A 115,343-nucleotide genomic window follows, 5' to 3' on the forward strand; every position below is an offset into this window, starting at 1 on the left:
CAGTTCTGGTTATTTAACTAGCCAGTTTTCCATTCATAAAAATAGCGGTGCAGACATTTTACTTGGTGGTTTAGTGAGTTACGACCCAAGCATTAAAGTTAGTATTTTAAATATCGATCAAAAGTTAATAAAGACCTATACATCAGAGTCATCACAAGTTACTGAGGAAATGTGCAAACTGGGTCAACAGTTATTTCAACAAGCCGATCTTATTGTAAGTTGTACTGGTCTATTAAAATCTGGAGGAAGTGAAACCCCAGAAAAACCTGTAGGTACTTTTTTCATTTGCATTTCTTATCAAGAGCGTATTTATCATTACCACTATTTTTTATCTGGCTACCCCGAACAAAAATTAAAAACCTTAACTCAGAAAGTTTCAGATGCCATAGTTGCTTTACTCACATCAACAACACAAACAGCTTCACCATAAAAAAAGAGAATATGTTTCCATATTCTCTTTCGGTTTTAGCAGAAAAAGCTTAGCTGAGTTTCATTTTATCGAAGACTAAGTGCCCATTTTCACCTTTAACTAAAATGGTATCACCTGCGACAAAATCACCCGACAAGATTTTTTGAGCTAATGTGTTTTCAATCTGTTGTTGAATCGCACGTTTTAATGGGCGCGCGCCATATACAGGGTCGAAACCAGCATCAATCAATAAATCAAAAGCAGTATCATCTACAGTTAAACTCATATCACGATCAACAAGACGTGAACGTAATCGATCCAACTGAATATCGGCAATACCACGAATTTGTGCTTTCTTGAGTGAATGGAAAATCACAAGCTCATCAATCCGGTTAATAAATTCCGGACGGAAATGCTGACTTACCGCATTCATTACAATGGTACGCACTTCATCGTCTGTTGCCCCCTCACCTAGCTCACGTACATCTTGTGAACCCAAGTTCGATGTCATCACAATAACCGTGTTTTTAAAGTCGACTACTCGGCCTTGTGAGTCTGTTAAGCGTCCGTCATCCAACACTTGTAGCAAGATATTGAATACATCTGGATGCGCTTTTTCAACCTCATCAAACAACACCACACTATATGGTTTACGGCGAACAGCTTCAGTTAAAACACCGCCTTCTTCATAACCCACATAACCCGGAGGTGCACCCACCAAACGGCTAACCGAATGTTTCTCCATGAATTCACTCATGTCGATACGAATCATGGCATCATCACTGTCAAACAAGAAGTTCGCCAGTGCTTTTGTTAACTCAGTTTTACCGACACCTGTTGGACCCAAGAACAAGAATGAACCACTTGGACGATTCGGATCAGACAACCCTGCACGCGAACGACGAACCGCATTCGATACAGCAACAACAGCTTCATCTTGCCCTACAACGCGGTCATGTAAAAAGCCTTCCATATTGAGTAGCTTTTCACGCTCGCCTTGCAACATCTTCGCAACCGGAATTCCTGTTGCTGCACTCACGACTTCAGCAATTTCATTTTCAGTTACTTTAGTACGAATAAGTTTTGGCTCTTCGTTCTCTTCTGCAACTTCATCTTGCTCAAGTTGTTTTTGAAGCTCTGGAATCACACCATACTGTAAACGTGCTGCTTCAGCCAAATCACCCTCACGCTGAGCCTTTTCAAAAGCAATACGTGCTTTATCAAGTTCAACCTGAGCTTGTTTGGTCCCTTCCACAAGAGTCTTCTCAGATTTCCAGATTTCTTCAAGATCGTTGTATTCTTTCTCGACTTCAGTAATCTGTTTTTCAAGATGAGTGACTTCGGCTTTACTGCCTACATCTTCATCTTTTTTTACAGCTTCCAATTGCATTTTCAACTGGATTAAACGGCGGTCGAGCTTATCAAGCGCTTCTGGTTTAGAGTCAATTTCCATCTTAATACGAGAAGCTGCTTCATCAATCAAGTCAATTGCTTTGTCTGGTAATTGACGATCTGTAATATAGCGATGAGACATTTTTGCCGCAGCAATAATCGCTGAGTCTAAAATCTGCACACCATGGTGAGTGGCATATTTCTCTTTTAGACCACGCAAAATCGCAATAGTATCTTCAACGCTTGGCTCATCAACCAATACTTTTTGGAAGCGACGCTCTAAAGCCGCATCTTTTTCAATATATTGGCGATACTCATCTAAGGTTGTTGCACCCACACAGCGCAACTCACCGCGCGCCAATGCAGGTTTTAACATGTTCCCTGCATCCATTGCGCCATCACCTTTACCTGCGCCTACAAGCGTATGTAGCTCGTCAATAAACAAGATGATTTCGCCTTCATGTTTAGCCAAATCTTTTAAAACAGCTTTTAAACGTTCTTCAAACTCGCCACGATATTTAGCACCAGCGAGTAATGAACCTAAATCTAATGATAAAACTCGTTTGCTTTTTAAGCCTTCTGGTACTTCACCATTTACAATACGCTGCGCCAAACCTTCAACAATAGCGGTTTTACCAACACCCGGCTCACCAATGAGTACTGGGTTATTTTTTGTACGACGTGATAAGACCTGAATAGTACGACGGATTTCATCATCACGCCCAATCACCGGATCAAGTTTTCCCGCTAAAGCACGTTCAGTTAAATCAATCGTATATTTATTAAGTGAGTCACGTTGATCTTCGTGATTATTACTCATGACTTTGTCACTACCTCGAATATGTTCAATAACTTTACGTAAGCTGTCGGGAGTTACACCTACGGCATTTAAAATACTTTTAGTTTCGCCTGTCTCTGCCAACCCTAATAGAACCCAGTCAGTTGACAAAAATTCGTCGCCTGCTTTTTGCGCATATCTATCTGCCAGATTAAGCGCTTTAACAGCTTCAGGGTTTAAATTGACATCTCCAGTCGGATTCGCAATGGTCGGAGCATCTTTTATCGCTTGCTCAAGCTTTTGTTTAAGTTCAGGTAACCGTGCACCTGCTTGTTGCAACAAACTAATATTTGATGGCTCTTCTAATAGGGTAGATAAAATATGAATACCTGCGATCGCGGTATGGTCTTTACCCATCGCTAAAGATTGAGCATCTGAAAGGGCTTGCTGCAAGCGGTTTGTAAATTTTTCAAAACGCATTCTTGTTATTCCTCACAACAAATTTGTACTTGTCTAATAAATGGGAACACTTTTTCGGATTTCAAATAAATTTTTATATATTTTTCATAATGTTATTAAAATAACAATGAGTAAAACTCCATTATAATATGGGTTTGTAAGCGATCTATTTCAAGTACATTTTGTATAATTTTTAAGAGAAAACAAAAATGTCATGTTTTTATCTGAATTCTTATAACAAATGGCAATTTGAAAGCTGTAATATTTTTAATAGTTATAACTGTTAAATATTAAAATAATTGAAGGCAGCCTTTATTTAAAAAGACTGCCTTTTAAAACAACTAATCAATTAGTCCATTGATGGAACGGACATTTTGCTTGTTCTGTTTTTTCTTTGGGTAGGTCTGGCGTCGACACAGGACGACGCTGGTGTTGCTCCTGAATAGTAGGGAACACAGATGTAAAGAAGTTTGACCAACCACCGGTACGTACTCTTAACAAATTATATTGCTCAGGTGATGTCACAGCTTGAGCAAATGTTTCTGGGTCAGCTACTGTTATTGTTAAAATATTAGATGAACTACCTTGACTGAATTGCTTCAGGATAGCTACAAGTTCTTGAACTCCAAAGTCTTCACCAATATTAAAATCTGTAGGTGCTCCATCAGCCATTAAGTCTGTGCCAATACCATTAAAACCTTGTAAAGCACGGCTAAACTCAACTTTTTGATGATCAATTGCCAAATCTGCTGGACTTGGTGATGGACTTAGATCAGAAGCTACTGTCGTACCTAAACGGCGACCATCAGCACTCGCACCATTCCATGCCCCCATCTCCACATGATTTTCAAAAGTTCCCACACCCGGTTGAATCTGTATACCAAACGGATGCTCTTTTGAACCATAGCGTTCAGCCAAATTTTTAAGGCTTTGTGCGAATTGTGGCCATGGATGAGTAAATGTCTTGACTGATATCTCAGCAATCATTTTAACAATCTCATCACCTAGTTTATCGACTTCGGAGTTACCACGCCCATAACGTGGTTGTGCTAAAGCAATTTCACGTAAGCGCTTATAACGATCAGCTTGCGCAGCAATACGAGCATGACCAGCTAAATTACTAATAAATGGCTCAGTCATTTTATATCCCCAGTCACAACACAAGCACTCTAAGAGTTCAGGTAATGTAGTTACCGCAGTTAATGGGTCAAAAACCATCGCCTTAATGGCATACAACGAGTTAATCGTATTACTGAGCGAGATATAACACGGTCCATAAATATTATATTTAGCACCGCCACTATAAAAATCTTGCCCTTTAGCCAAGCAGTCATCCATCAAAACATTTAGAATTGGAGATGGACAAATATCTGTATTGGCACCGTAGCCTAGAATTTGCCCATTGAATGCCTTGCGATTGAGCAACTCAAAATGTTGCATGTATAACTCTAATAGATCTTCAAAACTATCAATCTGATCGGCAGGTTTAGTATTTAATGAAACAGTTTGCCCAAACAGATAACTTTGTCCCGCACTTGAAATTGTTTTACCCTGATTTAGTGCACACTCCAAAGGCTGTAATGTCGAGAATCCACCTAAAGAAAACCAGTTTTCGCCAGGGAACTGAGGTTCATAACAACCATCGCAAGCATAATTTTGAGCTGAACGAATATCGACTTTAGAATTCCAATTTGGCAAATTAGTAAGTGTATCCCCCCCTACACCATTTCCACTTTGATGAAGACTAGGAATGAGTTTTTCATCATTTAATAAAATTGGATGAGCACCGCCAGATAAAATTGCATGTGCAGCCACTTCTAAAATTTCTTCAGGAATATCCTTGCGAGTGCGTAGAGACAAACACGGTGCATTTAACGGTAACCGGCCTGATGCACGAATAAATAATTTTGTGACCTCATTGTAAGCTGGTTTGGTTTTAGAAAAGTCTTCTTCACCATCAGCGACTGTCCCACCAACTGTAATCTGTTGAATCCATTGTCCCAAAGATGCACCTTGAGGATAAGGTCCCGAACTACCACCCATTGCGAGATTACCAAAAGGTTGATGGTCTTCCATAAACATACGGTTTTGTTGTACTTTTTCATCTAGCTTAATATAGAACGCATCAATAATTTCTTGCGCCTGTTCAGGCCTAGCCGAATGGTTGTCCAAGAAAGGTTGTAACAGCTGATCCATACGTCCAAATGCTGTTGGCTCACCATTTAAATGCAAACAACTATGCAATGTGAAAATAAATTGAACTGCTTCAATAAATGTGTCCGGTTTATCTTTCGACAACTTTTCCATTCGTCGACCAATCGCATTTAAGTTCTCTCTTTCGAACTCTTGTCCTTTTTGCATCTGGCCTGCGACTTTAAATGCAAGCTTTGAGTAATTTAAGAAATATTCAGAAATACCAGTTAGTGCTAATCTTGAAGCTTCATAGAAGTCTTTCTTCTCTGGAGTCTGCGCATTGCTTGCATGTTTAGCAATTTCTTGTTGTAGACCAGCTAAACCTAAATCTAGTGCTTTTTTATAATTTGGAATAACATGCCCAACACCCGATGCTTCACTTAAATTACGCAAAAAGCCCTGAAGACGTTCTTCTTCAGATAAATACTTCATGACATAACGACCTTCACCCAAGGTCAGATTTGGCATAGCTCCTACAATAATTTCATCAGACGTAATGCGATAAGTATCCGATCCATAAATGACCTTACCTTCACATTCGCGCCCAGTTGAATACGGAATCATTTCACCATTTTTTAATAAAATTTTCCGTCCGCGGAAACCATAATTTTCTGATGAGAATAACTGTAAGCTTAATCGAATAGCCCAACCTTTGCGCAACATAATGGATAAACCCATAATATTTTCAGGCTTATCACTGATGTCAAACTCATCAATATAATAATCCACCCCTTGCTCAATTTCTTCTTGTTTCCGGTTGAAATACCAGTTGTCTTGCCATAAAGAAAATGTATTCTCAAGTAGGCTTAAAATACGGTTAGAGGGTGGTTTAAAAAATTCACTATGAGGATTTAGCCCAGTTGCCATGTTAAAAAGATAATTACTATGATTGTAGTACATCAAACCATTATCGGAACTATTCATATAATGGCGATCAAATCGATTCCAATCCATACCCGGGAAAAAATTCCAGTTATCTTTATCTAATCGACTAAAATCATTTAAATATTCTGGTGCATCATCTAATGCTAAATCTTTTAAACTTGGAATATAAAATATTCCTCCCAAGTCTGAATGAAGGCTATTGAATAGACGGTCATTCATAAAGCCTTCTATTGCCCCAATCTGACTTGCCATAACCTCTTCTAAAATTGCAGCAGTTTTTGCAAAACCAGCAAAATAAATCCCTGCTTCATCTGCTTTAGTTACCGATTTTGGCACTCTAAAACTTGAATTTGACTCAGCACGGCCAAACGGCAAACCCAAACGCAGAACTGGTGTAGTATTTCCATTTTCATCTTGTACACGAGAAGCTTTAATGTGCGAACGGCTATCACGGTCTGGAATAATCGTGTCGTCAGTTTTACGTCCAATCAAATCTTCAATTTGATCTTCTGACATCATGTTGATTTGATCCCAATTAATTAAAAACCTTTGAGATAAAACGTATGAGCCACCAAAATGATCAATATCTTCTGCACCAATTAAAGTATGTTTTGCTAGTGAAATTGGATCAGATGGATTATTTAAATTTTCAGAAAAACGACATCCTAAAACCTTACCATTGCGACCAGTTTTAGATTGTGAAGCAGTAACTTGACTAAATATCTCTTTAATATCTGAAGCTAAAAAATGCTCAATATATTTCTGTAATACTGTACACGCATCAGCATCATCACTTTTTACATGCAACCAAATGTCGCCATCCGAATTTTTAAAACTCCCATTAGAATCAGAGAAAACTTCTGAGACATTTGGATTTTTTTCTTCTGGATAATGTAATTGCATTCCTTTGGGTCGTGATAAACTATCTTTTTTACAAATTGCATCCCAGTTATCAAAAGATATACCAACTGCCAAAGTTGTATTTTTACTAGAAAGTGCTGGATTCTTATTGACCTCTTGACGCACAGCGATCATTAACTGACGAATTTTTTCACGTGTAATTTCGGTATTAAGCCAAACCGTAGTAAAAATTGCATGGGGAGCTGGATAAACCAACCCTCGTTGCATGTATTTCCATATTTCAGTAAAACGATCTTCATAAGATATATTTAACATTATATTAAAGTCCTTTAAAATATTTATATAATAATTAAAATTTTGATTATAAATTTAACCAAAAAATCATTATTGACAATAAAACCCAGAATAACAAGAGATTTAAAATCAAAGTAAAATACTAAGAATTAATAAATAATCAAAATAAAAAGTTAAGTTTAGAAAATTTAAAATATAAGACAAATAAAATCACAAAAACAAAGATAAACAAACAATCAATTATTAAAATAAAGTAATGAATAAAATTAAAATTCAATTGTTAAAAAAATTAAAATAACTCTTAATTAAAACTTACTGATATAATCTCGAATATTCTCTTATAAAATTATTGTTGCTATGTTAATAAAAAAACTCATTTCTACTTTGCTTTTTACATCAATACCTTTTTACTGCTTTGCCGAGCTCCCCCAAGACTCTCGAAGAGCTGGCGGAATCGCAGTTATTCCCTTAACTAGTGATATTACTCGGGTCACCTTTCAACAAAAGCCAGTTTTAATCAGTCAGGAAGGTCATCAGCGTTATGCTGTACTTGGTATTCCGTTATCTACCCCACTCGGCAGTGTTCAGCTCGACACTAATAAAGCCCCTATTCAAATAGAAATTAAGCCCTATCCTTATGCTGAGCAACGGATTAAAGTTACTAACCAAGACTATGTGAACCCCAACCAAAGTCAGTTAGACCGTTATGCTCAAGAAGCTAAAGAACAAAATGACGTGTATAACTCATTTACACAGAGCTCATGGCAAGCGTTGCCAAAATTTATACGCCCCACTTCGGGGAAATTCAGCAACTCTTTTGGGCGAAAACGCTTCTTTAATGGCGAAGAGCGCGCGCCCCACTCAGGTTTAGATATCCCTGCACCAGTGGGACAAAAAGTAGTTGCTCCAGCAGATGGTATTGTAATTCAAACCGGATCTTATTTTTTTAATGGTCAAACTGTATTGATTGATCACGGGCAAGGCTTAATCAGTATGTTTTGCCATTTAAGTGCAATTAAAGTAGAGAAAGGCCAACATATTCGCCAAGGAGAAACTTTAGGTTTAGTAGGTAAAACTGGACGTGTGACAGGTCCACACTTGCATTGGGGCATGAGCCTTAATAATGCACGAGTAGACCCTCAGTTATTCTTAGGCAAAACGCGCTAATTTAGTTTTTTTCGGAAATATTTTGGCGCATCGATATACCCTTCTCGTAAGTAAAATTGATGCGCCAATGTTCGCTGTTCGCCCGAATGCAGTTCCATTCGATCACAACCACGTTGTCTTGCCAATTGCTCAGCCTGCTGCAAAAGTAAATGTCCAACACCTTTACTTCGTATATTTTCATCAACACATAAATAGCATACTTTGGCAAAGTCACCTTTTAAGGCGATTTGTGGAATAAAATAAAGGGATAAAAAGCCACAAACTTTATCTTCCTCTTCAGCAACCAAAATTTCTGCTTTAAGATCGCTATGTAGTATTTCAAATTTTTCTTGGATAAGAGCGAGTGGTTGTGGGTACCCCATCTGTTTAAGTAAATCGCATATGGCCTGAGTATCTTCCCATTTAGCAGTGCGAATATTCACTTTCATTTCTCCTCTTATTTTTTAGTTATTTTTGACAATAAAAAAGCCAACTCTAATGTCAGCTTTTTTTTCTATCTATCAAAAAACATCTTATTCAGCTTCAATAATTTCGAAGTCGTGGGTGATTTCAACACCACCATCAGAAAGCATTTTACTCGCTGAACAATATTTTTCAGCAGATAATTCAACCGCTTTTGCAACCTGTTTTTCTTTCACAGCTTTACCTGTTACCACGAAGTGTAAGTGGATTTTAGTAAAAACAGCCGGAATTGCGTCAGCGCGCTCAGCTTTTAAATTACATACGACATTCGTCACATCTTGACGAGATTTCTTTAAAATGGTCACAATATCAAACGAAGCACACCCACCAAGTCCCATTAATAGCAACTCCATAGGACGTGGACCACGGTTTTCACCACCATACTCAGGTGAACCGTCCATGATGACACTATGCCCACTATCTGATTTCGCTTCAAAAGCAACATTCTCTAGCCAATGTACACTTGTTTGCATTGCAACTACCTAAAAAAAATTATAAATTTAAGCAGGGTCTGTTGACATTTCATCTATGGATTGCTTTAGAGCTAAAAATTAATCCAAATAAGATGCAAAACCTAGACAATGGCTATCCTTTGTCCAGTTTTGTTATATAGTTTGTGAAGTTTCAGCCATAATCTGAGCTGCAATTTAAGCAGTGCAGGCATAGCGCAAGACCATGTTATTTTGTACGTTCCGTTGTTAAGATCTATTTATTTAGAATGGCTAAATTTCATAGCTCTTGCTTGGTAACGTCTAAAAGAATTGTCTTATGTCGCAACCATCTGTGAAATGTCAACAGACCCTTGTTTTGTACACTAACATAAAATGAGTTGATAAGGAATTTCATCTCTTCTGTGTAATAGCTCATCTCGGGCTTGTGTGAATTGTTTACCCTATTCGGAACATATTAAGCATGACTTCAAATTTTTCACAACTCAGCACAGATGCTTTATCCCCGGGGCAACTACCTGAATCCGTTAAAGCATTGTTAAAACGTGCTCACATCAACAGATATCCAAAACGAACCACAATTGTTGATGCCGGAACAGAGTCGAAATCTTTATATTTAATTTTAAAAGGCTCAGTTTCAATTATTTTACGTGAAGATGATGAACGTGAAATTGTTGTTGCATATTTGAATCCGGGCGACTTCTTTGGGGAAATGGGGCTTTTCGAACCGAACCCTCAACGTACAGCTGAAGTTCGTACTCGTGATGTCTGTGAAATTGCAGAAATTTCTTATGACAACTTCCATGAACTTAGCAAACAATATCCAGACTTAAGTTATGCTGTTTTTGCACAACTCGTTCGCCGTCTAAAAAATACAACCCGTAAAATGACAGATCTTGCATTTATCGATGTGTCTGGCCGTATTGCACGTTGTTTAATCGACCTATCTTCACAGCCAGAAGCAATGATTTTGCCAAATGGTCGTCAAATTCGTATTACTCGTCAAGAAATTGGCCGTATTGTGGGTTGTTCACGTGAGATGGTTGGCCGTGTACTCAAAACCTTAGAAGATCAAGGCATGATCCAAACAGATGGTAAAGCCATTCTTATTTTTGATGTTTCATTAGAAGATGCACCTGTTTCTGATGACGACTATGATGATGACGAATAATATTTATTAAATTTTTAATCAAAAGCAAACTTCGGTTTGCTTTTTTTATATGCAACAATGAGTTAATACACAAAACTTACAAACTATTCTAATTTTATGATTTAAGTTGAATACATATTCTCCGTTAGGCTAACTCAAAATTTCCAAGGATTCCGCTGTATGCAATTTAACCCACTTAGTCGCACAGGCCTCAAGCTTCCAGAAATTTGTTTAGGCACCATGACATTTGGTGAGCAAAACTCCCAGCAAGAAGCATTTCAACAACTCAATTATGCTTTGGCACACGGTTTATATTTTTGGGATACGGCAGAGATGTATTCGGTTCCGCCAAAACCTGAAACTTATGGTGCAACAGAAACGATCATTGGCAATTGGTTTGCCCAAAATGGTCAACGTGACAAAGTCTTTCTCGCTTCTAAAATTGCCGGACCTGGCTTTGGAGGAACACACATCCGAGAAGGCCATACGCGCTTCAACAGCGATCATATTGCGAAAGCCCTAGATGGCTCACTCAAACGTCTCCAAACCGACTATATCGACCTCTATCAACTCCATTGGCCAGAACGTCATACCAACTTTTTTGGTACGTTAGCTTATGGCAACCAGCAAGCTCAAAATGATTACGACACAACACCTCTAGAAGAAACATTACTTGCTCTACAAGAAGAAATTAACCGCGGTCGCATTCGCTATATTGGTTTATCGAATGAAACGCCGTGGGGCACTATGAAGTTTTTACATTTAGCTGAAAAGTTAGGTGTTAGTAAATTTGTAAGTGTTCAAAATCCATATAGTCTACTCAACCGTACTTATGAACTAGGTATGTCAGAAATTGCTAAATATGAAGATGTCGGCTTACTTGCATACTCTCCTCTTGCGTTTGGCTATCTTTCTGGCAAGTTTAGAAATGGCGCTCGCCCCGCTAATGCCCGTGTCACATTATTTCCGCGCTTTAGCCGCTACAGTAACCCTCAAAGCGAATGGGCAACTGAGCAATATGCACAGCTAGCAGAGAAACATGGGTTAAGCTTAACCCAAATGGCATTAGCATTTATCAAACAACAATTCTTTGTGACCAGCACAATTATTGGTGCCACAAATCTAGACCAACTTAAAGAAAATATTCAGGCATTTGAAATCGAATTATCTGCTGAAGTTTTACAAGGTATTGAGGCCATTCATACTCAACAGCCCAACCCTGCGCCTTAAATAAAAAACGGATGCTTAAGCATCCGTTTTCTTTATCTATAAAAAATTTTATATCTTATTTACGGGTATTATAAACTGCCATTGCTGCAGGTAAGTTTTTACGCATTTCGCCAATACGCTGAGAGTTAGATGGGTGAGTAGACAAGAAAGATGAACCACCACCACCTTCAAGCTTGTTCATTTTTTCCCACAGTGTAATCGCAGCATTGGGATTATAGCCCGCACGCGCCATCAGCATTAAACCACCTTGGTCAGCACGACTTTCCAAGCTACGAGAATATGGCAAGCCTACACCCACTTGCGAACCCAACTGAGCCGCAGCAGTACCAAGTTGGCCGACATTATTACCAGCATAGCTTAGACCAATACCAAGAGCTAAATCAGTTAGAGCCTGAGCGCCAATTTTGCTTTTTGCGTGCTCTTCTAAAGCGTGAGTCATTTCATGACCCATAACAGCAGCAATTTCAGCATCAGTCAGGTTCAATTTATTGACAATACCGGTATAGAACACAACTTTACCGCCAGGCGCTACATAGGCATTAATCGTGTCAGACTTCAACACTGCCAACTGCCAACTAAAAGGCTGACCCGTCTGGTTCATCTGGTTAGCATAAGGTTTTAAACGGTTGAATACAGCATTAATGCGGTTATATGTGCTAGAACTAGTATCTAGCGCACCCTTACCACGTGCTTCCTGCACCATTTTATTAAAACCTTGAGCAGATTGAGCATTTAAAGTTGCTGTATCTGCACCTGCCATGTCAGCTACTGTTGTACAACCAGAAATCGTTACAACACTCGCAGCACATAAGCTTAAAAAAAGTTTTTTATTCATCAATTGGATCACCTAAATCGTTAAAAAAGCTGTTTATTCTTTTGCACTTATTATAAGAAATCCCGCTTATGCTTTGAATGTCTCATTTCTTCAGGATCATAGTATTTATGTAACGATCAAGTAGATAAAGTCATCAAATAAATCCAGAAAATCAAACATATTACATTTAAGCCAAGATAGATATGACTTAAGGTCTTAACTTTCTCTTCAAGATTAGGACTTTCTCTTTTCCAGAGTAAATAACTATTTTGTATGAATACCACAGGAATTAACACACATGCGAACAATACTGACAAGCTCATAAAAGCAGTCATGAAGAAATCTTCATGATATTCTTGCCCATAAATGACCAACATCGCTAATGTAGGTGAACCACCAATAGCAAATAAAAAAGAATAAAAAATTGTTTTTGAAATACTTGGTTGCAGCTTCATCCTGAGCCCATCATTCCTTATCGATATATAACGTTTTAATCCGAATCGAATCAAACAAAAACTGCACTTTAGTCGGGTATAAAAAAGCCCCCTTTCAGGAGGCTTTTTAATCTTTGCTAATTAAGCAGAGAATGGATGACGTAAAACAATTGTTTCTGCGCGGTCTGGACCAGTTGAAACGATATCAATCGGACATTCGATTAACTGTTCAATGCGCTTCACATAAGCCAAAGCATTTGCTGGTAATTGGTCAATACTAGTTAAACCAACAGTCGACTCGCTCCAACCAGGCATAGTTTCGTAAATTGGTTTCAAGCATTCAAAAGAAACCGCATCAGAAGAACCTACACAGCCTGAATCTGTATTTTCATAGCCCACACAGATTTTCACTTCTTCTAAACCATCTAAAACGTCAAGTTTAGTTAAGCAAATACCAGAAAGTGAGTTTACATCTACAGAACGGCGAAGGATTTCAGCATCGAACCAACCACAACGACGTTGACGACCAGTAGAAGCACCAAACTCATGACCGACTGTACCCAAGTGTTTACCAACTGGATCACCAGCATCAGCTGCTGCATCGTAAACCAATTCAGTTGGGAATGGACCAGCGCCTACACGAGTTGTATAAGCTTTAGTAATACCTAATACATAATCAAGATGCAAAGGTCCCATACCTGAACCAGAGCTTACACCACCAGCAGTTGTATTTGAACTTGTAACATATGGATAAGTACCGTGGTCAATATCTAGAAGTGAGCCTTGAGCTCCTTCAAACATTACAGCCTTACCTTCTTTACGATAGTCATGCAACACTTTAGTAACATCAACCACTAATGGAGCAAGAACTTCACGCCATTGGTTGCAAAGAGCCAATACATCTTCAAATTTAACAGCTTCTACACCGTAGAACTGAGTTAACTGGAAGTTATGTAACTCAAGCATCTCAGACAGTTTTTCTTCTAATGCTGCACCACCACGAACAAGGTCAGCAACACGCACTGCACGGCGAGCCACTTTATCTTCGTATGCAGGACCAATACCACGACCTGTAGTACCGATTTTAGCATTACCACGTTTCTTTTCACGTGCCTGATCAAGTGCAATGTGGTTAGGCAAAATGAGTGGACAGTTTGGAGAAATACGTAGGCGTTCTTTAACAGGAACTCCTTCTGCTTCCAAAATTCCCATTTCTTCAATTAACGCGGCTGGTGAAAGTACCACACCATTACCAATTAAGCACAATACGTTTTCACGTAAAATACCTGATGGAATGAGGTGCAATACAGTTTTTTTACCACCTACGACAAGAGTATGACCTGCGTTATGTCCGCCTTGATAACGTACTACCGCAGCCGCCTGATCTGTGAGCAGGTCGACGATTTTACCTTTACCTTCGTCGCCCCATTGGGTACCAAGTACCACAACATTTTTGCCCATAATAGCCTCATTACATCATGCTGTTAAAATTGGAAACCACCAGTAAAAAATTACCGTTGGCGTTTAAATCTTTTCAATATTCCATTGACCATTTTGCGCCACGAGTTGATGGGTCGCGTATGGAATAGAACTTAAATCATCATTACCTAACAATTGAACGACACGTAAACCTTGAGCGCGTGCATTCGAAATTGCTGAAAGTAAATCTTGTTCTGAGCCTTTTGGAGCAACAACAGTTTCTATTTCGGCGAACTGATTTGCACCTAAGGCATATAAATCACAACTAAAGCCAGTAGCAGGACGTGCGCGACCAAAATGCTCACCAATACCATCGTAACGACCACCCTGCGCTAACGGCGCAGCACGGTTCGGCGCATATACTGCGTACATTAAACCAGTGTGATAATGATAACTACGTAGCTCTACAACATCGATACCGATATTGAGATTTGGCCAACGGCCTTTAATTTGCTCAAGCGTCGTCTTAAGTGCATCTAATGCTGACTTAAATTCCGCATCTTGCAAAATATTGGCACTTAAATTCGTCTGCAATGCTTCTAGATCACTAGAATAACGACCAAGCGCATAGAAATCAGAACCCATATTCAGGCTTTGAGTAAATTCTGCTAACTCTGGCAATGCTTTTCTTTGATAAAGATCAGACAGTTCATGCTCTTCATTTTTTGACAGTCCAGCATACTTGACTAGACTACGGAACAACCCTACATGGCCCAAATCTAAATGCGCGCCTTGCAAAGTATAGATGTTCTCAATCAACCCCAGCATAACATCGACCATTTCGACATCAGCTTCGATACTATCGTGGCCATATAACTCTGCACCTAATTGTAAAGGTGCACGAGTGGCATTGAAATTTTGTGGTTTAGTATGTAATACAGTCCCTGAATAACAGTAACGTGCAACGCCTTCAACTGGTCTTACATGTGCATCAATACGTGCAACTTGTGGCGTCATATCAGCACGAACACCGAGTAAACGGCCTGAGAGCTGATCAATAACCTTAAAAGTTACTAAATCTAAGTCTTGATTTGATTCTGATAATGAAGACAACGATTCGATGTATTCGATAAATGGTGTATATACCAATTGATAACCTCGTACCGCGAGGAAATCTAATGCTTCACGGCGAAGTTTTTCAATGACTTGTGCCTGTTCCGGCAATACATCGGCTACCCCGTCAGGCAGCAACCATGTCTCTGAAATGGTCATATTTCAAGCCTAAAATCTGATCAACGTGGAACGACCCCACATAAAAAAATCGGGAACACACCCGATTTCTCTTAGTGTAGCATGATACTTTCTGCCATGCACCTGACAATTTGCATAAATCTTTCTTAATAAACTCTAAAGTCAAAAAGAAGATTTAAACAATTAATAATAATATTCAATATCTTACTTTGCTTTGCTCATATCATAGTCAAAAGCTCTTCGACCAAAGAATGGGCCAATATCTGAACTACCACCTGGTTTCCAGTTAACTAAATTTAGCTTTTGAATAGCTTGAGCTGCTTGAGTATTAAAAGCAAAGCAACCTTTTTCAAGATTTGCAATTTTTAATTTCTGCTTCAAAGCATTTGAGGAGTGCACATTATTAAGCGGGTTATCTTCTATAGAATAAAGGTGAGACTTCTCATACGCCAAACTTCTATCAGCATCCCATAAGCTGCTTGATACAAATTCCATAGAAGCAAACTGATCATTATTATTGCCCAGTGCACTTTCAATATCACCAGTTTCTAAGTTTTCTAAAACAGTTAAGTTATAGCCGTACCACTGCGAGTTTAGAAGCCTAAAATACTTTTTATCTTGACCTAAGTTATTATATCTTTCGATGATTGACTGCTTTTTTTCACTAAACGCGGGATTGGCATTAAAACTAGATATATATGAAATATAAGACTGATTCCATTGAGTCTCTTTTAAACGATAACAATAACTATTTTTTGGAAACGTAATATTCTTATAGTTTTGATAAAATTCAATTAAATTTTTATCAAGCTGATTATGAAGACCAGTTTCTAAATTTTTATTTTCTTTATAGCCCGGCAATACACGATCAAAGATATTTTCACCATCTAACTTCACAATTTCAAACTTTAAATTTTTTTTCAAATCAGGAGTTAGCTCATAAGTCCAACTACTAGGTGTTAACCTTTTTACAATATTTGTTTGCAATGTCTCTTTATTTAAAATTTTCTGTTCAGTTAAAAAATCATTTTTTAATGGTTGATTGTGTGACTTTGCAAAAAAGATTTCGTTATTATTAATTGGATATTGAGTAATTTCAAAAGAATCACTATAAATACCTGAAGAAATATCAGAATATTGATAATAAACTTGGTAAATTGCATCGTCTTTTTCTAAATTACTTTCAGCTTGATCATTAGTATTTTGATCTGAGCCTCCACCACCACAAGCGGTTAAAATAATAGTAGATGTAATAATTAAAAAACCACTTATTTTTTTTGAGTTAAATTTCATATGAACTCTATAATTAAAATTTTAATGTTTGCGAATCATACAAATAGAGATAGTTTTTCACAATATAAATATTTAGAGTTTTAAAATAAATTTTCTTTTAAATTTTTCCTACAATTATTCAGATCATAAATTATTAATTATAAAAAGGATGTTAATTTAACATCCTTAAATTATTTCAATTGACGTTTAGAAAGAATCACACAAATCTAATAATCGATTTGCGTAGCCCCATTCATTATCGTACCAAGCAAATACTTTAGCTTGATGCCCCACCACCATTGTCTGGGTTAAATCAACGATGAGTGAATAAGGAGAATGGTTGAAATCACTTGAAACTAATGGTTCATCAGTAACAGCCATAATTTCTGCATAATCTGTTTGAGAAGCTTTAATCAATACTTCATTAATATGATGAACAGTAATTGGCGATTGAGCGATAAAAGTTAAGTCAATTGCAGCCACATTAATAGTCGGCACCCGAATTGAATAACCGTCTATACGATCTTCCATTTTAGGCATAACCCGTTTTAATGCACCTAATGCACTAGACGTAGTGGGTATAATATTTTGCCCAGAAGCTCTGGCACGACGCAAATCACGATGCGCGTGATCAAGTACAGATTGGTCTGCTGTAACAGCATGAATTTCTGTCATGAGCGCTGTTTCAATTCCAAACGCATCATCAATGATTTTAACTAGGGGTACTAATGCCTGCGTAGTGCATGACACACTTGATATGATCTGATCAGTCGCTTTCACATCTGCATGGTTAACACCATAGACAATTGCTGCATCGACATGGTCAAAAGGTGCTGCACCAATAATTACCCTTTTTGCTCCAGCTTGTAGATGACGGGTTGCATCAGCGTGGGAACGGAACAGTCCAGTACACTCAAGTACGACATCAATATCTAAACTAGACCATGGCAAAAGCTCAGGTTGTTCCTGTTTTAAAACTTCAACTTTTAGTGTTCTTTGATTTGATTGAATGTTCAAAAAAACTTTTTCATTTTCAATAAATATTTCCACATTTCCATTAAAACGGCCATGTGTGGAATCATATTTAAATAAGTGCACTAATGTTTGTACATCTGCTATATCGTTAATCGCCACGATTTCAAATTGAAATTGTTTTGAGCTCTCGAACCAAGCACGTAAAACATTACGTCCAATCCGCCCAAACCCATTAATGGCGATACGTTGCATGACCTATCCTTATCTACAAAACTAAAGGCTAAAGAAGGCATATAGTAAAGCACGTCACGCCCAATTGAATATAGATTTTTAGCCAAATCACAGTTTTGTAAGATATTCCTTTTAAAATCGTTGGTTCGGTGGGGTTTTTCCGCTACAATTTAGCGTTTTTAAAAAATAAGCCCCGTATCAAATGCTCAGGTTTGACATAAAACAAACAGGCATTGATACATTTAGCCAAATTCGAAAATATGGAGTGACTTGGTTGTGAGTACTCGTTTAATGACATCTGCTGAAATTCGTGAAGCATTTTTGCGCTACTTTGAGACGCAAGGGCATACACGTGTCGCGTCGAGTTCTCTTGTTCCTGCCAACGACCCAACTTTATTATTTACAAATGCTGGGATGAACCAGTTTAAAGACTGTTTTTTAGGTCTTGAAAAACGTGACTATGTACGTGCAACCACATCGCAAAAATGTGTACGTGCTGGCGGTAAACATAATGACTTAGATAACGTTGGTTACACTGCACGTCACCATACATTCTTTGAAATGTTAGGCAATTTCTCATTTGGTGATTATTTCAAACGTGATGCTCTTAAATTTGCTTGGGAATTTTTGACTAGCGATGAGTGGCTAGCACTTCCTAAAGATCGTTTATATGCGACCGTTTATCACACGGATGATGAAGCTTATGACATCTGGAATAAAGAAATTGGTTTAGCGCCTGAACGTATTATCCGTATTGGTGATAATAAAGGCGAAAAATACGCATCTGATAACTTCTGGGCAATGGGTGACACAGGTCCATGTGGTCCTTGTTCTGAAATTTTCTTTGACCACGGCGATCATATTTGGGGTGGCTTACCAGGCACACCTGAAGAAGACGGCGACCGTTTCATTGAAATCTGGAACAACGTTTTCATGCAGTTTAACCGAACTGCTGATGGCGTACTTCACCCACTCCCTGCTCCATCTGTTGATACAGGTATGGGCTTGGAACGTATCTCTGCTGTATTGCAACATGTTAATTCAAACTATGACATTGACTTGTTCCAACACTTATTAAAAGCTGCTGCAAACATTATTGGTATTGAAGACGAAGGTCAGCCGTCTTTACGTGTAGTTGCAGACCATGCGCGTTCGTGCTGTTTCTTAATTGCTGATGGTGTAAACCCAAGCAACGAAGGCCGCGGTTATGTATTACGTCGCATTATCCGTCGCGCTGTGCGTCATGGTAATAAACTTGGTGCAACTGGTACATTTTTCTACAAAATGTTGCAACCTCTAATCGAAGTTATGGGTGATGCATATCCAGAACTTGTAGCGCGTAAAGATGTGATTGAAGCAACTTTAATTCGTGAAGAAGAACAGTTTGCGAAAACACTCGAGCAAGGCTTAAAGCTACTTGAAGGCGAGCTTGCTCAATTAAAAGATAAGACGATTCCTGGTGCGACTGTATTTAAACTTTACGACACTTACGGCTTCCCAACAGACTTAACAGCTGATATTGCACGTGAACGTGACTTTATTATTGACGAAGCTGGCTTTGAAGTAGAAATGGCTGCACAGCGTCAACGTGCTCGTGATGCTGGTAAATTCGCAGTTGATTACAACAGCATTGTACAAGTTGAAGGCGAAACCCAATTTGACGGTTACATCAACACCACTGGTCAAGGCCAAATTGTAGCGATCTACAAAGACGGCGTACAAGTTGATGAAGTTTCTGAAGGCGACGAAGCACTTATCGTTTTAAACCAAACTCCTTTCTATGCAGAAAGTGGTGGTCAGATTGGTGATACAGGTATCTTCAAAAATGAAACTGGTATTTTTGAAGTTCAAGATACGAAAAAATCAGGCGGTGCCTTTGTTCATCAAGGTATTGTGACCGTTGGTAATCTTAAAGCTGATCAAAACGTTGAAGCGATTGTTAAAGCTGATATTCGTGAGGCAACAGCTCGTAACCACTCGGCAACTCACCTATTACATGCTGCTCTTCGTCAAATTTTAGGATCACACGTACAACAAAAAGGTTCGTTAGTTGCAAGTGATATCTTACGTTTTGACTTTGCTAATGACCAACCGGTAACTTTTGAGCAGTTACAACAGGTTGAGCGTTTGGTAAATGCAGAAATTATTGCAAATACCGCAGTAACCACTGAACTACTTGACATCGAAGCGGCAAAAGCCAAAGGCGCAATGATGTTGTTCGGTGAAAAATACGGTAACGAAGTTCGTGTTCTTGCTATGGGTTCAGTGATTGATGAGAGAAACTTCTCAATCGAACTTTGTGGTGGTATTCACGTTAAGCGTACAGGCGATATTGGTTTATTTAAGATCACTTCTGAAGGTGGTGTGGCTGCTGGTGTACGTCGTATTGAAGCAGTTACAAGTACTAAAGCTTTAGATGTGGTACAAAAAACCGATTCAGATATCCAGCACATTAATAGTTTATTAAAAGCACAGAAAGATCAAACTGTTGAGCGTGTACAAGCCAATGTAGAACTGGTTTCTACATTACAAAAGCAGATTGAACAGCTCAATCAGAAATTGGCAAACTTCCAAGCGTCAGAATTGATTGATCAGGTACAAACGATTGCTGGTCGTCAAACGCTTATTACCACTGTTCAAGGTGTAGATGCGAAATCACTTCGCAACTTGCACGACAGTGTTAAATCAAAATTAGAGAACGCAGTCATTGTGTTAGCTGGTGTAGAGGGTGACAAAGTTAGCCTGCTTGCTTCAGTTGCATCACAATACACTGCAAATCTAAAAGCAGGTGACATCATCAAGCATCTAGCAACCGAGTTAGGTGGTAAAGGTGGTGGTAAACCTGACTTAGCACAAGGTGGCGCGCCACTTAACGAGAAGTTTGGACAAGTTATTGCTGCATTACCTGCATGGCTTGAACAAAAATAAGACTTCACTTTTTGTGTAACTGACCCTGAAAAGCCTCTCAGGGTCATGGCTTATATGGAAAAACTATGGCATTAATCGTTCAAAAATATGGCGGTACTTCTATGGGTACCCCCGAGCGCATTTTAAATGTTGCTCGTCGTGTTAAGCGTTGGCATGATCACGGTCACAAGGTTGTTGTGGTCGTATCTGCAATGAGTGGTGAAACAAACCGCTTACTTGCTCTCGCTAAAGCCATTACCGAAACACCTGACCCACGCGAGTTAGACCAAATGGTTTCAACCGGTGAACAGGTGACGATTTCCATGTTAGCTATGGCACTTAATTCGATTGGTGTGGAAGCTAAATCCTATACCGGACGTCAAGTCGGTATTAAAACTGACAGTGCATTTACCAAGGCGCGTATTGAGTCTATTGATACAGATGTCATGACCAATGACCTAGATGCAGGCCGTGTTATTGTTGTTGCAGGTTTCCAAGGCTTTGATGCTAATGGAAATATCACAACTCTAGGCCGTGGTGGTTCAGATACTTCTGGTGTTGCTCTTGCTGCTGCTCTAAAAGCAGATGAATGCCAAATTTATACTGATGTAGATGGCGTTTACACCACTGACCCTCGTGTTGCTCCTAAAGCCAAAAAAATCGACCGTATTTCTTTTGAAGAAATGCTAGAAATGGCTTCATTAGGTTCAAAAGTTTTACAAATTCGCTCAGTAGAATTTGCCGGAAAATATCAAGTTCCTTTGCGTGTATTATCAAGTTTTGATAATGATAACGACGGCGTGTTTGACGATGAATTTAAAGAAAATGTAGGTACACTCATTACTACTGAGGCGGAAGATAATATGGAACAACCAATTATTGCAGGTATTGCTTTTAACCGTGACGAAGCAAAATTAACGATTTTAGGTGTACCTGATGAACCAGGTATTGCTTCTAAAATTTTATCACCAGTAAGTGATGCCAATATCGAAGTCGATATGATAGTGCAAAATGTTGAAGAAGACGGCACAACAGATTTCACTTTCACTGTAAACCGTGTTGATTTAGCTAAAGCTGAAAAAATCTTAAACGAAACTGCCAAAAATATTGGTGCACGTGAAGTTTCAACACGTGATGACATCGTTAAAGTGTCTATTGTTGGTGTAGGTATGCGTTCACATGCAGGTGTAGCGAGCAAGATGTTCACTGCCCTTGCTGACGAAGGTATTAATATCCTTATGATTTCAACATCTGAAATTAAAGTTTCTGTCATTATTGATGAGAAATACTTAGAACTCGCTGTTCGTTGTCTACATACCGCTTTTGGTTTAGATCGTGAACATGGTGAAAGCAGCGCCCGCGCTTAATTTTACCAAACGGTCAATTATTCATTAAAAAATGTTTACTTGTCCGACAATAATTAAAGAAAACACAGAGCCGCTATAGTTTTTTTTATAGCGGCTCTGTTATATTAAACGGAAAGTTTTTTGGCAGTGATTATCAAAATATGACTTTGTTCTCATATTTCTGTTAGAATCTGACTGAAAACTGAGGTTGAGCTTTTATTTGGGTACCAATATTGCAGTTTTAAGCGTTTAGCAAGGAGATAAACATGCTGATTCTGACCCGCCGTGTCGGGGAAACATTAATGATTGGGGATCAAGTCAGTGTTACTGTGCTTGGCGTCAAAGGAAATCAGGTTCGTATTGGTGTGAATGCACCAAAAGAGGTTTCTGTTCATCGCGAAGAAATTTATCAACGTATTCAACATGAACGTGCAATGCATGAACACCTCCAACATCTTGATCAAGATTATCAAGTTTCTTTTGAAGATGATAATTTTGCACAGAAAAACTTCAATCGTTAACATGAAGTTATTCTCTCCCTAATTAAAGCGACTTTATAGTCGCTTTAAATTTTTTAGGAAGTTGTATTTATAGGCCTAGAGCACGTTTAACAGGTGCGTAACTACGGCGATGCTGATCAATTACGCCATGCGCTGCAATCGCTTCAAAATGCGCTTTAGTCGGATATCCTTTATGTTTGGCAAAACCAAATAATGGATATTGTTGATCTAATTCCTGCATTTGTCGATCACGCGTAACTTTTGCCAGAATACTCGCTGCACTGATCTCAGCATGACTCGCATCTCCCCCAACAATAGCTTCACAAGGAATAATGATTCCTTTTGGAATTTGATTACCATCTACAATCACTTTTTGTGGCTGAGTTTTCAAACCATCCACTGCACGCTGCATAGCCAAAAAAGTCGCTTGTAAAATATTTAATTCATCAATTTCACCGTGCGTTGCTTCTGCAATTGACCAAGCTAAGGCTTTTTCTTGTATTTCAATAAACAACTTTTCACGTTTCTTTTCAGTTAATTTTTTAGAATCATTTAATCCCACAATTGGATTATTCGGATCTAAAATAACAGCCGCTGCCACAACAGAACCTACCAAAGGTCCTCGTCCCGCCTCATCTACACCAGCAATAAACATCAACTCTCTACCTTTAAACAAAAGAGGCTGATCAATAGTAATCAGCCTTCTTTAATACAAAAATCATTAATTACTTTTGTAAAGCTTCTGCCACACACTCATTTACAGTTTTTGAAACCACTTGGTTTACAATTGTAGCACGTGCATTTACATCAAATGCAGCCGAAGCTAATTCTACTGCTGTCACACTATTTGGTGCCTTTTCGCTCACACAACCACAAACATTGGTTTGAATGCTGTCACGTTGCTCAGCAGTCATAAGCTTTGTTGCTGTTTTCCAAGCCGAAACATTATTAATTTCTGTAATACATTTTGCATTTACAGCAACTTTTAATGCAGCAACACCCAACTGTTGAGTTGTAGTTTGTGCAGAAGTAGCACCTGTACCCGTACCTGTAGTCGTTGCACACGCTGTTAAAGCTAAAACAACTGGCGCTAGAGCGAGCATCAATTTTTTCATCATTTTTTCCTTTGATTGAACGTTGGCAGCGCGTATTGTGCCTAAACTCAACTTTATAAGAAACAAATAATTTGATGCATTTATGCAAACTATTCTCCCCTGCAAAACTCAGCTCATCAAATGCATTTTTTCTTAAACGTTCTGTTTTTAGCACGCTCTGTTACATTTAAAACATTTCTCAAAATCAGCGCTTTCCCATAAAATTAAAAATCAAAACGACAAAAAAATAGGGTCTTTTATGCCTGCTGTTTCATCTCAGTATTACACCCGTACCGCACAAGTCCTGCATTGGGTGATGGCAATCATTTTCATCGCAGCATGGGCTATCGGCTTCTATAGTGGAAATTTTTTAAATTATGACGTTGATGGCAGCTTTAAAGGTGATGTCATTACGTTGCACAAGAATATTGCGACAACCATTATCTTTTTGGTGATTATCCGGATTTTATGGCGCTATACACATCCAGCTCCAAAATTACCAGATACGATGTCACCAACCATGAAAACACTAGCACATGTTGGTCATCTATTCCTTTATGTGATTTTGGTGGCATTACCTATCACTGGTTGTTTATTTAGCTGGAGTGCTGGTCACCCTGCCCCTGTTTTATATTTATTTGAAATTCCGCGTTTAGTGCAAGATAACCCAGAGCTTTTAGCTGTTGTTAAACCATTGCATATTTATATTTCATGGTTTGCAGGCTTTCTCATTGTTGGACATGTACTTGCAGCTTTAAAACATCACTTTGTTGATAAAGACAATATTTTAAATAGTATGACCAAACAACCAAAGTAATTGTATGTATAAAAAAACCGCCTGAGATAGGCGGTTTTTTTATTTAGATTTTTTTGATTTCTGCAATCCACTTTTGTTTCTCTTCATCTGAAATGAAAGAGGCCTCAAAAGAGTTGATTGTGAGTTTTTTCAACTCATCATTTGTTAGATCTAAAGCTTGCTGAATTGCAAAGAAGTTATCATTCATATATCCACCGAAATATGATGGATCATCTGAGTTTACAGTCACGTGTACGTCTTTTTGTAGCAAACGACGGATATTATGATCTTTCATATCCTTTACAACGCACAGCTTCAAATTACTTAAAGGACAAACCGTTAGAGGCATTTTTTCGTTAATTAAACGTGCCATTAATTGTTCGTCTTCTTCAGAGCGCACACCATGGTCAATACGGTTCACTTTGAGCAAGTCTAAAGCTTCCCATACATATTCAGGTGGACCTTCTTCACCTGCGTGAGCAACGATTAAGAAACCCTCTTCCCGTGCCTTAGCAAAAACACGTTCAAATTTAGCTGGTGGGTGCCCCACTTCACTTGAATCAAGCCCTACAGCAATAATATCTTGCTTAAATGGTAAAGCCTGCTCCAAGGTCTCAAAAGCTGCCTCTTCGCTTAAATGGCGTAAGAAACACATAATCAGTTGAGAACTGATACCAAACTTAGCTTTAGCATCAGCACAAGCACGTTTTAAACCGTTAATCACTGTTGAGAAAGCAACGCCACGATCAGTGTGAGTTTGCGGGTCGAAGAACATTTCTGTATGAACCACACGATCTTCTGCACATTTCTCAAAATAAGCCCATGCTAAATCATAAAAGTCTTGTTCATGTACAAGAACATTTGCACCAGCATAGTAAATATCTAAAAATGATTGAAGATTATGGAAGTTATAAGCTTGCTTAACTTCTTCAACAGATTTGTAAGGAATCTGAATCTGATTGCGCTGGGCAATTGCAAACATTAATTCAGGTTCAAATGTCCCTTCAATATGTACATGCAATTCGGCTTTTGGTAAGGCACGAATCAGCTCGACTTGATTCATATTAACTCCACGTCTAAAGAAAAAGGGTGTGGTTAAAATCACACCCTTCTATAATTTTCTTCTTATTAAGCGCTATAACTAAGTTAGCTCAAGAAGAAAATTATAAAAAATCATATTAACCGCCAAACGCGATAAATTTAAATACCCAAAGTGCAGCAATAATCCATACCATGTACGGTACAGTTTTTGCCTTACCAGTGAATAATTTAACTAATGCATAGCTAATAAAACCCATTGCGATGCCATCAGCAATTGAATAGGTAAATGGCATAAATACAATGGTTAAAAATGCTGGAACAGCTTCTGTAATATCATCCCAATCGATATGAGTGATCCCTTGAATCATCAACACACCAATGAACAATAAAGCTGGCGCTGTTGCAAAACCTGGTACAGATTGAGCAAGAGGTGCTAAAAATAAACAGCAAATAAATAAGACTGCAACGACAACAGCAGTTAAACCTGTACGTCCACCTGCTGCCACACCTGAAGCTGATTCAATATATGGCGTAGTTGAAGATGTACCTAATGCGGCACCAGCAACAATTGCAGTAGAGTCTGCAAATAATGCTTTTTTCAAACGAGGTAATTTACCATCTTGCAAAAGACCAGCACGGTGTGAAACGCCAACCAAAGTACCCGTACTATCAAACAAGTCGACAATAAAGAATACGAAGATTACACCAACCATACTTGCAGTAAATAGACCTTTAAAGTCCATTTGCATAAATGTTGGTGCAATTGAAGGAATTTGACCAACTACACCCTTAAATTCGTTTAGACCTAAGGCAGTCGCAATTGCTGTAACAACCAAAATACTAATAATGATTGCACCACGGATTTTTAATTGGTGTAAAACCACAATCATTAAAAATCCAAATAACGCTAATAATACTGTAGGTTGTTTAATATCACCCAAGCCAACTAATGTCGCTGGATTATCAACAATGATGCCAGCATTTTTTAAAGCAATAAGTGCGAGGAATAAACCAATACCACCACCAATGGCAAACTTAAGTGACATTGGAATGGCATTTACAATCGCTTCACGAATTTTAAAGAAGCTAATTGCAAGGAAGACAAGACCTGAAACAAATACAGCTGCTAAAGCTGTTTGCCATGGCACGCCCATACCCATACAAACTGAATAGGTAAAATAAGCATTTAAACCCATACCAGGGGCCAGTGCGATTGGATAATTAGCAATGATCCCCATCACTAAACAGCCGATTGCTGCTGCCAAACAGGTCGCAACAAATACGGCGCCATGATCCATGCCGGTTTCAGATAAAATGAGTGGATTGACAATAATGATGTAACACATCGTTAGAAATGTAGTTACACCAGCAAGAACTTCAGTCCGGAAAGTGGTTTTATTGTCGCTTAACTTAAATAAACGCTCTAACCAGCCTGCCGAAGAATTGGGCGCCGCCATAAGTAGCCTCTATGCAAAATCTGAACTGTGGAATATTTACTTCTATGTAGGTCGCTGAACAATATTGTTTTTCTGTTCAGGCCTATCAACAAGAATCTCAAATTTAAGAAGCAACAAATATGCCACTCATTTGGTTTCTAGTTCATCCATAGGAAATAACCACAGCCCCTCTTGAAACACAAAAAAGCTGCATAACCCCTATGCAGCTTTTTTACTATACGTTCAATAAGTTTAACAGATTCAACCGAAACATGATCAAAATTTATAAAAAGATATGACCAATGACCATGCAAAAAATCAGAAATTTAAAGCGCAATATTATTAGAAAATAATTTTTTTCTCGCTTATATATCCTTGCAAATGATAAGAAGCCAAATTGCTGTGATGAGCATGATTAGGATTGCGTTCGATACTTTGTAAATTTTGTTCTGCTTCTTGAATGATTCGCATCAATTCCTGATGTCTTTTATTTTGGGTATCTAAATAAGCCCAATACCCTAATACAAAGACAATACTTACACACAACACGATTAATACTTTATTGATCATTATTATTATCTCTATGTTTTTAATGTTAATGATCTTAACAAAAAAATATAGCTTTGTGAATATTTTCACATTTATTTACAATAACACACATTCATCCAAATAATTGATAAAAAAGGTGATTTTAAATTTATCATTACAATGATTGATAAATACAAAACATTTCCATTGAAAAGTAACTTTATTTTAAAACAGACTGTTTTTAATTATTTTTAATATTAGCTTTTTAGTCATTTCCATTATTAAGTTCATTTAAATATGCAGTGTAGACAAATGTGTATATCGCATGAAAAATCTCTAAATTTTCTATCTACTGAATAAGATAAAAAGATCGATTTTTCTTTCAATTGTTATATTTAAAATTGTTTGGTTAGCTAGCCATTTCCCTTTTTCATCTTTAGCTTTAAAAGTAAAATTCCAATTTTAACTAAAAGAGTCCTTTTTCTTATTGAAGAAATAGCCTTCTATTTCATCGTTCTATAAATCGTACTAAGCTTTCCATTTTTAGAGATTTATTACAATAATCGCTACGATAAACTGCACTCAGAGAAAAAATTAAATTAGGAGAGTAGATCATGTTTGATATGCGTTTATCTCATGAACGTGGCGCAGCACATCACGGCTGGTTACAATCAAAACATAGCTTTTCATTTGCTAACTATTGGGACCCGAAACAAGTCGGTTTTTCAGATCTACTTGTAATTAATGATGATAATGTTGCTCCGTCTAAAGGCTTTGGTACTCACCCTCACAATAATATGGAAATTATTTCCTATGTACTTGAAGGCGCATTAGAGCATAAAGACTCTATGGGTACAGGTTCTGTGATTGTACCTGGCGACATTCAGTTAATGAGTGCAGGTCGTGGAGTGGCTCATAGTGAATTTAACCATTCTGCACAAGAAGGCGTACATTTTTTACAAATTTGGGTCGTTCCAAGTGAAGTAAATACAGATCCAGGTTATCAACAAATTCATATTGATGAAGAAGACAAACGCGGTAAATTGCATTTGATTATTTCACCAAAAGGCGGTGAAAAAACTTTATCCATCAAACAAGACATTAATATTTATTCAGGTCTTTTTGATGGTGAAGAAACTGCCGAATTTACGATTCCTGATGGTCGATATGTTTACCTCCATGTTGCCAAAGGTCGCGTTGATGTAAATGGTAAAACCTTTAACACAGGCGATGCAGCACGTATTCGTGATGGTGGAAGCTTATCGTTTACCAATGGTGATCATGCTGAAATTCTGATTTTTGATATGCGTCCGGAAGAAGTTCCAACCATGCCATAATGAAGCTAAGCCCTCACATAAAACTTTATGTGAGGGCTTTTTTAGCGTTTATACAAATTGAAAAAGTCTAACTGTGATCAATGCTCTTCTGAGCGCGACATCTCTGCATTGATATAGCTCATGATCATAGTGGTTAACCCCTGCACCATTTCATCAAAACTGATATAAGGGTTTGGCAAAATAAGATGTCGAGCCACATTAAAAATCCCACTATTAATACAAATATACGTAATCACAGCGACGTTGTTAATTTTTAAATATTTAGGATTATGCATCATATATTTCATGATGACTTCCACTAAAGCCTGCTCAATTTTTGGAATGTATTTATCGTACTGTAACTCGCCTGCATAACGTAAAACAGTTAAATAACGGTCATTATTTTTCTTTAATAAATCACTAAAAGTATAAAAAATCATTTCAATTACGGGTTCTAACTCCAACTGTAAAATAGTTGGCGCAAGTTCCGTAATCATGTCCAGAATTTCTCGGACAAAATAGTGATTCATCGCATCGTAAATTTCTTCTTTATTTTTAAAATATTCATATAAAGATCCGACACTCACCCCTGCAATTTCTGCAATATGACGTGTGGTGGTGCCACTTGGTCCATGAAGCGCCACTGCAATAAAACCCGCTTCAATGATAGTATCGACAGTAACTTTGGCTCGAGTTTGACGAGGTTTACGCGTGGTCATACGATCTAATCAATAATCCGAACATAAAGTCAGATTAGCATGTAATCAGACTCGGTAGAAATAAAAAAACAAAATCCGAATAGTTGTCAAACTTGATCAAAAAAAGCTTCCCAAATAGATGCAATTAAGGATATCGAAACATTCTTATATTTGCTCTAACGACCCTAATTAAAATAAATTATTCATTATTTTTCAAAAATATAAATAAATTTTTATTAAAGTTTTTCTTATGAAAGAAATTGATAAATTACTTTTATATATTTAAAAATTTACCCGAATTGAATCCGAACATAAAGTCAGATTAATATGAAAAAATTAAAGAAGAGTCACTGAGAAATTCTGTGTGTCTCAACTCTTCTTTCCGTTATTCAGCCAAATAATCAAACAAATAACGGAGCAACAACACCGTAGTCAATCCAGAGAACACTCTGCTTTGAAAATGGAATTTACAGTGCCTTGTTGAACATTAAGTTTATTGATTTTCATCAAAATGCACTACTACTGATTTGTCTCAAGGTGTCGCTATGATCTCGACCACAGTAAAAAAATCATTTAACAAACTTAAATTTCAACGTGAAATTGAGTTGCCGGATTTTGCCAGTAAAAGCACTATTCCAATCCGTCATTTAAATATTGGTTTTGATGGTAAGGAAATTGATGTCAAGTTCTATATGAACAATCAATTTGCCACCTTGTTTTTTGCCACACTTTCAGTTTTTTTAACTTATGGTGAAGATCTGGTGATCGAAACTGCCCGTCATCACCGTGACTTTATTAAAGATCCAATATTAAAACAGCGAGTGACTTCGCTCATTGGTCAAGAAGCAATTCACTCAAAATTGCACAATGAATATAACGATGCACTTCAAGATGCTGAATATCCTGTTGCACTCTATCGTTTCCTTGGCTCGAACTTCTTTAAATATGTGTTTTTAAAGTTTCCGCAGCCACTCAAATTATCAATGATGGCGGGTATTGAGCATTTTACTGCTGTACTTGCTGAATACATGATGAAGCATGAAAAGAATTTCTATTATTCAGATGATGCGAAGAGCCGTGCATTGTGGATGTGGCATATGCTTGAAGAATCTGAGCATAAAGATATTGCCTATGATGTCTACCAAATCTTAAATGGCAGCTACCCATTAAGAGCATCTGGTTTCGTCCTTGCTCTCATTACCATTTTAGGGCTTATTCCTGCGACGACCTTATTTGTACCAGTTTTAAGAAAACCGCAAGAGATGTTCACCTTAAAATTCTGGAAAGATGCCCGTCGTGGCGTTGGTTTAATCTTTGGCCCGAAAGATGGTGTTTTCGGAAGTACGATTGGTCAGATTCTTGACTATTTACGTCCAGACTTTCATCCAAATGACCATGATACGACTGAATATCTTGAGTACTACAAAAAGAAATTGCTGAACGAAGGTGGTGCAATTGCTCCTTACTTTGTTAAAGAATTTACCCCACCTGTACGCGTGTCTTAATCGTCCTTTATGACTAGCTATCTCGTAGATAGCTAGTTTCTCTTCAAGTTATTTATGGATGAATCATGATTTTATTTGGCAAAAAGAAAGTTAAACCAAGCCAAAAAGCTTATGCCGTGGTGACAGGTGCAGGCAGTGGGATTGGTCGAAGTTTTGCAATTGAACTCGCAAAACGTGGTGGCAGTGTGGTTTGTGCAGACATTAATCTAGAAGCTGCTGAAGAAACCGTAAAAATTCTTGAACAACAAGGCGCGAAAGCTTTCGCTGTGCGTTGCGATGTCGGTAACTCTGAACAGGTTACAGATCTAGCAGAAACTGCTGAGATCTTACTTGGGCACCCTGTAACCCTAGTTATTAATAATGCAGGTGTAGGTTTGGGCGGAAAATTCGATGAAATGACGCTCGAAGACTGGAATTGGGTCATGAATATCAACCTTTGGGGTGTTATTCACGGTTGTCATGCATTCGTACCAAAATTTAAAAAGTTGGGTTACGGCGCGATTATTAATGTTGCTTCCGCTGCATCGTATACGGCTGCACCAGAAATGACCGCCTATAACGTGACTAAAGCAGGTGTACGCGCGCTTTCAGAAACGCTTTCTGCCGAACTACACAAGTTCAATATTAAAGTTAATGTGCTCTGCCCTACTTTGGTTCCAACCAATATTATAAAAAATGGTCGGATTCCAGGACGGTATTCAAAGCTTGCAGACCATGCACTGATGAACTATGCCCTCACCACGAGTGATAGTGTAGCCAAATTAACACTTAACCGCCTTGATCAGAATGAGCTTTACACCATTCCTCAAATCGATGCGAAGTTATTCTGGCTCATGAAGCGTGCATCACCAAGCTTGTATAACAAGTTCCTTGGCACGTCTTACAAATTATTGAAATAAGAAATTTATAGGTAGTACGCATATGACTGCTCAAATGAAAACAAATGCATCAGCAAAAAAAGCTGTCAATTCACCCAACCACATTTTCGATACCTTTATTGTAGGTGCCGGCATTTCAGGTATAGCTACTGCCATTCGCCTAGATCAAGTTGGCTATACCAATTATAAAATTATTGAAAAAGCTGGCCGTGTGGGTGGTACATGGCGTGAAAACACCTATCCAGGTTGTGGCTGTGATGTGCCATCTGCGCTTTATTCTTACTCGTTTGCACCAAGTGCAAAATGGAGCCATTTATTTGCTCGCCAACCTGAAATTTTAAGTTATCTGGAAGATGTGAGTAATGAGTTTAATGTTTCATCTAAAATAGAATTTAACAACGAATTGCTGAACGCAGCATGGGATGACTCACGCCATGTGTGGGTACTTGATACCACTACTGGTCAGTATTTATCTAAAACTGTTATTTTCGCTACAGGTCCAATTACTGAAGCACAAATTCCACGTCTTGAAGGTTTAGATACGTTTAAAGGTGAGATGTTCCATTCAGCTAAATGGAACCATGATTATGATTTGACAGGTAAACGCATTGCTGTGATTGGTACTGGCGCATCAGCAATCCAGTTTGTGCCCCAAATTCAACCAAAAGCGAAAGAGCTTTTTGTGTTCCAACGTACAGCACCTTGGGTACTACCAAAGCCAGACACAGACTTGGGCGAATTTAGTAAATCAGTGATTGCTAAGTATCCATCTATTCAAGCAAGCTGGCGTAAAAGTGTAGCGTTAACTCTGAATGCAATTAACTTTGGTTTACGTAACCCGCTTGCACTTAAACCGGTAAATGTACTGGGTAAGCAATTACTTAAATTACAGATTAATGACCCTGTGCTACGTAAAAATGTAACGCCAAACTTTGATATTGGTTGTAAACGTATTTTGTTTGCTAATAATTACTACCCTGCGCTACAAGCACCAAATACAAACCTTATTCCTCATGGTTTAGTGAAAGTTGAAGGCAATACGGTTGTTGCTGCCAATGGTGAACGCCATGAAGTTGACGTAATTATTTGGGGCACTGGTTTTGAGGTATCTCATCCGCCAATTGGTAAACGTGTTCATAATGAAAAAGGTCAATGTTTACAAGATTTGTGGAAAGATAGTTCACCTGAGGCTTATTTAGGTACCAACATTGAAAATGTGCCGAATGCATTTTTAATTTTAGGACCGAATGTCTTGGTTTATGACTCTTTTATTGGCTTAGCTGAGGCTCAGCTAGACTATATTGTAGATGGCTTATTGAAAATTAAGAACAAGGGTATTAGCAAGTTCAACGTTAAGCCCGAAGTTATTAAAAAGCATAATGATTTGGTACAAAAGCACTTAAAAACAACTGTATTTAATAGTGGTGGTTGTAAGAGTTACTACCTTGATGCCAACGGCCGTAACTTCGCTGCATGGCCATGGTCATTGAAAAAGCTGAAACAACGTTTGAAAAACGTCGATTTGAAAGATTATGAAGTGACATATCAAACGACAAAGACTCATTAATTTGTAATTTTGATCAAATCCGTTGTAAGAAATAGGCAGTGTATTTTAGGTTTTCATGAAAATACACTGCCTTCTTCGTTGAATATCTTCAAGAAATAAAAAAACAGGATAAAGATGAAAGAAGGTCAATCAAGTCGTACCGCCGAAGCCGCCGCTGCATTACGTGCAAATCACTTTAAAAATACGGTCAGCCCTGTATTTTCAGACCCTTATGCTTTTGAGCTGACCAGTAGAAGCTGGAAAAAACTTCTATCAAGCCCACTCCTTGTTAAATTAATGAATTCTGCGATTTTAAACCGCACTTTAGGTTTACTCACTGGGCAAGTGGTCGGACGCTCTCGTTATGCCGAAGATTTACTTGATCAGGCAGTTCAACAAAACACTCAACAATATGTTTTAGTTGGTGCAGGTCTAGATTCATTTGTACTACGTGAGTCTCACCATTACCCAACTTTAAAAATCTTTGAAGTTGATCATCCTGATACTCAAGCTGCCAAACAAGCCAAACTAAAAAAGCTAGGAAATATTCCTTCAACAGTTGAGTTTGTCGCAATTAATTTTGAAAAAGAGTCTATCTCTGAAGCCTTGACCAGAAGTCTCTATGAGCGATCCGCTCCTGCTTTTTTTTCATGGTTAGGAACAACTCATTATTTAAACCCGCAAACGACCTTGCAGACTTTAAAAAGTATTGCTGAATTTGCAGTAAACGCTAGCGAAGTTGTATTCGACTATTCGACCGATTTTCAGGAATTAACTGGTATCGAACGCATTGGTAGCATGGGTGTTGCCCAGTTTACCCATTTGCTGAAAGAACCTTTATTAGGTCAATTCAAACCTACTGATTTACATCACGCAGTTGAACAAATGGGCTTTGAAGTCGTTGAAGATTTGTCAGGTGAAGCCATTACTGAACGTTATTTTAGTGCACGAGTAGATGAGATTCGTCACACCTCGGCGACACGTTTGTTGCATTTGCGCTTGAATAAATAAAGTTAGCTTGATGATTTCCCAATTAATCGTACTGCATGCGGTGTCTTACCGCGCCATCTTTTATAAGCATGAATAAAACTGGCAGGTTCGGCATAGCCCAACCATTCGGCAATCTGCTCAATAGATACTTTCGGTAAAGTCAGATATTGTTCTGCTAAAACCTGTCTGACTTCTTCACGTATTTGAATAAAGGTCATGCCTTCTTGAGACAGATGACGGCGTAAGGTACGTGCATTTAAATGCAAACGATCAGCAACCATGTCCATAGAGGGCATTTCCCCTCGTACCCTCATTAACTGCTGCTGCACTAAATTAATAAATTTCTTTTGTGTTTGGCGCCTATCTAAAATTTGCCGACATTGTTCTTCAGCCGTATGTAAAATCAGGTCATTGGCCATTTGTAGTTTTTGATCTACTTTATGTGGATCGAGTAAAACAAAGTTCTTGGCCGCCCCAAACTCCGGCAGAATTCCAAACAAATCGATATAGGGTTGTACCTCAGCTTTAGGCTGGAAAGTGAAAGCCATATATTGACAAAAATTATCTTGTACCAAGTCCCGTTGCACCGTAATGAGCGCCGCGGCGTCCCGTTCAAGAATAAACTGGCGAACTGAAGGTGGTACGCCCTCATCTTCAATCTCAATCCGAATACCTTCATCTGTATCTGAAACTAGAAATCGGGTAAAAGCAAAAGTAAGTGAAAAATAGGTTAAAGCTAAATCAAGTGCTTCACGAATGCTGGCACTGCTCATGAGGGCCATGCCTAAAGGCCCAAATGTTGTAAAGTGATAGCGTGTACCTACATCTAAGCCTAATGTCGGCCTGTCTCCAAGCTGCTCAACCAAGTTATGAATAACCTGCAATTCTTGCTGACCTGTCACCACCATATTAGGATCAAGCAATTGCTGTTGACTGATTCCAGTCTCTTCTAAAATGGTCTGATAAGAAATGCCTGATTCCACCGCAAAATCAGCCATTAATCGAACACTATGTACACTGCGTTCAAAAGCCCATGCATACTTCACTGTATTGCTCAGAATGTCCTCGAATCACAATATTTTGTCCTCATCCATCCTCTAAATCAAGCAAATAAACGACTATTCTGCATACAGGAAATTGCGATTCTTTCGCCCACTGTTTTTAAGGATTTTAGAGCAGCCTATGTTTAATTCGTCAGCTAATTCAAATAAAAATGTACGCATCGCCATTATAGGCACGGGTTTTGGTGGTTTGGGTCTTGCGATTCGTCTCAAACAAGCCGGTTTTGAACAATTTACACTATATGAAAAAGCCGCTGATGTCGGTGGTGTCTGGCGCGACAATACTTATCCGGGTGCTGCTTGCGATGTACCTTCACATCTTTATTCTTTTTCTTTTGAGCAGGAACTTGGCTGGAAAAACCGTTACGGCACATCTCAAGAGATTTATCAATATTTACGCCACTGCGCCGATAAATATAACATTCGCCCACATGTTCAATTTAATACCGAAATTGCCAGTGCCGAATTTGATGCCCTACAAGGTGTATGGCACATTAAAAGTACTTCTGGTGAACAGTTCGAAGCTGAATTCTTAGTGGGCGCTGTAGGCCAGCTCAACCGCCCTGCTTATCCGAAACTCAGAGGCATTGAAAACTTTAAAGGTAAGGCTTTTCACTCAGCTCGTTGGGATCATGACTATGACTTAACTGGCAAACGTGTTGCTGTAATTGGTACAGGTGCGAGCGCCATTCAGTTTGTTCCTGAAATTGCTAAACAGGTTGCTCATCTTGATGTTTATCAACGTTCGGCACCTTACGTCATTCCAAAGCCAGATCGGATTTATCAACCTTTAGAGAAAAAAGCATTCCGCAAATTACCGATTTTGCAGAGTCTAGATCGTGCCTTGCAATATGGCCATCACGAAATTCGTCTGCTTGCTTTCACTACTTCGCTAAATGAAATGCCTTTAGTGGAATATTTATTCCAACGTCATATTCGTAAGGTAGTTAAAGACTCCAAATTACGTCATCGTTTAATGCCGGACTACCCAATTGGTTGTAAGCGTATTTTGATTTCCAACCAGTGGTATGAAACGCTCACTCAACCTCATGTAGATGTTATTCATACGGGCATTCAAGAAATCACTGAAAATGGCATTTTAGATACGGACGGAAATCTGCATGAAGTTGATACCATTATTTATGGTACTGGTTTTGCTGCGACTGAATTTATGGCCCCAATGCAAATTACTGGATTGGACGGACGTACCTTAAAAGATACATGGAAAGATGGTGCAGAAGCATACCTTGGCTTAACTGTTAGCGGCTTCCCTAATTTCTTTATGCTTTATGGTCCAAACACCAATCTTGGACATAATTCAATTGTCTATATGATTGAAAGTCAGGTGAATTATATTTTAGATGCCATTCAAACACTGATAAAAAACAAGTTGTTATTCACCAATGTTCGTGCAGAAGTTCAACACGAGTTCAACCAAAATATTCAAGAAAAAATGAAGAAAACCGTATGGGCACAAGGTTGTACAAGTTGGTATCAAACCGCTGATGGCAAGAATACCAATAACTGGCCAGGTTTTACCCTTGAGTATCGTCAACGCACTCGCCGCTTTGATATTGAAAACTACACTCAAGTCTCGGCTCTTTCTTAATCAGCTTCACGATAGGAAATCAGAAAAATAAACGGAGTATTTTATGAAAACATTTAAGAACAAAGTCGCTGCTGTTACAGGTGCGGGTTCCGGTATTGGACAAGCACTTGCAATTGCACTGGCAAAACAAGGCTGCCATCTGGCGCTTTCCGATATCAGTGAAGCGGGTTTAGCTAAAACTGTTGAACAGTTATCGGCTTATTCAGTCAAAGTAACCACGCAAAAAGTTGATGTTGCTAAGCGTGATGAGGTGGCAAATTGGGCAAAAGCTGTTGTAAATGAGCATGGCCAAGTTAATTTGATTTTTAATAATGCTGGTGTAGCAATAGGTAGCACGGCTGAAGGTGTAAGTTATGAAGATCTTGAATGGCTCATTGGTATTAATTTTTGGGGTGTAGTTTATGGCACTAAAGAATTCTTGCCATTTTTAAAGCAAAGTGGTGATGGGCATATTATTAATATTTCCAGCATGTTTGGCTTAACAGCTCAACCGACCCAAAGTGCTTATAACGCGAGTAAATTTGCCGTTCGTGGTTTTACCGAGTCCCTACGCCAAGAACTGGATATGCAAAATGCTGGGGTTAGCGCAACTTGTGTGCATCCGGGTGGTATTCGTACCAATATTGCTAAAGCTGCACGTATGAATAATAGCGTCCAGTCTTTAGGCATGGACCCTGTTAAAAGTCAGGATGCTTTCGATAAATTACTTCGCACCCCTGCTGACGAGGCGGCTCAACAAATTTTAGAGGCTGTTCGTAAAAACCGTCGACGCTTACTGATTGGAGCCGATGCGAAAGTCGTTGATGTGATTCAACGTATTCTTCCACAAGGCTACCAAAAGATTTTTGGAGCCGCGACTGCTTTTCAAACTCGCCTACTCAACAAACCAGCAAAATAAAAAAATCACTGATCAGCATCATCCTAAATTTAGGAGATGCTGATCAATAAATAACAAGCTCTAGTATGAGTTCTTATTATGAAGCAGCTTCTTGCATGGACCATCCGGACTACACTACGTCCGGCTTTATCACCCAAGACTCCAGTGAAGTTACAACGTTTTTGTAGCGATGCAGCCAGTGTTATTGTGCTTGGGCCACGTGGCTATAAAACAAAAAAGCAAAAAATTGCTCAAATGCCAACAGTTCATATTCAGCCCAAAACGACTAAGTCAGGGCTAGGTATCTTGTATTTACATGGCGGTGGCTATGTGGTTGGCAGTTCAAAAAGTCACACTAAGCTTGCCGCTCAAATTGGACACGCAGCTCAAGCACAAGTCTGGTTACCTGAATATCGCCTCGCTCCAGAGCACTCAAGCCCCGCTGCTATTGAAGATGCAATTGCTGTCTACAAAGCTTTACTTGCCCAAGGACAAGACCCGAAAAAACTCGTGTTTGTCGGAGATTCTGCGGGTGGCGGGCTGAGTTTAAGCACTGCAATTGCTATTCGGGATGCAGGATTTCCACTACCAGCTGCATTGGTTTTACTTTCACCATGGGTTGATTTAAGCCTCTCTGGAAACAGTATGAAAACTCGTACAGCTCAAGATGCAATGCTGTCTGAAAACTGGTTAGCGTGGTGCGCAAAAAATTATTGCGGGCAAAAATCAGTAACTGATTCAACTTGTTCTCCACTTTATGCTGACTTAACAGGTTTACCGCCTATTCTGATTCATGCGGGCACTGAAGAAGTTTTATTAGATGATGCAAAACGTCTCGCTGAACAAGCTGAAAAATATGGTATTCCGACGAACTTTAGGATTTATGACCAAGTCGGACATGTTTTTCAGTTCCACGCGGGTATACTAAAAGAATCTAATGACTCGATTGAGCGCATTGGGCAATTCATTGATAAACATACACAGTCAATATAAAAAATAATCGCCAGAGAGGAGCCTCGGCATGACAACAAACAATTATGACTATGATTATCTCATTATTGGTTCAGGCTTTGGTGGTAGTGTTTCTGCTTGCCGTCTAACCGAAAAAGGTTACTCAGTTGCTGTAATGGAAATGGGGCGTCGCTGGAAAGCCGAGGATTTTGCGAAAAATAACTGGAATTCCCGCCGTTGGATTTGGCGTCCGGGCATGAAGCTTTTCGGCTATTTCAATATGCGCTTTTTTCGCCATGTCACCATTATTTGCGGGAATGCTGTAGGTGGAGGTTCAATTACCTATGCCAATACCCTACTCGTTCCACCTGAACATATTTGGGACGAAGGCACATGGGCAGATGCTGCAGACTGGAAAAATGAAATGCCACAGCACTATGCCGAAGCAGAACGTATGCTTGGGGTGACGGATAATAAAATTTTTGGTCCAGCTGACCATATGCTTAAAAAAATGGGTGAAGCTATCGGTGTGGGTCACACATTTAAACCGACTCGTGTTGCAACCTTCTTTCCACCCGAAGGTGAAGAAGGCGGAAAAACCTATCCTGACCCATATTTTAACGGTGAAGGTCCAGACCGTGCGACGTGTACAGCATGTGGCGGGTGCATGACAGGTTGTAAACACAACGCAAAAAATACTTTAGATAAAAACTATTTGTACTTTGCCGAAAAAAATGGCGCCAAGGTTTATGAAGAAACTAAAGTTGTTGATGTTAAACCACTCAATGGTAAAGCAGATGGCAGTGATGGCTATGAAGTAACCACTGAATGCTCAACCTCATGGTTTAATAAACAGCGTCGTACATGGAGAGTACGCAACGTGATTTTCTCGGCATCTTCTTTGGGCACCCAAGAGATGTTGTTCCGCTTAAAGCAGTCTGGTTCTCTGCCAAACATTTCCGATGACTTGGGTAATCGGGTTCGTACCAATGCCGAATCTATTTTAGGGGTTCGTTTCTTTGGTAAAGATGTCGACATGAGCAAAGGTGTTGCTATTGGTTCAAGTATTTACATCGACCATGACACCCATATTGAAGCAACTCGCTACCAAAACGGTTCCGATGCAATGGGTCTCATGTGTACTTACATGGCAAAAGGCAAACCGGGTTGGACACGTATCTTCTTTTGGTTATGGGCGTTAATCTGCCATCCATTTATTTTTCTACGCATGAGTAATCCGGTTGGTTTTGCACGTCAAACCTTGATTTTCTTGGTGATGCAAACTGCCGATGCTTCAATTAACATGCGCTTGAAACGTAACTGGTTTTGGCCTTTTGGCAAGGTTTTATCTAGCGAAGGTAAAAAGCTACCGGTTTATATTCCACAGGCCAATACATTTACCGAAAAAGTTGCCAAAATGTTTAATGGGCACCCCATGACAACCATTACCGAAATTTTATTCAATGTGCCTTTTACCGCACATTGCATGGGTGGCTGTGCAATTTCTTCAAGTCCAGAACGTGGCGTGGTAGATGGACAAAACCGTGTTTTTAACTATAAAAACTTATATGTTGTAGATGGTTCAATGTTAGGTGCCAATTTGGGTGTTAACCCAAGTCTCACCATTACAGCTTTAGCAGAACGTGCAATGTCGTATATTCCGGCTAAACACACTTTGGGCGAACATCAGGATGATACAACAGAGGCAGAAATCTTAGAGATCAGCAAAGAATCTGCTTAAGCTAGAAATTTGTTTTATAAAAAAAGCCTATTTAAAAATAGGCTTTTTTTATTTAGCTTTTTAAATTACGAAGCTACTGCTTTAGCGCGAGCTGCATGTAATTTTTTATAACTATCGATCAGACGTAAATGTCGATCAAGCCCTTCTAGTTTCATGCTTGTTGGTGTTAAACCGTAGAAACGAACGCTACCCTCGATAGAACCTAATACTGCGTCCATTCGTGTGTCACCAAACATACGGCGGAAATTAGTCAGGTAATCTTCAAGCTCTAGTTCTTCATCTAACATCACTTCAAGAACCACGTTCATGCACTGATAGAACAAACCACGCTCAACGGTGTTAGTGTTATATTGTAGGTAAGTTTCGACTAACTCTTTTGCCTCTTCAAATTGCTGCAAAGCAACGTAAATCAACAATTTCAACTCTAAAATCGTAAGCTGTCCCCAAACTGTATTGTCATCAAATTCAATGCCAATCAATGTGGTGATTTCAGTGTAATCGTCTAACTCACATTCCTCTAAACGCTCAACCAACGCCTCAAGTTGTTCATCATCCAAACGATGTAGATTTAGAATATCTTCACGGAATGAAAGTGCTTTATTGGTATTGTCCCAAATCAAATCTTCAACGAGATAAATTTCTGAATAATCTGGCACTAAAATACGGCAAGCTGTCGCGCCTAAGTGCTCATAGACTGCCATATATACTTCTTTGCCCATCTCTTCAAGAATACCGAACAATGTTGCAGCTTCGTCTGCATTCGATTCTTCACCTTCTCCAGAAAAATCCCACTCAACAAAGTCATAGTCAGATTTAGAACTAAAGAAACGCCAAGATACCAAACCGCTTGAGTCAATAAAGTGCTCAACAAAGTTGTTTGGTTCAGTGACCGCATTACTTTGGAAAGTCGGTTGAGGTAAATCATTTAAGCCTTCAAAACTACGGCCTTGAAGTAATTCAGTCAAACTACGTTCTAATGCAACTTCAAAACTTGGATGTGCACCAAACGATGCAAAAACACCACCCGTACGCGGGTTCATTAAAGTCACACACATTACAGGGAACTGACCACCTAACGATGCATCTTTAACTAATACAGGGAAACCTTGCTCTTCTAAACCTTTAATACCAGCAACGATACCTGGATATTTTGCTAATACTTCTTCAGGGACATCCGGAAGTGCAATTTCACCTTCCAAAATTTCACGTTTTACAGCACGTTCAAAAATTTCTGACAAGCATTGAACTTGGGCTTCCGCCAAAGTGTTACCTGCACTCATACCATTACTTAAGTACAAGTTTTCAATTAAATTTGATGGAAAATAGACAACTTCATCGTCAGACTGGCGCACAAAAGGTAGCGAACAAATACCACGCTCTACGTTACCTGAATTGGTGTCATATAAATGTGTGCCAAGCAACTCATCATCTGGGTTATAAATCTCAAGACAATATTCATCTAAGATTTCTTGAGGTAATTCACCATTTGGACCCGGTTTAAACCATTTTTCATCTGGATAATGCACAAATTCAGCATTGGCAATCTCTTCACCCCAGAACTGGTCGTTATAGAAGAAGTTACAGTTAAGGCGCTCAATAAACTCGCCTAATGCAGATGCCAAAGCACTTTCTTTAGTTGCACCTTTACCATTGGTAAAACACATCGGAGACTGTGCATCACGAATATGTAAAGACCATACATTTGGCACGATATTACGCCAAGATGCGATTTCAATCTTCATGCCCAAATTCGCCAAAATGGCAGACATATTGGCAATTGTTTCTTCTAATGGCAGATCTTTACCCTGAATATAGGTATGGCTTTCTGAAGTTAAGCTTGGCAATAACAATGCTTGCGCATCTGCATCAATGCTTTCAACTTCTTCAATAATAAATTCAGGGCCAGTTTGAATCACTTTTTTAACAGTACAACGGTCGATTGAACGTAAAATCCCTTGGCGATCTTTCTCTGAAATATCGGCTGGTAATTCAATCTGAATTTTAAACGTTTGCTTGTAGCGGTTTTCAGGATCAACAATATTATTTTGTGATAAACGAATATTATCGGTTGGGATATCTCGAGCTGCACAATACACTTTTACAAAGTACGCTGCACACAATGCGGAAGATGCTAAAAAATAGTCAAATGGGCCCGGTGCCGAACCGTCACCCTTGTAGCGAATTGGTTGATCGGCAATTACCGTAAAGTCATCGAACTTAGCTTCCTGTCGAAGATTGTCGAGATAATTAACCTTGATTTCCATGCTGGCACCTAAATATTTTTATGTGTCAGCGCAGACACATAAAATTCTAAATATTGAAATATAAGCCGAATCACAGCGAAGAAATTGACTTAAAAAATGAGAGATTAAAGCCATGTGTTTAATGAACGACTCAATTGGCTTTAATAAGATTGGCGGTATTATAGAGTGATTTTGTGAAGTTGATAACTAAAGTTAAAACATTGATGCTCACAATGTTTTAACTTGTCTTTAATTTACTTAAATATTGAGCATTAAAATTTAAAGGTGTAATCCACATTCAACCGTGTTTCATTTGCCGAGTGAAATGTCATATTACTTGGCATATCGTTACGGTAATGAGAAAAACGAGCTCGCATACCTAGGCCTTTTAACTTTCCTTCAGGAATTTTATAACCTAAATCAAATTCCATCGACTCTTCTTTAAATCGCTGATCGCCATATTGCAGCAAATCAATATCTTCCCCTTTTGCATAGCGGGTCATAAAGCGCAGTCCATTTAATGAAACATCACCTAATTGCGCATTTTTAAAATCATATTCGTAACGAATCGAATAGACTTTTTCGTCTTTATTTGAGTAGTCAGAACTCATAAAATCAAGCACGACCGGACTTTCAGTTCCCGACAAAAATGGCAGACCTGTCGAGCCAAACGACTGCATATAGCCCAAAGAAACCGTATGGTTTTGATAGTTCAAACCAAATAAGCCACTGATATGGCGGTTATCTACCTCTCCTATTTTTTTGCTTCCAGTTTCTTCACTATTAAAAAAACGTACGTCACTTAAAAAATTAAGCTGGTCATTTAAAGGCTGTTTTCCGTTAAAACCCAAAAATTGTTGCTGATAAATGTCTTTGAGTTCAGCATGATAAGCACGTAACCGGTAGTCCTTTAACTGATAACTTCCTCCCAGCGTGTAAAAAGAATCAGTGGTTGCCGCCTTATCAAAACGACGGTTGATATTATCCGTTCCAACATCTGTAAAGCGAATTGAGTCGCGTTGACGCACTTCGTCGACATAAAATCCTTCGAGTTGAAGATTTGGAATTTCATTTGAAACAAAGCGAATACCGCGATAAGTCTGGGGGAACAAACGCGCTGGCGATGAAAATATGGTTGGTAATTGTGGAACCAAATCACCTAGAAAAAGCTCATTTTTTCTAAATTTAGCCTTTCCTGTAATGCCGATTTTTCCATAATAATCATCACGAGAATTATCGGTATTAACTGGTAATAAGCCACTACGTGCATAGTCATCAGCATGGCTTCCCATTAGGTTAGAGCCTGCCATTGCTAGCACATCAACACCAAACCCAACTGTACCCTCGGTATAACCTGACTGTCCTTTAAAAATTAACCCCTGCGCCCAATCTCTGGCCGCGGTATAGGGATATGGGTCTTTTTTATAATCTCGGTCAAAGTAAAAATTTCGAAGTGTCAGCTCAGCTTTACTGTCTGCAATAAACTCGGCATGCGCAACTTGAGTAAATAATGGGCACAAGCATACCCCCACCCACAATGGTGTCTTTTTCATTTTTTATCTCAACTATTTAATTTTTAATGGTTTAAGGTGCTGTTTTAAGCGAGTAATTTTGCTCTTTTTTACTTCGGTAAAAAGCGCTGCCCAGACTTAAAATCAGGAAAATAGCTAAAATAAAGACCACGCCGTAATAGGCATAAAGCGTTGCAGGTGCGATACCTTTATCCAGAAAAATACCTGCAATCGTTGGCGATAAAATTGCCCCGATACGACCAAAACCAATGGCATAACCCACACCGCGACTACGGATTTCAGCGTCATAAATTGTTGGAGAAATAGAATATAAACCTGCCACACAGCCATTAATAAGTGTGCCGAGTAATAACCCCACCATGAGTGCAACACTCACTTGAGCAGACACTGCAACAAATAGGAAAACACAAGCAGACGTTAGCCCTAAAAATAGGCTTAAGGCATAGAAAATTTTTATGCGTGATGCGAGTAAACCAATAATAGCCGCACCGAAAATACCGCCAATACTAATTAAAATACCGGTACTTACACCTTGCTCTGGTGACATTCCCATTGAAATAAGAATTTTTGGCGTCCAGCTCATGACAAAGTAAAAGCCAAACATCACTAAAAAGAATGCAAACCACAGACAAAGTGTTTGAAATCCCAATTGTCCGGCAAATAATTTGCTCAGTTCACTACCATTTTGCGTGCTCATTTTTTCATAGCGTGGCATAACTGGTAGTTCGTTTAGCCCCATACGATTTACAGTTGCATTAATTCGTTCCAATGCCTGTTTGGGTCTTTTCGCTAATAAATAATCTAAAGATTCAGGTAATAACCATGCACTGATCAGCAACATTGCAATGGTGGTGATTCCACCCGCTAAAAAGATTGAACGCCAACCTAAATGCTCAATCAATGCCAGTGACAATACCCCACCGAGTGTGGCGCCAATTCCATAACCTGTAGACATTAAACTAACCGCAAGACTACGCCAGCGAGCATTGGCATATTCACTTGCTAGCACATTACTGCTGGCAAGAATACCGCCCACCCCTATTCCGGTAATAAACCGAAGTACTGCCAACATGCCGTGGCTTTGTACAAAAGCACAGCCCAACATACTAAGACCTGCAATCACAAGACAAACTAAGATGAGTAAACGGCGACCGATTTTATCGGCTAGAGGTGCGAGAAAGATTGAACCAGCAGCCATTCCAAAAAGGCCTGAACTAAGCAACAAGCCAATTTGTGCCCCTGAAAGTGACCATTCTGCTGACACCGACGGTGCGGTAAATGCCATCACCATCACATCAAAGCCATCAATAATATTGAGACAGATACAAATCAAAATAACAAACCATTGGTATCGGCTCATGTTGTTTTGATTGATCTCACTTAGAACGTCTCTTTCCATTTGTGTATCTCCCTTGGATCAGACATACACACGACATTGCTATATAAGCAATTGGGTGGTTATGCACATCCGTATCCATAATGACCTAGAGGAATATTTGTTTTTTAGAGCATCCTGCTCTTTTTCTATACTGAATATTTGGATCCAAAAAATCAACTAAAATTATAAATCGATTATTAAAAAAACCCATAAATACATAAATACATAAATTATATAATTATAAAATTATTAAAAATCTCAATTTAGGATGAGTTAATATTTGTATGGATCCATAAAAAATCTATTATGATCAATTCCAGAGTGTTTTTTTAGCCAAAAAAGCTCAGTTCATTTTTATGGAATGCAAGATGCATTTATGAAACTCAAAAGAGTAAGCCAACTTACATTCGGACTTTTTTGCCGATGCAGAGAAGCAAGGCGGTGCGGCTATGTTTGTACAATCCCCAGTATCCAGCCAGTTGAAGAATTACAATGGTAATGTATGGGAATGGACACAAACATCCTACACAGGACCAAGAGATCACCATATAAGAGATCCATCAAAATATCAGCAAAGCCATGAACAGATTTTGCAATACACGATTAAAAGTGGGTCTTATTTATGCTCAACCAATCATTGCGCGTGTTATCGTGCTGCCGCTAGGCATCCACAGGAACTCGACCTTGCAACCAGCCATGTCGAATTTAGGACAGTAAAACAGATTTAAAAATGAAATATATTTTTATTTATGGGATTTTATTCTCAAAGACAACCCCTGCTTTCTTTTTAACCAACAGTACAGTAGATCCTAATTTTCAAAATACGCTCACACTAAAAATATTCAACTTTGAAAGACATCATAAAAACAATACTAGTCCTGACACTCATTGCCTAATCTAAGGCTTGATCTATCGTGGTGACTGATCAACCAAACTTAATGATGTTCAGCCACACCTCAACCCCAGTATTCAATATGCCTATTGCTTAAAGGCCTAATTAATGGTCCTTAACGGTGTTCAGACATGCATGATCCACGATGTTACAACAGAGCCCGACTACCGTGTAAAAATCAAGGTTAACCAAGTATTTTTGATTCGTTGTGTAATTCAGGTTCAAATTAGGCTCATGGCAGAAAATAGTTGAGAGTTCCATCCATTCACCAAGATTCATAACTCTCACTATATCCTGCAAATCAGCATTCGCACGTATAAACGATTAGGTCCTAAGCAGAATAGCGACTGCATCCCTGTTGTCAGCCTGATGCTCATCAGATGCTGAACGCTCTGGACGTGGTATACCGAGATGAAGGTAACGTAGTTCATCCATAAAGGCATTCCAAAGTGAAGGTCCACCCTTTTCTAGAAGCTCAGCACGCAAAGACGCTTCTTTGCTCGGATTTGTATGTCGAAGACCCCAGACGGCCATTTGTGCTAGCAGAGGAACTAACTGTATGGCCTCTTCGGTAAGGCTATAGATAAATTTTTGCTGATGATTCGGATCTGGACAGCGTGTCAGAAGATTAGAGGCAGTCAAATGCTTCAAGCGGCTTGCAAGAATGTTCGAAGCGATACCCTCTTTGTTTTGTTCCAATAGCGCACCATAGCTTCGTCTATTTTCGAACATGACATCACGGATAACGATTAAGCTCCAGCGATCACCGATTTGTTCAAGTGTCAAATTGATCGGACAACCCGATCGTCTTGTCTGTAACACAGGTATTTTTCCTTTACTTCATTTTTCCACTTGCATTATGCAAGTTGTGGAGGTAATCTTCAACCACTTGCAAAGTACAAGTGGTTATATTTTTACTGTCTCATAGAAAAATTAGCCATGTGTGCGACTACAAAGGTGGCAACAACGATATGCCAGGATGAGTTGGCGTCCCGCTAAAGATCATGACGTATGTATGAATGCCCCACTACAAAATAGTTAGGAAATGCTATGAAATTCTCAAACCTTACTTCAAGTACTGTGCTAGCTGTATCATTAACACTTACTAGTACCATTGCTGTTGTAACACCCGCTCAAGCCGCTGCACCGATGCAACACAAACAGGTCCCGGGCTTCTATCGCACTATGATTGGCGATTATGAACTCACTGCTCTGTATGACGGTGGCGCTAGTATTGACTCAAACCTTCTGCATGGTGACCCGAAGCTCATTCAGTCCCTTCTAGCACGCTCCTTCCAAAACGACCCCAAGAATGTTTCTGCCACTGTTCAAGGCTATCTCGTAAATACTGGTTCTAAGCTAGTTCTCATTGATACTGGTGCTGGAGGACACTGGGGTCCCGCTGCATTAGGCAAACTCGTGCAGAACTTGAAGGCATCCGGTTACAAACCAGAGCAGGTTGATCTAGTGCTGTTAACTCATCTTCACGGTGACCATGTTGGTGGTATCTACAAGGATGGGAAACGCGTCTTTCCGAATGCCACTGTGATGATGAACAAAGCCGATGCCGACTTCTGGCTATCGAAGGAAATTATGGCTAAGGCTCCTGAAGATGCAAAAGTTTTCTTCAAAATCGCACAGGATGGTGCTGCACCTTACATCGCAGCAGGTAAATGGAAACCTTATAACAGCATGGACCAAATCATCCCTGGTATTACACCGTATGCTATTCCTGGCCACACGCCTGGTCACACAGGATACATGATTTCTTCTAAAGGTCAGTCATTGCTGGTCTGGGGCGATGTAGCTCATGTTGGTGCAGTCCAAATGCCTCATCCAGAAATCAGCATCGTCTTTGACTCAGACAGCGCATCGGCTGTCAAAACGCGTGAAGACCTTCTTGTGAAACTCGCTACGGATAAAACGATGATTGCCGCAGCCCACATGCCGTTCCCTGGCCTAGGCCGTATTCGCAAGGCCGACACTGGTACTGGCTACGACTGGGTGCCAGCGACTTTTCTTGATTTGAAGTGAGCAGAACTATGACCTACGATTCATCTTCCATCCGCAAGCTCCGCGAAGCGATGTTCGCCTTCGAACTTGAGCATCCCGTTAGCAACATCGAGACGCTCCGTTTCAGTATGGAGAAAATTTCGGAAGCAAACCCGCCAGCAGCGGACCTAATAGTCGAGCCGATTGAGCTTGGTGGTGTAGCTGCGGTGGCAATTACGGCTCCCGGCGCATCTAAAGAACGTATTATCTACCATCTCCATGGTGGAGGCTGGGTGGCTGGTTCTCCTGCCTCGCATCTGGGCATGCTCGGAGAGCTCTCTCGAGCAGCAAAGTCTCAGGTCATCGTTCTAGACCATTCAAAAGCCCCCGAACACCCATTCCCTGCATCCTATGACGAGTCGATCCGCGGCTACGAGGCTATACGTGCGTTTGGGAAGCCATTCGCTGTTTCTGGAGATTCCAGTGGCGGTGGCATGGTTGTCAATATTCTTGCCTACGCGTCCTCGAAGAGCCATAAAGACGCACGAGCAGTTCTACTCATTAGCCCATGGGCAGACTTAACGCTGACGCTACCATCGTTAACGCAGTTGGCTGATCGCGACCCAATGGTAAATATAGGTGCGATGCGGGAAATGGTCGAAGCTTACGCAGAAAACCATGATTTGAAGGATCCGATCATCTCGCCAATGTTCGCAGACATGCACGGCTTTCCTCCATTGCTCATCCATGTAGGAAGCGATGAAGTACTTCTCGATGATGCGCTTGAAATTGACCGCAAAGTGCGTGCGGCTGGCGGCGAGTCACACCTTGAGGTTTGGGCGGAAATGCCACATGTTTGGCACATTCAAACAGCATCTTTACCTCAGGCACATGACGCATTGCAGAGAGCTGGTGAATTTCTCATAGAGCACCTTGAAAAATAAAAGCCGCAGACATGTTCTGGGGAATATTGAAATGACTACTGACCAACTTAGGAGATTCTAATGACTACTACCATCAACTCGCTGGGAACAGCATGGATGCAAATCGTCAAGAAGAAAGGAACGAGCGATTTCGCGGAGTCGTTCACTGCTGACGCTAGCCTTCAGACCTCAGCCCTCAGCAAGGCCGTGGTCGGCCCGACACTCATTGGGGCATTCTTTACAGCAACGAGCACGATGTATGAAAACTTTGTGTTCACTGCGGAGACGGTTGACGGTGCTAAGACATACCTTGAATGGGATGCCATCCACGGTGGCAAGCCGATCACTGGCATCACCATCCTCACTCGGAATGAGACTGGCCTCATCAACAACATCAAACTCTTTCAAAGTCCTTTTCCCGTTGTTCGTGAATTCTCAGCGGGCCTCAAGGAGCAGCTCGAAGGAACACTCGGTCAAGACTTCTTTAGTTAAGGAAGAAAAAACACCTTTATTGGCTGATTTAAAGAAGTAAGAAAAACAAATCTGCCCTGTTCTTGAAAACAGGGCAGCAAAATTGACTTGAAACGGATGTCTCGTTCGTTTATCTGGCATGAGACTTACGTAGCTCCGATCTGAAAACCACTCCCTGAACAGGTTCGGGATATGAATATAATAACCTTCGGCTCTGGTGTTGCGAACGCACACCAAGCTAAAGGCAATGGAAACCGCGTTCCTTACACCTGTTTAAAAAGAGGAAACTATGACTGACTGGCATTCTTATGACCCAGCGCAAGGGCATTCTCTGCGTCACGATCCGCTTAACGCTATCGTCGCTCCGCGACCAATCGGCTGGATCAGTACAGTCTCTAACAACGGAGTGCACAACCTTGCGCCCTACAGCTTCTTTAACCTGTTCAACTACAAGCCACCTATCATTGGCTTTTGTTCGCTTGGTAAGAAGGACTCACTCGCCAACGTGCGTGAAATTGGTGAGTTTGTATGGAATCTGGCGACTCGAGAGCTCGCCGAAGCAATGAACACCTCCTCTGCTATGGTGCCTATTCAAGTCGATGAGTTTGAGTTGGCTCATCTGGAGGCATTACCCTCTGACAAGGTTCAGCCATCACGCGTAGCTGCTAGCCCGGTGCAGTTCGAGTGTGTCGTCACTCAGATCATACAGCTTAAAGCACAAGACGGCATGAGCCTGCCAGCTTGGCTAGTGTTAGGTGAAGCACTAGCAATCCATATTGACCGACAACTAATCAAAGACGGAGTGTACCAAACTGCGAAGGCTCACCCGATCCTGCGAGGAGGCGGCCCCGCTGACTACTTCGAAATCGGTGAGGAGCAGCTCTTCACGCTTGAACGACCAGGTAATTAACTTGGCATAAAGTACGTATAGAGATTCAACACCTACCACCTAATGGCATCTGGAAGCTTTTCGTGGAAATCCATTCCTGTCTGCTAAGCAAGCTTGACGTCAGATCGACGATTATCGGCGCGCGATGAGTTTCATTGAAAGTCATCGGTTTATGGGGCACAAGTTATGCTGGCAGGCATGCGCTCGTGCTGGATGTAACAGATCATCACTAATAATATCCCCCACATCTTGAAGTGCAGATAAGCTATCTTTTGCATTTATAACAGCTTCTCAATACACTTTTAGCTTTTAAATCATCATCCTCCATAATGGCTTGACCACAGTCATTATGGATCCAAATAAAAGCTAATAAAAATTTCGACCATAAAACTTAAAAGAAATACAAAAGCCCTAAAGAACTTTAAAAAACATACACAATAACCAACTTTAAAGACCAATATTTTTTAAAAAATATACTGCTTATCAATTGACCATTATTTTTATTTATTATAAATTGGATCCAATAAGTGATAAGGAGTCGTCACAATGTTTATTAAAAATGCATGGTATGTAGCCTGCCGCCCAGAAGAAATCCAAGACAAACCGCTAGGTCGCACCATCTGTGGTGAAAAAATTGTTTTTTACCGTGGTAAAGAAAATCAAGTTGCAGCCGTTGAAGATTTTTGTCCGCATCGTGGTGCCCCACTTTCACTGGGTTATGTCGAAGATGGAAACCTCGTGTGTGGCTATCATGGTTTAGTCATGGGCTGTGATGGAAAAACTGTTTCAATGCCAGCTCAACGTGTAAATGGTTTCCCTTGCAACAAAGCATATGCAGTTGTTGAGAAATTCGGCTTTATTTGGATATGGCCAGGCGAAAAGGCATTAGCAGATGAATCAAAACTCCCAACTTTAGAATGGGCAGATCACCCTGAATGGAGCTATGGCGGAGGTCTGTTTCACATTCAATGTGACTATCGCCTCATGGTCGATAACCTGATGGATTTAACCCACGAGACTTATGTTCACTCAAGCAGTATTGGTCAAAAAGAGATTGATGAATCATTGCCAGTGACCAAAGTAGATGGCGACCATGTCATTACTGAACGTTATATGGAAAATGTGATTGCACCTCCATTTTGGCAAATGGCATTGCGGGGTAATCACTTGGCAGATGATGTACCTGTTGACCGTTGGCAACGTTGCCACTTCTTTGCGCCAAGTAATGTCCACATTGAAGTCGGTGTGGCACATGCTGGACATGGCGGTTATGACGCACCAAAAGACAAAAAAGTTTCGTCAATCGTGGTCGATTTTATTACGCCAGAAACTGAAACTTCACACTGGTATTTCTGGGGAATGGCGCGTAACTTCCAGCCTGACAATGCAGAACTCACCGATCAAATTCGTGAAGGCCAAGGCAAAATCTTTACTGAAGATTTAGAAATGCTTGAGCAACAGCAGCAAAATATTTTGAATAATCCACATCGCAAGTTACTGATGCTTAACATCGACGCAGGCGGTGTACAGTCACGTAAGGTGATTGACCGACTACTTACCGAAGAAAATAAAACGCCTCCTGAAACATCCGCACAGAAATTTCCAAACATCCGGATTATTTAAAGGAGTATGAACATGGACGTTATCATTCAAAAAATTCACCAGCTTACCCCCACCATTCGTGCATTTGAGCTGGTTACAGCAAATGGTACAGAGCTACCGAGTTTTGAAGCAGGCTCGCATATTGATGTGCATCTTAAAAACGGCCTAACCCGTCAATATTCAATTTCAAACTGTTGCAGTGAAAAACATCGTTATGTAATTGGTGTTTTACATGATGCTAACTCACGTGGTGGCTCACGTTGCATCCACACGGAATATCGTGAAGGCGACTATTTAAAGATTGGTGAACCACGTAATTTATTTGAAATTCATTCTCAAACAAAGCAGGCGGTTTTATTTGCTGGCGGCATTGGTATTACCCCTATTTTGTCGATGGCGTATCAGCTTAAGTCGGCCAATATTCCTTTCGAATTACACTACTTTATCCGTAGTCATGAAATGATTGCCTTCTATGGCAACTTAACCGAGCACTTTGGTGATCAAATTCATTTTCATATTCAAGATCAGCCAGACACCGAATGTAATATGGCAGCGGTTTTAGGTCAAAATTCACCAGATAGACACTTATATGTATGTGGTCCTACAGGATTTATGCAGTTTGTAATGAGCTCAGCCGAACAAGCAGGTTGGCACAGCGAGCAATTACATCAAGAGCATTTTGTCGCACAAAAAGCAGATATTTCCAACAATGAAGCTTTTACCATTGAAGTTAAAGGTACGGGTCGTCGAATTGAAGTATTGCCAGAACAAACTGCGACTGAAGCATTAATTGCAAATGGGTTTGATATTCCTATTTCGTGTGAACAAGGCATTTGTGGCACATGTATTACCCGCGTTGTAGAAGGCACGCCAGATCATCGTGATATGTTTATGACCGACGACGAACATGCACTTAATGACCAGTTTACGCCCTGCTGTTCTCGTGCAAAAACCAAAAATCTTGTGATTGAGCTTTAATTCTTAAGTTCCTTTATTCAAAATAAAGGAACTTATTTCATCTTAAGCGCTTAAAACATTTCTTAGCGTTTCCCCTAAAATCACCACACTACTGTGCTCACGCATTAAAGTTTCAGCACGACCTGCCTGACGATGTACCAATGCATCAAAAATAGAACAATGCTGTAAATGTGCATAGTGCAAACGGCGATATTCCGACAAAGCTTGCTTCTCATCATAGGTAATGGCTTGGGCTGAAGCCATCGGCAATTGATTGTTTTTTGCTAGAGCTTGTATGAGCGCAACATTTTGCGCGCCCTCAATAATCGTGTCATGAAAAATGACGTTAAAATGGTGATAACGTTCCAGTTCGGTATCGCCAAACTCGTCTTTTTCATCAAAGAGTTTTTCAGTTTCTTGAATGCAATGTTGCAGCGTCTTTTTCTGCTCTTCGCTTAAGCCTTGTTCTGCCAAAGTTTTTGCAGCCAATCCTTCAAGCACACCTCGAACTTCGAGTGCATCATGAACCAGTTGTTCTGAAATTTCACGGACGGTGTAGCCACGGGTTGGGTTCTTGATGAGGAGACCTTCTTGTTCGAGCAACCGAAATGCAATACGAACAGGCTGTCTAGAAACCCCAAGTAACTCAGCAGTGGGAATCTCTGCAATTCTGGCACCACCTTCAAGTTCCCCTGAAATAATCATTTTTCTTAATTTAAGTAATACTTGTTGCCCTGAAGACATTTGCTGCCACACATTGTCAAAAACGTCACTTCGATGCTAACAACTTCATTTGCAAAATGAAATAAATTTTCTGTGTGAATCAGTGCTTAGGTATTTAGCTCAACCTAAACAAGCTCATTCATTTAAAGGTTTTTAAGATTATTCACCATGATATCGAGGTTATTACGAATTAAATAAGCCAGATTGATATCAATGCCTTCAAGCATTTTCTCTTCAACTTTTAATACAACTTCATTGCATTTATTAAGCTTATCAATGCCGCTTTCGGTCAGTGTAATTAAAATACGGCGACCATGCGTAGGATCAGGTTTCTTTTCAATCCAACCATTAACCAGCAAATCTTGCAGAATTTTATTGGCAGATTGCGGCTTTATGAAAGAACGTTCAGCAAGTTTTGCATTGGATACATTACTTTTTGAAGCTAAAACAGAAAGTGCCGTAAATTGTGGCAAGGTAATTTCAAGCTCTTTTAAATGCTCTGTTAAATGTTTACTAATAATTCGGTCAACACGAGCAATCATGTAACTTAACTTAGGCTCATCTTCTATTTTTTTCTGAACTAAATTCGAACGTACCATAACCTTTCATTCATCATAAGAAAATCTGTAATGAAAGTATGAGGCTCTAACCCCATACTTTCGTTAAAACTTAGCGAGCACCTGACCTTTGTACTAAATGTACAGGCTGTTTAGGTTTTTTGACAAGAAGTAATGCAGAGATCGCTGCAATTAAGATCACAGGAATGCTTGAACCAATCACAATAGTCGAGCTTTGTCCAAGTGAGAGTAAAAAACCAGCCATTAAAGGTCCAGCAAAAGAACCAATACGCCCAATTGCAACCGCAGCACCAACTCCGGTTCCACGCATTTCAGTCGGGTAATACATTGCGGCTAAACCGTACAATGCCGATTGTCCGCCTACAATAAATAAACCACAGCCGACTGCCGCAAGCGCCAGTAATGCAACAGTTGGAGAAATTGCCAAGCAACAAAGTGAGAATAAAATGCCTAGATAAATCAGCTTAATCACAAAACTCATGCGTACTTTATCAAGCAATACACCCATTAAAATTGAACCTAAAATTCCACCAACGTTGTAGCCCATCTGTACATAATTTGCTTGTAGCTTCGATAAGCCTTGCGCTCCCATCAGCAGTGGCAACCAGTTCAACAAGAAGTACAGCACTACTAAGGTACAGAAAAAACTTACCCAAAGCTGAATAGTCGACATGCGGCGTTCTTTGGCAAATAAAACCTCAAAGAATGGAGTCGTTTTTTGTGCTTGAACTTTACGTTGCAGGTAATCATTTGACTCAGGTAAAAAGCGCATGATGAGTGGAATTAATAAAATAGGCGCAATACCACCAATATAGAAAATATGACGCCACTCTGCATCACCCGCCAACGACATGGCAACCACAGAAGTCAGTAATCCACCAAAAGGAATGCCGCTATACATGACACTTACCGCTTTGCCCTTGTGCTGGTCAGGCACAGCTTCAGAGGCAAGTGTAATCATCATCGGGAGCGCCCCACCCATTCCTAAACCGGTACAAAAACGAATGAGCAATAACAAACTAAAGTTGGCAGCATAGGCCGTCAGCAAAGACATAATTCCAAAAAGCAGAATACTAAAAATCAGAATTTTCTTACGCCCAATAATATCTGCAAATCTGCCGCCTAATATTGCACCCGGTAGTGTTCCTAAAATTGCAGCACTAAATGCCCATGCCATCTGGCCATTGTCCAACATAAACTCAGCCCGCATTCGTGGAGCGGCTACCCCCATTGATTGAAGATCAAAACCTTCAAAAATTGCGATTGCAAAACAAAGTAGTAACGTAATCTTTGCTCTTGCAGACTGTCCTAATATCTTTTCCATTGTGTTGTCCTTTATTGACTAGTCGTTCCATTTAGCCCTTTGTGTATTGTTATTTAAACACACCAAAAATATCAGTTAAACTTACTAAAAAATCAACATATTTTTATATAAAATTATTTATTAAATTAATTTTTATTTAAAATACAATAAATTATAAAATAATTATTAAATTTTAGAAAAAAGACTTGAATGTAAGTTTAACTGATATTAAATTAAATCTCAGAACATCACAAAATCATTCAAGGAGTATGAAGATGACTTATGAAAATCGCTGGGAAACCGTAGATGTTAAAGTTGAAGATGGAATTGCTTGGGTCACACTAAATCGCCCAGAAAAGAAAAATGCCATGAGTCCTACACTCAATCGTGAAATGATTGATGTGCTTGAAGCCATAGAACTTGATCAAGATGCACGTGTTTTAGTGTTAACTGGTGCAGGTGACTCATGGACAGCAGGCATGGACTTGAAAGAATATTTCCGCGAAGTCGACACTCAACCAGAAATTTATCAAGAACGTATTCGCCGTGACTCATGTCGTTGGCAGTGGCAACTTCTTCGTATGTATTCAAAACCAACCATTGCCATGGTTAACGGCTGGTGTTTCGGAGGCGGTTTCTCACCATTAGTGGCTTGTGATCTTGCGATTGCAGCAGATGAAGCAACCTTTGGTTTATCTGAAATTAACTGGGGTATCCCACCAGGCAACCTTGTAAGCAAAGCAATGGCAGATACCGTAGGTCACCGTGCAGCTTTGTATTACATCATGACGGGTAAAACCTTTAGTGGTAAAGAAGCCGAGACCATGGGACTTGTGAATAAAAGCGTACCGCTTGAACAGCTAAAAACAGAAGTGACTGAGCTTGCAAATTGCCTACTTGAGAAAAACCCTGTAGTGCTTCGTACCGCTAAAAATGGCTTTAAACGTTGCCGTGAACTGACATGGGATCAAAACGAAGATTACTTATATGCCAAACTAGATCAATGTATCCATCGTGATACTGAAAATGGTCGCCAAGAAGGTTTGAAACAATTTTTAGATGAAAAATCAATTAAACCGGGTTTACAGAGCTATAAACGTACTGGTTAACTTTTGATTCTTTAATGGCAATGTAAGGACACAACCCATGCAAAATGTACAGTTACTAATTCACGGTCAATCTGTTGATGCATCTAATCAGGCAACTTTTGAACGTATTAGCCCAATTGATGGATCAGTAGCAACTAAAGCTGCTGCTGCAACATTAGAAGATGTTGATCGTGCAATCGATTCGGCACAACAAGCTTTTAAAGTGTGGTCGAAACTCTCGCCTACCGAACGCCGATTACGCTTATTAAAAGCAGCCGATTTAATGGACCAAAAGACCGAGCAATTCATTGAAATTGGAATGCAAGAAACAGGTTCAACTGCCACATGGTATGGGTTTAACGTTCACCTTGCTGCCAACATGTTACGTGAAGCAGCAGCAATGACCACGCAAATTGACGGAAGCCTGATTCCATCAGATGTGCCAGGCAATCTTGCCATGGGTGTGCGGGTTCCTTGCGGTGTCATTGTTGGCATGGCTCCTTGGAACGCCCCTATCATTTTAGCAACACGTGCGCTTGCTATGCCATTGGCTTGTGGGAACACGGTGGTGTTAAAAGCATCGGAGGCTTGTCCGGCAACACATCGTCTGATTGGTGAAGTATTATACAAGGCTGGGCTTGGTGAAGGTGTGGTCAATGTGATTACCCATGCAGCCGAAGATGCACCACAAATCGTGGAGCGCTTAGTGTCTCATCCAGCCGTGAAGCGCATTAATTTTACGGGTTCAACCAAAGTCGGAAAAATTATTGCCGAGACTGCTGCTAAATATTTAAAACCAGTTTTACTCGAACTTGGTGGCAAAGCCCCTGTCGTGGTTTTAAACGAGGCCGACATTAATGAAGCAGTAAATGCCGTCGCTTTTGGAGCGTTCTTTAATCAGGGGCAAATTTGCATGTCGACCGAACGTGTTTTGGTTCAAGACAAAATTGCCGACCAGTTTATTGAAAAGCTCATTGAGAAAACACGTTCTATTCAGGCGGGCAACCCAACCTCGAAAGAAAATGCACTCGGTGTTTTAGAAAGTCGCCGTGCCGCAAACCGTATTCAGCATTTACTTGAAGATGCCCAAAACAAAGGTGCAGACTTACCTTTAGGCATTCATATTGAAGACACCACCATGCAACCGACGTTGGTGCTCAACATTAAACCTGACATGTTGCTTTACCGCGAAGAATCATTTGGGCCTGTATGCACAGTTCAACGTTTTTCAAGCATTGAAGAAGGTGTAGCACTGGCAAATGACAGCGAGTTCGGTCTTTCTTCGGCAGTGTTTAGCCAAAATATTTCGCAGGCATTGGAAGTGGCTAAACAGATTGATTCGGGTATTTGTCATATTAACGGCGCAACCGTGCATGACGAAGCTCAAATGCCATTTGGTGGTACAAAATCGAGTGGTTACGGACGATTTGGTAGTAAAGCCTCTATTGGTGAATTTACCGATTTACGCTGGATCACCATTCAGACCCAATCACGCCATTACCCGATTTAGTCGGGTTAATGCGAACAACGACATATTAAATAAAAATTGCATGATGCAAAAAAATAAAGCGCAGTGATGCGCTTTCCATGGAGTGAAAGAAATGCAAATGAATGCCACTCAATCACAAGACCGCGAACGGTTCGTAAAATTAGGGCAACATGATATTCATTATCACCATAAAGATGACACGCTCTATATCAGCCCAAAAGAGCAATTAAAACCGTATCCACAAAAACTGACAGATCGGTTAATTCATTTTGCACAAACCAAACCAGACCATATTTTTGCAGCAAAACGCAATGCTCAAGGTGAATGGGTCAAACTGAGTTATGCAGAAGTTTTACAACGCGCATGGCATATTGCTCAGGCTTTACATGAACGTAACTTAAGCCAAGAAAGACCACTCATCATTTTAAGTGGTAATGATCTTGAACATTTAACACTCTCTATGGGTGCCATGCTGGCGGGTGTGCCTTTTTCAGCAATTTCCCCTGCCTACTCTCTTATTTCTCAAGACTTTGGCAAACTCAAACATGTGTTTGAAGTTCTCACACCTGGCTTGGTCTATGCCAGTGACGGTCAGGCCTTTGCCAAAGCCATTCAGGCATGTATTACATCCGACATTGAAGTGGTAACCAACAAGGGGCTTGTGGGCAATCAGATCTGCACGTCTTTTCAGTCGCTGTTAGATACGCCTGTTTCAAATGTTCAAGAGTTTTATCAAACCCTTGATGAAAACCAAATTGCCAAGTTTTTGTTTACCTCGGGTTCAACCAAACTCCCTAAGGCTGTACCGACCACGCATTTAATGTTGTGTGTTAATCAGCAAATGCTATTGCAGACTTTCCCTGAGTTTGAAGAAACGCCGCCTGTCCTACTCGACTGGCTGTCTTGGCACCATACGTTTGGCGGCAGTCACAATGTCGGCATCGCGCTCTATAACGGCGGTACGATTTACATTGATGATGGCAAACCCGTTGCAGGAAAATTTGACGAAACCATTCGTAACCTCAAAGAAATTTCTCCAACAGTTTATTTAAATGTGCCAAAAGGTTGGGAAGAACTGACCGAAGCTTTAGAAAAAGATGAGGAATTAAGAGACCGCTTTTTTGACAAAGTTAAAATTTTATTCTTTGCAGGTGCAGCACTTTCAGAAGCTGGTTGGAACAGGCTCGATAAAATTGCTCAGCAACATTGCGGAGAAAAAATTCGCATTATGAGCGGATTGGGTATGACTGAAACTGCACCATCTTGTGCTTTTACAACAGGCCCACGTGTGATGGCTGGCTTTATTGGTTACCCTGCACCGGGGTGTGAAATTAAGCTGGTTCCATGTGGTGACAAACTTGAGTTTTGTGTTCGTGGAAAACATGTGATGAAAGGCTATTGGCGCTTAAAAGCAGACCAACAAAGCACTGTGTTTGATGATGAAGGCTTTTTCCATACAGGTGATGCTGTTCGTTTGGTCGATATCAATGATCCGACTAAAGGCCTGATGTACGACGGACGAATTGCCGAAGACTTTAAACTCAATACGGGTACTTTCGTCAATGTGGGCACGCTTCGCAATAAAGTGCTCATTCAAGGTAATTTACTGGTTCAAGATGTCTGTATTACAGGTTCAAACCTGAATGCTGTTAGCTTTCTGATTTTTCCAAAATTAGAAACTTGTGCTCAATACGCAGGCCTTAAGCTTGGCGAGCATTCTGCAACAGAGATATTACAGCATCCTAAAATCCAGCAATGGTTCCGCCAATTTTTAACGACCTTTAATAAAGATGCGACTGGCAGTTCAAATACAGTCTCAATGCTTTATTTAATGACCGAACCACCTCAGCTCGATGCTGGAGAAGTGACCGATAAAGGCAACCTCAATCAAAGCAATATTACTAAACGTCGTGCAGCTTTAATTGATGAACTTTATCAAAAGCAGGCCGAAAACCCACTGATTATTCGGGTACCCACCTTAAAGCAATAAGCAATTGAAATAAAAAAGGAAGCTCAAACTTCGGTTTGGGCCTTAGCCTCACTTTTGCCTAAAAAAAGGTTCAACATGCCACACGATACAGAATTTGAACTATTTCGGGACAGCTATCGCAGGTTCTTAAAAGAACAGGTTGCTCCGTATTATGAACAGTGGGAACACGATGGCCTGATCCCACGTGATCTATGGCTTCGTCTTGGGGAAAATGGCTTTTTGTGCGTCGATGTGCCCGAAGAATATGGCGGCTATGGCGCTCCTGTTCATTATTCTCTCATGCTGGTTCAAGAAACTGCTCAAGCAGGTTTTGCATCGTTGGCGGTTGCAATTGGGGGACAAAACGAATTGGTCTCTCCTTACTTACAAAATATTGGAACTGAAGAGCAAAAACGCTATTGGTTACCCAAAATGGTGACAGGTGAAGTCGTGACTGCAATTGCGATGACAGAGGCCAATGCTGGCTCTGACTTACAGGCCATACGGACTCAAGCCATTTTAGAAAATGATCACTACCGTATTAATGGTTCAAAAACCTTTATTTCAAATGGTTTGCATGCCGACCTGATTGTTCTGGTAGCTAAAACCAATCCACAAGCTAAAGCAAAAGGTATTTCGATTTTACTAGTCGATGCCGCTTTAGATGGCGTTAAAAAAGGCCGTTCCTTACAAAAAATCGGACTACATGCCCAAGATACAGCCGAACTTTTTTTTGATGATGTTTGTGTGCCTACAACTCAGCGTTTGGGTGAAGAAGGACAAGGCTTTGCTTATTTAATGCAAGAGCTACCGCGTGAACGTTTGAGTATTTCTATGATGGCTTTGGGGTCAATTTTAGGCGCCATCGAAATTACTAAAGACTATGTGCTCGAACGTAAAGCTTTCGGGCAACCTTTAAGCCAAATGCAGAACACGCGGTTTGTTCTCGCAAACGCGCAAATCAAAGCCAAAGCCGCCCAAGCTTTTGTAGACCAATGTGCAGCGCTATATCAACAACACCAATTAAGCGTCACTCAAGTTGCCGCATTGAAATGCTTTATTACCGATGCTCAATGTGAAGTGATTGACCAATTACTTCAGCTTTTTGGTGGCTACGGTTACATGCAGGAATACCCGATTTCACGCTTTTTTGTGGATGCACGGGTACAAAAAATTTATGGGGGAACCAATGAAATTATGAAAGAAATCGTTGCCCGAGAACTGCTCGGAAAATAATTCGATTTAAAAACCAGACAAGGCAGACACAACAACCATGCCTTGTTGAAAACAAGAAATGATATTTCAGGAAGAAATGCTATGTCGAAATTATGGATGTACTCTACCCTTATGCTCTCAGGATCGGTCTGGGCGGGTAGTTTTATTGACAACAGTTCAGTAGAACTCACCACACGAAATTTCTATTTTGACCGCGACTACCAAGAGCAATCTGCTTACCCTGCTGCCAAGGACTGGACACAAGGTTTTATTCTTAAAGCCAATTCAGGTTATACCGAAGGGACTGTCGGTTTTGGGTTGGATGTACTTACAACGGCAGGCTTTAAACTAGATGCCGATGCCGAGCATGGAGGTACAGGAAACTTACCTAGAGACACGCGCACCAACGAGCCTACCGACTCTTATGGGGAAATTGGCGTCACAGCAAAAGCGAAAATGAGCCAGACTGAGCTACGCATAGGTACTCTAATGCCGATGAACCCAGTTTTAGTGGCTTCACCTGCTCGTTTGCTCCCTCAAACCTATCGAGGAATTTCACTTACTAGCAAAGACATTAAAAATTTTGATTTACAGGCAGCCTATCTGGATAAAGTGAATCATCGTGATTCAACCAACTATGAAAAAATTAAAATTTCAGGGGTGAATAGACGGTTTAAAAGTGCCGAAACTGACGTACTCTATTATTTAGGTGGGAACTATCAGCTTGATCCAGCAATCAAACTCACAGCGTTCTATATGGATGTTGATGATCTTTATAACCAAACCATGGTCGGCGCATTACATCAACACAAAATTAATGACACTACTAATCTTAGCTCGCAGTTACGCTACTACCGCAGCCGAGATGATGGACAAGCAAAAGCTGGTTTAGTCGATAATGACCTTTATCATGCTCACTTTGAGTTAAAACATCAAAACCATAAGTTTATTTTTGGAACCTTCCAACATCACGGCGACACCGCATTTCCGTATTTGACCGGAGGTGAAACAGGCCTGTTAATTGATACATGGCCGGGCGAGTTTTTAAACCCAAAAGAAAAAGCCTATAGCTTCCGCTATGAATACGACTTTAAAGATTATGTACCGGGTTTACGTTTCATGACCCGTTACACCACAGGTCATAATATTTATGCACCCAACTTAGGTGGAACCAATCTAAAAGAACGCGAAACAGACTTTGATTTAGGCTACACCGTTCAAAGTGGCTGGTTAAAAAATTTAGGGCTACGCGCGCGCTATGCAATGTATGACAACAACATGCTTTCCACTGCCAACATCAAGCCTGTAAACGAAACTCGCATCAACATTGATTACACATGGAAATTTAAATAAATCATAAAGAGGTTCTGTTGCACATAGAACCTCTTTTTATTTTGGGAAATCAATCATGAAGAAAGTTGTAACGCTACTCTGTGGAATGAGTCTGATTGCCCTGACTCATGCCGAAACACAATATAGCCCGCCACCTATTCAGCTTGAGCCTTTAGCAAAATTTAGTGTGGATTTGAATGCACCTGTTTGGGAGTTAGGTGCCACGAGTGACGCAGGTAAACGCCGAATTATTCCCATTACAGGTGGGACATTCGAAGGGAAATCACTTAAGGGCCGCATTTTAAATAATGGCGCAGATTGGCAGATTGTCGACAGCAAAGGACTAGCAATTATTGATACGCGATATTTGTTAGAAACCGATGACGGTGCACTCATTTATCTTCAAACCAAAGGTTACCGACATGGCTCTGCAGAAACACTAAAACAGCTTGCTCAAGGCAAAGATGTCGACCCGAAAAACTACTATTTCAAAATCACCATGCAGTTTGAAACCAGCTCACCTAAATATTCATGGCTTAACCAGACCATTGCAGTAGGTAGTGCAATGCGTTTGGGCAAAGCAGTTATTTATGATGCCTACACCCTGAAATAATAATTTTTTATAACACTTACAAAAGGATGGACCCTTCATTATGGATCAAAAAAATTTAGAACACTTACCGCCAATTCATCATCATTTGGGTGGACACAATATCCATTGGAATGAAAAAAATACTGAACTCAGCATCCACTACACAGCCATAGAAAGCTTTACCAACCCGCGCGGCACCGTTGAAGGTGGCATGATCTGCGCCATGCTCGACGATGTGATGGGCCTTTTTGCATTTCTTGCCAATGACCGTAAACCTGCCACCACCATTAACTTAACCATGGATTTTTTAAGACCCTGTGCTGTAGGCGAAGTTATTACTAAATGCCGTTTCATTAAACAAGGCAAAACTGTACTGAATCTCGAAAGTGAAGCTTGGCAAAACAACAAAATGATTGCACGAAGTACAGCTAATTTTCTGGTTTTAGATTAATTGCGACCATTCATTCAATAAGGATATGAATAAATGAATTACACCAACAATAAACGAATTTTGACCCACTCCGCTTTAGTACTTGCCATGCTCGGTTCTTTAGCAGGCTGTGGAAGTGACAGTGATGACACAACTACGCCCTCAACAACGAAACCACCTCAGTTGTCTCCTGCTGTGGGCGTAAAAATGACAGGAAGCTGTTCAGACTTACTTGGGTTTCAATACAACAATACGGTCATTAGCTCCGCTACCCTTCAAGAGGCAGGCACTTTGACTGTAGCCAACAAACCGATTGGCGCTCATTGTTTAATCAAAGGCTATATGGACCAACGTGTAAGCCCTGTCGATGGAAAAACCTATCAAATTGGTTTTGAAATGCGCTTACCCATTGACTGGAATGGCCGTTTTCTCTATCAAGGCAATGGCGGAACCGATGGTAATTTAATTCCTGCAACGGGTCAGGTCGGCAGCGGTGGTCCACTTACCAATGCCCTACATGATGGTTTCGCTGTTATTTCTTCCGATGCAGGACATAACGCCTCACAAAATCCAATGTTTGGTTTAGACCCTCAAGCCAGAATTAACTACGGCTATGGTGCGATTACCAAACTCACGCCTATGGCAAAAAATCTAATTAAAACAGCGTATGGTAAATTGCCAGACCGCTCCTATGCAGGCGGCACTTCAAATGGCGGACGCCACGCGATGATTGCGGCAACCCGTTTGGGCGAGCAATATGATGGAATTTTGGCAAGCACACCGGGTTTTCATTTGCCTCGCGCAGCCGCAGCTCAACTCTATACAGCACAACAGCTTCGTCGAGTTGCAACAGACGAAAATGACTTAAGTACCGCCCTCACTCTTTCAGAGCGTAAAGTATTAGCAAAAGCGATTTTAGATCGATGCGATGCGTTAGACGGCGTTGCAGATGGACTGGTTCAAGATGTTGAGGCTTGCCGTACTGCATTTGATATTCATCAGCACGTACCCGTTTGCTCAAGCACAAGAGATGGTACTTGTTTAAGTACCGAACAAATTGATGTATTAGCCAACATTTACCGCGGTCCTATAAACTCTGCTGGACAAGCTCTCTATGCAACCCAGCCTTTCGACCCCGGTTTAGTCGGCAGTAACTGGGCAAGCTGGAAATTCGAATCTTCGGTGGGAACAGCACGTGACCCTGTTGCAGTCGGTATTCTTTTTCAGGTTCCGCCAGATCCAACTGTGACTCAAAACTCTAGACAGTTTGCCTTTAACTATAATTTTGATACTGATTATTCAAAATTATCGGCGACCAATGATGTGTACACAGAAAGTTCGATGTCATTCATGATGCCACCCGATGAATTGAATCTGGATAAACTCCGTAATCACGGTGGAAAAATGATTGTGGTACAAGGTACAGCAGACGGCGTTTTCTCTGTAGATGACACCCAGAATTGGTATGATCAACTGCTACAACACTATAAAAATGATGCAAAAGGTACAGCTCCTGAATTTGCACGTTTCTTTAGAGTTCCGGGCATGAACCATACCCGTGATGGTATTGCGACCGACCAATTTGACGCACTGACTGCTTTAGTCAACTGGGTCGAATATGGACAAACACCTGACAAAATCATTGCAACCGCACGCGGCACTGGTAACCCAAGTGGTCAAGTGAATACTGAACTTCCGCAAGACTGGGCACCAGACCGTACTCGTCCACTTTGCCCTTACCCACTGATTGCTCGTTACAATGGTCAGGGTGATAGTGAAAAAGCTGAAAACTTTAGCTGTAAATAACTGGTATTCAAAATTAAAAAGAGAGCTTACATAGGCTCTCTTTTTAATTTTGCTAAGTATCACTATTGAATCATTATCAAATGATATTTCATCCAATGCCTGCATCGCTGCTAAGATAATACCGAAAACCAAAAACTCATTTCGATATGCAAAATCAGACTGCTCCAAATCTCCCCTCAACTCAACTTGGAAAAGCTCTGCTTTGTCTCATGACATCGGCATTATTATTTTCCATTATGGGAGTATGCATTCGTTTTGCTTCACAAACAGTGGACAATGCCACCGTCGTGTTTTTTAGAAATGCAGTGGGTTTATTTATTTTTATTCCTATGCTCTTTAAGCAAGGGCTGGACTTTGTTAAGACCGATAAACTCTGGATGCACACTTGGCGAAGTGTCGTGGGGCTCGCTGCAATGTATGGTTTTTTCTATGCCATTGCGAACTTAAAACTATCGAATGCGATGGTTTTTAGCTACTCATCTCCTATTTTTATTCCACTCATTGCATGGCTTTTCTTAAAAGAAAAAATCACAAAATCGATGATTTTTGCCGCCGTTATTGGGTTAATTGGGGTTTTATTTGTTGCTAAACCCGACCAAGGCCTACTCAATGCATTGTCCTTTATTGGTTTAGGCGCATGCTTTTTATCAGCCATGGCTTTTGTAACTGTCAGAGCTTTAACCAGTACAGAACCGCCTGAGCGTATTGTTTTTTATTTCTGTATTTTTGGTAGCTTAATTTCATCAATTCCAATGTTCTGGCATTGGCGTATTTTCACTTGGCATGAACTTGCATTGCTGATTGCCGCAGGTCTTTTAGCAAACATTAGTCAGCTTTTTATGTCTTATGCGTACAGCTTAGCACCAGCAGGACAAATTGGCCCAATGAATTACATTGCTATTATTTTTGCAGGAATTTGGGGATTTATTTTTTGGCATGAATTACCTGATCTTTTCAGTATGATCGGCATATTTATTATTTTATTTGCTATTTTGCTCTGTAATCCATTTTTGCAGAAAAAATTGTTATCTCAATTTAAATAGCAGAGTTACCTCATTCTACTTCAGATACTGTATCCGATATTCATTCGGTGAAATGCCTGTCCAGTGTCGATAGGCTTTTCTAAAATTAGAAGTATCTGAAAAGCCAATTCTCTCAGCAATTTCATCTATAGATAAAGTCGTCTCTCGCAAATATTCATCCGCAAGACGACGCCGAGTTTCATCTAATAATTCTTGATAAGTTAAATTAAAACCCGCTAACCGCCGATGTAAAGTACGTTTTGACATATGCAACCGCTCAGCCATTTCTTGAGCCGATGGAAAAAGCCCTGTTCCATCTAACAAGATCAAACGAATTGTTTTCACCAACTCAGGCTCTTCAGCTACCGCAGCACCTAACATCCGCTCACAAAACGACTTACACATATCCGCGGTAATCGGGTTGGCATTTGGGCAAGGTACATCAAGCCACTTTAAATCAAAGTGCCATTGCATTACGCCAGCATCAAACTGAACAGGACAATGAAAAACTTTTTCATACTCTTCTGCATAGTCAGGCGCTGGATAAGGTAATAAAAGCTTCTTCGCTTGAAATGGCCCTTCAAGCACACGTTCAATTAAGGTTTGCATGGAGCTAAACCAAAACTCGCACACCAAAGGCAGAAGCTTACCAAGTGCAATAATGTCCTGCCCTTCAAAAACAGCAGCATCATCTCGAATATAAAAAGACTTCTTTAAAATAGGCCCTGCAAGCTTAATGTGTCGAATGCCAAGTTCTACCGCTTGCCTAAAATTACGCGAAGAATAGAGTGCGTAACCATACACTCCAAAATCTGACAGCCGCTGCTTTTGTCCTGCACGTAATCCAATTAACGGATCATGAGATAAACGTTGAATATTTTGAAATAACTGGATTTTTTGAAGTTGAGAAATATATAAAAAGGGTTGATTCATCGCATCTGGTGAAATATTTGTACCAGATAGAACATCTGACATTGAATGGCCTTGCAAGCCCATTTCATCAAATAAACTGGTCAACCCCAGCAAATATGTATTCGAACCGAAAGATGTATTATCATAATTTCCTTCGATAACAACATTTGCATTTTTATAAAGATTATTAGGCATTTAATTAACATTATCCATAGAGTGACGTGCATAATGGCACTAAACTACCTCTTGTTGTCTCAATTTAACATCGACCATACAACGCTTCAAGCATAAAGTATGATAAGCAAAAGTATGGGAAGGAATAAAAATGGAACACTCCACTTTAAAAGAATATAGCGGCTCTGCCACTGAACATATGGAACTTATTTTTTCCAAACAACGTGCCAATTTTGAGGCAGATCCATACCCAAGTCTTGAGACACGCCGAACAAAACTGCATCAACTAAAAAAACAAATTATTCGTTACCAAGATGCTTTAGCTACTGCGATTAATACTGACTTTAGTTCAAGATCACTAGATGAATCTAAACTATTAGATTTACTTGGCTCTGTGTTAGAGGCTGATCATGCAATTCACCACTTACGCCGCTGGATGCGCCCAAGTAAACGCCGTACTGAACTTTTATTTTTATCAAACCGATTAAGTGTGCAATACCAACCTAAGGGCGTGGTTGGTGTGATTGTGCCTTGGAACTTTCCAGTTTATTTAGCACTTGGTCCGCTCATTGCCGCATTAGCTGCGGGCAACCGAGTCATGATTAAATTATCTGAAATTACACCAAACACTAATACAATGCTAAGACGAATGCTCACCGAAGTCTTTAATGAAGATGAAGTCGCAGTCTTTGGTGAAGAAATCACAGATCCAGCTAGATTTACATCTTTACCCTTTAACCACATTGTATTTACTGGCTCTCCTGCGATTGGCAAAGTCGTCATGCGAGCAGCAGCTGAAAATCTAACACCTGTTACACTTGAGTTAGGTGGTAAATCACCTGCAATTGTAGGCCGCAACTACCCACTTGCCGATGCAGCAAAACGTATTACACATGGTAAAGCGACAAACAGTGGTCAAATCTGTGTAGCGCCTGACTACGCGTTGGTTCCCAAAGAAAGTATTGATGAATTTGTGGATGCTGCAAAATCAAGCTTTATAAAAATGTTTGGTCAGAACATCACAAACAATGAAAATTACACATCCATTGTGAATGACCGTCATTTAAAACGTATTCAAGATATTTTGACCGATGCACAAGAAAAAGGTGCGCGGATTATTCCTTGCGACACTTATAGCTTTGACCAACAAGGCCGCAGAATGCCTGTACAGATTGTACTTAACTGCACTCCCGACATGCGCATTATGAAAGAAGAACTTTTTGGCCCTATTTTACCTGTCGTTGCATATGATTCTTTAGATGATGCAATTACCTATGTGAAATCAGACGAACGACCTTTAGCGCTTTATTGCTTTACACATAGTTCGGTAGAACGTGATCGTATTTTACGTGAAACTCATTCAGGTGGTGTGACCATCAATGATTGGGGCTGGCATGTGGTTAACCATGATGCTCCTTTCGGCGGTATCGGCAACTCAGGTATGGGGTCATATCATGGTGAAGAAGGTTTCCGTGAACTTTCTCATGCAAAAACGGTATTTACACGCCATCGGTTTTTCCCGACTCAACTTTTCCATCCTCCTTATGGAACATTCCTACAAAAATTAGCGATTCGCTTTTTCTTGAAAAAAGGCGATCCAAATATTAAATAAGGATTATAAAAAAGCCTCGTAATGAGGCTTTTTTATTGGATTTTAATTAATCAATCGGACGTAATAGAAAAATTATGGAATTTACAGATCTTTATATAAGTATCTTCAAATAATTTTTCCATTTTAGGGTTCCCATCATGATAGTCATCCCAAAATTCTCCACTAAATTCTTTAGGTTCAATAATAGTAGTTATAGTATCTTCCTGCTTATAAAATGAAATTTCCCAACCTTCAGGTATACTAGGATTAATTATTTCAAATTTAGAAATTTCTACAATAACAGGAGTACCATCAGAATCGCGGCGAACAGATACTTTTGTTTCATTTCGATATTCATTAAATTGCACCCCAAAACAGATGTATCTTTTTCCAATAGTAAAATCATTTAAATCACTATCTTTACACTTAAGTATCATGGGATTACCATTCCTTTTAATTTGTAATCTTTAGTTTTAAAATTAATTTAATTCATTTTGATATCTATAACCATATTTAAAATCCTATAAGTATTTCGGATCTTATAAAAATTTTCTGACTAAGTTTATTATTAGACCTTGCAACCATAATCAAATTGTCTTAAAAAAAGTATAAGTTATTATTTTCAAAATAAAAAAGCTAGGCTCGTGCCTAGCTTTAAAAAAATTCATTATGTAGTTTAAATATAATCAACCTTTTGAGCTTTTAAGATATCAAGCTGCATCATTTTCTTCTTTTTATACTTATAGGCAATAAATAAACCGATAAACCAGATTGGTGAACACTCAAGTGCAATTAAAGTGTCATGATCTAAAGCTAAAATGACGATGGTAAAAACTAAAAATAGCATCGTAAACCATGCCATAAATAATCCACCCGGCATTTTATATTGGGATTGAATATGTAATTCAGGGAATTTTTTACGATAGGAGATATAAGAAAGCACAATCAACATGAATGTAAAAATACATAAAATTGAAGTGAGCGCTGAAATAATTGTAAACGCAGTCATGACATTTGGAACAATAAATAAAATAGATGTTCCCACCGTCACACAAGCCATCGAAAATACGAGTCCTCTAATTGGAACCTTACTTTTAGATAACTTACTAAAGCTTTTAGGTGCATCATTATCTAATGCTAAACCGTATAACATACGACTGGTCGCAAAAATTCCACTATTGGCCGAAGATAGCGCCGAAGTTGCTACAACAAAATTGATTAAACCTGCTGCAATTGGTAACCCGACCAATGTAAACATTTCTACAAATGGACTTTTTTCTGGTGAAACTTTTGCCCAGGATGTGACCGCAATAATACAAACCAATGCCCCCACATAGAACAATAAAATACGTAAAGGAATCGAGTTAATTGCTTTTGGAAGTGACTTATGCGGGTCTTTAGTTTCAGCAGCAGTTGTACCAACGAGCTCAATACCCACAAACGCAAATATGGCAATTTGGAAACCTGCCAAGAAACCTGTTACACCATAAGGAAACATAGATTGTGTTTCAAACAAATGACTAACCGATGCCTTAACACCATTCGGAGAAGTAAATCCGGTACTAATTAAGTAAATACCAGCAAGAATGAACAGAATAATTGCTGTAATTTTGATGAGGGAAAACCAAAATTCGAGTTCACCAAATAGCCGAACGGCCACAAAATTGAGTATGGTTAAAATTGCTAATGAAGTAAATGCAGGAATCCAGACGGGTAAATCAGGATACCAAAACTGCATGTACCCTCCGATCACAATCACATCGGCAATAGCAGTAATAATCCAGTTACACCAGTAGGACCAACCAAGGAAGAATCCCGCCCACGGGCCTAAATAAGCCGTTGCAAAATCGGCGAATGTTTTAAAATTAGTATTCGCCAGCAGCAGCTCACCCATTGCTCGCATTACGAAGAAAAAGAAGAAACCAATAATTAAATAGGTTAAAACAATTGAAGTTCCTGAAATGCTTAATGTTTTACCGGAACCCATAAATAATCCAGTCCCGATTGCACCGCCAATCGCAATCATCTGAATATGACGATTGGTTAATGAGCGTTGCAATTTCTCTTCTTCTTGCTCAGTCATATGTTGACTACCAAGAAGATCTCCTTCCAGGAATTGCTTTCCGTTATTCTTACTCATGTAATATTTACTCCAATTTATAGCAATCGTTGTAAATGTTTTAATAATAAATAAATTATATGATTATCAATTTAGTCCATTAAATCATGTTAAAAATATTATTAAATCATTTAAAACCTTATAAATTCCTTTTTAAAAGCTATTACCTATAACAATAAAAATTAATCATAAATCCTTTCCTTCATTATTATATTAGCCTGACCTCTATCAATATAATTTCGGTAGACAATTAAAATATATGAATTAATTAAATATTTTAATTTTCTGTCTTTTATAGAATAGCGGCAGGCTAATGAATTCCAGCTCAGCGAGCAAGATTGTGTTTATCCATATACCAATCTTGCGTTAGCGATAATATAGTATTCCTTCTTAAATTTGGTGAAATGTATAGTATTTCTGCTTAATTAACAGCCATTCGCAAATGATCAGTCTCTTTGAGTTTGTTTACCGCTTCTGGACTCGAAACGTGTTTAGCTTGAACACTTAGCACACGAACTAAACAACCACTTTCGGCATTCAATTGTTCTGCCTGTTTTTTAGTTAATTGCAGCTCTTCTTTATAAGGTTTGCTATACACAAGAATGGCGCGATAATTTTCATAGTCATCATTGGCTACAATGTAAGGTTCGTCCCCTACCGCAATATTTTCAGGTTGTTCAATTTGGATCACTACCGATTGACTTTCTTTAATCGCTCGTAAATTTTCGATATCGGCCTGTAATGTCGCCCCACCATCAAAAATATCGACATATCCTTTATAACGCAGCCCTTCTTCTAGCAAGAGATTGTAGGCTGGTCGAGTATTTGGATGAACAATACCAATCGCTGCTTTAGCATCATCTGGCAACATATCGACATAGAGTGGATGTCTTGGCATCAGCTCTGCAATAAAGGCCTTTTGCCCTACTCCACTTAAATAATCGGCTTTGGTAAATTCAATATCGAAAAACTTATGGCCTACCGCATTCCAAAATGGTGACTGCCCATTTGCATCGGAATAACCACGCATTTCTGCCACAATGGTTTCTTCAAAATATTGCCGAAATGCCGACAGAAACAAGAAGCGAACTTTAGATAAAAATTTGCCATTTTTATTTAAGCGATAGTCCGGATCTAAGAACAAAGTGCAAAGTTCACTACAATTTGTATGGTCATTACTCAAATATAATGTTGGCAAAGCTTTATAAACACTTAACGGCTCCGATGCATGAACTTGAGTGCCCACATGAAAGTTGTACCAAGGCTCTTTTAAACCGAGTGCGACTTCAATGCCACAGACACCTACTACTTTGTTGAGTTCAGTATCTTCGAGAACAAATAAATAAACCTGATCTGCCTTTGGCAACTCACCTGCCACAGTCCTACAAGCCCGCTCAATACGAGCAGCAAGTTTTTCCATATTGGGCTGTAAGGATGTCAAACCAAAACCTGCTTTTTGCGCCAACAGGTAAAGGTCGTTAACATCTTTAGGTTCGATGTAACGAATAATCATCATGCTGCTTGTTCATCCTTTTGAATTGCTACGAAGCGAGCAAGTGCACGGTCAAATCTTTTTAAGCCTTCATCAATATCAGCCAAAGGAATAATCAGAGATGGTGTGAAACGTACAACATTTGGACCAGCAATCAAACTCAGTAAACCTTCTTCACCCGCAAGGTTATTAATATCTTTTGCTTTGCCTGCAAACTCTGATTTTAAGACACAACCAATGAGCAAACCTTGACCACGAATTGTTTCAAAGATTTCATATTTTTCATTTAATTTATTTAAAGCTTTTTTATAGTAATCATGGCGTGCTTTAACCCCGTTAAGCACTTCAGGTGTGTTAATAAATTCGAATACTGCGCCCGCAACCGCACTTGCTAACGGGTTACCGCCATAAGTCGTACCGTGTGTACCCACTGAAAAATGCGGTGCAAACTTATCAGTTGTTAGCATTGCACCGACTGGGAAACCACCACCTAGTGCTTTTGCAGTTGTAAGAACATCTGGAATAACACCAGTGTTCATGTAGGCATAAAGTGAACCTGTACGGCCTACACCAGTTTGTACTTCATCAAAAATAAGTAAGGCACCAAACTCATCACACAGTGCGCGTAAGCCTTTTAAAAATTCGATGTCAGCCGGAATAACGCCGCCTTCACCTTGAATCGGCTCAACAATAACCGCACATGTTTGCTCATTAATTACCGCTTTTGCTGCGTCTAAATCATTAAAGGCAACATGGTTGATACCATTTGGAAGCGGAGCAAAGTCTTGTGAATATTTAGGCTGACCGCCTGCTGAAACGGTAAATAAAGTACGACCATGGAAAGCATTTTTAAATGCCACAATGCCGCTTTTACCAGCAACACCACTGTCTAAACCCACTTTACGTGCAAGTTTTAGTGCCGCTTCGTTAGCTTCAGCACCTGAGTTACAGAAAAAAACTTTGTCTGCAAATGTATTTTCAGTGAGTTGTTTTGCAAGGCGTAGAACAGGTTCATTTGTATAACCATTGCCCACATGCCAAAGTTTTGTTGCTTGTTCTGTTAAAGCATTTACTGCCACTGGATGCGCATGACCTAATGCATTTACTGCAATCCCGCCTGCAAAATCAATATACTCTTTATTTTCTTGATCCCAGATACGTGAACCTTCGCCACGTACAGGAATGAAATTTGCCGGTGCAAAAACTGGAACCATCCACTCGTTAAAGTCACTACGAGAAACTGCAAAATTATTCATCCTATCTAGTCCATTAAATTAAAATTATTAGGGTTAGTTGATGACCCTATTATTCAAAATCAAATTGATTCACAAAATTTGTAATTCAGTAAAAAATGAATTATTTTTTACCAATCTGATAATTGACAATTACAATATGGATAACATTGATCAAATTATTTTAGGTTTGCTTAAAGATAACGCACGGATGTCTGTTACTGAGTTAGCCGAAAAAGTTCACGTTTCAAGAGCAACAGTAAAAAAGAGAATCGAGTATTTGGAGTCGTCGGGCATCATTACCGGATACACAGTACGATTTAAACCCAATGCAGAACGAAATGTTATCCGTGCATGGATGAGCATCATGGTCGAAGGTACTAAAGCGCAGTCTGTGATTAAAGAACTACGCCTAGAAAGTGCTGTGGAATGTTTGCATAAAACCAATGGCAAATGGGACATCTTGGTCGAGCTACGGTCTGACACTTTAGAAAACTTCGACAAAGTTTTAGAAAGAATCAGGAACATTTCAGGGATTTATAACAGTGAAACTAGTATCTTGCTTGCGAGTCATAAGACCTAATAACTCTCTTTAATTTCAAATAATAAGAATGAAAAATTGATGAGCTAAGCATAAGGTTTGGCTCATCAATTTACTCTCGATTAGAAAAATTCTTCTATTGTCTTTCGTCAAATCAACAAAGCTATTACGACAATGAACCTGCTCTAAAAAACTTCAATAAATTTTTAACTTTTTTTAAATAAACAAATCAAAAACTTAAAATCTAATTTGATTTAAATTCCAACTTTTTTCACTCACTCCCCTCATCAAAGCATTTGACAGAAAATTTAAAACATAATACATATAGTCTTATATGTTATATGTTAAAACCTAAGGACAAGGTATAAAAAATGGCTAACACTCAACTAAAACACTTTATTAACGGCGAATATGTTGCTAGCAAAGGAAATGATTATTTTGACTTAGTGAGTCCGGTGACTGGCGAAGTTTATGGTCAATCGCCTAATGCAACCGAGGCAGAAGTTGATGCTGCTTACGCCGCTGCAAAAGAAGCATTTAAAATTTGGGGACGCAGTACACCTTCAACGCGTCAAAAAGCATTGCTTAATTTAGCAGATGCTATTGAAGCAAATGCGGAGCGTTTAATTGAGGCTCAAAGCCGTAATACAGGTCAGTTAAAGCACTTAATTGCATCTGAAGAAGTTGGTGCATCGGCAGATCAGGTTCGTTTCTTTGCAGGTGCTGCCCGCTTACTGAATGGCACAGCTTCAGGTGAATATTTAGAAGGTTTAACCTCTTCTATTCGCCGCGAACCAGTCGGTGTAGTTGGCCAAGTTACACCTTGGAACTATCCACTCATGATGGCTGTCTGGAAAATTGCGCCTGCTTTAGCAGCTGGTAATACTGTGGTGCTTAAACCAAGTGATACCACTCCTGAAAGCACACTTTTGCTTGCAGAAATTGCCGCACCATTTTTCCCTAAAGGCGCATTTAATGTAGTGTTAGGCCAAGCTCAGGTGGGTTCAAAAGTTGTATCACATAAAACCCCTGCTCTCGTTTCGATTACAGGTTCGGTTCGTGCTGGATTACAAGTTGCTGCTTCTGCTGCTGCAAATTTAGCTAAAGCCCATCTTGAACTTGGTGGTAAAGCACCTGTTGTTGTTTTTGAAGATGCAGACATTGATAAGGCAGTTGAAATGATTGCTTTAACGGGTTACTTCAATGCAGGACAAGACTGTACTGCTGCAACGCGCGTGATTGTTGCTGAAGCAGTTCACGATGAATTCTTAGGTAAATTAATTGAAGCTGCAAAAAATACACGCTTTGGTGAACCAGATGATCAAGACGCACTTTATGGTCCACTCAACAACGCTAATCAATTAAAGAATGTTAAAACCTTTATTGACAACTTACCTGCTCACGCCAAAGTTGAAACTGGTGGCAAGCAAGCCGATCGTCCAGGCTTCTATTTTGAACCAACTGTGATTAGTGGTTTAAAACAACACGACGAAGCAATTCAAAATGAAATTTTTGGACCAGTCATTACTGTTCAAAAATTTACAGATGAAAATGATGCCATTGAAAAAGCCAACGATATTGAATATGGCTTGGCTTCAAGTGTCTGGACTAAAGATCATGCACGCGCAACTCGCCTGTCTCGTGAACTTGATTTCGGAACCGTTTGGATTAACACCCATATTCCTCTAACTGCAGAAATGCCACACGGCGGCTTCAAAAAATCAGGTTATGGTAAAGATTTATCAGGCTACGGTTTTGAAGAATATACACGCGTTAAACATGTAATGAGTTCAAATGAATAATAAAAATCAGATTTGAAAGGAAATCAAAAATGAATAAACAAGAAATGAAAGACTTTGTGAGTAAGGCGCACCACGAGTTATTTAATTTACATGACACCACTGCTCTAGACCGTTATTTTTCTGAAGACTTTATTGAGCACTCTCCACTGGTTGCCAACGGTATTTCAGGATTGCGTCAACTGGTAGAAGACTGCCCCGACATGCAACATGAAGCTGTGCGCGTATTGGCAGATGGCGACTTGGTTGCGATTCATGGGCGCTTTCAGGGATTAGATGAAAACCCATTAGTTGGCTTTGATATCTACCGCGTTAAAGATGGAAAAATTGTAGAGCATTGGGATGGTCTGGTAGCAGAAGCAGCCCCAAATGTAAGTGGCAGAACGCAATTAGATGGTCCAACCGAAATCGTAACTCACCATGACCCAGAGGAAAATCGTGAGATTGTGACCTCTTTCTTTAAGAAGTCATTAATTGATGGCAATTACGAAGCATTTAAAGAATACACCCACGGCGATCAGTTCATTCAGCATAGCCCAGATATTGGTGATGGCGTTAAGGCAGTGATTGATTTTTTGAACAATATCCGTAATGAAGGGCAAGGTTTGGTATACTCCAAAACTCATCGCTCCATTGCTGATGGTCAATTTGTATTGACACATTCTGAAGGAAATATTGCCGGAAATCGACATGCCTATTTTGAATTGTGGCGTGTAGATAATGGCAAAATTGTTGAACTTTGGGATGCAATACCAGCTGTGCCTGAAGATGAACAGGCAGTCCATCAATATGGCGTGTTTTAATCATTTATCCGTTTCATTAAGCTAAGTCACTGACTTAGCTTTTAGAGAATTCGCCATGTCAGCATATACGATAATTTTTGCACCTATCGCTCAGGCAACTCGCTCGGAACAAGTTGTTGAACGCTTGGAAAATGCAATTATCTCTGGATTGCTCAAAAGCAATGAACAACTTCCTAACGAGGCGGATTTAGCTCGCTTAATGGGAGTGTCACCGATTACCGTTCGTGAAGCGTTAAATACTTTACGGGTAAAAGGTCTGATTGATACACGACGCGGACGAAACGGCGGAAGTTTTGTTTGTGAGTTACCTTCCGATTTACTCTTAAACAAACATCCTTTGCGTCAAGCTTCAAATGAATATCTTGCTGATCTAGGTGAATTTCATAGTGCAATATTAAGCCATGGTGCCTATTTGGCAGCACAAAGAACCACTGAATATGAACTGAGCAAAATCAAAGAGCTTATTGAGCAATTTGAACAAGCCGTTGAAGCAGACACTCGTGCCCAGCTTGATTTACGTTGCTTGCTTACTCTCACCTCTTTTGCTCAATCAGCTCGACTGGCAAATCAAGAGTTAACCATACAAGCCGAATGGGCTCCGCTCATTGCTGTGCTTTATCAAGATGACCATTTTCATCAATTGGTTGTCGCGCAATACCACCAACTTTTATCATCTTTTGTTCAAGGCAATGAAGATGATGCTGTTATTCAAGCACGAAAAATTATTTCGATGCTAACAGACCAAATGCTTCGATATAAGTTATCTATCGAATAAAAATAATAAAACAGAGCGCTTATCAAATATCGAGTGAGAAATACGGAATTTTAGGAGTTATAGGAATGACCCAACATTTAGATATAGAAGAGCTTCAAAATTTGTTAAAGACGGTGGTTGAGGAAACGACAGCCATTACAGAAAAATTAGCGGCTAAAGCGAGCAAAATTCTCTCAAAACATGAACCTGAAAAAACAAAAGACGTTAAGCTTTCAGGTTCAGAACGTTCAGCTTTGCAAAAGGAAATTAAAAGGGCGTTACAGGAAAGCCATTACAGTCAAGGTATCGGCTTTGCAAGTTATAGTCCTGCAACGCAAGAAGAACAAGATTATTGGACACTCGAATGGTGGTATAAAAAAGAAGATCAGTTACAACAAGCCAAACTTGAAAACTATCAAAATGCTCAGCGATTTTTAGATTTTCGCTCATTCGAATGGTTCCATAAACCAGCTCAAAATAAAAGTCCGTGCATTCATGGGCCTTATGTCGATTATATTTGCAATGGTGCATACACCATCACCCTTGCCCATCCGGTCATGATTCGTGATCAATTTATCGGTGTGATTGCCACCGACATTTTAGTTTCCGCACTCGAAAAACTTCTCATGCCGAAGCTTAAAAACATTAAACAAAAAGCAATCGTGATCAACGATTCTTCTCGCGTCATTACTTCAAATGACGTCACCATCAGGACAGGCACATTATTTAGAGAACAAAGCTCCGAGCAGGTTCTCTCACGACCGTGTCAATCTTTCCAATTGGTCGTTATCTAGAGCAAAGTCAAAAATACTAAATATTTGACCTTGCTTTAAGGCATCACCAAAGCGAAACAGCACCTGAAGCCTCTGGCTTTTGTTCAAACTTTCTTCAAACAGACTTGCTCATTCAGGTCTTGGGGAAGTTTTGGCTCAAAAATAGCATCGCTTTTCCGGATGAAAAGCAAAACAACGAAATTTGAGGTTGAAATGACATGGAAAATAAAACGTCTTCCTTAAAAAAACTGTCTCTTTGGCAAGTCACGATTATTGGTATTGCCTACATGACGCCAATGACAGTGTTTGATACTTTCGGCATTGTCTCTGGAATCACCAATGGTCACGTGCCACTTGCATATTTACTCGCACTTGGCGCCATGTTACTCACCGCTTGGAGCTATGCAAGATTTAGCAAGACTTCAGAAAAATCAGGCTCAGCCTATAGCTATACTGCTGAAAGCCTAGGCCCCAAAAGTGGATTTTTTGTCGGCTGGTGTTCTCTACTCGACTATCTGTTATTACCCCTCATTAATGTCTTACTTGCCGCCATCTATCTCACTGCCCTCATTCCAAGTCTACCTTATTGGTTTTGGGTGCTTGTTTCGACTGGCGTAATCACTTTAGTGAACTGTTTCCGTATTCGCTTACTTGCCAATTTAAGCCTGTTGTTTGTGTTTGCACCCGTCATACTCATGGTCATTTTTGTGTATTTAGTGATTCGGGGCATTGGCTCGACTCAAGGTTATGAGCATGTGCTTACCTTGGCTCCCCTCTGGCATGAGCACCAATCTTTACTACCGCTCGTTGCGGGTGCCTCAGTTTTGTGCTTTTCATTTTTAGGTTTTGATGCAGTCACAACGCTTTCAAATGAAACCAAACAACCCACCAAAAATATCCCCCGAGCAGTCATGTTAACCACACTTGCTGGTGGATTCATTTTCTTTACCGCCGCTTGGTTTATCCAGCTTTATTTTCCAAATAATCTTCGCTTCCAGCACCCTACTGAAGCGCTTCCTGAAATTGTGCTTTATGTCGGCGGGGCTTTTTTCCAGTCCATATTCTTATGCGGGCAAATTATGAACACTGTTGCCTCTGGCCTAGCCTCACATGCCAGTGCTTCACGTTTACTGTATATAATGGGCACTGACAATATTTTTCCTAAAAAGTATTTTGGAACAATTCATATCTCCTTAGGTACACCATTTTTCTCGGTTTTATTTGTTGGTCTTATTTCGATGTCCGCGGTTTTTCTAGATTTAGCGCAAGTCGTCAGCCTGATTAGCTTTGGTGCTCTGGTCGCTTTTACAGCCGTAAACTTCTCAGTTTTTATGAAATTTTATATTAAAGATAAACAGCGCTTAGGGTTTAAAAATAAGTTTCTAAACCTATTTTTACCGCTTATCTCTGTGATCAGCATTATTTGTCTCTGGCTTAACCTTGACTCCTCTTCACTGACTTTCGGATGTTTCTGGTTATCTTTAGGCATTCTTTTATTTATCTATAAAACGATTAAAAAACAAAGTATTGCTATTAGTAATGCTTATTAATTTTTAAGGAACTTCATCATGAATATTATTTCTAAACCCCAGTTTTTAAAAGACGTGGAATATAAACCAAGTAAATCTTTACAAGTGGGTAAAGAATGGAGCTGGTTAAATCCAAAACATGCAAAATTTGATGAAACAACAGTTGAAAACGCATCGGTAGATAATCCAGCGAACTACTATGAAAGCTCACTTTCTGATTGGCATACATTTGACAGTTTAAAGGCCGATTTAGAATGTGATGTGGTTGTTATTGGTGGTGGTTTACTAGGTTCATCGACAGCCTTACATTTAGCTGAACAAGGCGTAGATACCGTTTTATTAGAAAAAAATCGTATTGGTAGTGCAGCTTCTGGTCGAAATGGCGGACAACTTACCCCCGGTTTAGCTCGCTGGGAAGCTCAAGAAATGGCCGATCGCTTAAGCTATGAAGATGCCAAAAAGCTCTGGCATTTTACCTCTACGGAAGCCATGCAACTCATTGATGACATCTCAGAAAAATACCAACTCAACTTTGACCGAAAATATGGTCATATTACTGCTGCTGTTCATGAAGGACATTTAGTGGGTCTGACCCAAGGTGCCGATGCACGAAAATATTTAGGTGAAGACCATACCCGCATTGTGGGTAAACACGAACTCATGGACTATATTAAGTCTGATTATTATACAGGTGGTTTAATTGATGAGTTGGGTGGACAAATCCATCCTTTAGCTTTAAACCGCGGCTTAATTTATGGTTTTTGCCAAAATGGTGGCTCTGTATATGAACAAACAGAAGTCATCTCAATAGAAGAAAAAGCAGATGGTATTTATGTTCATACAGCCAATGCAGTCGTGAAAGCTAAAAAGTCTGTGGTTTTAGCAGTACACCATGCTTCGTTTAAACTTTTATCAGAGCAAAACAATACCACTATTCCATTTTATACCTATGTTGCAACCACCGCTCCGCTAGAGCTTGATACAAAAGAGCTTCTTCCCTTTGGACATCCGGTTTATGACACTCAGTTCCAGATCGATTACTACCGTCCCGTGTTTAACAACCGTTTACTATTTGGTGGTCAAGGTACTGGAACATGTTGGGGACCAGAGAAAACTTTAAATTATCTAGAGCACCGAATTCATACAGTATTCCCTCAAATTAAAAATCTAGAGATGGATTTTGTCTGGAGTGGAACGACTGATTTAACGGTAAATGGTGCAGTTGATAGCCGTAAGTTTGGCAATAAATTCCCGATTTATGCTGTTCATGGCTGGAGCGGTCATGGTGTGGCGCAGACAGTACGCATTGGTAAAGCCATCGCAAGTGATTTTGTTGGGCAATCTAATGACTTTGAAATGTTATCTAAAATTGACCATCAAAATATTATGTTTGGCCGCACACTTGCACCCGTTGTCATTCCACTCGCCAAAAGCATGTATGGAATCGGTGCAATGTTAAACCCCGGCAAAATGGTTTCTTTCTAATCTTAAAAGATCTCTTTTTCTAAAAAAGGATTCGTGCAGTTTTGTGCGAATCCTTTTTATTTACCTGAGTAAAATCCTTCTCAAACTAGGTTATCCCTAGCCAATCTATTACAATAGCGCCAGCTTTTTAATTCAGCGCATATATTTTGAGCAATTCATCTTCCCAATTAAAACGTGGACTTAAAAATCGCCATATCCAGTTAATCGCTATGGGTGGTGCTGTCGGGACAGGACTATTTTTAGGTTCTGCACAAGTCATCCAGTCTGCTGGTCCTTCAATCATTTTAGGTTATGCCATCGTCGGTTTGGTTGCATTTTTAATTATGCGCCAAATGGGTGAAATGATCGTAGAAGAACCTGTGGTTGGTTCCTTTAGTTACTTTGCACAAAAATATTGGGGAAGATTCCCCGGGTTTTTATCGGGCTGGAACTATTGGGTTGTCTATATTCTGGTTGCAATGACAGAACTAACAGCGGTTGCTAAATATGTGCATTACTGGTGGCCCCACATTCCCGCATGGATATCAGCCTTATTTTTCTTTGTTCTAGTCACATGTTTGAACTTGGGCAATGTTAAATTTTATGGCGAATCCGAATTTTGGTTAGCCATTATTAAAGTTGCTGCGGTCATTTCGATGATTGTGTTTGGCTTATATTTATTGGTTACTGCGGGTAGTGACTCTATCGCTAGCTTCTCAAACCTATGGCAGCATGGTGGATTTTTCCCGCACGGGTTCTCGGGCCTATTTTATATGCTCGCCTTCTTAATGTTTGCTTTTGGCGGTATTGAACTGATTGGGATGACTGCTGCTGAAGCTGAAAATCCAGAAAAAAGTATTCCACAAGCAATCAATCAAGTGATTTTCCGCATCTTGATTTTTTATGTGGCTTCGCTTGTCATCATTATGTCACTTATTCCGTGGAATCAGCTTGACCTTGGTGGTTTAGATAAAAGTCCATTTGTCATGATTTTTAGCCAACTAGGTATTGGTTGGGCAGCACATTTACTTAACTTTATTATTTTGACGGCTGCACTTTCTGTTTATAACAGCGGCATGTATGCCAACAGCCGTATGTTATATGGGCTTGCAGTACAGGGCCATGCTCCAAAAGTTTTTGCACAAGTGAGCAAACAAGGTGTTCCTAAAGCTGCTGTTATCTTCTCTTCTATTCTGATTTTTGGTTGTGTATTACTTAACTATTTCGTACCAGAACAAGCTTTAAGCTATCTCATGTACATGGCCGTAGCCGCTTTGGTTTTAAACTGGGCCATTATTAGCTTTACCCATTTAAAGTTTAAACGTGCGATGAAACTTGAAGGTAAAGCTGTCAAATTTCCTGCGCTATTTTCACCTTTGAGTAACTATATCGTTTTGATTTTCATTGGCATGATTTTATACATCATGTGGACTCAAGGATTTGAAAAATCGGTGATTTTACTTCCGATCTGGATCACTTTCATGTTTGGGCTATATAAATTTTTAAGTTGGAAAAAAGCACTCTAATGTTCAAAGAAGGCTTATTCAAACAGGATAAGCCTTTTATCACTTAACAGCCCGTTACCCTAAGTAACTTCAGAAAATCTACTCAAAAAACCATTCACATTCTATTCATCATTACTGAATGGTTCTCTGCTAGGCACATTGATATGTAACCCTTAGTCATTCTAAACATTGGTATTTAATGAGATAATTATTAAAGTACAAGTGTTTACATGATCTATAAATATTTGCGCTCATGTTCAGCTAAAATCAAAGCAGACCAGTTTATTGTTGCAATCACTCAATAGGCAAAAGACACTCCATCGTAAGACAGGTTCTTTAACCACTTTACTGATTTAGCGCCGTCAACTGTGTCACTCAATGACGAAAGACAGGAAATTTTATGGAAAAAACTCTGCAATGTCCTAAGTGTGGTTCTACTGAAGTTGAAGCACGTGACCATGACAAATTACTTAGAACAACTGGCGGTGTTTTACTGACAGCTGCTGGCACAACAGCAGGCACTGTAGGCGGTGCGGCAACTGGCGCTTCTGTTGGAGCAGCCATTGGTACGATTGCTGGTCCTTTAGGTGTGATTGTTGGCGGAACTGTAGGAACTTTTGTCGGTGCAATTAGTGCAGGAATCACTGGCGGTGTGGTGGGTAATATTTTTGGTAAAAAAGCGGGTGTAATGATCGATAAGAACATTTTTCAGGACTACCGCTGCCTAAAATGTAAATACCGTTTTAAACAAAAGAAGTAATATTTATCTAAGTTAAGCTCAGGTTTAATTTATTTTTAAAGGTAAGGAAAGTAAGCAATTTTTGATCTCTTTCCTTACCGCTGTTCTCACCAAATCTACCCCAAAGTAATTAAAAAATAATCCAACAACCTTTCTCTTTCATCTGGCTTGTTCGGATCTAAAAGCTGAACCATTGCCCCATCAATCACAAACAAGAACATGTGTGCATCAGATTTTGAAGCATTTACATGGGTTGTTAAAAGCAAATTATAGATTTCATTAATGAACCAGTTTCGATAGTCAATCACGACCTGATATGCCTTGGGATGTGTTTTTGAAATCTCAAAAATAGCTTTAAAAGGCAAATGATAAAGTCCGTCTAAATCGGCATGTAAAAAGTAAATTTTGCGAAGCTTTTCAAGCAGAGTTAAGTCTTTTTGAACATAAATGATTGAAAGCACTTCTTGTTTAAGACCATCTTTTTGGAAAGTCAGGCTCATTTCAATTAGCCTTTCTTTTGAGTGAAAGTAATTATAAAAAGTGGCTTTGGGAACTTTTGCTGACTCAATAATGCGGTCCACCCCGACTTTGTGAAAACCGTATTTATTAAAAAGAAATCGGGAGGTATGAAGCACGCTTAAAGCACGAAATGGAAGATCTGAATGTGGCATAGTTTTACCGTTATAAAATTCTTGTTGTAGATAAACGAGATACTTTTTGGGGAGAAAAAAGGCATAGCGAAGCCGTAAAGACTGTGCTGGGCACATCTCAAGTTTTATTGTTAATTAAGTTTTTAAGACGAATTGATTTAAAGCCTGAAAAGCCTATTGGCCATCAAACTGCTTTAAAAGTTTAAGTCGTGTCGAAATAGACTTTGGCAAAGGTTGCCAAGAAATTAAGAATGTGCAAAGCCAACTCCTTTTTATTTGGAGCTCTGCCAGACATTTATAGAATTATGGTGGCAGAACGAGAAAGGGTTCGCAGACTAGTAATAACTCAAACTAGCACACCCGAAGGTGTCCCTCTCCCGTCCTACCGCTACGGGAAAGGGACGAGTAGCTACCACACAAGACTATTCCTCAGAAGGAATGACTCTGATGCGGGAGTTATTATGCGGTCTGCGACGACCGACTGGCAATGTAGGCCAGCAGGCAAAGGATAGTGCTCTGCCCTTTTGCAGTCAAGCACACAAAATGACATTTGTTTTAAATTAGATCATTAAAAAGTAAGGATAAATAATGAGGGAGTTATTGTTAAAGTAGGGTTTATAAAGGGAGGAAATTTAGGGCTTGATTGGTTTCTCTAGAGAAGTAATTGATGCAATAAAGATATTCGAGGAGTTTAAAGTTTAATGACGAACAGCTCTGTTCTAAACTGGTAGGCTTCAATAATAGTATTTATAAAAAAATAATGAGTGATGACTAATTAATCTATTTACATTTTAAAAATTATAAGTATTATTTAAAATAATGTTACTAAAAACCATCAAAAAACAAACTGAGTAAACAATGAAATTAAACAAAATTTTACTTCAAATGTTATCAACAACTTTATTATTTTCTCCCCTAGAACTCCATAGTGAAATCTATTCAGGTGAAAATTATGGCTTAACAGCTCTAACATTAGATAATAATAGTATTGAATCTTGTACACCTGATCTTGCCCCAATAACTAAACAAATCACTACAAGTAATATTGATATACATGGGTCTTTACCATTTATCCGTACATATCAAACCAATCTACAACCAGACTATAGAGCAGACATTAAAACTCCTGAAGCTTTAAAAATTGATCGAAATTTTCCACTTGCTTATCTTGAAAATCCTGGAAAAATTGGATTAGGCTGGAATCATAATTATAGTTACAACTTATTAGTTATAGGCTCTAGTTACATTCTAAATTTGCCAAATTCAAGCTTACCAATTCGTTTTTCTAAACAAAGTGATGGTACAATTCGTATTGTTGACTCATCAAATAATCCTGTACCAACAAACAATGAATATAGTATTACAGATAATAATCTAACTATTATTGTGAAAAATAATAATATGGAAATAACTTTTAAATCTATATCTGGTAGTCGTGGTATTTCCCAGCAATTCCAAGCTACACAATTAAAGTATTTAGATGGCAGCAACATTATAAATATGACATATTCACCCATGTCACGTTCTAATTCCATTATAGGATATTTACTTACTTCTATTTCTGATATCCGTGGAAATAATCTAAAAATCACTCGAAATAATATGAATGGTACGGACACATCAGTACTAGGAATACAATTACAAGGACAAATTAATAGCGTTGAATTATTACCAAATACAATCAACAAACAAACTGCAACATATACATATGATACTCAAAATATAACCTCACTAGGTACTTCTAAAACCTATCCAAGATTAATAGGCGCTACAACCACAAAAGATGGAACATTAAACTACTCTTACAATAATTACATTCATAAAGAAATGTTTTCCGACAATAACCAAACCATAAAAGGGGTAACCATACCGATATTATCCCTTTACAAAAATAATGGACAAACAATAAGAAATTTTGAAGTTACAGATCAAATTCTATCAAGCTATTCAGATAAAAATGTTGATTATTCATATGTAAAATATAGCAACGTTGGTGATGATCGTGATTCAATGAGTATCGCCCCTCCCCATAATATTAATAACCCTCTTGGACCTGCTGAAATTATAAAATATGATTACATAACTCATTATAATAGTATTGATTACACAGATTATAGTTCTAGCTATTGCCTTACTCATAATAATGAAAAATTAGCTGATATATTTTTTTCTAAAGATAGCCGAAATATCATTAAGTATACTACAAAATCTGGGAAGACAGTGGATTCATCTTTTGATGAAAAAAATAGATTGAAGCAACGTATTGATGGAAGTGGCCACCCTCTAAAACGTACAATAACAGTAACTTATGACAATCTATCCAACACACCTACAGTTATAAAAAAAGATGGCTTAACTCAAACAAATACTATTAATAATTTAGGTCAAATTATTGAAACTGTCTCAACTTCTGACCAAACAAATAGTACTTCTAAAAAAACGACCTATACTTATTTTACCAATGGTCTTTTAAGTTCTATAGATGGTCCTTTAGCTGGAACAACAGATAAAATATCTTATACGTATGATGATTTTGGAAATAAAATCACTGAATCTATTGTTATTAATGGAGTAAATAGAACCACCCAATTTGTCAATTTCAACTCTTTTGGACAACCTGAAAGAATTGTTCATCCTAATGGGTTAGTAAATAAATATACATATAATAGTGATGGATCATTAGCCAGTGAAACAGTGGGCCCGGGTACTACTACCTCTATTATTACAGGAAAAACTACCACATATACTTATGACAATTTTAAACGTTTAATTTCCATAAAAAAACCTAATGGCGAAATAACTTCATATACATATGACCCTCAAAATAGAATCATTAAAACTACTCTTCCAGATAGCACGTTAGTCCAACAAACTTACCATAGAACTGGTGATATCTCCTCTACCAAAATCACTAATAGTACGGGTACTAGCTTTATTGAGACTTCTAGTACTATAACACCTTACGGTGGATTCATAGAAAAAATTATTATGGGTACTGACCCTAATAAAAATTATGAAAAGAGAACTAATATTACAGCTGGAGGGAAAATTAAAGAAATTAGTACAGCTACTTATAATGGAAAAAGTTCTCGATATTATGATCATTTTGATGCACCATATGTTATTCAAGACCCAATAGACTCTACAATTGACTATATTGTTTATGATAAATATGGAAACATTATAGAAAGAAAAGACTTTTTAGGGGGAGGGAGTAAACCTTACTCTTATATAAATGGAAATATTTTATCAAAAGAAACTAATAGTGATTATGGAACAAAATCATATACGTATAATGAAGCTAATCAATTATTAAAATTTGAGTATGGTGCAAGAAAATGTGAAAATACAAATATTGATTCTTTAGGAAGAATTGGAAAAATATCTTGCACCTCGGCTAGTGCGACTACTCCTGAAACATTAATAAATAGTTTTGATTTTAAGTTTGATACAACTCGATTTGGTAGACTAGATTCAGTAGTATCAAATGACCTCAAATATGGTACAAATATCGAATATATTTATGACATTTATGATCGAATCACAAAAAAAACTCAAACAAACAATGCTATCACCACTTGGGGAGGAGCGAATAATAAGCTTTCTGTTACTTATAATTATTCACCCTCTGATCAATTAGAAAGTTTAATTTTGCCTTCTGGTAGAGTTATTTCTTATGCTTACAATAGTACTAAGAAAAATCAACTTATCGATATAAAACTAGACAGCTTACCTCTCCTTCGTAATATTACTTATAATGAAGGTGGACAAATGACTGGTTGGAATTGGGGAGCTGGAGCTGCAAGTTATACTTGGAGTTACGACCCACTAAAAACAGGATATCTAAAAAAGATTATTAATAAAAATAATAGTTCTACTATAAATTATAGTATGGATTATGAATTTGATCTTGATTCTCGAATTACAAAAACCACCCAGAATAATGGATTAATTAATAATTTTTCATATGATGTAAGAAATAGATTACTCCAAGAGTCAAGATTCAATGGATCAACAAATATTTTTAATATTAACTACACCTATGATGATAACGATAATCGCTTAAGCCTAACTGCAACTGGCTCACATCAACAGCCTCAAGCTAATGTTGCTTATACATATACAGGAAATAAATTAGCAACTATAGCGGGAGTTGCTGTCTCTCATACTTCGAATGCTGAATTAATCTATGGTGGTTTCACTCCAACCTACGACTATGCTGGTAACCGCCGTGAAGATAAAACTACTGGTGGTACAACAACATCACCTCAATACTACATGACTTATAACCATAAAAATGAACGTACAATTCGTGGTTATGCCGCTAATGGTTCTGTGTGGAAAACTAATGCTATTCAGTATGTTTATGATGAAAACAGTCATTTGATTGGTGAGTACAATGCTGACGGCACCCCATTAGTCGAGTACATTTGGTTAGGTGAAAAACCTGTAGCTGCCATTTATGGATCAGGTACTACAGCTAAAACTTACTGGATTGTAAGCGATGTACAAAACACTCCTCGTCGTCTAATCGATGCTGCCGACAGCGCAACCACTGTATGGGCATGGGATTCGACCGCATTTGGTGTTGGTAGTCCTAATGTCCAAACTGTAAAATTTAATCTACGTTTTCCAGGCCAATACTATGATGAAGTGACTAAACAACATTATAACCATAACCGTTTTTATAATCCTGTATTAGGTCGTTATGTTGAACCAGATCCTATTGGGCTTGAAGGAGGATTCAATCCATATATTTATGCTAAAAATAGCCCAGTTCTCTATGTAGATACAACTGGCGAAAATCCAATCATCATTGGAGCTGTGGTTGGTTTTGGTACTTACATAATCCCTGTTATTTATAACTCTGGCACAGAAGAAGGAGACTTTATAGACAATTTTAAACGTAATTGGGATACAGGCGCAGCAGTAACAAGTACGATTGCAGGTGCTGTTACATCAGGCACATCAGCAGCTATACTTAAATCAACAGGTTTAGCAGTAAATAGAAGTAAACATCTTTTTCCAGAACCATCAAGTTTTTCTTATCCAGCGAGTACATATCTAGGTAAAGTTGTTAGTAAACTACCCGTTAAAACTAATATTCTAGGTTTCTCTATCTATCCCCAAAAAAAGGTTTTGGATACAACCCGCACTTTTACCAATATAGATGGTATTGCTGTTAAGGTTGCCTCATCGGTAGCCTCATCTTTTGCAAATAATACCTATGAAAATTGGTCTAAAGAAAATTCTTCAATAAATCAAGAAAATATTCGTTTTGCTCAACAAGATTTAAACCAAAATTTATACAACATACACATTTATCAACCTACCATTCCCGTATTACCAACTATATATGTTAATGGATACGATATACCTCCTCTAGATATTGATCTTAATCAGAGATAAATGTAAGGTATGTAGGAAACTAACTTTCTTCCTACATACCTTACTTAATAAGACTTAAAGGGAAATTATGGATAACTGGAAGCATATCCTTATAGCTTGTGTGGTGACGATTCTTGTAACAACATTAGCCTCTTTAGTCTCAGGATTTAAAACCTTAAAAATTTTTTTAGTTTGTTTTGTGTTTTCTACTTTGGGTTTTGGTACCGCAATTCTAGTTGGTCGTAAATCTAATAATCGAGGAGTAGATGGTGATTGGGGAGCACATGGTTTATGGAAAGAAATATTTAATTTAGAAGTAATAACTATCAGCATAGGCACTGGACTTTTTATTACTCTTATATTTATGCTAGCAATTTATTTTGATAGAAAATAAAAACTTCAACGAAAGTCTATTATCTAATTTTATTCCTTGCCTATGTAATGGTTGCCACATCCTCGGCAACCTTCTAAATTCTATTATTTTCAATTTACTAAATAGTATCTTTCAAGATAAAACTCAGAGGATTTTAAGAGAAAATTAAACAAAGGAAGAAATTTAAAATGAGAATAAAAGCAGAATGATCAAATTTCAATTCAGACATATTCAAAGGGAAAAGATTAGTTTTTCAAGATAATTATATTTGATACTCTATATCGCTGTAACTATTCCTTAATTAATTCTTACAAGCACAAATAAATTTCCAATCTCTATAACTGTGAGCATTTTCAAAACCAACCAATTCTTTGGAAAAGTTCTTAATTTTTATAGGCTTTTTAAATGATGGGCTATAGACACCTATAATTCCATTTTCTTTATTTCTCATAACTTCAAAGTTTTTATTAGTTATTGGATCTTTTTCAAGTTTTCGTAAATAGCGAAAAATTTCAGAATGCCGCTCATCTCTCAATAATTCTTCAAGTTTTAGTGGATATTTGGGGTATCCAAGTGGAGAGTTGTTATAGTATTGTTTGATAGCTGCCTGATACAAAATACCAATACGGATAAGTTCCTGCTCTTTTTCTCTTTGTAATAAAGTTGCATAATTCATTGACCATTGACCAATTACAGCGGCTAAAATAGAAAAGATAACTAACATCCAAATATAGGCAAAACCAAGACTTCCTCGCTTCATTATGATCGGTCACCATTCAGAATAGCGTTTATCATCACTTCCCACATTATTACTAAATGAAGAAACATCGTATATACCATGTCCTTCTTGTGAATCTATAGTTGTTTCCCATTGTCTTTCACCAGTTATCGGATCTATAGGAACTTCTCGGAGATATCGCTTTTCCACCAAATCATTTAGCTTTTCAGGATAATACCCTTTATCCGCATAGAATTTATCAATGCTATGTCGAAGTGAACTCAAATTTTGACGTAAAGCAACTTCCTTACTTTCATCAATTTTATCGATATATCTTGGAACAACGATTGACAATAATAAGGCAATAATTGCTAAAACAACGAGCAATTCCACAATAGTGAAACCATTTTTTTTATTCATATCATCTTTCAATTATTTTCTACCATAAACGATAGGTAATACCATTTGAACCAGTACCTTTCGACAAAGAATAAATATCATAGACATCTTTACCTTCTTTAGGATCTAAAGCTTCGCTTTCATAACTCCGAAGCCCCCAACTGAGTTCTGGACTTTTTATTTGATCATTAAAAGGATCATGAGGTACTTTTCTTATGAATCGTATAATTCTTTTTTCACCATACTTACTAGGCACTCCCATCAAAACCTTTAAATTTGCTGGATATCCTGACTCAGTTTTAAATTCATCAGCAATTTCATTACGATCACTTGAAACTTTATATGCATCAATCGCAGTCCGAATCTCTAATAAGGCCATCTTTAGCTCTTTTTCTTTTTGCTGTTTTGAAACGATACCTGTTACAGGAATAATTATTGAAGCCAATAGTCCTATTAAAACCAGAGATACCATAAGTTCCACATAGGTAAAGCCTTGCGTATTATTTTTAATAAAGATAAAGCTGTGCTTCATGACTCATAACTCCTAAACAACTAGGGCTTCACAACGATAAATTCTTTATAAATTTGCTTACTGGCGTCCTTCTTAACAGTCGACCCTGCAAGAGTATCAATAGAATAATCACTAATAGCAACTTTTTGAGTTCCCTCTAAATCTTTTGATACTCTAAAGTTGATTGTTGCTGTTTCTCCTTGATGGTTCGGGGTTTGGAAGAAAATAATTCGAGTTCCTCCTGCAATTTTCTCTTTCTCTACTTTTTGTGCTGCGATGCCTAATACCATTTCAGAAAATTCTAATTTATCAGAATGCTGTATATCCAAACTTATTTTTTGTGCATTTGGAGCATTTTGAAGAATCTTAATTTTCAGAATCTCTCCAGCTTTTACCTGATCGTTAGATTCTAATTTGAAATCAATATTATTTGCATTTGTTCCAACTTGTTGGGCTTCAGATTGGTTTGCTGATTCTGGTGTATTAGGAACACTAATTGATGCAGGAGTATTTGATTGAGATAAGTCAGCTTTACCCTGATAAATTGAATGATCCATCAATCTTAACGGTGTGGTTGTCACCTCATCACCAGTACCAGATAAATGTTCTTGTACATAAGGTGCTGGCAATTCAAATGGCCTCACAATCCGAGGTGTTATCAGTAAAACAATTTCACTTTTATTTTTAGTATCTCGTGTGCTTGAAAATAGCCTTCCTAATAAAGGAATTTTTCCAATACCTGGTAAATGTGTAGCTGATGTCTGAGTGTCATCTCTGATCAAACCAGCTAACATTTGTGTTTCATTATCTTTAAGTTGAAGAGTTGTAGATGCGTTGCGAGTCCCGATCTGATAAGCAATAAGTCCATTCTTTGAGGTTATCTCTTTTGCAATATTGCTAACTTCCATTTTTATGCCAATTTGTACTTCTTTATTTACTTTAACTTCTGGCAAGACTTCAAGTTTCAAACCAACATCAAGATAATTAATTGACTCAGCAATTGAGCCTCCTAACTCACTCGTTGTTGTAGTGATAACAGGAACTTTCTCACCAATCAAAAAATCAGCCTTTTCTTTACTCTTTACTCGAATACGAGGATTAGCAAGAAGATTAGCTTTGCTACTTGTTTGCTGAAAGTTCACTGTTGCAATTCTATCTGCTGTAACCAGCTTAAGACTGTCTGAGGTTAGATTTCTTAACTGATTAATCGTATATGAACCTACTCCACCAACACCATTTAATAAACTCACATCAACTTTCTTTGGAAAATCAATACCTAATTCTAAAAGATTATCTCTAGTTACCTCTAACACTTCAATATCTAGTATTACTTCAGGTGAAGGTAAATCAAATGCTTGTAATAACTTATCAATACTATCAATGACATTTTGATTATCACGTACAATTAGTAATCTTAATCGGTCATCAAAAAAAATAGCCTTAGGTTCATATAGTTTAGTAATTAAATCTTGGGTCTTTTGTACATCAGCAAACCCGAGATAAAATGATTTAGTCACCAACTCCTCATACTTTTTCTTTTTTTCTGGTGATTGTTGATAAATTAAGTAAGAGTTTGAATTTAAAATTTTATAAGCCAAAGAAGAAGTACTCAGTATTGTTTTTAATGCTTCTCTAACAGTCGTATTTTTAGCATACACCGTTGTTGTCACTTGATCCAAATTTGCATCTTTATCTAAAATAAAATTCATTCCAGAGTACTGAGCAAGGAAATCTAATACTGAGCTAACAGGTGCATTTTTAAAGTCTAAAGAAACTAACTGATCCAGTTTTTCATTCAGGCTTGGTGGATTTAATAAATTTCTATTTTTATTCTGTTCAATTTCATTTTTTAACTTATTCGCTTTGTAATAATTAGGAGAAACTTGCAAAATTTCTCGAAGAGTTACCAAAGCAGCAGGAATATTACCTTGATCAGCTGCCTTTTGAGCCACTTCAAATTGTAAATCTAGGTCTTTAATTTTATCTATTTTATTTATATTATCAATTGCAACCATATTCTCTGAATCAATTTTTAAAACATCTTGATTTAATGATAATGCGGTATTGAAATCACCGTTAAGAAAGGCTTGTTGTGCAAGAATAAGTTTTTTATCGATTAATTCTCGTTGTTTATGGGCATAGTCCAACTTATATTTTGCTGGATTATTTTCAGCAGAATCTTTTAGTTTATTCAACTTATTTATTTCATACTCACTTGTATTTTTATGTAGGCTACATCCACTCAAAACAATGCAAGCACTCAGCATTGATAGATTAAACGTTTGTTTTAGATTTATAAATAATTTTTCCATATTTACTTACTTATAGTCATAATTCGTTGATCAGGAATATACTGGACCACAACTTGGTATGGACTATTTTCCAAAACTATCCATGTATTGTTGTAAGGTACATTCGGGGCTAATATGAGATTTTCCTCACCCACTTTTAGGAAAATATTCACTTTTTGCTCTTTATCCAGAATCTGTCCCATGTACTGAATCAGGGGCAAAGATACTTGCGGAGGAATAGATGGAACTTCTGGTGGAATTGGGATTAACTCTTGCTTTTTCTCAATAACTTTTGGCTTTATTACTTTAGGCTTTACAACCTGCTCTTCCTTAAATATAGGTAAATCCCAATAATTAAGCATAGCATTGCTTTCAGCCATAATTGATGGCTCTTGAGAAGTAGAAATAGTATTTTTTCCCTGATAATTATTTATCATAAGTGGCTCAACTGGTATTGGTGGTAAAACTAAACACCATAACGCAATAACTATAACTAATACTGCTAAGATTAAAACTCGAATCTTTTGTACTGGAATTTTTAAATTTAAAAAGTTATTTATATCTATTTTTTTCATTGCAACTCCTTACCTTGAAGTAAGACAGTCATATTGACACTATTATCCTTTTTATTTCTTTGGAAATCGATGGAATTAATAATATAACTACCACTATTTGTTTGAATTTTCCCTAGTAACAATCGCGTATCTAACCAAGAACCAGATACAGAAAACTGGAATTTATTCAAACTTTTACTGTGTATTTCCTGATATTCCAATAAATTCGTATTCGTCTCTTTAACATATCCAAAAACTTCTTTGTATAATTGAATGTTAGTTAATAACTCTGGTTTTATATTAGTCGAAACCTGTTGCACACCTAGAGTGGTAGTTTTTACCTTAGCCAAGTAATGATTCAATTGTTCATTCTGGGCTTTTAACTGTGAAATTCGTTCATATGTGACTGGAATAATCCAAAAAATTACCCCTAATGCCCAAACAATTACACCAAGAACAAGCAATTTACTTATGGTCAATGTTGATGCATATTTTTTAAAAGACCATTTAAGTCTTAATAGCAATTGTTGGATTGTCATTTTTTTTCCAACTCAAATTCGATAAGTCCACTCTCTGCTCTAGCTACTCTTTTTATTTGTAAATTAATTTTCAATGTTTGAGCTGCATCGATAAAGCCAGTTAAATCCATCAATTCTGGACAACTACCTTCAATCTCCAAAATACCATCTAAAGAGGAACGCAAGCGATCAAAATTGAGTTTGCTACTTCGAACACTCATCAATTGGTCTAAATCTTTTAATGACATCTGAGAGACAGGAGCTTCTTTTTTCTCAAGATTACGGTCCGAAATCTGATATTGCTCATAAAGCTCAATATTTGCAGTCCATAACTGATTTTGAGAGGTATATTCTTTTCTTATAGAAAAAAGAATCATGGTTAGAAAGATGATTAAACAAACCATGACAACAAAAGTTGCAAGGAGCAAATTATCATTATTTTTCTGATAAAGAGTGATATTAATTTTTTTCATTTCAAATTAAGTTTAAAATTTGTTCAGGAGTTTTTGCTACTAAACTTGACCAATGTTTAAATTGCTTACCTTTTTCTTCAAAGAAGATTTCACTAACTCTTTGATGATTCCAAATATTTATTGAATCCTTATTAATAAACTTTTTAGGAAAAACATCAATGTTTTCCTCTTCTCGCGTGATGCAATCAACATGATAGAAAAAATTTTCTTCTTCATACCAAAATTCATTAAGATCTAATATATTGATGATTTTAAACAATGAAATACTAAAATTATTAATATTTTGATATTCATTTAATATCATCAATCCCTTATGAACATAGTGAGGTAAAGCTACCATGACAATAGGATAATTAAATTTTACTTGATCAAATAAAAACTTATAATCTCCCGATGAAAAATTTGGGTATTTTTCCTTGAAATGAGCTATTGCCAAAAACTCTAATACTTTTATATCAGGCCACTCTTGCTGACGAGGCAAAATACCAAAACGGCATAATGAATTGTCTAAGGTAATTTCTATAAGTTTATATTTAATATCAATTTTTTTCAATTCATAAATAAATTGGTCTACCCAATTTGGATCTAACAAATTACATGAAAAGTCTCCTGCCGTGATTTCTGAGCTACACTTACTTAACCACAAACATTTATGGGCGGTTAAAGTGATAGATAAGGTATTACCTTTCAATAAATGTAACACGGTTAATTTCCTGAAAAGTTGTCTGTCCTTGAGCAACAATTGCCAAAGCTTGCTGGCGGAGAAAAATCATATTTTCTTGTAGCAGTTTTTTTCTAATTTGACTCATTGGCGTCCCATTAAGTAATAGCTCTCGGAGCTCATCTGTCATGATTAAAATTTCAGCAATAGCTTTACGACCTTTATATCCCGTCCCTTGACAATAATCACACCCATTTCCTTTCTTTAAATGAAAGAAGCTTTTATCTTTTATCATACCAGCCTCATGTAGTGCATTATCATCAAATGGAATATCTACACTACATCTAGGACAATTTAAACGAATTAAACGTTGTGCGATAATTCCATTTAAACTATTTAAAAATCCAAATAAATCAATTTCCATATGCCGAAATCGGCCAATCACATCTAAGGCATTATTCGCATGTACCGAGCTATATACTAAATGTCCAGTTAATGCAGCCTGCACAGCAATCTCTGCTGTTTCTCGATCTCGAATCTCTCCCACCAGAATTGTATCTGGATCATGGCGAAGAATAGATCTTAGTCCTTTTGCAAAAGTTAAACCTTTACGTTCATTTACAGGGATCTGTAAAGTCCCTTTAATTTGATATTCAACTGGATCTTCAATCGTTATTAATTTTTGCTGTTCTGAATGTTGTTCGTGCAATAGAGCATATAACGTAGTTGTCTTACCAGAACCTGTTGGCCCTGTAACCAATACCATCCCATAAGGTTGCTGAGCAAGATGTCTAATCTGAATCATGCTTTGTTGATCAAAACCTAACAACTCAAGTGATAACGGCTCATGCTCTTGTGTTAAAGCTTGCTTGTCTAATATACGTAAAACAGCATCTTCCCCATGTAATCCAGGCATAATTGAAACACGTAAATCAATATCCTGTTTACCTAAATGAATAGTCAAACGCCCATCTTGAGGAATACGTCTTTCAGAAATATCTAAATCTGCAAGAATTTTTAGTCTTGAAACCACTTGTTCTGCATAATTTTTACGTTTAACCGACTCCCCCCAAATTAATACGCCATCTATACGGTTCTTGATGATAAGTCCATCAACTGTGTTTTCAAAGTGAATATCACTAGCCCCTTTATCATAAGCACTAGCTAATACTTGGCTCACAAAACTAATAACCTCAGTTTCTCGATTTTCAATAGATATTTCTGATTTTTGGTTTTCTCTATCTAGAAGCAATAAATGGGCGAAAGAATCAACTGATTCAACTTTAATTTGCCCAACTTTAAACCCTTGAGGAAAATTATAACTAAGCCACGATAAATCTTTGAGTGTAGGTTTACGAGCAAAAATAACCCAGTCGCTTTGATCTATTTGTATATGAATACATTGTTCTTTATTTGCTAAAGTTTTATTGAGCTTATCAAAACTGATTGCCTCTCTTTTTAACTCTTCTACTGTGAACCAGTGCTCGACAAGTACTTCATCTTCTATATTGTTTTTAATATTCATGACTGTAATCCACTTGCTAGCCCAAAAATTGGCATATATAACAACACAACGATTACACCAATGAATAATCCAATTGCCAGCATCAATATAGGCTCTAGTAATCTAGATACCTTTTCTACAAACTGTGTTAAATCCAAATCATGGAATTCGGCAGATTTATCGAGCATTGCAACAATTTCACCATTCTTATCACCAGCATTCAGAAGCCTACTCGATACAGCTGTGGTCAAATAGGCCTGATCTAAGGAAAAACTTAAACCGTGCCCTTCTAAAATCAATTGTTTTGCTTGCAGTAATTTTTTTTGTTGAGCAGGTAAAAGTAATGAATGAGATAAATTAAAAGCTTGTGTTACAGAAGCCCCACTATCTAACAACAGTGACAACCCCCGATAAAATCGGGATAAATACATTACTTCTAATCGTTTTTTTAAAGGAGAAATTTTTGATAAAACTGCCATAAAAGTTGGTTCCAAACCCTGCTTTTTGACCTTGTAAATAGACATAGAAATAATAATAGAAACCATACCTATAAATAATAATCGGTATCCCCCTAACCAAGCACCGAACTTTAGCATCAACTCTGAAGCTAATGGCAAATCCATGTCGATCCCTTCGTAAATTGCTCCAAAGCGTGGAACTAAATACATGAGTAGAAACATAATGACCCCAAAAGCTACGACCATTAACGTAAGAGGATACATAGAAGCATTATAAACTTTGGAACGAATTACAGAGATTTGCTCATCATATTTAATATAACTAGTTAAAGCTTTAATTAATGTGCCATTGCGTTCACTTGCCGCCACTGTTGCTAGTAATATTTCAGGAAAAATATTCCCACAAGATCTCATTGCGTCAGAAAGAGGCAGTCCTAAATGTAATCCATTACGTATTTTATAAATCGGGTTATCTTGAGTATCTTGAGATGCACCATGGTGATCATTAAGGATATCTAATGTTTCTGATAAAGATAAACCTGATATGAGTAATGTTCTTAATTCATGTACAAATATAATAACATTGAATTTTATCGATTTTTTCTTTAGCGCAATATAACCTTTTCCTTGTTGTTCAATTGATAAAACAAGCAAGCCCTGACTCTCTAACTCTTTTTTTATCTTTTCAGAACTTTCATCAGTTAGATTAAGTGTTTCACGCTGACCTATTGAATTGATAACTCGAACATTAAAAGACGGCATTACCAATTCCCAATATCTTGGAATTCATCTTTTTCACCTCCAGCTACTTTATCCTTACCAAAAGAGAAAACATCATAATTATTTGAATTATGCTCTCCAGGGTATTGATATTGATAAGGCATTCCCCAAGGGTCTAAAGGGATCTTCTTAATGTACGGCCCTTTCCATCTTGCTGCATTAGCTGGTGCAGTGGTTAAAGCTTGCAATCCTTCTGTATTATTAGGAAAATCACCATTATCAATACGATATTGATCAATTGCTTTTACAAAAGAATCTACTTGTGCTTTTGCAGCTGTAGCTTCTGATTTTTCTAAGTTTTTAAAAAGATTGGGGCCAATAATACCAGCCAGCAATCCAATAATAACTAAAACAATCATAAGTTCAAGCAAAGTAAAACCTTTTATAGAATTTTTTTTTATCAACATCTTACACATCTTTATTTTCATATTCTTACATACTAAATTTACACTAAAAAATTATTGTATGCTATATGCTTACTTATTTTTTTAAACTATTTAAACACAGCAATTTAAAGTATCTAATATTAATAATAATTTAAAAAACTTATTAACTCATAAAAAACCTTATCTTTTAATTAAAAAATTAATTACACACTATACATATAAATATTTATCTATATTATGCAACCAGGGGGTTACCCTTTACTTTATAAAACCGAAATAACAAGTTAAAAATCTTGGTAAATTTATGAATATTAGAATCAATAAATTAATGCTACATATGCTAGCTACGCCTTTTTTATTTTCAGCCATTCATACGAATGCTGCTTATCAAGATGAGCGTTATGGTCTCACAGCATTAACCGCACAAGCTCAAAATGTACAGTCATGTACTCCTGGTATTAATGCTATTTCTCGGCAAATTACGACTGGTACTACTGATATTCAAGGCCCGCTTCCTTTTACTAGAACCTATGAAACAGCTTTACAGCTAGGATATGACTTAAGTAAACGTTCAAGTTCTGCAAAAAGTATTGATGCGGCCTTCCCAATTACATATTTAGAAAATAGGGCCTTATTAGGATTAGGCTGGAGTCATAATTATGATTACCGTTTAATTACAGTAGGCACCCGAGCTTTTGTATTTAACTTGCCTGGCGGAGGGCTACCCATGACCTTTGCTAAACAAAGTGATGGCTCCATTCGTTTATCTGATAGCAATTTAAATGCAGTTACGGCAGATACGGAATATAAAATAACAGATAATAATTTAACCGTTATTTTAAATCACAATGGAACAGAGATTACCTTTGAATCTCTTGTTGGATATAAAAGTCTCTTTCAAGAATTCCAAGCCACAAAAATTAAGTATCCTGGTGGCAAAGTTATTAGCATGACCTATTCTCCAGTCTCACGCTCTGGGTCTGTTACGGGACATTTACTCACAGGGGTTTCAGATAATCGCGGAAATAGTTTACAAATCAACCGTACTAATATGAATGGTTCAGACACTTCCACCCTTGGTTTACAATTACAAGGTGCGATTGCCAGTGTTGAGTCAGCGCCAAATGCTATAAATAAACAAACCGCAAATTATACCTATCAAATACAAGCAATCACTTGGAGTGGTAGTACTAAAAATCTACCTAAATTAATACAAGTAAGTTCAACCTCGCGCGGTACAGAAAATTATCGATATGGTGATTATGTTCATAAAGGATTAGCTACAGATAGTGCCGGTACGATTTATGGCGCGACTATTCCTATTTTAGGATCGTACCGCAGACAAGATGGTGAGGGTATCTATTTGAATTGGTCCGCCAATGATAATACTATCTCAAGTTATACCAATCTGATTAAAGATGTCCCTCTCACTTATGCTAATCACTCTACACTCACATATACAGAGGGGGCTGATGGAGATATTTTAACGCTTACAGGGGAACAGCCTTCAACCTTGAGCTCAACAGGATCATTTACAGAAAGCTATCAAATTCTCCATTATAGTGACAGTGGTGAAGTCAGATACACCACAGACTTTACTACAAATAAAACTTTCCCATGTTTGAGTTACAATGGCAAACCAGTAAAGACTCTAGATTTCTCTAAAAAAATTAGAAAACTTACACAAGCTATTGATAAAAATGGTAATACAACCACACTTAGTTACGATACTAATAATAGAATTACCAACATTACCGAAGCATCTGGTTCAACCAATGCCCGATCAACAAACCTTACCTACACAACCGATTTTGATACCCCAAGTACTATTCAACGTGGCAATATTACTCAAACCAATACCATTAATACGCTTGGGCAAATCACCAAATCTACACTCACCTCATCCCAAGCAGACAGTACATCTAAAGCAACTGATTATACTTATTTAGCCAATGGGTTACTTTCAACTGTTGATGGACCTCGTACCAGTACAACCGATAAAATTACCTACACCTACGATACTTATGGTAATAAAGCTTCCGAAGCTCAAGTGGTGAATGGTACTACGCGTACTACCAGCTATGTTGGGTATAACTCCCTTGGCCAACCTGAACGTATTGTCTACCCTACGGGCCTAGTCGATAAATTTGTTTATAATGCAGATGGTACTGTCGCAAGTAAAACTACCGGTACGGGTACCGCAACAACAGCCATTACTGGTAAAACCACAACTTATACCTATGATGTCTTTAAACGTCTAAGCTCTGAAACCAATCCTGATGGTGAAAAGACCTCATACACTTATGATGTCAAAGGGCAAGTCATTAAAACCACTTTACCTGATGGCAGTTTGGTTAATAAAACCTACCATGACAATGGTGTAATTGCTTCAGAAACACTAACTGATAGTCTTGGTATAACCACCCTCACTCAAAGTTCTACAACTTTAGATACCAATGGGCGTCCCCTTAAAACAATCAGCGGTACCGATGCAGCCAAGAACTGGGTTGCCAATACCTATGACCTCAATGGTAATGTGACTCAAACGGCATCTGCATTGGGTATTACCGAAAAATGGACTTATGATCCATTAAACCACGTAACCTCTCATACTGATGGTCTAGGTAATATCGATACTAAAACTTATGATTTACAAGACAATACCTTAACTGCTAAAGATGCCCTGGCTGCTGGAACTGACCCTTATTCTTATCGTAACGGTAAAGTCTTAACTAAAGAAGTCAATACAGACTACGGTACCAAGTCTTATACCTACAACGAAGCAGATCTACTTACTCAATCTCTCTACGGCACTCGTAAATGTGATAATACTAGTATCGATGCATTAGAGCGTATTGGACAAACTGCTTGTACCAACTCAGCAACAACTACACCAACCACTCTGCTCAGTAACCTTACCTTTGGTTATGACCAAACCCGTTTTGGTCGTTTAGATAAGATAACATCAAGTGATACGGCTTATGGTGTAGATACTGTTTATAGCTATGATGCTTATGATCGTATTGTGGGTAAGTCTCAAACCAATAAAACCATTACCACTTGGACAGGAACTAAACCAACTCTGGCTGTAACCTATGCCTACACCATCGGTGACAAGTTAAGCATCCTTACCTTGCCTTCTGGCCGTAAGCTTGCTTATACCTACGATGCAACCAAGAAAAACCTGCTGACTAATGTCACTTTAGATGGTGCTGCTCTTATCCGTGCCATCACCTATGATGCTGGTGGTCAGATGACCGGTTGGAACTGGGGTGCTGGCACTGCAAGTTACACCTGGACGTATGATGCTGTTAAAAATGGTGTGATTCAGTCTATTAGTAATAAAAATAACGCTGCTGCTGTCAACTATAGTCTGGCTTATACTTTTGACAACGATGGCCGTATCAGCAAGATCACTCGTAATAATGGATTGGTTGATAGCTTTACTTATAGTAATGCTGACCGTCTGCTTACCGAAGCTCGTGCAAATGGTACCACCAGTGTCTTTGGTATTACTTATACCTATGACAAAAACGGTAACCGTTTAAGCCTTGCTGCTACCGGTACGCATCAACAACCTCAGGCTAGTGTTGCTTATACATATACAGGCAACAAGTTGGCAACTATCGCTGGAGCTGCTGTTTCCCATACCGCCAATGCCGAATTGATTTATGGTGGCTTTACTCCAACCTATGACTATGCCGGTAACCGTCGTGAAGATAAAACTACCGGTGGTGCTGCAACGGCGCCTCAGTACTACATGACTTATAACCATAAGAACGAACGTACTGTTCGCGGTTATACGGCCAACAGTACTGCATGGAAAGCCAATGCTGTTCAATTCGTTTATGATGAAAACAGTCACCTGATTGGTGAATACAATGCGGATGGTGTACCACTAGTTGAGTACGTTTGGTTAGGGAATAAACCTGTTGCTGCGATCTATGGCTCTGGCACTACCGCTAAAACTTACTGGATTGCGACTGATGCTCAGAATACCCCGCGTCGTTTAATTGATGCTGCTGATGGTACAACTACCGTTTGGGCATGGGACTCAACTGCGTTTGGTGTTGGTCTTCCAAGTGTTCAGACTGTGAAGTTTAACCTTCGCTTACCGGGTCAATACTACGATGAAGTCACCAAACAGCACTACAACCATAACCGTTTCTATAACCCGGTATTAGGTCGTTATGTTGAACCTGACCGAATTGGTTTAGAAGGCGGGTTGAATCCTTATGTTTATGTTGACTCAAATCCAATTAATAGCATAGATATTACTGGTCTAGCAGCTAGAGTTGTAAATGGGTATTGGGTTGATGATGGTGCCAATTTCTATACTGCAACTGGTGGATTATTTACTGATAGGTTATCTGAGAATTTTGCAAGTGATGTTGCTACTCTAGCGCCGTTACCTAAATTTAACCTATTCTCTAAAGAGCTTTCTTTAGCAAGTAAAATTTCGCCTATAACATCGTTAAATATGAACTATACTGGTAATATTTTAGTATGGGATTGGATTAAACCAACCCAACCATTACTGAAAGGAACATATATTCCTAAATCATTCGAAATGGCAACCAATACTAGAAATGTATGGGTTCATCCTAATGCTACAAAACATATGCAAGAATATTTAACAAGAAATACTCCAGCTAACAGCTTAGAAATACTAAAAAGGATTAACAATCAAGCAATGCTATTAAGTTTCCATTCAGCTGTTAACACAGCGTTAACAAATGGAGTTAAGTATAATCAAATTATGAACGTTGGACAGTGGGAGTTAAAGTTTTCTATGAAAGCAAAAGACAAATTTCCTGTTGTAATGCATGCGGTGTATAAATAATGTTAATTATCAGTGAAAAGAAACAGCCTAAAAAGGTGAGTATAGAGATAGATGAATATATCCCATTTTCAATCTCTTTTATGGATGATATTTTATCAGAGTTATATTGGAGATATGGAAATGGAAAAACCTCATTAATTGAAATAGGCTTAATTGAAACAGGTGAAATATGTAATATTACTCTCACTTGCCTAGATCAAAAATATATTTCAAAAACTGATCATCCATTTACAAATATGTATTCTGAAGAAGAGGGAGTTCCTGTATTTGATACATCAAGTTGGAAAAAAGATATTGAAAATTTCTCAAGTATCTTCAAAGATGAATTTAATAATGAAATGTCTTTAATTATTGGTGCAAATTTTTTAGAGCTATCTTTTCTATGTGAAGAGAAAACTAAATTCTATTTAAAAAATGATAGATTAAGATTTGGAATCAATTCTAGAAATGAGTTATCATCCATACAGATAATTGATATCTCCAATCAAGATATAGAGTTACTAAAAATAAATTTTTAATATTTTTATGACTTATTAAATTTTCTTACAAAACTATAGAAAGAACCTTGATAATATTATCAAGGTTCTTTTCTTTTTTATTCATGATAGATTGAATTCTCGAAGTAGTAATATTATAGCAATTCGACCAATGTCTGTTCTATTAATTACTTAGACAGCTTTAAGACTACAACAGGAAATTAGATTACATAATCCAAACTTTAGCTATAATGTAATCGTACCAACAGGACAACCGACATTTACTATACGTGATGTGTTTTCTTACAAAGAGAACTTGGTAGATATTCTAATTCAAATTCTCTACCATTTGTTAAATGGAGCATCTAGAAGCTCGCAGTTTTCGAATAATTGGCAGAATGCGAGTCTCTCTGAAACCGTTAGAAGAATAGCGGGAGAAAATCCTCGAATTTATAACACCACTAATCGACAAAAAACTATCTTTGAAAATAGAGAGAATGGAATGCAAGTTATGTATGATCTTTCAGGAAATTATTTTAGAATTAACAACCCAAATATTAATTCAAGTAGAAGCTTTGTTGGCTTAAATGGTGAAAATGTTAATAATAAAATATTACCGAATGGGACACAAATGGGGCGTTCAAAATCAGAGTACCAACAAGTAACACATTTTTATGCTTTACCATAATTGGAGTTAATATGATTTGCTTTATTGTCCCCCATAATCAAGAGGCAGTTGAAAAACATAATTATGGTGTTGAAGACTCCAATACTATGACTATAGTTCCTATTGAAGAGGAAAAAATTAATACCTTATGGGAAATTAATTTTTTTGATGAGCTAAATAAAAAATTTGGTCTAATGATCAGTACAGGTGAGGATGAAAAAATCTCAGGACAAGATAATTTAAACAATATTCTTATCTTCACTGAGAAATACATTAAAGAATATCCTCAAAATGAATATTTATATCTAGTTAAAAATCTACTGCAAGAAGCAATAGAAAAAAAAACTGAATTAAATATATATTTATAAATAATACGAATAAAAAGATGGCTTATTGATAAGCCATCTTTTTTATAGTGTACAAAGTATTATAGCCCTTGCTAGAGCTTGGTATAAATATGCAAGACACCAAGGAGGTAATTTCGCACCTTTACGAGAAAATATTGTACATTGAAATAAAGCAGCTAACAAATTTTTATGAAATTTATTAAATAACCCTTCTACAATACAAATAGATCTTCCTCGCGGCAATTTTGAATATAGAGCACCTAATGGTCAAATAGTCCATTTTAATGCTGATAACTCTTTCTCTGGTTTACTAGATCCTAAGTAGAATAAATAGATATCTCTCTTCCCCCTAATTTCAAAATTATTTTTGCCAGCAATATTAAATTTAAATTCTTAACAGTTGAAGTTTATTTTAATAGTTAAAGAATTTTTCAATTAAATCGAGAAAATGGCATTGAGAATATTGAGATAGATTTTCTTTTAGATTTAAGAGCTATTCCTAATGAAATAGATATTAAATTCTCATTAGAAGATTTTTATAAAGTCATAAAAATCGCCAAAAACAATTTAACAAATTATGATAAAAATAAACCAAATATATTATCCATTGGTTATTTTAAAAGTTAATTACATATACAAGGATGGTTTATTAATAAGCCATCCTTTTTGTTTGATACAATCTTAATCTGGACTTAGGGCTTAACCCGAAGATATTCGACAACATGAATGTCTATCTTCTGGACAGTACTGCAATACTATTTCTCCAAAATTTTAATTAAAGGAATTAGGCGATGTCACTTGATGATTTAGTTCAAAGATCAATTAAAAATCTTGAACAGAAGCATATTTTTAAAGATAAATCTAGAGGAGTAGATATTATTATAGTCAAAATATATCCGCGCATAGGCTTGGGTTACGGCGGGCAGTTACAATTAGATTGGTGGACAGGAAAAGAGATTCGCGCTATTGCTGAAGATCATCTTGGAAATTATATTATCCGCCATAGCTCAGGCGCTGTTTCATATCTTGATATCGATAAAAAAATAACGTTTGAATTAAGTAATAGTATTAAGAACTTTTTAACTGCATTACAATAAATTAAATCTTATTACCTTTAAGATCATACAAAGAGCCTTGATAAAAACTATCAAGGTTCTTTTGTAATATATTATTGTTACTATGCCTCAGTACTATATGACTTATAACCATAAGAACGAACGTACTGTTCGTGGATATGCCGCTAATGGGTTCAGTGTGGAAAACTAATGCTGTTCAATTCGTTTACGATGAAAACAGTCAATTGATTGATGAGTACATAATCTAAACTAGAAGATAAAAAAGTTAATCTTCACCTCTCTAAGAATAGAAAAAAGTAGGTGCAGATCCTTCTATACGCACAACGAAAGTTATGGTGGACTAAGAATAATTTGACCAAACTATATACAAATATAATGAGTAAAAATTCCAAAATTGACTTTACCATTCATCTGAAAAATTTATAAAAATATAAAAATACAGAACGACATGTATATTATATTTTTGGGTAATTTATTACCACATTAACTAAGCCATAATGAAATTTAAAAAAGTTTGGTAACCAATATATGCAAATGAAAATTAATAAACTTATGCGGCACATGCTAGCAACATCTTTCTTGTTTTCTGCATTTCAAGTAAATGCAGCATATCAAGATGAACGTTATGGTCTTACTGCATTAACAGCACAAGCTCAAAATGTACAGTCATGCACTCCTGGCATTAATGCTATTTCTCGCCAGATCACCACAGGTAGTACAGATATTCAAGGTCCCCTACCTTTCATTCGTACTTATGAAACTGCTTTACAACTTGGTTTTGACCCGAGCTATCGATCAAGTGAAGCCAAATCTATAGATACTATTTTTGGAAACTCTTATCTAGAAGTTCGAGCATTAATGGGTATGGGGTGGAGCCATAATTATGACTTCAGATTAACTACCGTCGGAACCCAAGCCTATACACTAAATATGCCTGGTGGTGGTCTTCCTATGACCTTTGCCAAACAAAGTGATGGCTCAATACGAATGTCGAACACGAGTCTTGTACCAATTACGACAGACACTGAATATAAGTTCACTGATAATAATTTAACAATTACTTTAAATATCAATGGAACTGAGATTACATTCCAAGCCCTATCAGGAACACGTGGTTTCCTGCAAAGCTTCCAAGCAACTCAAATTAAATATCCAGATGGCAAAATTATTACCATGACGTATACACCAGTTTCTCGTTCTGGTGCTGTAGCTGGGTACTTAATCACAGGTGTTTCAGATAATCGCGGAAATAGTTTAAAAATTAATCGCAGCAATATGACAGGCTCGGATACATCCCCATTAGCCCAACAGTTGCAAGGTTCTATCACAAGCGTAGAGTCATCACCTAATACAGTTAATCCGCAAACTGCAACATATAGTTATGAAATACAAAATGTACATTGGAATGGTAATGATCGTAATCTTTCAAAATTAGTTAAAGTAGTATCCACTGCAAATGGTACAGAAGATTATACTTATACTGACTATGTACATAAAGGTATGTACTACGATTCCGCAAAGACAATTTTTGGTGTAACCATGCCTATTTTGTCCAAATATTCTAAAGCAACTCAGGCACTTTTCAATTGGGAGGTTACCGCAGATACTATTGCTAGTTACACTGACAAAGCTTTAGATTATTCCTCTCTTAAATTTGTTGAAAATGCTGATGGAGGTACACTTACGCTTTCTGGTCCTCATCCATCTACCTCAACAGTAGCAACAGAGGCTTTTACGTTATCAACAAGTACTGATGGTTCAAATCGTCAGTTTTATACATCAACCAGTGCATTTCCTTGTTTAAGCTATAATGGCAAACCAGTAAAAAGCCTTACATTCTCAAAAAAAATTAGAAGATTAAGTGAGGTTATTGATAAAATTGGCAATAAAACTACATTAGCGTTTGATGTTAATAATCGATTAACTTCGCTTGTTGAAGCAAGTGGTTCTACAGGCGCTCGAACAACGACTGCAACCTACACGACAGCTTTTGATATACCAAGTACTATTCAACGTGGCAATATTACTCAAACCAATACGCTTAATACTATTGGGCAGATCACGAAATCTGTTCTTACCTCGTCTCAAGCAGACAGTACATCTAAAGCAACTGATTACACCTATTTAGCGAATGGGTTACTCTCAACCGTTGATGGACCTCGTACTGGTACAACCGACAAAGTCACTTATACTTACGATGCTTATGGTAATAAAGCTTCCGAAGCTCAGGTAGTCAATGCTGTAACCCGTACCACCAGTTATGTCGGTTATAACTCCCTTGGCCAGCCTGAACGTATTGTCTACCCTACGGGCTTAGTCGATAAATTTGTTTATAATGCTGATGGTACTGTCGCAAGTAAAACTACTGGAACCGGTACTGCCACAACAACCATTACTGGTAAAACTACAACTTATACCTATGATGCACTTAAACGTCTAAGCTCTGAAACCAATCCTGATGGTGAAAAAACTACTTATGTCTACGATGTAGCTGGTCGAGTGACTAAAACTACTTTACCTGATGGAAGCTTAGTTAATAAAACCTATCATGGTAATGGTGTAACCGCCTCTGAAAAACTGACAGATAGTACGGGCGCTACCATTTTCACTCAAAGCTCTACAACTCTAGATGCTAACGGACGTCCACTTAAAACAGGCAGTGGTACTGATACAGCTAAAAATTGGGTAAATAATACCTATGACCTTAATGGAAATCTAACTCAGACAGCTTCTGCTTTGGGTATTATCGAAAAATGGGCTTATGATCCATTAAACCGTGTAACCTCTCATACTGATGGTCTAGGTAATATCGATACTAAAACGTACGATTTACAAGACAATACCTTAACTGCTAAAGATGCCTTGGCTGCTGGAACCGATCCTTATTCTTATCGTAATGGTAAAGTCTTAACCAAAGAAATCAATACCGATTATGGTACTAAAGCTTATACCTACAATGAAGCAGACCTGCTGACCCAATCTCTTTATGGTACTCGTAAATGTGATAATACTAGTATCGATGCCTTGGAGCGTATTGGACAAACCGCTTGTACCAACTCAGCAACCACTACACCGGCTACATTACTCAGCAATCTCACCTTTGGTTATGACCAAACCCGTTTTGGCCGTTTAGATAAGGTGACTTCAAGTGATACTGCTTATGGTGTAGATACTGTTTATAGCTATGATGCTTATGACCGTATTGTTGGTAAATCTCAAACCAATAAAACCATTACGACTTGGACAGGAACCAAACCAACTTTGGCTGTAGCATATGCCTACACCATTGGTGACAAGTTAAGCACCCTTACCCTACCTTCTGGCCGTAAGCTCGCTTATACCTACGACGCAACCAAGAAAAACCTGCTGACCAATATCACTTTAGACGGTGCTGCTCTTATCCGTGCCATTACCTATGATGCTGGCGGTCAGATGACAGGCTGGAACTGGGGTGCAGGCGCTGCAAGCTACACATGGGCTTATGATGCTGTTAAAAATGGTGTGATTCAGTCGATTAGCAATAAAAACAACTCTAGTGTTGTCAACTATAGCCTGACTTATACTTTTGATAATGATGGCCGTGTAAGTAAGATCACCCGTAACAACGGGCTGGTTGACAGTTTTACTTACAGTAATGCTGACCGCCTGCTGACCGAATCTCGTTTAAATGGTACCACTAGTGTCTTTGGTATTACCTATACCTATGACAAGAACGGTAACCGTTTAAGCCTTGCTGCAACTGGTACACACCAACAACCTCAGGCTAGTGTTGCTTATACCTACACGGGTAATAAACTGGCAACTATCGCTGGTGCTGCGGCAACACATACAGCTAATGCCGAATTGATCTATGGTGGTTTTACGCCAACTTATGACTACGCCGGTAACCGTCGTGAAGATAAAACCACCAGTGGTGCTGCAACGGCTCCTCAGTACTACATGACCTATAACCATAAAAACGAACGTACAGTTCGTGGTTATACTGCCAATAGTACTGCATGGAAAACAAATGCTGTTCAATTCGTTTATGATGAAAACAGTCACCTGATTGGTGAATACAATGTTGATGGTGTACCACTAGTTGAATATGTATGGTTAGGTGATAAACCTGTTGCCGCGATCTATGGCTCTGGTACTACAGCAAAAACTTACTGGATTGCAACCGATGCTCAAAACACACCACGACGTTTAATTGATGCTGCTGATGGTACAACTACCGTTTGGGCGTGGGATTCAACTGCATTCGGTGTTGGTCTACCAAGTGTTCAGACTGTGAAGTTTAACCTTCGCTTCCCGGGTCAATACTACGATGAAGTGACTAAACAGCACTATAACCATAACCGTTTCTATAACCCTGTGTTAGGCCGTTATGTAGAACCAGATCCAGTTGGTATTGAAGGTGGATTGAATCCTTATATTTATACTAAAGGTGATCCTGTTAATAGTGTAGACTCATCTGGGCTGTTACCTGTGGGAGGGACTCCTCAAGAAATTCAACTATATGAGCAAATTAGAGATCAGCAAAATTATTTACCAATACCAGCAGAAACAGCTGCAGATTTTACCACATTAGGCATTCTATCTAATTTTGCCCCTATGCCTCCGATACTAAGAGGACTTGAAATATCATGGATTTCATGGCGTGCATCAAAGCTAACACGATTAAGTGTTAATGAAAAACTGGAAAAATATCTATTAAACATGGACCATCCTATTGGTGGAAGTAAAGCGAGATGGTTCGAATCAGCATTAGGATTTACCACAAAAAACATGGATGATTTAGCCAAACAAGTAAAATTTAACCCTAAAACAGCTATCCAAACGGATGTAACACAGTTTGGTATAAAATATAATCAAACTATTCCTATTACTGGTGCTAATGGACGAACCATTAATGTTACTTTTGGTTGGATAAAAAATAATGATGGTGTTATACGATTAGTAACTGGAGTACCGACAAAAAAATGAGAAGTCCTAAATATGAAGAATATCAAGTTGTAAAAACAATAAAGAATCTAAATTCACTTCCTATAGGTAGTATTGGCACAATCTTAATTGTTTACACAAGTACTAATAAGATTGCATATGAAGTTGAGTTTATAGATAAGGATGGAAACTTTATTGGTACTTTTACTGTAGAAGAACCATTTTTAGATCTTCTACAAACATAATCCTTATTAACAATATTTAATTATTTTAATCAATATTGTTAAATAAGCCTCAAGACAAAGCAGTAAAAGGAATTATCCACTTTACTGCTTTTCCACCTCATTTTTTTAATTTCAAGCTCTAATTATGTAGATCGCCCATTAACAGAAACCCATGTTAATGAAACCACCAATGTTTTTAGTATTACTTATTACAATGCTGGTAACCGTCGTGAAGATAAAACTACTGGTGGTGCTGCAACTGCTCCTCAGTACTACATGACTTATAACCATAAAAACGAACGTACTATTCGTGGATATGCCGCTAATGGTTCAGTATGGAAAGCCAATGCTGTTCAGTTCGTTTATGACGAAAACAGTCACCTGATTGGCGAATACAGCGTGGATGGTGTACCACTAGTTGAATATGTTTGGTTAGGTGATAAACCTGCTGATGGTACAACTACTGTTTGGGCGTGGGACTCAACTGCGTTTGGTGTGAGTCTTCCAAGTGTTCAAACTGTGAAGTTTAACCTTCGCTTACCGGGTCAATACTACGATGAAGTCACCAAACAGCACTACAACCATAACCGGTTCTATAACCCGGTATTAGGTCGTTATGTAGAACCTGACCGGATTGGTTTAGAAGGTGGATTGAATCCTTATATTTATACAGGTGGGAACCCCGTTAGTAATGTTGATTCTACTGGTCTATGTACAAATGATCCCTATTGTAGTGGATCGTGGGGACAACCATTAATGAATTTCTCAGCAGATCAGTCAGCACTAGCTATTCAGAGACAATTTAATTTCGGTTCTGGCACTTATATTGTAGACCCAATGGCTTGGGGATTAGATAGAGTCATAGATATAGGAACTCAATTAAATAATAGTGCTTTAGGGGCAAATCATTTGCTAATGTTTTAAAAGGAATTCCTTATGGCGTATCAACTCCCTTCTCAATTGATAAAAACTTTAGTTTTAATGGAAATTATATTAATTCAATACGACTTGGTACATGGCCGATGGGTAGACTAGCAGGGACAATCAGTGGAGAAGTCACAAAATATGAAAATGGTTCATTTAAAGTACATGGCCAAGTAAAAATACTTGATGATTTCTATAGTTGGAAAATAGATGGGAATTCCTCGCAGAATAAGTTTATTAAATTTGGAGGAAGTTTACCTACCAATTATACTGATATTAATGGAAATAGAATCCAATGGAGAGATGCCTCATCTTCTTATTCAACAGGAGAAATGCCTATGAAATATGGAAGAATTTACAATTTTGATTCTGTAGGCTTCTGGAAAAAATAAATTTTAAATAAGTGTTTCTAATTATTCTTAGAGAATAATTAGAAACACATTTATCTATTATGGAAAAAATATGAAATATATTCTCTTAATTTTACTTTTGTTGTCTTTTATATTTTTCATTATTTTTAGTGACAGCATATCTACACAAAAAGATATAAGCCCTTCAAAATATGTTACAAATTGGGGGGATACCATGATAAAAGCTAAAAATGGAGGCCCTGGTAGAAATTGTATGCCTACTATTTTTTCCACTTCTAAATATCCAGAACTAAAAGAAGTATTACAAGAAGCTGAAAAATTAAAAATATTCACTCCAGATAAAAATGGAGAAGCACCTTTAATTATTCCAGGAGAAAATTGTTTCAACAAAGCAAAACTTGTTAAATTAAAAATAGATAGTTCAGGAAAGATGGCTTGGGCAATATATCGATGTGAGAATGATAATATGGGTATAGAAGTTCAATTATCTAGTTATGAAAATTACTGTAGCTATACTAGATATTTAAAAAAATGGAACTTTCCTATTGGTAAATATACTTACGAAAATTATCCGTAATAATATATTGTAAATATTAAATATAGAAACTAACCTGCACTATTCTTTTATCACATAACAATATGAATAACCTCAATAAAAAAATCATCATGACTATAAACAATAAGAACAAGATCAAAAAGTAGGTGTACAGTACATTTACACAAGGATTTGCTCTGTAAGAGTTCAACTTAAACTAAATTTATCTATTACCCAAAGCCATCTGAATTATTCTTATTTTGACTATTCCAATCCAAATTTTTATATGAGTTTCTAAGTACTAAAAAACATACACATAAAAAAAGCCCCTGCTTTTAACAGGGGCTTTTCGAATTTGGCGGAAGCGGTGAGATTCGAACTCACGGAGGACTCACACCCTCGTCGGTTTTCAAGACCGGTGCATTAAACCGCTCTGCCACGCTTCCATGTGCGTAAGAATACAAAGCTTATTCATTTTATTCAAGAAAAATA

General features: G+C 38.3%; 95 protein-coding genes, 1 tRNA gene and 3 pseudogenes (1 of these 99 only partly in view). 56 read left to right on the top strand and 43 right to left on the bottom strand.

Annotated features, from left to right (window positions below):
- Positions 1-430: the 3' portion of a CinA family protein gene (locus tag ACB088_RS10445; RefSeq protein ID WP_375036898.1), read on the top strand. The gene continues 65 nt to the left of window position 1, outside the view; 430 of the gene's 495 nt are visible here — the last part of the coding sequence; its start codon lies beyond the left edge, outside the window; the stop codon is at positions 428-430.
- Between the two features lie 49 nt (positions 431-479).
- On the opposite strand, the gene clpB is transcribed toward ACB088_RS10445, so the two are convergent.
- Positions 480-3,059 carry an ATP-dependent chaperone ClpB gene (gene clpB / locus ACB088_RS10450; protein ID WP_375036899.1) on the bottom strand — a complete coding sequence of 860 codons (2,580 nt, stop codon included), beginning with the start codon at positions 3,057-3,059 and terminating at the stop codon, positions 480-482.
- Between the two features lie 324 nt (positions 3,060-3,383).
- A complete protein-coding gene (locus tag ACB088_RS10455) occupies positions 3,384-7,292 on the bottom strand; it encodes a Dyp-type peroxidase (RefSeq protein ID WP_375036900.1) in 3,909 nt (1,302 codons plus the stop codon).
- 336 nt (positions 7,293-7,628) lie between these two features.
- Here ACB088_RS10455 and ACB088_RS10460 point away from each other — a divergent pair, with 336 nt between their 5' ends.
- On the top strand, positions 7,629-8,438 hold the full coding sequence (locus ACB088_RS10460; protein WP_375036901.1) for a peptidoglycan DD-metalloendopeptidase family protein: 810 nt from the start codon (positions 7,629-7,631) through the stop codon (positions 8,436-8,438).
- On the opposite strand, the gene ACB088_RS10465 is transcribed toward ACB088_RS10460, so the two are convergent.
- From ACB088_RS10465 to ACB088_RS10475, 3 genes and pseudogenes are all read right to left on the bottom strand, one after another.
- Positions 8,435-8,860 carry a GNAT family N-acetyltransferase gene (locus ACB088_RS10465; RefSeq protein WP_375036902.1) on the bottom strand — a complete coding sequence of 142 codons (426 nt, stop codon included), beginning with the start codon at positions 8,858-8,860 and terminating at the stop codon, positions 8,435-8,437. The two genes, ACB088_RS10460 and ACB088_RS10465, sit on opposite strands and share 4 nt — an antisense overlap.
- 90 nt (positions 8,861-8,950) lie before the next feature.
- A complete protein-coding gene (locus ACB088_RS10470) occupies positions 8,951-9,373 on the bottom strand; it encodes an OsmC family protein (RefSeq protein ID WP_004642007.1) in 423 nt (140 codons plus the stop codon).
- A gap of 135 nt (positions 9,374-9,508) precedes the next feature.
- Positions 9,509-9,571, bottom strand: a pseudogene (locus ACB088_RS10475) (hypothetical protein); the annotation flags it as partial.
- 241 nt (positions 9,572-9,812) lie between these two features.
- Between ACB088_RS10475 and crp the strand changes: the two are divergent.
- A complete protein-coding gene (gene crp, locus ACB088_RS10480; RefSeq protein ID WP_005041938.1) occupies positions 9,813-10,520 on the top strand; it encodes a cAMP-activated global transcriptional regulator CRP in 708 nt (235 codons plus the stop codon).
- Positions 10,521-10,679: 159 nt separating this feature from the next.
- Entirely contained in the window at positions 10,680-11,729 is a 1,050-nt protein-coding gene (locus ACB088_RS10485) for an NADP(H)-dependent aldo-keto reductase (protein ID WP_003652689.1), read from the top strand.
- A gap of 55 nt (positions 11,730-11,784) precedes the next feature.
- On the opposite strand, the gene ACB088_RS10490 is transcribed toward ACB088_RS10485, so the two are convergent.
- The 6 genes from ACB088_RS10490 to ACB088_RS10515 form a co-directional block, all read right to left on the bottom strand.
- Positions 11,785-12,564, bottom strand: a complete 780-nt coding sequence (locus tag ACB088_RS10490) for a M48 family metallopeptidase (protein WP_133746482.1) — start codon at positions 12,562-12,564, stop codon at positions 11,785-11,787.
- A gap of 116 nt (positions 12,565-12,680) precedes the next feature.
- Positions 12,681-12,998, bottom strand: a complete 318-nt coding sequence (locus ACB088_RS10495; RefSeq protein ID WP_375036903.1) for a hypothetical protein — start codon at positions 12,996-12,998, stop codon at positions 12,681-12,683.
- 120 nt (positions 12,999-13,118) lie between these two features.
- Complete coding sequence (locus tag ACB088_RS10500) at positions 13,119-14,438, bottom strand: adenylosuccinate synthase (protein ID WP_003652692.1); 1,320 nt, start codon at positions 14,436-14,438, stop codon at positions 13,119-13,121.
- A 63-nt stretch (positions 14,439-14,501) separates the two neighbouring features.
- The gene (locus ACB088_RS10505) at positions 14,502-15,668 is read right to left on the bottom strand and encodes an ATP phosphoribosyltransferase regulatory subunit (protein ID WP_003652693.1); all 1,167 of its coding nucleotides are present in this window, start codon (positions 15,666-15,668) and stop codon (positions 14,502-14,504) included.
- A gap of 183 nt (positions 15,669-15,851) precedes the next feature.
- On the bottom strand, positions 15,852-16,940 hold the full coding sequence (locus ACB088_RS10510) for a hypothetical protein (RefSeq protein WP_375036904.1): 1,089 nt from the start codon (positions 16,938-16,940) through the stop codon (positions 15,852-15,854).
- A gap of 186 nt (positions 16,941-17,126) precedes the next feature.
- The gene (locus tag ACB088_RS10515) at positions 17,127-18,146 is read right to left on the bottom strand and encodes a type I glyceraldehyde-3-phosphate dehydrogenase (protein WP_017389114.1); all 1,020 of its coding nucleotides are present in this window, start codon (positions 18,144-18,146) and stop codon (positions 17,127-17,129) included.
- 270 nt (positions 18,147-18,416) lie between these two features.
- Between ACB088_RS10515 and alaS the strand changes: the two genes are divergently transcribed.
- From alaS to csrA, 3 genes are all read left to right on the top strand, one after another.
- Positions 18,417-21,053 (top strand): alanine--tRNA ligase, encoded by a 2,637-nt coding sequence (gene alaS / locus ACB088_RS10520; RefSeq protein ID WP_375038800.1) that lies wholly within the window; start codon positions 18,417-18,419, stop codon positions 21,051-21,053.
- A gap of 65 nt (positions 21,054-21,118) precedes the next feature.
- Entirely contained in the window at positions 21,119-22,399 is a 1,281-nt protein-coding gene (locus ACB088_RS10525) for an aspartate kinase (protein WP_003652700.1), read from the top strand.
- A 245-nt stretch (positions 22,400-22,644) separates the two neighbouring features.
- On the top strand, positions 22,645-22,899 hold the full coding sequence (csrA, locus tag ACB088_RS10530) for a carbon storage regulator CsrA (RefSeq protein ID WP_003652701.1): 255 nt from the start codon (positions 22,645-22,647) through the stop codon (positions 22,897-22,899).
- Positions 22,900-22,966: 67 nt separating this feature from the next.
- Here the strand turns inward: csrA and rnhB are convergent, their stop codons facing one another.
- Positions 22,967-23,533, bottom strand: coding sequence for a ribonuclease HII (gene rnhB / locus ACB088_RS10535; RefSeq protein WP_004641996.1), 567 nt, complete (start codon positions 23,531-23,533; stop codon positions 22,967-22,969).
- A 70-nt stretch (positions 23,534-23,603) separates the two neighbouring features.
- Complete coding sequence (locus ACB088_RS10540) at positions 23,604-23,993, bottom strand: hypothetical protein (RefSeq protein ID WP_199990135.1); 390 nt, start codon at positions 23,991-23,993, stop codon at positions 23,604-23,606.
- A gap of 238 nt (positions 23,994-24,231) precedes the next feature.
- On the opposite strand from ACB088_RS10540, the gene ACB088_RS10545 reads away from it, so the two are divergent.
- Positions 24,232-24,789, top strand: coding sequence for a cytochrome b (locus ACB088_RS10545; protein ID WP_375036905.1), 558 nt, complete (start codon positions 24,232-24,234; stop codon positions 24,787-24,789).
- A 43-nt stretch (positions 24,790-24,832) separates the two neighbouring features.
- Here ACB088_RS10545 and ACB088_RS10550 read toward each other — a convergent pair whose 3' ends face one another.
- The 3 genes from ACB088_RS10550 to ACB088_RS10560 all read right to left on the bottom strand — a co-directional run bounded on the left by ACB088_RS10550 (position 24,833) and on the right by ACB088_RS10560 (position 27,815).
- Complete coding sequence (locus ACB088_RS10550) at positions 24,833-25,831, bottom strand: adenosine deaminase (RefSeq protein WP_375036906.1); 999 nt, start codon at positions 25,829-25,831, stop codon at positions 24,833-24,835.
- A gap of 115 nt (positions 25,832-25,946) precedes the next feature.
- Positions 25,947-27,266, bottom strand: a complete 1,320-nt coding sequence (locus ACB088_RS10555; RefSeq protein ID WP_127490965.1) for an NCS2 family permease — start codon at positions 27,264-27,266, stop codon at positions 25,947-25,949.
- A gap of 321 nt (positions 27,267-27,587) precedes the next feature.
- Entirely contained in the window at positions 27,588-27,815 is a 228-nt protein-coding gene (locus ACB088_RS10560) for a hypothetical protein (RefSeq protein ID WP_092707841.1), read from the bottom strand.
- Between the two features lie 572 nt (positions 27,816-28,387).
- On the opposite strand from ACB088_RS10560, the gene ACB088_RS10565 reads away from it, so the two are divergent.
- Positions 28,388-29,110: a pirin family protein gene (locus ACB088_RS10565; RefSeq protein ID WP_307010670.1), complete on the top strand. Its 723-nt coding sequence runs from the start codon at positions 28,388-28,390 to the stop codon at positions 29,108-29,110.
- 77 nt (positions 29,111-29,187) lie between these two features.
- Here ACB088_RS10565 and ACB088_RS10570 read toward each other — a convergent pair whose 3' ends face one another.
- Entirely contained in the window at positions 29,188-29,808 is a 621-nt protein-coding gene (locus tag ACB088_RS10570) for a TetR/AcrR family transcriptional regulator (RefSeq protein ID WP_092707837.1), read from the bottom strand.
- Between the two features lie 524 nt (positions 29,809-30,332).
- Here ACB088_RS10570 and ACB088_RS10575 point away from each other — a divergent pair.
- From ACB088_RS10575 to ACB088_RS10590, 4 genes are all read left to right on the top strand, one after another.
- On the top strand, positions 30,333-31,292 hold the full coding sequence (locus ACB088_RS10575) for a metal-dependent hydrolase (protein WP_092707835.1): 960 nt from the start codon (positions 30,333-30,335) through the stop codon (positions 31,290-31,292).
- A 65-nt stretch (positions 31,293-31,357) separates the two neighbouring features.
- Positions 31,358-32,191 (top strand): SDR family NAD(P)-dependent oxidoreductase, encoded by an 834-nt coding sequence (locus ACB088_RS10580; protein ID WP_092707833.1) that lies wholly within the window; start codon positions 31,358-31,360, stop codon positions 32,189-32,191.
- A gap of 22 nt (positions 32,192-32,213) precedes the next feature.
- Positions 32,214-33,737: a flavin-containing monooxygenase gene (locus ACB088_RS10585; protein WP_375036907.1), complete on the top strand. Its 1,524-nt coding sequence runs from the start codon at positions 32,214-32,216 to the stop codon at positions 33,735-33,737.
- A 114-nt stretch (positions 33,738-33,851) separates the two neighbouring features.
- The gene (locus ACB088_RS10590) at positions 33,852-34,727 is read left to right on the top strand and encodes a class I SAM-dependent methyltransferase (protein ID WP_375036908.1); all 876 of its coding nucleotides are present in this window, start codon (positions 33,852-33,854) and stop codon (positions 34,725-34,727) included.
- Positions 34,728-34,729: 2 nt separating this feature from the next.
- Here the strand turns inward: ACB088_RS10590 and ACB088_RS10595 are convergent, their stop codons facing one another.
- Positions 34,730-35,752, bottom strand: coding sequence for an AraC family transcriptional regulator (locus tag ACB088_RS10595; protein WP_375036909.1), 1,023 nt, complete (start codon positions 35,750-35,752; stop codon positions 34,730-34,732).
- Positions 35,753-35,888: 136 nt separating this feature from the next.
- On the opposite strand from ACB088_RS10595, the gene ACB088_RS10600 reads away from it, so the two are divergent.
- The 4 genes from ACB088_RS10600 to ACB088_RS10615 all read left to right on the top strand — a co-directional run bounded on the left by ACB088_RS10600 (position 35,889) and on the right by ACB088_RS10615 (position 40,945).
- A complete protein-coding gene (locus ACB088_RS10600) occupies positions 35,889-37,376 on the top strand; it encodes a flavin-containing monooxygenase (protein ID WP_375036910.1) in 1,488 nt (495 codons plus the stop codon).
- Positions 37,377-37,419: 43 nt separating this feature from the next.
- Entirely contained in the window at positions 37,420-38,274 is an 855-nt protein-coding gene (locus ACB088_RS10605; protein WP_375036911.1) for an SDR family NAD(P)-dependent oxidoreductase, read from the top strand.
- 78 nt (positions 38,275-38,352) lie between these two features.
- Positions 38,353-39,246, top strand: a complete 894-nt coding sequence (locus ACB088_RS10610; RefSeq protein WP_375036912.1) for an alpha/beta hydrolase — start codon at positions 38,353-38,355, stop codon at positions 39,244-39,246.
- Between the two features lie 28 nt (positions 39,247-39,274).
- Positions 39,275-40,945, top strand: a complete 1,671-nt coding sequence (locus ACB088_RS10615; RefSeq protein WP_375036913.1) for a GMC oxidoreductase — start codon at positions 39,275-39,277, stop codon at positions 40,943-40,945.
- A gap of 65 nt (positions 40,946-41,010) precedes the next feature.
- On the opposite strand, the gene ACB088_RS10620 is transcribed toward ACB088_RS10615, so the two are convergent.
- The 3 genes from ACB088_RS10620 to ACB088_RS10630 all read right to left on the bottom strand — a co-directional run bounded on the left by ACB088_RS10620 (position 41,011) and on the right by ACB088_RS10630 (position 46,119).
- Positions 41,011-43,209: an OsmC domain/YcaO domain-containing protein gene (locus tag ACB088_RS10620; RefSeq protein ID WP_375036914.1), complete on the bottom strand. Its 2,199-nt coding sequence runs from the start codon at positions 43,207-43,209 to the stop codon at positions 41,011-41,013.
- A gap of 251 nt (positions 43,210-43,460) precedes the next feature.
- Positions 43,461-44,741 carry an OprD family outer membrane porin gene (locus ACB088_RS10625; protein WP_375036915.1) on the bottom strand — a complete coding sequence of 427 codons (1,281 nt, stop codon included), beginning with the start codon at positions 44,739-44,741 and terminating at the stop codon, positions 43,461-43,463.
- Between the two features lie 31 nt (positions 44,742-44,772).
- Positions 44,773-46,119, bottom strand: a complete 1,347-nt coding sequence (locus tag ACB088_RS10630) for an MFS transporter (protein WP_375036916.1) — start codon at positions 46,117-46,119, stop codon at positions 44,773-44,775.
- A gap of 377 nt (positions 46,120-46,496) precedes the next feature.
- On the opposite strand from ACB088_RS10630, the pseudogene ACB088_RS10635 reads away from it, so the two are divergent.
- Together ACB088_RS10635 and ACB088_RS10640 are read left to right on the top strand one after the other, a co-directional pair.
- Positions 46,497-46,826, top strand: a pseudogene (locus ACB088_RS10635) (SUMF1/EgtB/PvdO family nonheme iron enzyme); the annotation flags it as partial.
- A gap of 2 nt (positions 46,827-46,828) precedes the next feature.
- Positions 46,829-47,092, top strand: a pseudogene (locus tag ACB088_RS10640) (outer membrane porin, OprD family); the annotation flags it as partial.
- Positions 47,093-47,314: 222 nt separating this feature from the next.
- On the opposite strand, the gene ACB088_RS10645 reads toward ACB088_RS10640, so the two are convergent.
- Positions 47,315-47,812 (bottom strand): winged helix-turn-helix transcriptional regulator, encoded by a 498-nt coding sequence (locus ACB088_RS10645; RefSeq protein WP_375036917.1) that lies wholly within the window; start codon positions 47,810-47,812, stop codon positions 47,315-47,317.
- 228 nt (positions 47,813-48,040) lie between these two features.
- On the opposite strand from ACB088_RS10645, the gene ACB088_RS10650 reads away from it, so the two are divergent.
- From ACB088_RS10650 to ACB088_RS10675, 6 genes are all read left to right on the top strand, one after another.
- Positions 48,041-49,024 (top strand): MBL fold metallo-hydrolase, encoded by a 984-nt coding sequence (locus tag ACB088_RS10650; RefSeq protein WP_375036918.1) that lies wholly within the window; start codon positions 48,041-48,043, stop codon positions 49,022-49,024.
- A gap of 8 nt (positions 49,025-49,032) precedes the next feature.
- Positions 49,033-49,926: an alpha/beta hydrolase gene (locus ACB088_RS10655; protein WP_375036919.1), complete on the top strand. Its 894-nt coding sequence runs from the start codon at positions 49,033-49,035 to the stop codon at positions 49,924-49,926.
- A 60-nt stretch (positions 49,927-49,986) separates the two neighbouring features.
- Complete coding sequence (locus ACB088_RS10660) at positions 49,987-50,397, top strand: hypothetical protein (protein WP_375036920.1); 411 nt, start codon at positions 49,987-49,989, stop codon at positions 50,395-50,397.
- 268 nt (positions 50,398-50,665) lie between these two features.
- Positions 50,666-51,286, top strand: coding sequence for a flavin reductase family protein (locus tag ACB088_RS10665; RefSeq protein ID WP_375036921.1), 621 nt, complete (start codon positions 50,666-50,668; stop codon positions 51,284-51,286).
- A gap of 525 nt (positions 51,287-51,811) precedes the next feature.
- Complete coding sequence (locus tag ACB088_RS10670) at positions 51,812-52,888, top strand: Rieske 2Fe-2S domain-containing protein (RefSeq protein ID WP_375036922.1); 1,077 nt, start codon at positions 51,812-51,814, stop codon at positions 52,886-52,888.
- Between the two features lie 12 nt (positions 52,889-52,900).
- Entirely contained in the window at positions 52,901-53,845 is a 945-nt protein-coding gene (locus ACB088_RS10675) for a PDR/VanB family oxidoreductase (protein ID WP_375036923.1), read from the top strand.
- A gap of 42 nt (positions 53,846-53,887) precedes the next feature.
- Here the strand turns inward: ACB088_RS10675 and ACB088_RS10680 are convergent, their stop codons facing one another.
- The 3 genes from ACB088_RS10680 to mhpT all read right to left on the bottom strand — a co-directional run bounded on the left by ACB088_RS10680 (position 53,888) and on the right by mhpT (position 56,449).
- Positions 53,888-54,580 (bottom strand): GntR family transcriptional regulator, encoded by a 693-nt coding sequence (locus tag ACB088_RS10680; protein WP_375036924.1) that lies wholly within the window; start codon positions 54,578-54,580, stop codon positions 53,888-53,890.
- A gap of 110 nt (positions 54,581-54,690) precedes the next feature.
- Positions 54,691-55,146 carry a MarR family transcriptional regulator gene (locus ACB088_RS10685; protein WP_309949692.1) on the bottom strand — a complete coding sequence of 152 codons (456 nt, stop codon included), beginning with the start codon at positions 55,144-55,146 and terminating at the stop codon, positions 54,691-54,693.
- Between the two features lie 70 nt (positions 55,147-55,216).
- A complete protein-coding gene (mhpT, locus tag ACB088_RS10690) occupies positions 55,217-56,449 on the bottom strand; it encodes a 3-(3-hydroxy-phenyl)propionate transporter MhpT (RefSeq protein WP_375036925.1) in 1,233 nt (410 codons plus the stop codon).
- Between the two features lie 248 nt (positions 56,450-56,697).
- Between mhpT and ACB088_RS10695 the strand changes: the two genes are divergently transcribed.
- The 9 genes from ACB088_RS10695 (at position 56,698) to ACB088_RS10735 (ending at position 67,392) form a co-directional block, all read left to right on the top strand.
- Entirely contained in the window at positions 56,698-57,537 is an 840-nt protein-coding gene (locus ACB088_RS10695; RefSeq protein ID WP_375036926.1) for a p-hydroxycinnamoyl CoA hydratase/lyase, read from the top strand.
- 37 nt (positions 57,538-57,574) lie between these two features.
- Positions 57,575-59,026, top strand: coding sequence for an aldehyde dehydrogenase (locus tag ACB088_RS10700; protein ID WP_375036927.1), 1,452 nt, complete (start codon positions 57,575-57,577; stop codon positions 59,024-59,026).
- A gap of 82 nt (positions 59,027-59,108) precedes the next feature.
- Positions 59,109-60,995, top strand: coding sequence for a feruloyl-CoA synthase (locus tag ACB088_RS10705; protein ID WP_375036928.1), 1,887 nt, complete (start codon positions 59,109-59,111; stop codon positions 60,993-60,995).
- Positions 60,996-61,070: 75 nt separating this feature from the next.
- Complete coding sequence (locus ACB088_RS10710) at positions 61,071-62,210, top strand: acyl-CoA dehydrogenase family protein (protein WP_375036929.1); 1,140 nt, start codon at positions 61,071-61,073, stop codon at positions 62,208-62,210.
- A gap of 81 nt (positions 62,211-62,291) precedes the next feature.
- Complete coding sequence (locus ACB088_RS10715; protein WP_375036930.1) at positions 62,292-63,542, top strand: OprD family porin; 1,251 nt, start codon at positions 62,292-62,294, stop codon at positions 63,540-63,542.
- 55 nt (positions 63,543-63,597) lie between these two features.
- A complete protein-coding gene (locus tag ACB088_RS10720; RefSeq protein WP_375036931.1) occupies positions 63,598-64,134 on the top strand; it encodes a DUF3237 domain-containing protein in 537 nt (178 codons plus the stop codon).
- A 40-nt stretch (positions 64,135-64,174) separates the two neighbouring features.
- Entirely contained in the window at positions 64,175-64,564 is a 390-nt protein-coding gene (locus ACB088_RS10725) for a PaaI family thioesterase (RefSeq protein WP_375036932.1), read from the top strand.
- A 33-nt stretch (positions 64,565-64,597) separates the two neighbouring features.
- The gene (locus ACB088_RS10730; protein WP_375036933.1) at positions 64,598-66,349 is read left to right on the top strand and encodes a tannase/feruloyl esterase family alpha/beta hydrolase; all 1,752 of its coding nucleotides are present in this window, start codon (positions 64,598-64,600) and stop codon (positions 66,347-66,349) included.
- 146 nt (positions 66,350-66,495) lie between these two features.
- Positions 66,496-67,392, top strand: a complete 897-nt coding sequence (locus tag ACB088_RS10735) for a DMT family transporter (protein ID WP_375036934.1) — start codon at positions 66,496-66,498, stop codon at positions 67,390-67,392.
- Positions 67,393-67,407: 15 nt separating this feature from the next.
- Here ACB088_RS10735 and ACB088_RS10740 read toward each other — a convergent pair whose 3' ends face one another.
- Positions 67,408-68,478, bottom strand: a complete 1,071-nt coding sequence (locus ACB088_RS10740; RefSeq protein ID WP_375036935.1) for an AraC family transcriptional regulator — start codon at positions 68,476-68,478, stop codon at positions 67,408-67,410.
- 130 nt (positions 68,479-68,608) lie between these two features.
- Here ACB088_RS10740 and ACB088_RS10745 point away from each other — a divergent pair, with 130 nt between their 5' ends.
- On the top strand, positions 68,609-70,069 hold the full coding sequence (locus ACB088_RS10745) for a coniferyl aldehyde dehydrogenase (RefSeq protein ID WP_375036936.1): 1,461 nt from the start codon (positions 68,609-68,611) through the stop codon (positions 70,067-70,069).
- A gap of 50 nt (positions 70,070-70,119) precedes the next feature.
- Here ACB088_RS10745 and ACB088_RS10750 read toward each other — a convergent pair whose 3' ends face one another.
- The 4 genes from ACB088_RS10750 to ACB088_RS10765 all read right to left on the bottom strand — a co-directional run bounded on the left by ACB088_RS10750 (position 70,120) and on the right by ACB088_RS10765 (position 74,915).
- On the bottom strand, positions 70,120-70,485 hold the full coding sequence (locus tag ACB088_RS10750) for a hypothetical protein (RefSeq protein ID WP_375036937.1): 366 nt from the start codon (positions 70,483-70,485) through the stop codon (positions 70,120-70,122).
- 239 nt (positions 70,486-70,724) lie between these two features.
- Positions 70,725-72,188, bottom strand: a complete 1,464-nt coding sequence (locus tag ACB088_RS10755) for an amino acid permease (protein WP_309953615.1) — start codon at positions 72,186-72,188, stop codon at positions 70,725-70,727.
- A gap of 400 nt (positions 72,189-72,588) precedes the next feature.
- A complete protein-coding gene (gene astA, locus ACB088_RS10760; protein ID WP_375036938.1) occupies positions 72,589-73,683 on the bottom strand; it encodes an arginine N-succinyltransferase in 1,095 nt (364 codons plus the stop codon).
- A complete protein-coding gene (locus tag ACB088_RS10765) occupies positions 73,680-74,915 on the bottom strand; it encodes an aspartate aminotransferase family protein (RefSeq protein WP_375036939.1) in 1,236 nt (411 codons plus the stop codon). Before ACB088_RS10765 ends, astA begins: the two co-directional genes overlap by 4 nt.
- A gap of 136 nt (positions 74,916-75,051) precedes the next feature.
- Here ACB088_RS10765 and ACB088_RS10770 point away from each other — a divergent pair, with 136 nt between their 5' ends.
- From ACB088_RS10770 to ACB088_RS10810, 9 genes are all read left to right on the top strand, one after another.
- The gene (locus ACB088_RS10770; RefSeq protein ID WP_002120489.1) at positions 75,052-75,474 is read left to right on the top strand and encodes an Lrp/AsnC family transcriptional regulator; all 423 of its coding nucleotides are present in this window, start codon (positions 75,052-75,054) and stop codon (positions 75,472-75,474) included.
- A 329-nt stretch (positions 75,475-75,803) separates the two neighbouring features.
- A complete protein-coding gene (locus ACB088_RS10775; protein WP_017391631.1) occupies positions 75,804-77,234 on the top strand; it encodes a gamma-aminobutyraldehyde dehydrogenase in 1,431 nt (476 codons plus the stop codon).
- 29 nt (positions 77,235-77,263) lie between these two features.
- The gene (locus ACB088_RS10780) at positions 77,264-78,034 is read left to right on the top strand and encodes a nuclear transport factor 2 family protein (protein ID WP_003652774.1); all 771 of its coding nucleotides are present in this window, start codon (positions 77,264-77,266) and stop codon (positions 78,032-78,034) included.
- 55 nt (positions 78,035-78,089) lie between these two features.
- Positions 78,090-78,809, top strand: coding sequence for a FadR/GntR family transcriptional regulator (locus ACB088_RS10785; RefSeq protein ID WP_151745179.1), 720 nt, complete (start codon positions 78,090-78,092; stop codon positions 78,807-78,809).
- Between the two features lie 65 nt (positions 78,810-78,874).
- Complete coding sequence (locus tag ACB088_RS10790) at positions 78,875-79,582, top strand: cache domain-containing protein (protein ID WP_375036940.1); 708 nt, start codon at positions 78,875-78,877, stop codon at positions 79,580-79,582.
- Between the two features lie 197 nt (positions 79,583-79,779).
- A complete protein-coding gene (locus ACB088_RS10795; protein WP_375036941.1) occupies positions 79,780-81,111 on the top strand; it encodes an APC family permease in 1,332 nt (443 codons plus the stop codon).
- A gap of 18 nt (positions 81,112-81,129) precedes the next feature.
- The gene (locus tag ACB088_RS10800; protein WP_375036942.1) at positions 81,130-82,575 is read left to right on the top strand and encodes an NAD(P)/FAD-dependent oxidoreductase; all 1,446 of its coding nucleotides are present in this window, start codon (positions 81,130-81,132) and stop codon (positions 82,573-82,575) included.
- A gap of 146 nt (positions 82,576-82,721) precedes the next feature.
- On the top strand, positions 82,722-84,080 hold the full coding sequence (locus ACB088_RS10805; protein WP_375036943.1) for an amino acid permease: 1,359 nt from the start codon (positions 82,722-82,724) through the stop codon (positions 84,078-84,080).
- 379 nt (positions 84,081-84,459) lie between these two features.
- Positions 84,460-84,819: a hypothetical protein gene (locus ACB088_RS10810; protein WP_004641933.1), complete on the top strand. Its 360-nt coding sequence runs from the start codon at positions 84,460-84,462 to the stop codon at positions 84,817-84,819.
- Positions 84,820-84,914: 95 nt separating this feature from the next.
- Here the strand turns inward: ACB088_RS10810 and ACB088_RS10815 are convergent, their stop codons facing one another.
- A complete protein-coding gene (locus ACB088_RS10815; RefSeq protein WP_375036944.1) occupies positions 84,915-85,469 on the bottom strand; it encodes a TetR/AcrR family transcriptional regulator in 555 nt (184 codons plus the stop codon).
- An 837-nt stretch (positions 85,470-86,306) separates the two neighbouring features.
- Here ACB088_RS10815 and ACB088_RS10820 point away from each other — a divergent pair.
- Positions 86,307-90,857 (top strand): RHS repeat domain-containing protein, encoded by a 4,551-nt coding sequence (locus ACB088_RS10820; RefSeq protein ID WP_375036945.1) that lies wholly within the window; start codon positions 86,307-86,309, stop codon positions 90,855-90,857.
- A gap of 67 nt (positions 90,858-90,924) precedes the next feature.
- Positions 90,925-91,230, top strand: a complete 306-nt coding sequence (locus tag ACB088_RS10825) for a hypothetical protein (protein WP_375036946.1) — start codon at positions 90,925-90,927, stop codon at positions 91,228-91,230.
- A 280-nt stretch (positions 91,231-91,510) separates the two neighbouring features.
- On the opposite strand, the gene ACB088_RS10830 is transcribed toward ACB088_RS10825, so the two are convergent.
- Genes ACB088_RS10830 through gspG form a run of 11 tightly spaced genes read right to left on the bottom strand, consistent with a single transcriptional unit; the run spans position 91,511 to position 100,483 of the window.
- Positions 91,511-91,969 (bottom strand): type II secretion system protein, encoded by a 459-nt coding sequence (locus ACB088_RS10830; RefSeq protein ID WP_375036947.1) that lies wholly within the window; start codon positions 91,967-91,969, stop codon positions 91,511-91,513.
- A 9-nt stretch (positions 91,970-91,978) separates the two neighbouring features.
- Positions 91,979-92,347: a type II secretion system protein gene (locus tag ACB088_RS10835; RefSeq protein ID WP_375036948.1), complete on the bottom strand. Its 369-nt coding sequence runs from the start codon at positions 92,345-92,347 to the stop codon at positions 91,979-91,981.
- Positions 92,348-92,366: 19 nt separating this feature from the next.
- Positions 92,367-92,858, bottom strand: coding sequence for a type II secretion system protein (locus ACB088_RS10840; RefSeq protein WP_375036949.1), 492 nt, complete (start codon positions 92,856-92,858; stop codon positions 92,367-92,369).
- 20 nt (positions 92,859-92,878) lie between these two features.
- Positions 92,879-95,149 (bottom strand): hypothetical protein, encoded by a 2,271-nt coding sequence (locus ACB088_RS10845; RefSeq protein WP_375036950.1) that lies wholly within the window; start codon positions 95,147-95,149, stop codon positions 92,879-92,881.
- A gap of 2 nt (positions 95,150-95,151) precedes the next feature.
- Positions 95,152-95,703 carry a hypothetical protein gene (locus tag ACB088_RS10850; protein WP_375036951.1) on the bottom strand — a complete coding sequence of 184 codons (552 nt, stop codon included), beginning with the start codon at positions 95,701-95,703 and terminating at the stop codon, positions 95,152-95,154.
- Positions 95,700-96,221 (bottom strand): hypothetical protein, encoded by a 522-nt coding sequence (locus ACB088_RS10855; protein ID WP_375036952.1) that lies wholly within the window; start codon positions 96,219-96,221, stop codon positions 95,700-95,702. Before ACB088_RS10855 ends, ACB088_RS10850 begins: the two co-directional genes overlap by 4 nt.
- Complete coding sequence (locus tag ACB088_RS10860; protein WP_375036953.1) at positions 96,218-96,673, bottom strand: hypothetical protein; 456 nt, start codon at positions 96,671-96,673, stop codon at positions 96,218-96,220. The genes ACB088_RS10855 and ACB088_RS10860 overlap by 4 nt, the downstream gene beginning before the upstream one ends.
- A 1-nt stretch (position 96,674) precedes the next feature.
- A complete protein-coding gene (locus tag ACB088_RS10865; RefSeq protein WP_375036954.1) occupies positions 96,675-97,376 on the bottom strand; it encodes a hypothetical protein in 702 nt (233 codons plus the stop codon).
- Complete coding sequence (locus ACB088_RS10870) at positions 97,354-98,859, bottom strand: GspE/PulE family protein (protein WP_375036955.1); 1,506 nt, start codon at positions 98,857-98,859, stop codon at positions 97,354-97,356. The genes ACB088_RS10865 and ACB088_RS10870 overlap by 23 nt, the downstream gene beginning before the upstream one ends.
- On the bottom strand, positions 98,856-100,058 hold the full coding sequence (locus ACB088_RS10875; protein WP_375036956.1) for a type II secretion system F family protein: 1,203 nt from the start codon (positions 100,056-100,058) through the stop codon (positions 98,856-98,858). The genes ACB088_RS10870 and ACB088_RS10875 overlap by 4 nt, the downstream gene beginning before the upstream one ends.
- Entirely contained in the window at positions 100,058-100,483 is a 426-nt protein-coding gene (gene gspG, locus ACB088_RS10880) for a type II secretion system major pseudopilin GspG (protein WP_375036957.1), read from the bottom strand. Before gspG ends, ACB088_RS10875 begins: the two co-directional genes overlap by 1 nt.
- A 283-nt stretch (positions 100,484-100,766) precedes the next feature.
- Here gspG and ACB088_RS10885 point away from each other — a divergent pair, with 283 nt between their 5' ends.
- The 10 genes from ACB088_RS10885 (at position 100,767) to ACB088_RS10930 (ending at position 114,893) form a co-directional block, all read left to right on the top strand.
- A complete protein-coding gene (locus ACB088_RS10885; RefSeq protein WP_375036958.1) occupies positions 100,767-105,305 on the top strand; it encodes an RHS repeat-associated core domain-containing protein in 4,539 nt (1,512 codons plus the stop codon).
- On the top strand, positions 105,305-105,823 hold the full coding sequence (locus ACB088_RS10890) for an acetyltransferase (protein WP_375036959.1): 519 nt from the start codon (positions 105,305-105,307) through the stop codon (positions 105,821-105,823). Before ACB088_RS10885 ends, ACB088_RS10890 begins: the two co-directional genes overlap by 1 nt.
- 274 nt (positions 105,824-106,097) lie before the next feature.
- Entirely contained in the window at positions 106,098-106,469 is a 372-nt protein-coding gene (locus ACB088_RS10895; protein WP_375036960.1) for a hypothetical protein, read from the top strand.
- 11 nt (positions 106,470-106,480) lie between these two features.
- The gene (locus ACB088_RS10900) at positions 106,481-106,816 is read left to right on the top strand and encodes a hypothetical protein (RefSeq protein WP_192835286.1); all 336 of its coding nucleotides are present in this window, start codon (positions 106,481-106,483) and stop codon (positions 106,814-106,816) included.
- A gap of 770 nt (positions 106,817-107,586) precedes the next feature.
- Positions 107,587-107,892: a hypothetical protein gene (locus tag ACB088_RS10905; protein ID WP_068935489.1), complete on the top strand. Its 306-nt coding sequence runs from the start codon at positions 107,587-107,589 to the stop codon at positions 107,890-107,892.
- A 507-nt stretch (positions 107,893-108,399) separates the two neighbouring features.
- A complete protein-coding gene (locus ACB088_RS10910) occupies positions 108,400-112,839 on the top strand; it encodes an RHS repeat-associated core domain-containing protein (protein ID WP_375036961.1) in 4,440 nt (1,479 codons plus the stop codon).
- Positions 112,836-113,042, top strand: coding sequence for a DUF4926 domain-containing protein (locus ACB088_RS10915; RefSeq protein WP_375036962.1), 207 nt, complete (start codon positions 112,836-112,838; stop codon positions 113,040-113,042). The genes ACB088_RS10910 and ACB088_RS10915 overlap by 4 nt, the downstream gene beginning before the upstream one ends.
- A gap of 255 nt (positions 113,043-113,297) precedes the next feature.
- A complete protein-coding gene (locus ACB088_RS10920; protein ID WP_375036963.1) occupies positions 113,298-113,945 on the top strand; it encodes an RHS repeat-associated core domain-containing protein in 648 nt (215 codons plus the stop codon).
- A 98-nt stretch (positions 113,946-114,043) separates the two neighbouring features.
- Positions 114,044-114,337 carry a hypothetical protein gene (locus ACB088_RS10925; RefSeq protein ID WP_375036964.1) on the top strand — a complete coding sequence of 98 codons (294 nt, stop codon included), beginning with the start codon at positions 114,044-114,046 and terminating at the stop codon, positions 114,335-114,337.
- Positions 114,338-114,407: 70 nt separating this feature from the next.
- Positions 114,408-114,893: a hypothetical protein gene (locus ACB088_RS10930; protein WP_375036965.1), complete on the top strand. Its 486-nt coding sequence runs from the start codon at positions 114,408-114,410 to the stop codon at positions 114,891-114,893.
- Between the two features lie 314 nt (positions 114,894-115,207).
- Here the strand turns inward: ACB088_RS10930 and ACB088_RS10935 are convergent.
- Positions 115,208-115,297: transfer RNA gene (locus ACB088_RS10935), tRNA-Ser, on the bottom strand.
- Positions 115,298-115,343 lie beyond the last annotated feature (46 nt).

The organism is Acinetobacter sp. RW6, assembly GCF_041956835.1.
GTDB lineage: Bacteria > Pseudomonadota > Gammaproteobacteria > Pseudomonadales > Moraxellaceae > Acinetobacter > Acinetobacter calcoaceticus.

Coding starts and splice junctions, on each gene's coding strand:
- ACB088_RS10930 (WP_375036965.1), top strand. CDS start 114,408: ATGAAATATATTCTCTTAATTTTACTTTTGTTGTCTTTTATATTTTTC.
- ACB088_RS10730 (WP_375036933.1), top strand. CDS start 64,598: ATGAATTACACCAACAATAAACGAATTTTGACCCACTCCGCTTTAGTA.
- ACB088_RS10750 (WP_375036937.1), bottom strand. CDS start 70,485: ATGATACTTAAGTGTAAAGATAGTGATTTAAATGATTTTACTATTGGA.
- ACB088_RS10515 (WP_017389114.1), bottom strand. CDS start 18,146: ATGCAACGTATCGCCATTAATGGGTTTGGGCGGATTGGACGTAATGTT.
- ACB088_RS10605 (WP_375036911.1), top strand. CDS start 37,420: ATGAAAACATTTAAGAACAAAGTCGCTGCTGTTACAGGTGCGGGTTCC.
- ACB088_RS10780 (WP_003652774.1), top strand. CDS start 77,264: ATGAATAAACAAGAAATGAAAGACTTTGTGAGTAAGGCGCACCACGAG.
- ACB088_RS10795 (WP_375036941.1), top strand. CDS start 79,780: ATGGAAAATAAAACGTCTTCCTTAAAAAAACTGTCTCTTTGGCAAGTC.
- ACB088_RS10525 (WP_003652700.1), top strand. CDS start 21,119: ATGGCATTAATCGTTCAAAAATATGGCGGTACTTCTATGGGTACCCCC.
- ACB088_RS10570 (WP_092707837.1), bottom strand. CDS start 29,808: ATGACCACGCGTAAACCTCGTCAAACTCGAGCCAAAGTTACTGTCGAT.
- ACB088_RS10670 (WP_375036922.1), top strand. CDS start 51,812: ATGTTTATTAAAAATGCATGGTATGTAGCCTGCCGCCCAGAAGAAATC.
- ACB088_RS10770 (WP_002120489.1), top strand. CDS start 75,052: ATGGATAACATTGATCAAATTATTTTAGGTTTGCTTAAAGATAACGCA.
- ACB088_RS10540 (WP_199990135.1), bottom strand. CDS start 23,993: ATGAAAAAATTGATGCTCGCTCTAGCGCCAGTTGTTTTAGCTTTAACA.
- ACB088_RS10660 (WP_375036920.1), top strand. CDS start 49,987: ATGACTACTACCATCAACTCGCTGGGAACAGCATGGATGCAAATCGTC.
- rnhB (WP_004641996.1), bottom strand. CDS start 23,533: ATGTTTATTGCTGGTGTAGATGAGGCGGGACGAGGACCTTTGGTAGGT.
- ACB088_RS10885 (WP_375036958.1), top strand. CDS start 100,767: ATGAATATTAGAATCAATAAATTAATGCTACATATGCTAGCTACGCCT.
- ACB088_RS10505 (WP_003652693.1), bottom strand. CDS start 15,668: ATGACCATTTCAGAGACATGGTTGCTGCCTGACGGGGTAGCCGATGTA.
- ACB088_RS10900 (WP_192835286.1), top strand. CDS start 106,481: ATGATTTGCTTTATTGTCCCCCATAATCAAGAGGCAGTTGAAAAACAT.
- ACB088_RS10860 (WP_375036953.1), bottom strand. CDS start 96,673: ATGAAAAAAATTAATATCACTCTTTATCAGAAAAATAATGATAATTTG.
- ACB088_RS10840 (WP_375036949.1), bottom strand. CDS start 92,858: ATGAAGCACAGCTTTATCTTTATTAAAAATAATACGCAAGGCTTTACC.
- alaS (WP_375038800.1), top strand. CDS start 18,417: ATGACATCTGCTGAAATTCGTGAAGCATTTTTGCGCTACTTTGAGACG.
- ACB088_RS10785 (WP_151745179.1), top strand. CDS start 78,090: ATGTCAGCATATACGATAATTTTTGCACCTATCGCTCAGGCAACTCGC.
- ACB088_RS10485 (WP_003652689.1), top strand. CDS start 10,680: ATGCAATTTAACCCACTTAGTCGCACAGGCCTCAAGCTTCCAGAAATT.
- ACB088_RS10905 (WP_068935489.1), top strand. CDS start 107,587: ATGTCACTTGATGATTTAGTTCAAAGATCAATTAAAAATCTTGAACAG.
- ACB088_RS10920 (WP_375036963.1), top strand. CDS start 113,298: ATGACTTATAACCATAAAAACGAACGTACTATTCGTGGATATGCCGCT.
- ACB088_RS10585 (WP_375036907.1), top strand. CDS start 32,214: ATGACTGCTCAAATGAAAACAAATGCATCAGCAAAAAAAGCTGTCAAT.
- ACB088_RS10500 (WP_003652692.1), bottom strand. CDS start 14,438: ATGGGCAAAAATGTTGTGGTACTTGGTACCCAATGGGGCGACGAAGGT.
- csrA (WP_003652701.1), top strand. CDS start 22,645: ATGCTGATTCTGACCCGCCGTGTCGGGGAAACATTAATGATTGGGGAT.
- ACB088_RS10665 (WP_375036921.1), top strand. CDS start 50,666: ATGACTGACTGGCATTCTTATGACCCAGCGCAAGGGCATTCTCTGCGT.
- ACB088_RS10495 (WP_375036903.1), bottom strand. CDS start 12,998: ATGAAGCTGCAACCAAGTATTTCAAAAACAATTTTTTATTCTTTTTTA.
- mhpT (WP_375036925.1), bottom strand. CDS start 56,449: ATGGAAAAGATATTAGGACAGTCTGCAAGAGCAAAGATTACGTTACTA.
- ACB088_RS10470 (WP_004642007.1), bottom strand. CDS start 9,373: ATGCAAACAAGTGTACATTGGCTAGAGAATGTTGCTTTTGAAGCGAAA.
- ACB088_RS10765 (WP_375036939.1), bottom strand. CDS start 74,915: ATGAATAATTTTGCAGTTTCTCGTAGTGACTTTAACGAGTGGATGGTT.
- ACB088_RS10490 (WP_133746482.1), bottom strand. CDS start 12,564: ATGAATAAAAAACTTTTTTTAAGCTTATGTGCTGCGAGTGTTGTAACG.
- ACB088_RS10555 (WP_127490965.1), bottom strand. CDS start 27,266: ATGGCGGCGCCCAATTCTTCGGCAGGCTGGTTAGAGCGTTTATTTAAG.
- ACB088_RS10755 (WP_309953615.1), bottom strand. CDS start 72,188: ATGAGTAAGAATAACGGAAAGCAATTCCTGGAAGGAGATCTTCTTGGT.
- ACB088_RS10735 (WP_375036934.1), top strand. CDS start 66,496: ATGCAAAATCAGACTGCTCCAAATCTCCCCTCAACTCAACTTGGAAAA.
- ACB088_RS10685 (WP_309949692.1), bottom strand. CDS start 55,146: ATGGTACGTTCGAATTTAGTTCAGAAAAAAATAGAAGATGAGCCTAAG.
- ACB088_RS10545 (WP_375036905.1), top strand. CDS start 24,232: ATGCCTGCTGTTTCATCTCAGTATTACACCCGTACCGCACAAGTCCTG.
- ACB088_RS10800 (WP_375036942.1), top strand. CDS start 81,130: ATGAATATTATTTCTAAACCCCAGTTTTTAAAAGACGTGGAATATAAA.
- ACB088_RS10615 (WP_375036913.1), top strand. CDS start 39,275: ATGACAACAAACAATTATGACTATGATTATCTCATTATTGGTTCAGGC.
- ACB088_RS10565 (WP_307010670.1), top strand. CDS start 28,388: ATGTTTGATATGCGTTTATCTCATGAACGTGGCGCAGCACATCACGGC.
- ACB088_RS10630 (WP_375036916.1), bottom strand. CDS start 46,119: ATGGAAAGAGACGTTCTAAGTGAGATCAATCAAAACAACATGAGCCGA.
- ACB088_RS10830 (WP_375036947.1), bottom strand. CDS start 91,969: ATGAAGCGAGGAAGTCTTGGTTTTGCCTATATTTGGATGTTAGTTATC.
- ACB088_RS10600 (WP_375036910.1), top strand. CDS start 35,889: ATGTTTAATTCGTCAGCTAATTCAAATAAAAATGTACGCATCGCCATT.
- ACB088_RS10560 (WP_092707841.1), bottom strand. CDS start 27,815: ATGATCAATAAAGTATTAATCGTGTTGTGTGTAAGTATTGTCTTTGTA.
- ACB088_RS10790 (WP_375036940.1), top strand. CDS start 78,875: ATGACCCAACATTTAGATATAGAAGAGCTTCAAAATTTGTTAAAGACG.
- ACB088_RS10575 (WP_092707835.1), top strand. CDS start 30,333: ATGATCTCGACCACAGTAAAAAAATCATTTAACAAACTTAAATTTCAA.
- ACB088_RS10775 (WP_017391631.1), top strand. CDS start 75,804: ATGGCTAACACTCAACTAAAACACTTTATTAACGGCGAATATGTTGCT.
- ACB088_RS10650 (WP_375036918.1), top strand. CDS start 48,041: ATGAAATTCTCAAACCTTACTTCAAGTACTGTGCTAGCTGTATCATTA.
- ACB088_RS10820 (WP_375036945.1), top strand. CDS start 86,307: ATGAAATTAAACAAAATTTTACTTCAAATGTTATCAACAACTTTATTA.
- ACB088_RS10890 (WP_375036959.1), top strand. CDS start 105,305: ATGTTAATTATCAGTGAAAAGAAACAGCCTAAAAAGGTGAGTATAGAG.
- ACB088_RS10710 (WP_375036929.1), top strand. CDS start 61,071: ATGCCACACGATACAGAATTTGAACTATTTCGGGACAGCTATCGCAGG.
- ACB088_RS10610 (WP_375036912.1), top strand. CDS start 38,353: ATGAAGCAGCTTCTTGCATGGACCATCCGGACTACACTACGTCCGGCT.
- ACB088_RS10855 (WP_375036952.1), bottom strand. CDS start 96,221: ATGACAATCCAACAATTGCTATTAAGACTTAAATGGTCTTTTAAAAAA.
- ACB088_RS10675 (WP_375036923.1), top strand. CDS start 52,901: ATGGACGTTATCATTCAAAAAATTCACCAGCTTACCCCCACCATTCGT.
- ACB088_RS10870 (WP_375036955.1), bottom strand. CDS start 98,859: ATGAATATTAAAAACAATATAGAAGATGAAGTACTTGTCGAGCACTGG.
- ACB088_RS10850 (WP_375036951.1), bottom strand. CDS start 95,703: ATGAAAAAAATAGATATAAATAACTTTTTAAATTTAAAAATTCCAGTA.
- ACB088_RS10695 (WP_375036926.1), top strand. CDS start 56,698: ATGAAGATGACTTATGAAAATCGCTGGGAAACCGTAGATGTTAAAGTT.
- ACB088_RS10625 (WP_375036915.1), bottom strand. CDS start 44,741: ATGAAAAAGACACCATTGTGGGTGGGGGTATGCTTGTGCCCATTATTT.
- ACB088_RS10745 (WP_375036936.1), top strand. CDS start 68,609: ATGGAACACTCCACTTTAAAAGAATATAGCGGCTCTGCCACTGAACAT.
- ACB088_RS10815 (WP_375036944.1), bottom strand. CDS start 85,469: ATGCCACATTCAGATCTTCCATTTCGTGCTTTAAGCGTGCTTCATACC.
- ACB088_RS10915 (WP_375036962.1), top strand. CDS start 112,836: ATGAGAAGTCCTAAATATGAAGAATATCAAGTTGTAAAAACAATAAAG.
- ACB088_RS10810 (WP_004641933.1), top strand. CDS start 84,460: ATGGAAAAAACTCTGCAATGTCCTAAGTGTGGTTCTACTGAAGTTGAA.
- ACB088_RS10720 (WP_375036931.1), top strand. CDS start 63,598: ATGAAGAAAGTTGTAACGCTACTCTGTGGAATGAGTCTGATTGCCCTG.
- ACB088_RS10910 (WP_375036961.1), top strand. CDS start 108,400: ATGCAAATGAAAATTAATAAACTTATGCGGCACATGCTAGCAACATCT.
- clpB (WP_375036899.1), bottom strand. CDS start 3,059: ATGCGTTTTGAAAAATTTACAAACCGCTTGCAGCAAGCCCTTTCAGAT.
- ACB088_RS10510 (WP_375036904.1), bottom strand. CDS start 16,940: ATGAAATTTAACTCAAAAAAAATAAGTGGTTTTTTAATTATTACATCT.
- ACB088_RS10700 (WP_375036927.1), top strand. CDS start 57,575: ATGCAAAATGTACAGTTACTAATTCACGGTCAATCTGTTGATGCATCT.
- ACB088_RS10460 (WP_375036901.1), top strand. CDS start 7,629: ATGTTAATAAAAAAACTCATTTCTACTTTGCTTTTTACATCAATACCT.
- crp (WP_005041938.1), top strand. CDS start 9,813: ATGACTTCAAATTTTTCACAACTCAGCACAGATGCTTTATCCCCGGGG.
- ACB088_RS10580 (WP_092707833.1), top strand. CDS start 31,358: ATGATTTTATTTGGCAAAAAGAAAGTTAAACCAAGCCAAAAAGCTTAT.
- ACB088_RS10455 (WP_375036900.1), bottom strand. CDS start 7,292: ATGTTAAATATATCTTATGAAGATCGTTTTACTGAAATATGGAAATAC.
- ACB088_RS10740 (WP_375036935.1), bottom strand. CDS start 68,478: ATGCCTAATAATCTTTATAAAAATGCAAATGTTGTTATCGAAGGAAAT.
- ACB088_RS10590 (WP_375036908.1), top strand. CDS start 33,852: ATGAAAGAAGGTCAATCAAGTCGTACCGCCGAAGCCGCCGCTGCATTA.
- ACB088_RS10845 (WP_375036950.1), bottom strand. CDS start 95,149: ATGGAAAAATTATTTATAAATCTAAAACAAACGTTTAATCTATCAATG.
- ACB088_RS10825 (WP_375036946.1), top strand. CDS start 90,925: ATGGATAACTGGAAGCATATCCTTATAGCTTGTGTGGTGACGATTCTT.
- ACB088_RS10620 (WP_375036914.1), bottom strand. CDS start 43,209: ATGGAAATCAAGGTTAATTATCTCGACAATCTTCGACAGGAAGCTAAG.
- gspG (WP_375036957.1), bottom strand. CDS start 100,483: ATGTTGATAAAAAAAAATTCTATAAAAGGTTTTACTTTGCTTGAACTT.
- ACB088_RS10875 (WP_375036956.1), bottom strand. CDS start 100,058: ATGCCGTCTTTTAATGTTCGAGTTATCAATTCAATAGGTCAGCGTGAA.
- astA (WP_375036938.1), bottom strand. CDS start 73,683: ATGATGATTATTCGTTACATCGAACCTAAAGATGTTAACGACCTTTAC.
- ACB088_RS10715 (WP_375036930.1), top strand. CDS start 62,292: ATGTCGAAATTATGGATGTACTCTACCCTTATGCTCTCAGGATCGGTC.
- ACB088_RS10550 (WP_375036906.1), bottom strand. CDS start 25,831: ATGAATCAAGTCGAGCTGATTCGTGCCTTACCAAAAGCCGAATTGCAT.
- ACB088_RS10835 (WP_375036948.1), bottom strand. CDS start 92,347: ATGAATAAAAAAAATGGTTTCACTATTGTGGAATTGCTCGTTGTTTTA.
- ACB088_RS10925 (WP_375036964.1), top strand. CDS start 114,044: ATGGGTAGACTAGCAGGGACAATCAGTGGAGAAGTCACAAAATATGAA.
- ACB088_RS10655 (WP_375036919.1), top strand. CDS start 49,033: ATGACCTACGATTCATCTTCCATCCGCAAGCTCCGCGAAGCGATGTTC.
- ACB088_RS10725 (WP_375036932.1), top strand. CDS start 64,175: ATGGATCAAAAAAATTTAGAACACTTACCGCCAATTCATCATCATTTG.